We start from the raw sequence: 111043 nt of genomic DNA, 5'->3' as shown, positions 1-111043 counted from the left end.
CCGTATGGGCGCGCAACATGCGTGCGCCCTGGGTTTCGGACACCGCCGACAGCATCGGTATTCTGCCGGAGGCGCAGGCCGACCGCATCGGCGCGGCCAAGCGCGACGTCATTGCATCCGGCAACCCCCAACGTCTCGAGATCAGCGTTCCCGTCGAGGATGGCAGCCGCTGGTTTGAGGTCTGGATCGATGCCGACCACGGCGACGGCGGCACGGTGCAAGGCGTCGTCACCACGATGGTCGAGACGACCGAGCAGAAGCGCCGTGAGCAGACCCTGACGACGCTGTTGCGGGAGGTGAGCCATCGCTCGAAAAACCTGCTGGCGATCATCCAGAGCATAGCCACCCAGACCGGTCGCTACTCCGACAGCATCGGCGATTTCCTGACACGTTTTCGCGGCCGGCTGCAATCGCTGGCTTCGTCCCAGGATCTCGTGACCTCTTCCAACTGGCGGGGCGCCGCACTTCGCGAACTCGTATCGGGCCAGGTGGGCCGCTACGGCGGCGATCCGGTTCGCAGCCTGAGGTTTCAGGGGGCCAACCCCTATCTCAATCCCAACGCTGCCCTGCATATCGGCCTTGCGATGCATGAACTCGCCGTCAATTCGGTGAGCTATGGCGCCCTGTCGCGGCCCGATGGATTCGTCAATGTTACAGCCAACCTGACCGCCGCCGACACGGGAACCTCCCTGTCGTTGACATGGGCCGAGGCAATCGGAGCCAGTGATGTCAGGCGTAGCGAGAAGCGCTTCGGCAGCGTCGCACTCGAACGGGTCGTGCCGGCGTCACTGAACGGAACGGCGACGCTCGAAATCGCGGCTGGCCGTCTCGAGTACCGCCTTGTCGTTCCACACGGCAATTTCGAGACGGATTGAGCGACCCGAGCTTTCTTAACCAGCTGTTCACCATAAAAGCAGATGCTGTTTTTCCCAGATACCGCTGGAACCTGTTGCATCACCGAACATTTCCGCAGCAGGATTTGCAGCATGGTGCGGGAGGGAATGCCTTGACGGTTGCCGATATGAACAGACTGGAGCAGGCCGCCCGGATTTCCATGGGCGAGTTTGAGGACTCCGAGTCATCCGCGCCACCGCTGGCCCCTGTCCCCAACGGAGCCTTGCGCCTTGTTGCGTTGGCCTTGGTGGCGGTGATCATGGTGGTCGCCCTGTACCAGCTGGTCTATTGAGGCCAGCTCGTTTCGGCCGGCGACAGAATCAATTGTCGCCGTCTTAGTTACTGCCCGCCCAGCGAGCCAGGAACTTTGGCTGATGTAGACCGTTACTATGGCGAGAGGACTTTCCCGCCATGGAACATATCGCTGCATTGCTGCTGGTCATCGGTTGCTCGAACACGATGGCCGACTGCCGTGAACTCCAGGTGCCCGTCAGCATTTTCGCGACCGCCGAGCAATGTGTGGCCGAGCGCCCATTCGTCTTGGGCGACGTGCAAGGGCAGGCTGATCACATCGTCGCCAAATGTCTTGCCGTCGATCCGGTGCTTGAAGACGACTATGATCAGATCGTCTGGAACGTGCGCGCCGATGGTACGCTTGACGCTTCTTTGGCAATTTCCAGCCTGGTAATGGCGTCGAACGCGGCAGGCCCAGAAAAAGACTATCTTCACCAACAATAGATTGCAGCAGCAAAGGCCGTCATTTCATGCTAAATGGCAGCTGGAGCTTTACCAAGTGAGGACAAAAAGTGAGGAGTGACTCTATGCGGAAGATGATTATTGCCCTGGTTGCGGTGGTTGCCGTCAGCGGCTGCACCTCGACCGAACAGGACGTGGTTGGCGGCGGCTTGATCGGCGCCGGTGTCGGCGGCTTGGTCGGCGGCGGCAAGGGCGCGCTGATCGGCGCGGCCGTTGGCGCCGGTTCCGGCCTGCTGGTGCGCAATCTGCGCAACGGCTATTGCCAATATCGCGATCATCGCGGCCGGATCTACACGGCTCGCTGCAACTAATTCGGCGATAATCGAAACGTCGATCCGGAGGCTGGTCCGCTGGCCTTCGGATTTTTCATGTCCGGCGCTTGATCCTTTTCGGGAGAAGGTCGCGCTCAATTGGCGAGTGGAATTTTGATTTCCACGTTCAGCCCATTGGCCTGGTAGTCGCGCTTGATCGTACCGCGTAATTCGCGCGTCACGTTGAGATCGATCAGCTTGGTGCCGAAGCCGGTTTCGGCGGGAGCTTCGAGTTTCTTCTGCCCGTTTTCGCGCCAGTTGAGGGCCAGCGTCCTGTCGCGCCCACGCCCTTCCAGAGACCAATCCACTTTCAGTGCCCCCACGGAATTGCCGGCTTCGCCGTATTTCAGCGCATTCGTCGCCAGTTCGTGGAAGGTCAGGCCGAGCGCTTGCGTCGTGGTTTCGTCAAGCAGCACTTGCGGCCCTGACAGCAGCCCCTCGGGCAACTCCTTGCCGAACACCTGGCCGAGTTCGATGCGCAAGAGATCGCCAAGATCGGCCTTCTGCCAGCGAGAGCGCGTCAGCATGTCCTGGGACGCTGCCATCGCCTGCAGCCTGGCCGAGAAAGATGCGGAAAACTCGTTGACGTCGGTAGCCCGCGATGCCGTCTGGCGCGCGATCGCCAGCACCCTGGTGATCGAATTCTTGATGCGATGCTTCATCTCCTGCAGCATCAGGTCTTTTTCGATCAGGCTCTTTTCCGTGGTTTCGTGCAACCGCGACGCCGCCTCATAGGCCCGCTCCTGATATCGCGCCACCAGCGCGATGGCGCCCGCCAACAGCAGGCCGAATAGCCCCAACATCACCGGAATGGCGCGCGACGACGGCTGCGAGAAGGCGCTTGTCGGCCGGAACAGGACAGTCCATGGCCGTCCGGCGACGATGATCTTTCGGGTGACCAGCAGCCTGTCGCCGAAAGTCGAAGCTGGCGGCGTCTCCGACCGGAACAGCAGATTGTCGCCGCTCACGGCACCATCGCCGTCATAGATTTCGGTGTTGACCGGCAGTAGCGGCGACCGGCTGAGCGCGGTCTGGAATAGATCGCGAGCCCGGAAGGCCGCATAGAGAAAACCTGATGTCGAGGATATCGAAGCATTGATGACGTCGGGAGCGGTTTCGACATTGAGCCGCACGAAAACGAAGAAGCCGGTGAACGTCTGCGAGGCGCCCGTGTCCTGGCCCAGCTGCACCAACCCGCTGGCGTGCTGCTGGTCGTCGGACATCGCCTTTTCGATCGCCACACGCCGCATCGGTTCGCTGAACATGTCGTAGCCGATGGCGGCTTGGTTGGATGGATCCAGCGGTTCGAACAGCACGATAGGGGTACGCCAGGGTTGCGTGGTATCCGGGTAGATTGGATGACTGACGCCATAATCGTGCAGCATATCGCGTTCGACCGTCGCCTCGTCGCCCGTCTTTGCCAGCCTGAGGAAACCGATGCCGCGCAAGCCGGCGAAATTCTTGTCGACATCGAGCGCGTTGAAGAACGCCTTGAACTCATTGCGAGAAATATCGCCATTGCGGGCGTCGAACAGGGCCTGCGTCGAGCGCAGCAGCGACAGATGCAGGTCGATGCGGCTCTCGATCCGGTTGAGCGCGTCGTCGGCAGTCGCCTCGAACTTGATGCGCGCGGCTTCCTGTGTGGCGAAATAGGCGAAACCTGCCATCACCATGCTGATTAGTGCGACGGCGATAAAGGCGATGATCGGGAAAAGCTTCTTCAACGGATCGTGCGGTCCCTGAGCGATATCGGACCTTTATGGGCAAGTCGCCGTGCCAACACAATGCCAAGGCCAAGCCATCCTTACGGCTGGCATATCACGTGTCCGGCAACCGCGAGCTGGCTTGATCTCAGGCCGCGATCTTCAGCGCGCCCGGTCCTGGAATGGCGCCCGGCGGGCATTTGCCAAGAATGATCATCCCCAGCACCTCGTCCTGCGTGACATCGGTGGTGCGGGCGGTGCCAACGACCTGGCCGTTCTTCATGACGCAGACCCGGTCGGCAAGCTCGAACACATCGTGGATGTCGTGGCTGATCAGGAAGATGCCGATGCCATCGGACTTGAGCTGCTTGACCAGTTCGCCGACCTGCGCCGTTTCCTGCGGACCAAGCGCCGCCGTCGGCTCGTCCATGATCAGGATGCGGGCGTTGAACAGGATCGCACGCGCGATCGCCACCGATTGCCGCTGGCCACCCGACAGCTTGATCACCGGCTCCTTGAAGCGCTGGAAGCGGGGATTGAGCCGACCCATCACCTTGCGCGCCTCGGCCTCCATGGCAACGTCGTCGAGCGTGCCCCAGGCGGTCATCAGCTCGCGGCCGAGGAACAGATTGGCGGCGGCGTCGACATTGTCGGCCAACGCCAGCGTCTGGTAGATCGTCTCGATGCCGTATTTCTTGGCGTCGCGTGGATTGGAGATCGATGCCTCCTCGCCGTTGACGAAGATCTGGCCCGAATCGCGCTTGTAGGCGCCGGACAGGATCTTGATCAATGTCGACTTGCCGGCGCCATTGTGGCCGAGCAGCGCCACGACCTCGCCGGGGAAAAGATCGATCGAGGCGTCGTCGACGGCGCGGATGCCGCCAAACGCGATCGAGATGTTCCTCATGTCGATCAGCGCGGTGGCTGCAGGAGCAGTCTTGTCATTCATGGCATGCCCTCCTAGACGCGCTTGCGATAGACGGTGTCGAGCCACACGGCGATGACCAGTACGGCCCCGACGACGATGCTCTGCAGCGGCGAGTCGACGCCGAGCAGCACCATGCCGGACTGCAGCGACTGCATCAGCAGCGCGCCCAGCATGGCGCCGATGATCGTTCCCGATCCGCCGGCAAGCGACGTGCCGCCGATCACGGCGGCTGCAATGACGAGCAGTTCGTCGAGCGTTCCAAGCACGTTGGTGGCCGAATTCTGCCGGGCCGAGGAGATCGCCGCGGCAATCGTGGCCAGCACGCCCATGATCATGAACACCTTCATGGTGATCCATCGCGTGTTGATGCCGGCGAGATTAGCCGCCTCGGGATTGCCGCCGATGGCGAACACATAGCGGCCGAAACGGGTGCGGTTGGTGATGAAGGTCATGACCAGCCCGACGGCGACAGCCATCAGCACCGGTATGGCGATACCGTGGGCGATGAACAGGCCGCCTTCGGGAACGGTGATGTTGTTGGCGGCCGCATATCTGTTCACGATGCCGATCGGCCAGGGGTAGGAGTTGGCGAGCCAGACCGCACCCATGATGGCGCCGCAGGTGACGACTCCAAGCAGCGCCTCGGCCCAGATCGGACGTAGCGGAAACCGGAAACGCTTGCGCTGCACCCGCCCGTTGAACAGCCCAAACACCACGGCGAGGCAGGCGACGATCCCAACGACCCAGCTCCAGGTCGCGCCGATCGATCCCGCCGGCCCACCGCCCATCAGCTGAAAAGTGGCGTTAAGCGGCGCCACGGTCTGGCCTGAAGTGACCCACCAGGCGGCACCGCGCCAGACCAGCAAGCCGCCCAGCGTCACGATAAAGGCGGGCACTTCGAGATAGGCGATGACGAAGCCTTGAAAAGCGCCGATCAACAGGCCGAGCGCCAGGCCGATGACCAGTGCCAGGACCCAGATCCACGGGTTGCCGAGTTCGAGCCCGACAAAGCGCACCAGGAAATGCACCTGGGCAAATCCCATCACCATGCCGATCAGGCCCTCGGCGGAACCGACCGACAGGTCGATGTTGCGCATGACGATGACCAGCACCATGCCGCAGGCCATGATGGCAACCGCGGATGTCTGCACCGACAGGTTCCACAGATTGCGCGGCGTGAGAAAGGTGCGGCTGTCGAAATCGAGCGGGTTGACGCCAAGGCGCAGGCTGGAAATGACATGCAGCCCAATCCAGATGACCAGCAGCGCGCCGATCATGCCGAGCATGCGGGTGTCGATCTCGGTCGCCTTCAGGAACCGGGCGACGGCGCCGAGTTCCGACGCGCGCGCCGTATCGGTCTGCGGGTTTGACGTCGTATCGGTCATGGTTTCCTCCCACCGGCTGGCCGTCTGGCGCGCATGCCGGAGCCCAGCCTAGAAGCTATCCGCATGATGCGGAAACAGAATTCTTTGAGAAAACGCCGCGGCTTTTGGGCCGCGGCGTTCAGATATTTCAAAGTGGTACGGATCAGTTACAGGCCGCCACGGTGCCGGCGGCGACACCCGCGCAGACTTCGTCCTTCTTGATCCATCCGGCGTCGATGACGACGTTGAGATTGTCCTTGGTGATGGCAACCGGGGTCAGGAACAGCGACTTGACGGTGTTCCCGCCTGGCGTCGTGAAGTCCTTGGCGCCGGCGATGTCGCTCGTCTTCTTGCCGTCGGCGAGCTGCGAAGCGATCTCTGCAGCGTTCTTGCCCAGTTCGCGCGCGTCCTTCCACACCGACACGGTCTGCGTGCCGAGGGCGATGCGGTTCAGCGCGGCGTGGTCGCCGTCCTGACCCGAGACCGGCACGGTGCCGGCCAAGCCTTGAGCCGTCAGCGCCGCGACGACGCCACCGGCAGTGCCGTCATTGGCCGCGACCACCGCGTCGACCTTGTTGTCGTTGGCGGTCAGGAACTGTTCCATGTTCTTCTGGGCGTTGGCGGGCAGCCAGCCATCCGTGTAGGCTTCGCCGACATTCTTGATCTTGCCGCTGTCGATGGCTTCCTTGAGCACTTCCATCGAGCCCGAGAACAGGAAGTCGGCATTGGGATCGGCACCGGAGCCCTTGATGAAGACGTAGTTGCCTTCCGGCTTGACCTTGAACACTTCGCGGGCCTGCATGCGGCCGACTTCCTTGTTGTCGAAGGTCAGATAGAAGACGTCCTTGTTCTCGATCAGCCGGTCATAGCCGACGACCGGAATGCCTTCGTCCAGCGCCTTCTGCACGGCCGGGCCGATGGCCGAAGCGTCCTGCGCCAGGATGATCAGGGAATTAGCGCCCTGCGAGATCAGGCTTTCGACATCGGTAAGCTGCTTGCCGGGATTGGACTGCGCATCGGCGGAGATGTACTTGTCGCCGGCGGCCTCGATCGCCGTCTTCATGGCGGCTTCGTCGGTCTTCCAGCGTTCTTCCTGGAAGTTGGACCACGAAACGCCGACAACCTTGTCCTTCGCCTGCGCGACAGACGCGAGCGTCAGCGACATGGCGGCACCCGCCAGGATGGCGGCCGTGAATCTTTTCATATTATCCTCCCTGCGCCGCGTATGGCGCGACCAAACTGACCCGAGGGCCGGCACAGAGGCTCTATTTTTTCGAGCCTCGAAAAAATACTGGGCCAACGCCCGAACGCTGTCAACATCGATTCTGATGGATTTTGATGTCATTTCGAGTTTTTTTCGAGTCTCGGAATAAATAAATGACACGGCCTGCAGCTTCTGCCAGTATTTACCGGCGTCACCGACAGCGTTCCAGGGGCAGGAGGAACCGCGGCGACCGGGAGGATATGAAAGAACATGTCGGTCGGAATCCGCCACGACGATCTGCGCCGCCGCAACCGCGCCATGGTGATCGCGGCAGTGCGCCGCGCCGGACGGCCGTCGCGAACCGAGATCGCCGCGACCACAAGCCTCAGCCATTCGACCATCTCGGCGATTTCATCCGACCTGATCGTCGAAGGCATCCTGACCGAAAGCAAGCCGAGCGAGGCCGGCTCGCTCAAACGCGGCCGGCCGCAGGTCGGCCTCAGTCTCAATCCGGAAGCGGCCGCGGTAATGACCGTGGTGCTGTCGCTGAACTTCCTCTCCGTCGCCGTCATCGACTATGCCGGCCAGGTAATATCCGAGGAACAGCGCCGGCTGGACACGCTGACGATGTCGCGCGAGTCGCTGATCGGGGAATGCACGGCCATCGTGCGGCGCCGCCTGGCAGATCCCGATCTGGACGTGCGCAGCATCGCCCGCATCGCGCTGGCCATCCAGGGCATCACCGACACCCGTGCCCGCGCCATGCTGTGGTCGCCGATCACGCCGCACACCGACATCGCCTTCGCTGACATATTCGAAGACGAGTTCGGCATCCCTGCCATAATGGAGAACGACTGCAACATGATGGCGGTGGCGCTGCGCTGGCGCGACCCCGATCGTTACCGCGACGATTTCATCGCTATCCTTTTGTCGCACGGCATCGGCATGGGACTGGTGCTGAAGGGCGAATTGTTCACCGGCACCCATTCTTCGGGCGGCGAATTCGGCCACATGATCCATCGGCCGAACGGCGCGCTATGTCGCTGCGGACGGCGCGGCTGCGTCGAAGCCTATGCGGGCAATTACGCCATATGGCGCAACGCCAGGCAGATGGGCGAGGATGCAGAACCCGTTGCCGATGTCAGCGACGCCGACATGCGCGCCCTGGCTGCCGCGGCCCGCGAAGGTGACGGACCCGAACGGGAAGCCTATCGCAAGGCCGGCGAAGCGCTCGGCTACGGCCTCGGCAGCCTGTTCGCGCTGATCGATCCGGCGCCGGTCGCCATGGTCGGTGTCAGCGCCGCCGCCTTCGACCTGATCGAGCCGGCATTGCGGCAAGCGATTGCCCAGACCGCCGGCGGCCAGCATTCCAAATCGATTTCCTTCGACACCGAGCCGAACGAACTGCCGCTGATCCGCGAGGGCTGCGCCATGCGGGCGCTGATCTTCGTCGATCAGGAGATTTTTGCGCCGGGCGTGCAGGCGAGATCCGGTTTCGGCGGCAAGAACGTGGCGTGAGTTCAAACGAGGGAGTTCAGTCCTCTCGGATGGCGTATCCGGCCCCACGGATCGTGCGGATGACATCAGGCATACGGCCATTGTTGACCGCCTTGCGCAGCCGGCCGACATGCACGTCGACCGTGCGCTCGTCGATGTAGATCGTCTCGCCCCAGACATTGTCGAGCAGCTGGCTGCGCGAGAACACGCGGCCTGGATGGCGCATCATGAATTCGAGCAGGCGGAATTCCGTCGGCCCAAGCCGGATCTCGCTCTTCTTGCGATAGACACGGTGCGACTCGCGATCGAGCACGATATCGCCGACCTTTAGCACGCTGGACAGCACTTCCGGCTTGGCCCGGCGCAGCAGCGCCTTGACCCTGGCCATGAACTCCGGCGTCGAGAAGGGCTTGACCAGATAGTCGTCGGCGCCGGTCGACAGGCCGCGCACGCGGTCGCTTTCCTCGCCTCGCGCGGTCAGCATGATGATCGGCAGCCGCTCGGTCTCGGGACGCATTCGCAGGCGCCGGCAGAGTTCGATGCCCGAAACCGCAGGCACCATCCAGTCGAGCACCAGAAGATCGGGAACGTTCTCCTGCAGCCGGATTTCGGCCTCGTCGCCGCGCGTCACCACCTCGACCTGGTAACCTTCGGATTCAAGATTGTAGCGGAGCAGCACGCCTAGCGGCTCCTCATCCTCCACCACCATGATGCGTGGTGCGATCATCGGCTGGTCACCCCTGTTATGCCGCTGGCGCGGACATTGCCGTCTCGTCCTGCTTCGGACGATTGGCTGGCAGCTGCGTGCCGGTCAAAACATAGTAGGCATTTTCGGCGATGTTGGTCACGTGGTCGCCGATCCGCTCGAGGTTCTTGGCGCAAAACAACAGGTGCGTGCACGCCGTGATGTTGCGGGGATCTTCCATCATGTAGGTCAGCAGCTCGCGGAATACCGAGGTGTATTTGACGTCGATGCGTTCATCATTGTTTCTGAGCGTGGCAAGCGCAGCCGCGTCAGCGGCGGCATACTCGTCGACGACCCCCTGCACCTGGATCAGCACCAGCTGCGCCATCGCGTCGATCGAATGCGAAAGATCGTGCGGCGTGACGCTCAGCCCGACAGTGCCGACGCGCTTGGCGATGTTCTTGGCAAGGTCGCCGATGCGCTCGAGGTCGCCGGCCATGCGGATCGAACCGACCACCGCACGCAGATCGTTGGCCATTGGCTGGCGCTTGGCGATCAGCGTGATGGCGCGATCGTCCAGCTCGCGCTGGCGGGCATCCATGATGGCATCGTCGGAAACCACGCGCTGCGCCAGCGCATTGTCCGAATTGAGCAAAGCCTTGGTCGAGCCACTGACCATCGAGCGGGCGAGATCGCCCATGTCGCGGATCAGCTGGCTGATCTGCTCCAGATCTTCATCGAAAGATGCAACGGTATGTTCACCCATGATCTTCGTCCCTCATATGCCCGAGTTCAGCCGAACCGGCCGGTGATGTAGTCCTGGGTGCGTTTGTCGTCGGGGGTGGTGAACATCTTGTCGGTGGCGCCCTCCTCGACCAGATAGCCTAGATGGAACATCGCGGTGCGCTGCGACACGCGCGCTGCCTGCTGCATCGAATGGGTGACGATGACGATCGTATAGTTCTGGCGCAGTTCGTCGATCAGTTCCTCGACGCGAGCAGTCGCGATCGGGTCGAGCGCCGAACACGGTTCGTCCATCAGGATCACCTCGGGCGACACGGCGATGGCGCGTGCAATGCACAGACGCTGCTGCTGGCCACCGGAAAGACCCGTGCCAGGTTCCTGCAAACGGTCCTTCACCTCGTTCCAGATTGCCGCCTTCTTCAGGCTCGACTCGACGATCTGATCCATGTCGGCCTTGCGCTTGGCCAATCCGTGGATGCGCGGGCCATAGGCGACGTTCTCGTAGATCGACTTGGGGAACGGATTGGGTTTCTGAAACACCATGCCGACGCGCGCCCTGAGTTCGACGACATCGATGTTCTTGTCGTAGATGTCTTCTTCGTCGAGCGTTATCTTGCCGGTTACCCGCGCGGAATCGATGGTGTCGTTCATGCGGTTGAGGCAACGCAGGAAGGTCGACTTGCCGCAGCCGGAGGGCCCGATCAGCGCCGTCACCTGATTCAGGCGGACGTCGAGATTGACATCGAACAGCGCCTGCTTCTCGCCATAGAACACGCCGACCTTGTCGCCGCGCATTTTGATCACTTCGTTCGACTTGGCGTTCATCTTATCGCCCACTGCGTTTTCAAGCGACTGTTCGGTCATGATGTTCATACCAAAATGCCTTTTTTCTACCAGCGCCGCTCGAACCGACGCCGAAGCACGATCGCGGTGATGTTCATGGCCATGAGGAAAACGAGGAGGATGATGATCGCGCCCGACATGCGCTCGACGAAGGCGCGTTCGGCCTCGTTCGCCCACATATAGATCTGCACCGGCAGCGCGGTGGCCGGATCGAAAGGCGTCGTCGGTGGATCGGCGACGAAGGCTACCATGCCGATCAAGAGCAGCGGCGCGGTTTCGCCGAGCGCACGCGCTAGACCGATGATGGTGCCGGTGAGGATGCCGGGTGCGGCAAGCGGCAGGATGTGCTGGAACACCATCTGCATCTTGGAGGCGCCAAGACCGAGAGCCGCCGAGCGAATCGACGGCGGCACCGCGGCAAGTGCGGCGCGCGTCGCGATGATGATCGTCGGCAGCGTCATCAGTGTCAGCACCAGGCCGCCGACGAAAGCGGCGGAACGCGGCATGCCCAGGAAATTGATGAACACCGCGAGGCCGAGCAAGCCGAAGACGATTGACGGCACCGCTGCCAGATTGTTGATGTTGACCTCGATAAGGTCGGTGAAACGGTTCTTCTTGGCAAACTCCTCCAGATAGATGGAGGCGGCGACGCCGATCGGCAGCGCCAGGAGCAACACGATTACCATCATATAAAACGAGCCGATGATCGCCACGCCCATGCCCGAGGTTTCCGGGCGGCTGGAGGCGCCGTAGGTGAACAGGCCGCTGTTGAAGTGCTCGGCCATCGCGCCCTCGGTCTTGAGCTTGTTCATCCAGGTGATCTGCTGGTCCGAGACCTTGCGTCGCGCTTCCTCGACACTGAGGTCGATCTGGCCCTTGAAAGCCGAGTCGAGATTGGCGGCGGCGAGGATGTTGACGTTGCGTGTCGTGCCGATCACGGACGGATCGGCGGCAACGATGTCGCGCAACTGGACGCGGGCGCCTTCCGACAGGAAGCCCTTGAGCTTCTGGATCATCGGCTTGTCATCAGGAGAGATGCCGAGCTTGGCCACAAGCGCGTTTTCGGCGAGCTTGGGATAATTTGCCTTGATCAGAACGCTCGGATCGGTTGCACGCTTGCCGGAAGGATCGATCACTTTCTCGTCGAACGAGATCGGCAGTGATACCGTCGTCTGCCAGAAGGCGGTGTAGCCTTTCGAGACGATGGTGATCAGCATGATTGCCAGGAACGCCAGGCCTACGGAAATCGCCACGACGCCATAGATGCGGAAACGGCGTTCGGCGGCGTAACGGGCCTTCAGGCCGATGTCGCGGCGCGGATGGGCCGCCGCCCTGACCATCGTATCCATGGAAATGTCGGTCATTCGTACTGCTCCCGATATTTGCGCACGATGTAGAGCGCGACGATGTTCATCACCAACGTCAGCGCGAACAGCGTCAGGCCGAGCGCGAAGGCGACCAGCGTCTGCGGCGAATTGAACTCGAGGTCGCCGGTGAGCTGGTTGACGATCTTGACGGTGATGGTCGTCATCGCCTCGAACGGGTTGATGGTGAGGTTGGCGGCGACGCCCGCCGCCAGCACGACAATCATCGTTTCGCCGATGGCGCGCGAGGCGGTCAGCAGGATGGCGCCGACGATGCCGGGCAGTGCAGCCGGCAGGATCACCCGCTTGATCGTCTCGGAGCGGGTCGCGCCGAGGCCAAGCGACCCGTCGCGCATGGCGCGCGGCACCGCGGTTATGATGTCGTCCGAGAGAGAGGACACGACCGGGATCAGCATGACGCCCATCACCAGGCCGGCGGTGAAGATGCTCTGGCCCTGGATGAAGGGCGAACCGCCGGTCAGCGCCGCGGACAGGTCGCGCAGGAATGGCCCAAGCGTGACGACGGCGAAGATGCCGTAGACGATGGTCGGTATGCCGGCCAGAAGTTCAAGCGCCGGCTTGACCACCGAGCGCACCTTGGGCGTTGCGTATTCGGCCATGTAGACAGCCGACATCAGCCCGACCGGCACCGCAACCAGCAGCGCGACGGCGGCGATGTAGAGCGTGCCCGCAAGAAGCGGGATCAGGCCGAACTGACCCTGGCTGCCGCCCGAACCGGCAGCGGCAAAACGCGGATCCCAGACGGTGCCGAAGAAGAAACTCATCGGCGAGACGCTTTCGAAAAAGGTGATCGTCTGGAACAGCATCGAAAGCACGATGCCGATGGTGGTCAGGATGGCGATGGTGGAGGCGGCAAGCAGCCCCCACAGCATCAGCCTCTCGACATTGTTGCGTGCCCTGGCGCGCGGCTCGATCTGCCTGAGCGCATAGAAGGCGCCGGCGATCGAGGAAACGAGAATGACAATGGCGCCGAACAGGCCGAGCCGGTCCTGGACCTTGTTCGCCTCGACGGCGATCGGGATCATGTAATCCTGCGTGTCGCTCGCCAGTGCCACACCCTTGGCGGCGAGCAGCGGCTGCAGCTCGGCAAAGCTGGCAGGCATTGCGGCCAGTGTGCCTGCATCGAGTTTGCGCAGGCCCCTGGCGAGGCTCTTTACGAGGCTGACATCCAGTGCCTCACTGGCAACCTTGCTGTCGACGGTGCGCTCGGGCAAGGCAGTGTGAATGTGTCGGTCAAGATAGACGGAAGACCCGACGGTCCAGACGGCAAGCAGCAAAAGAGCAGGCAGAACGGCGAGCAGGAAGGCCCACCAGCCATGATAGTGGGCGCGCGAATGCGGCTTGACCTTGCCATTGTCCTGGGCCGCGGCACGTTGCCGACCGATGAAAAAGGCAACCAGGCCGACGGCAACGACGATGGCCAGTACGAGCAAGGACGACATGGACCCACCCCAAGAGAAATTCTTACGCAGCCGCCATTGCGGCCTGCGATGAAACCGGGGCGCGGGATTTGGCCCGCACCCCGGTTCGGCAGCTGATTACATCGACTTTCCGGCGGCGAAAGCGTCACGCTGGGCCTGACGCTCGGCATCCGGAGCAGCAACGAGGCCGTATTCGGCGAGCGGGCTTTCCGGGCCAACCATCTGGTCGTCAAGGAAGAACTCGACATATTCCTTGAGGCCGGGAACGACGCCCAGATGCGCCTTCTTGACGTAGAAGAACAGCGGGCGCGAGACGGGATACTTGCCGCTGGCGATCGTCTCGGTCGAAGGCACGACGTCTTCCACGGTGGCGACCTTCAGCTTGTCGGCATTGTTCTCATAGAAGGCGAGGCCAAACACGCCGACGCCGGTCTTGTTGGAGTCGATGCGGGCGAGCGTCTCGGTATAGTCGCCATCGATGTCCACGGCCTTGCCGTCCTTGCGGATGGCGATGCAGGTTTTGCCGATTTCCTTGTCATCGGCAATGCCGGCGGCCTTGAGAGCAGCCTTGTCACAGCCGGCATCGAGAAGCTTGGTCTCGAACACTTCGCGCGTGCCATGCTTTTCGCCCGGAATATAGGCGGCGATGTCCCAGTCGGGCAGCTTCGGATTGACCTGGCTCCACTTGGTGTTCGGATTGTCGACGAGCTTGCCGTCGACGACCAGCTTGGCCGCGAGCGCCTTGTAGATGTCGGCGGGAACCAGCGCCCAATCCGGGCCCTTGATGTCGGTGGCGAAGACGATGCCGTCATAGCCGATCCGGACTTCCTGGACTTCCTTCACGCCGGCGTCGGCGCAGGACTTGAGTTCGTCCGCCTTGATCGGACGCGACGAATTGGCGATGTCGATGGTGTCTTCGCCGACGCCCTTGCAGAATTCCTTGATGCCCGCGCCGCTGCCGCCGGATTCGACGACCGGGGTCTTGAAGTTGGTGAATGTTTCGCCGAACTGCTCGGCGACGATCTTGGCATAAGGTAACACGGTCGATGATCCGGCGACCTGGATCTGGTCGCGCGCGGCGGCGAAGCCGGACGTCGCGGCGAGCGCAAGCGCAGCGGCCGACGCCGTATAGAGGAATTTCTTCATGTGGCCTGCTCCTGTTCGGAAGATGGTCTCTCGGCGCTCGTCAGTCGGCGCCCGCTGAGGCCAATAGCCTTCGATTATAACAGTCGCATGACAGTTTGATGTCACCCCGGTAACGCCTCATCGGGATGAGCAGAATGCCGCCTGGCCGGCACTCCCGACGCAGCCCCGCTTTGTCACCGGAATCAGGGACTTGCTCGATTCGGTCGAGGCTGGCCGGCGATTTGGGGATCAGCCGGCCTTTATGAAGAAAAGCCGGACGGGAGCGCGTTGCTCTCAGCCAGACGGTGTCGTGGCCGGGCCATCGCCGAAAACAGGTCCGTTGGGGTAGGTTGACGCTGTCTCATGCCGGCGGTCGCTGCTCCCGCCCGTAACTGGGAAGAGCGGAATTCGAATGTCGCCATTGTCTCGGCTGGATGCCGCCTTTCATATGGTGCGATCGCACCATAGTCTTGGCCGCTGACAGGGGCGCGAATCTTCGCCGTATTCCCGGTACTCGGGCAGAGCCGGCCTTACCCGGCGTTGCGCTGCGCCTGCCGGCTGGCGCCGACCCAGCGCTCGACCTTCTCGAGCAACGCCCGGGGACTGATCGGCTTGGGCAGATAGTCGTCCATGCCTGCCTCCAGGCAGCGCTCGCGGTCGCCCTTCAGCGCATGCGCGGTGACGCCGACGATCGGCACATGCGTGCCGGTTTCTTCCTCCAGCCGGCGAATGGCGGCGGTCGCTTCGAGACCGTTCATCTCCGGCATGGAGACATCCATCAGGATCATGCACGGGTTGAACCGGCCGAAGGCGTCGAGCGCCTTGCGGCCATTGCCGACGATCTCGAAACCATAACCGGTCTCGCCGAGGATCTGGGTGAACACCATCTGGTTCACCTCATTGTCCTCGGCCACCAGGATATCCAGCCTGTCGCCGCCAGCCGCCACCGGTGGCCTGGGGCGAATGGAGGGCGGCTGCAGCAGCGCCCGCTGTTCGGACGGCGCCGAGGGCTGCGGCCGCGTCACATTGCTCGCAGCGACGTCGGCTGCGAGCGGCTGCGCGTCGCTGCCGCTCGTGTTGTGGCGATGCCGCTGGATGGTGGCGACCAGCGTTTCCAGCAGCACCGAAGAGCGCGCCGGCTTGATCAGCTGGGCATCGATGCCAAGATCGCGATAGCTGGTGTTGGCGAGCGACTGGTCGACCGAGGTCAGCATGATGATCGGCGTGCCGGCAAGGCCGGCGGTGCTGCGCACGATCCGCGCCATTTCGGCGCCGCTCATTCCAGGCATCTGGTAGTCGAGCACGACGCAGTCGACCGGGACACCATAGGCAGCGGCGGCGATCAGCACCTTGAGGCCTTCGGCGCCGCTTTCGGCCGCGCAGGAATCGAACGTCCACGATGTCATCTGTTCGGTCAGGATGGCCCGATTGACGGCATTGTCGTCGACGATCAGTACACGCGCACCGGTCACGTCGATCGGCATGATGCGCTGTCCGTTCTGCTGTCCGGCCCTCGGCAGCGTCACCGTGAACCAGAAGGTCGAGCCCTTGCCTTCCGCACTTTCGACACCGATATCGCCGCCCATCAGCTCGACGAGCCGTGAGGTGATGGCAAGACCGAGGCCGGTTCCCTCGTGCCGCCTCGTCGAAGAGGTGTCGACCTGGCTGAATTTCTCGAACACCAGTTTCAGTTTTTCCTCGGGGATACCGATACCGGTATCGGTGACCGAGATCGTCAGCTTCGTTCCGGTTGGAACCCTCTCGCCGGTGACGTCGACCAGCACATGGCCTTCATCGGTGAATTTCACCGCGTTGCCGAGCAGGTTGGTGACGATCTGTCTGATACGGCCGACATCACCGACGAACAGGCTCTCGAGCCGAGGTTCGAGACGAACGATCAGCTCGAGGTCTTTTTCCTTGGCTCGTGTCGACACCAGCGTCGCCACATCTTCGATCGCCTCGGCCAGATTGAAGGGCGCCGGATCGAGCACCAGCTGACCGGCATCGATCTTGGAGAAGTCCAGGATGTCGTTGATGATGGTGAGCAGCGCATTGCCCGATTTCACGATGATGTCGGTAAACGTCTTCTGTTTCGGGTCGAGGTCCGATTTGGCCAGCAGCTCGGCCATGCCGAGCACGCCGTTCATCGGCGTGCGGATCTCATGGCTCATATTGGCGAGGAATTCCGACTTGGCGCGGTCGGCGAGCACGGCGCGCTGACGCGCTTCGCGTAGTTCCGCCTCTCGCATCTTCAGCTCGGTGATGTCGGTGGTCGAGCCGATCAGATAGAGCGAGCCGTCGGAGGCGATCATCGCGCCCTTGCGGGCGAATTGATGCCTGACGCTGCCGTCGGCCAACGTCACCGTCTCTTCGACCTCCTGGGTTTCGCCGGTGCGCAGCACGGCGAGGTCGCCATTGACGAAAGCCTCGCCATCCGGCCCGAAAATCTCGATGTCGGTCTTGCCGATAGCCTCTTCCTTGCTGAAGCCCGTGAGATCGGACCAGCCCTTGTTGACATAGAACTGCCGGAGATCGGAGCGCTTGGCGTAGATCGATACCGGCACGTTGTCGATCAGGCTGCGGAACACCTCGTTCTCGCGCATGCTTTCTTCCAGCGCACGCTCGCGCGCCTTGACGTCGGTGATGTCGGTGCTCGAACCGACCAGATGCACCGACCCGTCCAGCGTCACCAGGCGGCTCTTGCGCGTCATCAACTGCCGAACCGTACCGTCGCGATGGGTGACGGGTTCCTCGACCTCCTTGACGGCGCCCGTCACGACGACTTGCGTGTCGTCATGGCTGTAGCCATCGGCGTCCTGCGCACCGAACAACTGCCGGTCGGTGCGGCCGATGACATCCTCCTTGGCCAAGCCGGTGATCGCGCACCAGGCCTTGTTGACGAATTCTATGCTCAGGTCCTGCGCCTTGATGAAGGCGGCCACCGGCAACTCGTCCATCACGTGCCGGAACAGGTCGATCTGGCGCATCGAATCGCGCAATGCCGCCTCGCGGCTCTTGATCTCGGAGATGTCAACGCGAACACCGATGAAGGTGCCATCATCGGTCCGCATGTCGTAGACCTGGTACCAGCGGCCGTCGGGGTTATGACGCTCGTAGCAGGAATTGGGCAAGCGGTAGCGGGCGAGGATCGCATCCAGCCAGCGGTCATGGTCGCTGTCGTAGAGCTGGTCGACTTGTGGATCGCCGCTGTCGCGGAAATAGCCGTTCGCATGGCCCAGAACGAGTGCCTCGCGGAATGTGCAGCCGGGCTGCCATGCCGGCTTCAAGGCCGGCAGCGTATCCTGGATCTTGCGGTTGGCGAAAACGAACCTGTCGTCGCGATCGTAGATGATCACGGCGGCCGGCAAGGATTCCAGCACGCTGGCGAGATGCTTGCGCGCATCCTGCGCTTCCGTCTCGCGGCGCTTCATTTCGGAAATATCGAACAGGAAGCCGGCAACATAGTTGCGGCCGCTGGCCATGCCGACGCGGCTCTTCCTGACGATACGCGATCGGCTGGCGCCATCGACCTCGAAATTCTCTTCCACTTCGTACGGCCGCCCGGTCGAAAGGACCTCACCTTCGCTCTGCTCGAAAAGCGCGACAGCGTTCGCTGGGAGGAAATCGCCGCCGGGCTTGCCGAGCATGGCTTGCGGCGTCTGGCCAAACAGAGCCGCGAACGCCTCGTTGACGAAGACAAAGCGCAGATGGTCGTCCTTGACGAAGATCGGATCCTTGACGGCGTTGATCACCGCCTCCGCCAGCCGCGCCTTCTCCAGCGCGTCGGCAAGTTCGGCCTCCCGGTCCTTCATGTCGGTGACGTCGACATAGGAGATCAGCCGCTTGCCGCCGGCCAGCGGCGCCATCGACGAGATCAGGGTGCGGCCGTCATTGCGCGGGAACTGCCGCGCCGCGGCGATCCCGGCCCTGATTTCCGCCTCGCGCTCGGCGATATGCCGCTGCCATGATGCATCGTCGGCACCAAACGGATCGATGTCGCGGCTGGCGTCCATCAGATCGCGGAAGCTGCAGCCGATCTCGGCGCGCCGGGCGTCGATCTGCCAGAAATCATAGAAAGCACGGTTGATGATCTCGGTGCGCATATCGGCGTCGAGGACGAGGACACCGATCGGCATCTGGTCGACCATGGTGCGGAGACTGGCGAAGGTCTCGGCGATCTTGGCGTTCGCGCTTTTGATCTCCGCATCGCGTTGCTTGATCTCGGTGACCTCATAATAGGTCAGCAGCCGCTTGCCACCTGACAGCGCCGTCACCGAGAACATCATCGTCCTGCCGTTGGCATGGACAAATTCGCGCGGCGCGACGGATCCGGCGCGAATCTCCTCGAGACGAGTGGCAAGGTAGCGCTGCCATTGCCGTTCGTCGATGTCGCCATAGATGCCGCTGCGGCGGTTGAGCTCCATCAACAGGCTGAACGGAGCGCCGACGCCGACAGCGCCGTCCGGAATCCTCGAGAGGTCGCGATAGGCCTTGTTGACGATCAGCGTGTCGAGCCTGGCGTCGAGGAGCACGACGCCCATGTGCATGGCGTCCATCGTCCGCTCGAGGTCGGCCAGATGCTGGTCGGGCTCGCCGTCGGCCGATGGTTCCGGCCCCGGACCTTTGAAGGCGCCGGCCAATGCCGTGACGTTGCGGCCGATTCCGCGATAGCCGGCAAATCTTCCTTCGTCGTCGAACTTCGGAAAGCCTGATGTCAAGACCCAGCGACAGTCGGCGCTGCCACCCTTGAGTTCGTAGACGAAGTCGCGAAAAGGCCGGTGCGCCTGCAGATCCTCCAAATGCGCGGCGCCACTACGATCGCCGTTCAGGACCTGATTGAGGAAGTCGAAGCGGAACCGGCCAAGCACGTTTGCCGGATCGATGCCGGTGGCTGCCTGGTAATTTTGCGAGAGCCAGGAGAAGCGCAGTTCGGCGTCGGTCTCCCAGACCCAGTCGGAACCGGCTTCGACGAGTTGGCGAAGCGCATCGTTCGAATCCATGCAAGAGGCGGACGATGATGCATCGTCGCCATGCGCTGTGGATCTGCGAGGCGCGCGCTTGCCGCGCGCGCTGATTGTTTCGTTCGCTTCCGCCATGCCGTCCCCACCCCGAAAACCAAGGCCGAACCCTCCTCCGCGGTTCGTCGGCAAAATGTGCCCGAGAAGCATTAAGGATCCGCTAACCTTAACGGTCAGTTAGCTCCATTCCGCCCGGTTGTCGGCGGGGTCGAACCCGCTATATAAGCAACGGCAGGGGTATTGCTGATGCTTGGACGGATTGTGCCTTTTTTCATGGGGCTGGCGCTGCTTTTCGGCGGCGGTTGCTCGCGCAGTTATGACGGCACGGTCGTCATCCCGAGACCGCTCGATGTCCGGCGCATCTGGGATCGGCCGCCACCGAATGTCGACTACGGCCAATCCGAGGTCGAAAACGGCGCTTTTCCGGTGGCGCCGCAGCCGCCCCGGCGTTTTTCCGAGCGCAAGGTCAGCCATGCCGCACCGAAACGGCACCAGACGAGGTTGCCTGCGTCGGCGTCCCTATCGGCGCCGGCGAAGTCGCTGACCTGCAGGAACATCAGCGAGCCTGGCAAGAGAGCTCGCATGGTCTGCGATTAGATTGGAGCTTGGTCTCTTAAAAGCGGGATTCGGTCAAACAAACGCGATCCGCGGATAGCTCGGCGAACCGGCCTTCACAGGGAAGCAGCGCCTTTTTTCGGCTCCTTCGCTCCGAGTTTGTCGAGTGCAAGACGAACCTGACGCAGATCTTCCTGCCAACCGTCATCGTCGTCCATTGGACCCTCCGAGGCAGCCCGCTGCAACCCACGCGCCTCGGATTCGATCTCGCGCAGTTCGGCGATTTTCTGTTCGGTGGTCAGCGAGTCGTCTTCGACGATCTCCAGCACCCGCATTTCCCTGAACGTAGCCATGGCGTTCCTCCCGGCTGATGTCGATCACAACGCCGTGAGCGCCCCTCTGTTCCAGACGGATCGCGCAGCCGCATAGCAGCAGGCACGCCGCCGCCGGTGATCGCAAGACCGGCGATCATTCGGCCGGGAAAAATGCCGGGCCGACCAAGCGCACCGGCCGCTCGCCGGCCTCGATCGAAAGGTGCTGGGCGGCACCTGGGGCTTCGGCATCGATCCCGGGGACGGCCGCAACCGTGCCGAGATCCGGCTTCGCCGTCGGCAACGGAATAATGGCGTTGCGCATGTTGGCGGGCGTCACGGTCCTGGCTCGCAGTTCGGTGACCCGCTGGTAGTAGCGCTTGACGTCGCATGCCTTGAAATTCGCATCATCGCGATATCTGAAGGCTGCCGGCAGCTCGGTATAGGGTTTGCGCGTGTCGAGCGCGGTCATCTGGTCGGTCTCGAGGCTAGCGTCGTTCAACGTGTAGAGGTCGACGCCGGGGTCATCGCAGATGTAACGGCATTGATCGACCGTCTCCTTCAGATCGCCGCTGGCGGCGAATTGCGACTTTGGCGCCGGGAAGAAATATCCGTCCGACAGACGCACGCAAAACAGCATCGCATTGCCGGCGAACGTGGTGCTCGCCGATTGGGTGCTGGGCGCGGCGCGCACAGGCCGTTGCTTTGCCGAAGGCGCACAGCCAAGCGCGACGAGGCGCGCCTGCAGGCCCGCTGTGTCGCGGCCCGAATTCCCAGCGGCAGCGATCCGGCGCTGCACATCCGAGCGGCTCCTGGCGAGATCGGCGCAAGCGTTGAAGAGACCACCAAGCGAACTCTTCGCCGTGCACTGGCGCTGTCTCTCGATAGTCTGGATGGCTGCAAGTTGCCGGCGCAACTGGGCAAGCTCCGGGCTCGCCCCGCCGCTGCGGCCAGCCGAAAGCAACTGGCTTCTGATCGCGCCGCAGCTGTCCGCGTAGGACGAAAGCGTACCGAACAAAACTGCCGCCAGAGAAATAAATGCGATCACCATGGAAGGCCAGAAACGGATCATCGGGACAACTGGTTCTTTTTGCGGAGAACCTGGAATTTAGAGTCCATGACTTCAGCAAGCTTCGGTTACATGAGTAGTTCCTAATAATCTAACGAATTTCGACATGAATGACCTATTGTCTATTGTACTACGTCACCTCATGTAAATTCGATATTGCATTTTTATTTCAAGATTGAGACGAACCTCGAAAGAAAGCGCAAGCCTGACCATCGCCGAGGACCTGCAGCGCAACGGACCAAGATCAATGCGCATTATCGCCAGGCGTTCGAAACCTTTGCCCGGTCTTCCGCGTTGAAGGACCAAAAGGAGAACGCAGATGTCGATCCACTTCACCGTCTCCGACCTGACAAGAAACCTGTTTCACTCGCTGGGGCTGGACCAGCGCGCGCCAAGGCCACTCAATCCCGAGCAAAGCCTGTTGCTGGAATGCTATCTGGCCGGCCAGGTTCCTGAATCAGCCTGGAGCGACTACGTCTTCGAGACGCCCGATCTTGCCCGGCACGCCGAGGCCAGGCGCAGTCACCACTGAACCGGCAGCGGCGCCTATTTTGGAGAAGCGAATTGCAACGTAAACACGTTGCCAGCGACCCCTTGCGCCAGCTTCGCCGAGAAAGTCAGGGGCAGGCAATCCTGCAGGGCCGCTGTCGCGGCATCGACAAACGATTTCTTCGCTTTGGCATCACCATCCACTTTAATGGCCGTCGGCCTCGGCGGGCCGATCAGCGTGCCATCCCGCTTGAAGCTGAAGCTCAAGGTGACGCTGGCGGTCCCGGCGTCCGCCGGCGGTGTCCAGCATGCCTGGATCGCTGCCCCGACATCGTCCATCGTGTTGAGTTCGGCTGCACTCGAAGCATGGACAGCGGTTGCCAGCATCACGCCCGCAACCGCAATCCGTCTCGCAACGCTTTTCATCGCCAGCCCTCGTCTCATACTGACCGACAATCCATGCCGGACTGCCGAGATGGATGGTAGGGCCAACGCCGGCAATGACAATATCTCTCGACAAAAGTTGACGCCAAAAAAGCGACACTGGACGAGGCCTGCGTGCCAATTCGCACTTGGCGATGGCGTGCAAAAGCAAAAAGGTCGGCATTGCGCCGACCTTTCCTATCGCTACGACGTTCTGCGCCAGTACATCCGTGGTCGCGGGCCGAAAGCGAATTGCCTGCAGTAGACAGGGCTTTGGTTAACGTATCCTTAACCTCAGGCCTTGGCCTGCGACTTCACATGGGCGATGTAGCCGCGCACATCGCCGGCCGGCTCGCTATAAGCCTTGCCGAGCGTCTTCTCGATCGCCGCCACATAGTCCTTCGCCCACTTGGGCAAGGCATAGTCGACGACGGCCAGGAATTCGAGCGTCGCCGCCAAGCGGATATCGGCGATTGAAGGATGCTTGCCGCCGATGAACGGCTTGCCGTCCCTGAAGAAGCTGTGAAACACTTCGAGCGGCTCGGCGATCGCCGCCATCGCCGCCTTCTGGGCCTCCGACTTCCTGTCGGGGTTCGCGTCGCTGTGGCCGACCTCGCCGGCATATTGTGGGAAGCCGAGCGCCGGATAGGTGGCGCGTGCCACATAGGGGTAGAGCGTGCCGATCAGGTAGAACATGGCACTGTCGACCATCGCCCGCTTGGCCGGCGCCTTCGGATAGAATTTCTCCAGCCCGTGCTTGTTGGCGAGATACTGCATGATGGCGCAACTTTCCCACAGCACGCCTCTGGGGAGGCCCTTGTCCTCGATCATCGGTGTCAAATGGGCGGGATTTCGCGCCATGAACTCCGGCGAACGGGTGTGGCCCCAGGCATCGGTCTCGGCATGGTCGAAACCGGCCGCGCGCGCAAACACCCGCACGGTCATGTTGTTGACGCTGGGCTTCAGCATGCTGAGCTTCAACGCCGGCTTCTTGGCCGGCTTGGCCTTGGGCGCGGCTTTTGCCGTCGCCTTCACCGCAGGCTTGGCGGCCGCCTTGGCTTTTGGCTTTGCCGCAGCTTTCGCCGCGGATTTCCCGGCAGTCTTCGTCGCTGTCTTGGCCATCTTGTTCCTCCCTCTGGTCTGTTCAGTATGGGTTCTTCGGCGCCCGATCGTCCGACAAGGTGGCGCGGGAACGTTCGACGAGCGCCTGGATCGCATCGGCGAGATGCACTTCGGCGATGTTGTAGTCGCCGCGCGCGACCCGCAGCCTGTGCGCTTCCATCAGCACATCGGCGTGGGTGAAGCCCGCTGGCGGTTCGAAGCGGTAGGACGCCACTTCGATCAGCAGGCCGAGCGGATCCTCGAAATAGATCGAATCCATGAAACCGCGATCCTTGACGCCGCTGTGCTTGATGCCGCGCTCGTCAAGACGGGAGACCGCCTGCAGGAAGGTGACGCGCGACACCGAAAAGGCGATGTGGTGGACACAGCCCGGATCGGTCGGCGTGCGCCGCTTCTCCGGTGTGCGGCTCTCGTCGGTGAAGATGGTGATCAGCCGGCCGTCGCCGGGATCGAAATAGAGATGGCTTTCCCTCGGCTTGTCGAGGTTGGGCTGTTCGAAGATGAACGGCATGCCGAGCACGCCTTCCCAGAAATCGATAGAGGTCTGGCGCCCGGCGCCGACCAGCGTGATGTGATGAACGCCCTGCGACTGCAGCTTCTGCATTGGCATTCCTCCCCCACGGCATGAACTGGCCGTCCGGGCAGCGCGGCGTTCTGCGCGCCGCCGGAGCCGAACCTCAGGATCCGTGACGTGATGCTAATGCAAACAGGGCCGCAGCGCCAGAAGCGACGAACGCGGCGACGCAACGGATAAGCCGGATGATTGAGAGTGCGCCGCCCTTCCGATGCCCGGACATCGGAAGGGCGTACACGCTACGCTTTTGGAGGCTGAGGGTCGACGATCCGGCCGACGGCCGACCGAATGAGATACCGACTTACGAGCCGCTGCTGTTGACCGTAGTGCCGACGTTCGTGAAGATTCCGTTGAGCGAATTGCCCAGCGCCCCGGCGCCGGTGATGATCGCCAGCGCGATAAGAGCCGCGATCAAGCCATACTCGATCGCGGTCGCGGCCGACTCGTCCCAAGCGAAACGACAGGCTATTTTCTTCATGTCGACCTCCTACAGCTACTAAAGCGGCAACTAATATATCGTCGTGAGTTGCGGGGGCGTTAAGGTTCTCGGTTTCGGGTCCGTTAACATTTGCCAGACGAATGAAATGAAGGCCAGTATCGAGGGTCGTCGACTTCAGAAACGAAATCGGCGGCATCCTGCGAATTTGTCGAAAAACTTGGTACGCCCAAGGGGAATCGAACCCCTGTTCCCGCCGTGAGAGGGCGGTGTCCTGACCGCTAGACGATGGGCGCGTTCAAGAACCGGCGATATAGGCTGAGCGCTGGGAAAAAGCAACTGGGCTTCGCTGGCTTTGTCGTATCGGGGAAAAGCCGTCCGCAAGCCTAGCGTTTCGGCTCGATCAGATCCCAGAGATTCCCATGCAGATCGGCGAAAACCGCCACCGTGCCATAGGGCTCGAAGCGCGGTGCTTCGCGGAATTCGACGCCCTTCTCCAGCATCGCCGCATGGTCGCGGGCAAAGTCGTCGGTTTCCAGGAACAGGAAGACACGCCCGCCGGTCTGGTTGCCGATGCTCTGCCTTTGCGCCTCGTCGGACGCTTCGGCCAGAAGCAGCCTGGCGCCCTGCCCGTTGGCCGGCGCGACCGTGATCCAGCGCTTGCCGCCGCCGAGATCGACATCTTCGACGAGCAGGAAGCCCAGCCGCTCGACATACCAGGCAATCGCCTCGTCATAATTGGCGACGACCAGGGCGACCGTGGCGATGCGGCGATGCTCGGCGAACCCGCTCATGCCTGAGGCTTGCTCATTGGCCTGCTGCCGTTCATCGTTGCGGCTCGGTCACTTGTTGCGGATCGCAAAGCGGCCGATCAGGCGTCGCTCGGTGATGTCGTAGACGAAGATCGTGCGGCTGCCGTCGGCAAGCTCGGCGTCGATCGAGACACGATTGCCGGACAGCGACTGGCTGACCACCGTGGCGCCGACCGGCAGCACGATGTCGCCGTTGACCGGTTCGCCGGCGGGTGTCTGGATATCGCCGGCCAGCGGCGGGTTCGCCGGCGGTGCATTGCGCGCTTTGTAGACAAGGGCGCCGATCACCACCATAAGGGCGAGGAACAGCAGGCCGAGATTGATCCCGACGAAGCGGACGAGTTTCCTGCGCACCTTTTCGACCTCGGGGTCGAGCGGCTTATCCTGGTCTTCTTCGGCGATCGGGCTGGCCATGGCAAAACAGTTCCGGAACGGTTTTTCAATGAGCGCTCATAGCGAAGAGGCCCCTGAATTGATAGAGGCGGAACCGACAGTGCTGGTGGCGGGCGCGGATGCGGCCGGCCTGCGCCTCGACCAGTGGCTGGCCGCAAGCCTTGGCCCGGACATGTCACGCAGCCGCGTGCAGATGCTGATCAGGCAGGGCGCGGTCTCGGTCGACGGCAAGCCCGTCGACGAGACCAAGCGCAAGATGGCGCCGGGCGAGAGCGTGTCGGTTACCATGCCGGAGCCGGAGCCGGCGGAGCCGCAGGGCGAGAACATCGCACTCGATGTACTCTATGAGGACGACGAACTGATCGTCATCAACAAGCCGGCCGGGCTTGTCGTGCACCCCGGAGCGGGCAACTGGACCGGCACACTGGTCAATGCGCTGATCCATCATTGCGGCGACAGCCTTTCAGGAATCGGGGGTGTGCGCCGGCCGGGCATCGTCCACCGCCTCGACAAGGAGACCAGCGGCGTCATGGTCGTCGCCAAGACCGACCGCGCCCACAAGTCACTGTCCGAGGCTTTCGCCGATCACGGCCTGACCGGCGACTTGAAGCGTGCCTATCTGGCGCTGGTCTGGGGCATACCGCAGAGGCCGACCGGAAGGGTCGACGCGCCGCTCGGCCGCGCCGCCGACCGCGTGCGCCGTGCCGTGGTGCCGGAAGGACGCGACGACGCCCGCCATGCGGTCACCCACTTCGCCGTGCAGGAGCGCTTCGGCGAGAGCCAACAGGAGTTCGCCACGGCCAGCCTGGTCGAATGCCGGCTGGAGACCGGCCGCACCCACCAGATCCGTGTCCACATGGCGCATATCGGCCATCCGGTGATCGGCGACCCCGACTACGGCCAAGCCTTCCGCACCAAGGCCAACCGGCTGCCCGAACCGCTGAAAAGCCAGGTCAAGGCATTTCCCCGGCAGGCTTTGCATGCCTGGCTCCTTGCATTTCGCCATCCCACTACCCATCTAACGATGAGGTTCGAGGCGCCGTTACCGAGGGACATGGAGGAACTCGTCGGCGGCTTCCGCAAGCTCTGAACCCGCCATCCAAAAAACCTGACTGACATTGTTCACTGCAGCGTGACACACTGTTTCGTGTTGAACAAATGCCTGTCTTTTCTGGTTTTGTTCCTGTATAAGATCTGATGTCGCGGGCGAGCCTTTTGGTGCTCGCGTCACATGCCCGCCGCGTTTCGGGGGCATCACTCCAATAGAGAGGGGGCGCTATCATGGCCCAGTCACTACCCAGTATCGTTTCCGGCGAAGGCGGCCTCAGCCGCTACCTGGAAGAAATCCGCCGCTTTCCCATGCTGCAGCCGCAGGAAGAGTACATGCTCGCCAAGCGTTATGCCGAGCATGAAGACACCTCCGCTGCGCACAAGCTCGTCACCAGCCACCTCAGGCTCGTCGCCAAGATCGCCATGGGCTATCGCGGCTATGGCCTGCCGATCGGTGAAGTGATCTCGGAAGGCAATGTCGGCCTGATGCAGGCCGTCAAGAAATTCGAACCCGAGCGTGGCTTCCGCCTCGCGACCTATGCCATGTGGTGGATCAAGGCCTCGATCCAGGAGTACATCCTGCGCTCGTGGAGCCTGGTCAAGATGGGCACGACCGCCAACCAGAAGCGCCTGTTCTTCAACCTGCGCAAGGTGAAGGGCAAGATCCAGGCGCTCGACGACGGCGACTTGAAGCCCGACCAGATCACCGAGATCGCCACAAGGCTGAACGTTTCCGAAGCCGAAGTGGTGTCGATGAACCGCCGCCTGTCCGGCGACGCCTCGCTCAACGCCCCGATCCGGGCCAGCGAAGGCGAATCCGGCGAATGGCAGGACTGGCTGGTCGACGACCACGAAAGCCAGGAAGAGATGCTGATCGAGCAGGACGAGCTGGAAAACCGGCGCGGCATGCTGTCGGGCGCTCTTGCCGTGCTCAACGAGCGCGAGCGGCGCATCTTCGAGGCCCGTCGCCTCGCCGAAGAGCCGCTGACGCTGGAAGAGCTGTCGTCCGAGTTCGACATCAGCCGCGAGCGCGTGCGCCAGATCGAGGTGCGCGCCTTCGAGAAGGTGCAGGACGCGGTCAAGGCCGCCGCCAAGCGCCAGACCCAGGCGCTGCGCACGATTGAGGCGCAGCCGGCGGCGTAAGGTTAGCTAAGGCAACAAAAAAATCAAGGCGGCGCCAGTAAACCTGGCGCCGCCTTTTTTGTGGCTGATTGGGAGTTGGCGAACGGGGGCGACAGCCAATCTCCCCCGCAAGGGTCGAGATTGGCAGCTTCACCAACGGCCCCTCAAAGCCCGTCCAGCGGAAACTTCAGGTACCGCCGGCCATTGGCTTCGGGTTCGGGCAGCCTCCCGCCATTCATGTTGACCTGCAGCGCATGCAGGATCAGCCGCGGCATCGGCAGCGTCCTGTCGCGCGCCTCGCGCAGGGCGACGAACTCGGCCTCGCTGCAGGCGGCGGCAAGATGGATGTTGGTAGCCTTCTGTATGGCGACCGTGCTTTCCCACAAAGGCTCGCGGCCGCCGGCCTGATAGTCATGGCCGACGAACACCCGCGTCTCGTCCGGCAGCGCCAATATGTCCTGGATCGAGCGCCAGAGCCGCGCGGCACTGCCGCCGGGAAAGTCCGTCCTCGCCGTGCCGCTGTCGGGCATGAACAGCGTGTCGTGGATGAAGGCGGCATCGCCGATCACATAGGTGATCGAGGCCAGCGTGTGTCCGGGCGAGAACAGCACCTTGACCGGAAGGGTACCCACTTGGAAGGTTTCGCCTTCTCTAAACAGCCTGTCCCACTGCGAACCGTCGGCGGGAAAATCCGGCCAGTTGTAGATCGCTTTCCACAGTTTCTGGACCTCGATGACCCTGTCGCCGATCGCCGTCGGCGCGCCGGTCTTCTCTCTCAAGTAATGCGCCGCCGAGAAATGGTCGGCATGCGGATGGGTGTCGAGGATCCATTCGACGCTCAGTCCCTGCTCGCTGACGAAGTCGAGCAGGACATCGGCATTCGTCGTTGTCGTAGCACCGGATTTCTCGTCGAAATCAAGGATCGGATCGATGATGGCGCATCGCTTCGTCGCCTGGTCGGCGACGACATACTGGATGGCGCCGGTCGGCTTGTCATAGAAGCCGCTGACCTGCGGCCTGGCCAAAGCTACGTCCAATTCCGGCTTCCCCAACTCTCGGTCGCCAGGAATGATTTTCTCTGACGACACCCGAGAGGAGCATGGTTGTCCGCTCGGGTGAGCCAGTCAAGTATCCTTTCGCTCGCGGCGACAGGAAAGCCAAAACTGTTCCGAGCGGTCAGGCCGACGGCTGCTTGGTCTTCCGCAGATACGGCAGGATGGTCTCATAAGCGCCGAAGCGTTTGATTGCATCCTCGTTGGAAACGGCCGCGGTGATGATCACGTCCTCGCCCTGCTTCCAGTTCGCCGGCGTCGCCACTTGATGCTTGGCGGTGAGCTGCATGGAATCGACCGCGCGCAGGATCTCATCGAAATTGCGCCCCGTGGTCATCGGGTAGGTCAGCACCAGTTTGATCTTCTTGTCCGGTCCGATGACGTAGACCGAGCGCACTGTGGCGTTGTCGGCGGGCGTGCGGCCCTCCGACGTCTCGCCGGCACCGCCCGGCAGCATGTCGTAGAGCTTGGCGACCTTGAGGTCCTTGTCGCCGATCAGCGGATAGTTCACCGAATGACCGGTCGCCGTCTTGATGTCGTCCTGCCACTTGCCGTGACTTTCGACCGGATCGACCGAAATGCCGATGATCTTGACGTTGCGCTTCTTGAACTCGCCTTCGAGCCCCGCCATCGTGCCAAGCTCGGTCGTGCAGACCGGCGTGAAATTCTTCGGGTGACTGAACAGGATCGCCCAACCGTCGCCGATCCAATCATGGAATTTGATCGTCCCTTGCGTGGTCTCGGCGGTAAAATCCGGCGCAATGTCGTTGATACGAAGGCTCATGGTACATCTCCCCTGTAAACGGAACCGTCGGCAGCGAGGAACGGCACACGGCAACCCACGCCGCCATCAAGCTGTCCCGCCCTGCATCGTTGCATCTTAGCGCAAAAATCGTGGCTGCAAGATAATATGAAACTCTTGTCGGCGGCAGGCGAGCATTTTTATGCTTTCGAATGCGCGGCGCGCGGATGAGAGCCTGGGGCTGGACAGGAAAGGTTCTGTCTCAGCTCTTGTTGACCGCCAGCGTCACAGTCAGGTCTTCCATGCGCTGTGCCAACGCGCCGAGCGCGTTGGTGAGCACGCTATCGCTCTTGTCGGCCTTGGTCAGAGCCTCGTCGCGGGTCTTGCGCAAGGTCAGCACTTCGCTTTCCATGCCCTTGACGCGTTTTTGCAACTCGGAGAGTTCATCCATCACCATAATGCCGGCCATCACGGTCAGCCGCTGATCGCCGATCTCGCCGAACGAGTCCTTCAGGTGTGAAACATAGCGGTCGAAGCGTTCGGCAAGGTCGATCAGATGCTCTTCCTGGCCCTCGTCGCAGGCCATGCGATACTGCTTGCCGTCGATTGAAACCGTGACCTGTGCCATCGGGCCAGCTCCTATCTGTCCAACACGGCGCGGATGGTTTCCATGGCGGTCACCAAACGTCGCGAGACTTCCTTGTTGGCATCTTCCAGCCGTTCGGCGCGCGCTTCGGAATTATCGAGTTCCTGCGCCAGCCGCGAGCGGTCGGCATTCATCCGCTGCACCTCGGCCTCGGCTTCGGAGTAGTCGCGTTCATGCTCGAGCTTGGCCGCGACGGCGTTTTCCAGCCCCTCGATGGCCTTGCCCAGCCTCGCGATGACTTCCTTGAGTGTGGCTTCCCCGGTCATGGCCTTCGTCCTGTGCCCTGCCCATCACCGAATCGTTCACGTTCAGAACGCGTTATCCCTGAAACATTAGGCACCGGGTGAAGGCAACGTCAACAAAGCTCTCGCGACTGTCCCCCGCTAACGCTAATGTAGGTCCGCCGCCGGCATCACAAGACCGGCAAATGTGCACCCGATTTGTTGACTAAAAGCCCGCGCCTGCTATGTGTCGCGCACCCTTTTCAAGGGCTCTCCCAAGCCCCCAAACCCCCACTTCTGGAGGAACCATGACGTCGCGTGAACAACATGACCGGATGGCCAATGCGATCCGCTTTCTCTCCATGGACGCCGTCGAGAAGGCAAATTCCGGCCATCCAGGCCTGCCCATGGGCTGCGCCGATATCGCCACGGTGCTGTTCACGCGCTTCCTGAAATATGATCCCAAGGCCCCGCACTGGGCCGACCGCGACCGTTTCATCCTGTCGGCCGGCCATGGCTCGATGCTGCTCTATTCGCTGCTGCATCTGACCGGCTACGAAGACATGACCCTCGACCAGATCAAGCACTTCCGTCAGTTGGGCTCGAAGACCGCCGGCCATCCCGAATACGGCCATGCCACCGGCATAGAGACGACGACCGGCCCGCTCGGCCAGGGTCTCGCCAATTCGGTCGGCTTCGCGCTCGGCGAGCGCATCATGAATGCCGCCTTCGGCAACGATCTCGTCGATCATTACACCTATGTGCTGGCCGGCGACGGCTGCCTGATGGAAGGTGTTTCCCAGGAAGCCATCGCGCTTGCCGGCCATCTCAAGCTCAACAAGCTGATCGTCTTCTGGGACAACAACGACATCTCGATCGACGGTCCGGTCTCGCTGTCCGACAACACCGATCAGGTGGCCCGCTTCCAGGCCTCCGGCTGGAATGCCAGCCACATCGACGGCACCGATCCCGAAGCGATCGCTTATGCCATCGAAGCCGCCCGCCGTTCCGACAAGCCGACCATGATCGCCTGCAAGACGACCATCGGCTTCGGCGCGCCGACCAAGGCCGGCACCAACAAGGCGCACGGTTCGCCGCTCGGTGCCGACGAGATCGCCGGCGCTCGCAAGTTCTTCAACTGGGATTCGCCGCCCTTCGAGATTCCGGCCGACATCCTCGACGCCTGGCGCACCGCCGGCAAGGCCGGCGCCAAGGCGCGCACCGACTGGGAAGGCCGCTTGGCCAAGGCCGATGCCAAGCTGAAGGCCGAGTTCGAACGCCGCCTCAGCGGCAAGCTGCCGTCCAATTTCGACGCCATCATTGCCGATTACAAGAAGAAGCTGTCGGCCGACAAGCCGAAGGTCGCCACCCGCAAATCGTCCGAGATGGCGCTGGAAGTCATCAACGGCGCCGTGCCCGAGACCATCGGCGGCTCCGCCGACCTGACCGGCTCCAACAACACCAAGACCAGCCAAACCAAGAACATCACCTCGGACGACTATGGCCAGCGCTATATCCATTACGGCATCCGCGAGCACGGCATGGCGGCTGCGATCAACGGCCTGACGCTGCATGGCGGCCTCATCGCCTATGGCGGCACTTTCATGTGCTTCTCCGACTACGCCCGCCCGTCGATGCGGCTGGCATCGCTGATGGGCATCCGCTCGATCTTCGTCATGACCCATGATTCCATCGGTCTGGGCGAAGACGGCCCAACCCACCAGCCGGTCGAGCATCTGGCCGCATTGCGTGCCATTCCCAACCACAATGTCTTCCGCCCGGCCGACGCGGTCGAAACCGCCGAATGCTGGCAGATCGCCCTGGAGTCGGAAAAGACGCCGTCGACGTTGGCGCTGACCCGCCAGAACCTGCCGACGGTGCGTACCGAATTCTCGGCGAAGAACCTCAGTGGACAGGGTGCCTATGAGGTGGCTGCCGCCAGCGGCGAGGCAGCGGTGACGATCTTCGCCACCGGCTCCGAGGTCGAGATCGCGCTTGGCGCGCGCGACCTGCTGGAAAAGCACGGCCATCCGACCCGCGTCGTCTCGGTGCCCTGCTTCGAACTGTTCGACCAGCAGAGCGACGACTACCGCAAGAAAACGATCGGCAACGCGCCGATCAAGATGGCGATCGAGGCCGGCATACGCCAGGGTTGGGATCATCTGATCGGCTCCGACGGCATCTTCGTCGGCATGACAGGCTTCGGCGCCTCGGGCACGATCGAGCAACTCTATCCGCATTTCGGCATTACCGCCGAAGCCGCGGCCAAGGCGGCGGAAGCCCGCCTGCATACCAAGTAGGTTCAAGGTTCGGCGAAATCGCGAAAGGCGGACTCGCCGGGCTGGCCCAACTTAATCGATTTAAATCCACGCCACTGCGGCTGGATTCTTTCTGCTTCCACCGCTATGAAACTGCGGACCCCTCATCCGCCCTCCAACTCCCAGGGAGAGAATTATGACCGTCAGAGTTGCCATCAACGGATTTGGCCGCATCGGCCGCAACATCCTGCGCGCCATCCATGAATCCGGCCGCAAGGACATCGACGTCGTCGCCGTCAACGACCTCGGCCCGGTCGAGACCAATGCGCATCTGTTGCGCTACGACAGCGTGCACGGCCGCTTCCCGCATGAAGTTTCGGTTTCCGGCGATCAGATCACCGTCGGCAAGGAAACGTTCAAGGTCACCGCGATCAAGGATCCGACGCAGCTACCGTGGAAGGAACTCGGCATCGACATCGCGCTCGAATGCACCGGCATCTTCACCGCCCGTGATAAGGCAGCGGCACACCTGACCGCCGGCGCCAAGCGCGTCATCGTTTCGGCCCCTGCCGAAGGCGCCGACCTCACCGTCGTCTACGGCATCAACCACGACCAGTTGACTAAGGACCATATCGTCATCTCGAATGCCTCGTGCACCACCAACTGCCTGGCACCGCTGGCAGCCGTGCTGCATGAGACCGTTGGCATCGAAAAGGGCATGATGACGACGATCCATTCCTACACTGGCGACCAGCCGACGCTGGACACCATGCACAAGGATCTCTACCGCGCCCGCGCCGCTGCCCTGTCGCAGATCCCGACCTCGACGGGTGCCGCCAAGGCGATCGGGCTGGTGCTGCCCGACCTCAAGGGCAGGCTCGACGGCATCTCGATCCGCGTGCCGACCCCGAACGTCTCGGTCGTCGACTTCAAGTTCATCGCCAAGCGGTCGACCACGGTGCAGGAGATCAACGAAGCGGTGATCGCCGCTTCCAACGGCAAGCTGAAGGGCATTCTCGGCGTCACCCATCATCCGAACGTGTCGATCGACTTCAACCACGATCCGCGCTCCTCGATCATGGCGCTCGACCAGACCAAGGTGATGGACGGCAACTTCGTGTCGGTGCTGTCCTGGTACGACAATGAATGGGGTTTCTCCAACCGCATGGGCGACACATCGGTCGCCTTCGGCAAGACCATCGCCTGATCACAAAGCTTTCTTTTCGAGACTTGGAACGCCCGGCTTTGCCCGGGCGTTTTTCATGAGCGCAGCTTGCGCCTTTCCAAATTGTGTCCTGGACGCCAAAACATCCAAAAATCAGCGGCATAGGCCAAAAAGCCACCCTGCCGCCTTGCACTGGTCACGTCTTCGCCCCACTCTCTCGCAAAGCAGGAGACAGACGAATTTGAGGGGCTGATTTCAGGATGGAGCATGCGATCTATCTCGTCACGCTGGTCGGCACAGCGCTTGTCGTCGCCGCCGCGTTTTCGAGCCTGATCGCCTTCCGCTTCGGCGCTCCTCTTCTGCTCCTGTTTCTCTGCATTGGCCTCGCCACCGGCACCGACGGACTCGGCATCCAGTTCGACAACGCCCGCATCGCTTATTTTGCCGGCTCACTGGCGCTGGCCGTCATCCTGTTCGATTCCGGTTTCGGCACGCCGCTCAACGCCTTGCGGCAGGCTGCAGGCCCGGCTTTGTCGCTGGCGACCTTCGGCGTGCTTGTCACCACCGGCCTGTTCGGCGTCGCCGCCCATTATCTGCTCGATCTCACCTGGCTGGAATCCTTCCTGCTCGGGGCTGCCGTCGCCTCCACCGATGCGGCGGCCGTGTTCTTCCTGCTGCGCGCCGGCGAGATCAATCTGCGCGAACGCGTGCGCTCGACGCTCGAGGTGGAATCCGGCACCAACGACCCGATCGCCATCTTCCTGACCATCACGCTGGTCGAGATCATCGCCGCCCATGCCAACCCCGAAACCAATGTCCTGGTCACCAGCCTGTTCCTCGGCTTCCTCCTCAACATGGGCCTTGGCGCTGTCGTCGGCGTGCTCGGCGGCCTCGCCATCGTGCGCCTCGTCGACCGGCTCAATCTCGACCACGGCCTGCTGCCGATCTTCGTGCTGACCTTGTCGCTGATGGTGTTTGCAGCCGCCGGCGCCATTGGCGGCTCGGGCTTCCTGGCGGTCTATATCGCCGGCCTCATCTCGGGCAATTCCGATATCCGCGCCGTCACCATCCTCAAGCGCTTCCAGGACGGCATGTCATGGCTGGCACAGATCATCATGTTCCTCATCCTCGGCCTGTTCGCGACACCGTCGCAATTTCCGGCGATCATGGTGCCGGCGGTGCTGCTCGGCCTGTTCCTGATGTTCATCGCCCGCCCGATCGCGGTCTGGCTCTGCCTGATCCCGTTCCGTCTGCCGCGCCCCGAGGTCGCCTTCGTCTCCTGGGTCGGCCTGCGCGGCGCGGTGTCGATCCTGCTCGCCATCACCCCGCTGCTGGGCGGGCTGGAAAACGGCCGTGTCATCTTCAACACCGCCTTCATCATCGTACTCGTGTCGCTGGTCATCCAGGGCTGGACAGTCGGACCGCTGGCGCGTCGCCTCGGTCTGATCGTGCCGGCACGGCTCGGACCGCTGGACAAGGTCGAGCTGGAACTGCCGGGCTCGGCCCATCACGAGCTTCTTGCCTATCGCGTTGCACACGGCAGCCCGGTGGCGCGCGGCGAGCGCATCCCACGCTGGGCGCGACCCTCGCTGGTGTTGCGCGACGGCCGCTCGATGCGCTTCCAGGACATGGGCCGGCTCGCCGCCGGCGACCAGGTCTACATTTTCGTGCCGGACCGCTATCCGCGCCTGCTCGACAAGCTGTTCGCGAGCCGTGCAGTGGTCGATCCCGAGGATGCCGATTTCTTCGGTGCCTTCGCCGTCGACCCCGCGCGCTCCGCCGCTGAACTGGAAGCGGCCTATACGCCAGGCCTGACCGAAGCGGAGCAAAAGCTCACCGTTGGCGCGCTGGTCACGGCGCGGCTCGGCGGCCATGCCGAATACGCCGACCGCGTCCTGCTCGGCCCGATAGAACTGATCGTCCGCGACGTCGACGACAAGGGCAAGATCATAGGCCTCGGCCTCTCGTTCGAGCCGACCGCGCCGGTGGCGCGGGTGCCGGTCTTCCTCAGCGCCGGCGAAATCGGCGATCGTCTTTCCGCCTTCATCCGCAACTGGCGCAAGCCGACCGAGACGCAGGAGGCCGAGGCGCGGGCGGACGAAAAGCAGGCCCCGGAGCCAGCGCCGGAAAAGGCAGCAACCGAAAGCTGACAAACCCGCTATTGAGCGCTGCCATTCATCCGCCCCGCCGGTGCAAGATCGTGCCCACTTCAAAATTTCGGTTCGAGCGCGCCCTAAGCCTTGCATCGACACCGATGCGGGGTATGGTCCCCCGGTTTTTCGCGAAAGGAACCCCGCATGGCCGCCTTCAAGACACTCGACGATATCGGCAACATCAGCGGCAAGCGCGTGCTGGTGCGCGTCGACCTCAACGTGCCTGTCATTGAGGGCAAAGTCACCGACACCACCCGCATCGAACGCATCGCGCCGACCATCGCCGAGCTGTCAGGCAAGGGTGCCAAGGTCATCCTGCTCGCCCATTTCGGCCGACCCAAGGATGGTCCCTCGCCCGAATTCTCGCTGGAGCCTATCGCCAAGGCGACAGCTGATGTGCTTGGCCGTCCCGTCGGGTTTGCCTCCGACTGCGTCGGCGACACGGCCGGAAGCGCTGTCGCCGCCATGAACAAGGGCGACGTGCTGCTGCTCGAAAACACCCGCTTCTACAAGGCCGAGGAAAAGAATGACCCGGCCTTCACCGAAAAACTCGCCGCCAATGGCGATATCTTCGTCAACGACGCCTTCTCGGCCGCGCACCGCGCGCATTCTTCGACGGAGGGGCTGGCGCATCTGTTGCCGGCTTTTGCCGGCCGCACCATGCAGGCCGAGCTTGAGGCGCTGGAGAAGGGCCTGGGAAAACCGGTTCGTCCGGTCGTCGCCATTGTCGGCGGCGCCAAAGTCTCGACCAAGATCGATCTGTTGATGAACCTGGTGAAGAAGGTCGATGCCCTCGTCATCGGTGGCGGGATGGCCAACACCTTTCTTGCCGCGCGTGGCACCAATGTCGGCAAATCGCTGTGCGAGCATGATCTCGCCGCGACCGCCAAGCAGATCATGATCGAGGCGGCCGAGGCCGGCTGCGCCATCATCCTGCCGGTCGACGGCGTCGTCGCCAAGGAGTTCAAGGCGGGCGCGGAATGCGAGACCGTCGCCATATCGGACGTGCCGGCCGACGGCATGATCCTCGATGTCGGCGCCAAAACCGTGACGACCATCGGCGAATGGATCGACCGTGCCGCGACACTGGTCTGGAACGGCCCGCTCGGCGCCTTCGAGATCGCGCCCTTCGATCATGCGACGGTAGCGGCGGCCAAGCATGCGGCGGCGCGCACCAAGGAAGGCAAGTTGGTCTCGGTTGCCGGTGGCGGCGATACGGTGGCGGCGCTCAACCATGCCGGCGTCGCCGACGACTTCACCTATGTCTCGACCGCCGGCGGCGCTTTCCTGGAATGGATGGAAGGCAAGCCACTGCCCGGCGTCGACGTGTTGAAGCGCTGAGGCTCCGAGGCGAGGCGATCAACACTCGGAGAGCGAACAAGGCCGCCCGAGGCATTCAATCGATTCGAGCTTTCCGATGCCATTCCTTTGGCGGTAGACTTCCGTTAAGCGCGGAACAACCGTTTCAGGAGAAGCAACAATGAGCGAACGTCTCGAAGACATTGCCGCCGCAATCGTCGCCGACGGCAAGGGCCTGCTGGCGGCCGACGAAAGTTCAGGCACCATCAAGAAGCGCTTCGACGTCATTGGCGTCGAATCGACCGCCGACAGCCGCCGTGACTACCGCGAGATGATGTTCCGCACCAGGGAGGCGATGACCCGTTACATCTCCGGCGTCATCCTCTTTGACGAGACGATCCGCCAGAAGGCCGCCGACGGCACGCCGCTGGTCGACATCATCAAGGCGGCCGGCGCCATCCCCGGCATCAAGGTCGATGCCGGCGCCAAGCCGCTGGCCAGGTTTCCCGGCGACACCATCACCGAAGGCCTCGATGGCCTGCGCGAGCGCCTTGCCGATTACTACAAGCTGGGCGCCCGCTTCGCCAAATGGCGAGCGGTGATCGACATCGACCAGGCCAAGGGCGTGCCCTCGGCCAATTCGATCGGCTCGAACGCCCATGCACTTGCCCGCTATGCCGCCCTTTGCCAGGAGGCCGGCATCGTGCCGATCGTCGAGCCGGAAGTGCTGATGGACGGCGCCCACGACATCGATACCTGCTACGACGTCTCGAAGGCAACGCTGATCAAGCTTTATGACGAGCTCCATGCGGCTGGCGTCCTGCTGGAAGGCACCATCCTGAAGCCCAACATGGTGCTGGCCGGCAAGAAATCGGGCAAGGTGAGCAGCCCGGAAGAAGTCGCGGAAAAGACCATAAAGCTGTTTCGCGAGACCGTGCCGGCAGCGGTGCCGGGCATCGCCTTCCTCTCCGGTGGCCAGGAGGACGAGGAGGCGACCGCCAACCTCAACGCCATCAACGCCATCGGCCCGCACCCGTGGAAGCTGACCTTCTCCTACGGCCGCGCGCTGCAGGCCGCGCCGCAGAAAGCCTGGAGCGGCAAGGCCTCGAATGTCGCCGCCGGCCAGGCCGCCTTCACCCATCGCGCGCATATGAACCATCTGGCGGCGCTTGGAAAATGGAAGGCGAGCCTGGAACAGGCCGCCTGATCAAAATCCTTCCGTCTTGCCTTTGAACCCGGGCCGATGCGCCCGGGTTTTTGTTTGCCCGGACTTGGGGCAGAGCCTCTCCGTCCTTATTTCCTCTCCGGCGATGTCGGTTTGCGCCCATCCCGAACGTCCTTGGGATGACATTCAGGGAGAGGTTCATGCATCGCAACAAGATCGTTTCGCGCGAAGACTGGTTCCAGGCGCACAAGGCGCATCTGGCGCGCGAGAAGGAATTGACGCGGTTTCGCGAGCGGATCGCCGCTGAACGGCGTGAACTGCCCTGGCTGAAGATCCGGAAAGACTATGTCTTCGAGACCGAACAAGGGCCGAAGAGACTGACCGACCTGTTTGGCACCAACAGCCAGCTGATCGTCTATCACTTCATGTTCGGGCCGGGCTGCGTCAATCATTGCGAGGGCTGCTCATTCCTTGCAGACCATATCGACGGCGCCAATCAGCATCTGCGGCATCACGACGTGTCGCTGGTCGTGGTTTCGCGCGCTCCACTGGCGGAACTTCTGCCTTACAAGCAGCGCATGGGCTGGAAGTTCGACTGGGTGTCGTCCTATGCCTCGGATTTCAACTTCGACATGCAGGTCTCCTTCACCGACAAGCAGATCGCCGCCGGCGACACCACCTACAATTTCGAGACCCGTCCACGGACATCGAAGGAGCTTCCCGGCACCAGCGTTTTCTACCGGGACGAGAACCGCGACATCTTCCTCACCTTCATGTCGCGCGCCCGCGGCGGCGAGGCGCAGATCGGCGCCTACGACTATCTCGACATGACGCCGAAGGGCCGCAACGAGAACGGCCCCTATCACGGACTGATGGATTGGGTGCGGCTGCACGATGAATATCAGGGCAAGCAAGCGGGGCAGGCGAGTTGCTGCGATTGAAGAGCGTTCCCGCCGACCAAAACATGCGCTAAGGCTGCCGCTGATCGTTTAACGGTACTGCTATGCGCTTCCCGTCCCTACTCACCTGGCTCGCCTTCCCGGTCTATATCTGGCAAGGCCTCGGCGTGCGACGCCGCACCACGCGCATGCTGCCGGCGCAAGGGCCGGTCATGCACGAAATATCAGGCAAGGCGCCTGATATCTCGCTTCTGGTGCTGGGCGATTCGTCCGCCGCGTCGGTCGGCATAGGCAATTCGGAACATGGGCTTGCCGCGCAACTCGCCGTGCTGATTTCACAAAGCACAGGCCGCACCGTGCGCTGGCGGGCGGCCGGCTTTAATTCGGCAACGTCGGGCCAGATACGCGACCATGTCCTGCCCAATCTGTCGGCCGAACCGTGGACGCATATCGTGTTGGCCATCGGCACCAACGACACCAAGAATTTTCACTCCGTGCCGCGCTTCAAGAAGGAGTTCGGCGGCCTGCTCTACGGCCTGCGCGCCAAATGGCCGGAAGCACGCGTGGTGTGGTCGCCGGTGCTGGAGTTCACGCGGGCTCCGGCCATGCCGCCGCTGCTCGGAAAAATCCTTGAGATTCGCGCCACCGACATGAACCGGATGGGCGAACGCCTTTGCCTGGAGCGCGGCGCGGTGCCGGCGCCGCGCCTGCCGATCACCAATCCGGAAGCCCGCTTTGCGTCGGACGGCTTTCACGCCTCGGAAGCAGGCTACCGGGCCTGGGCCGAGCATCTGGTTGGCCCGGTGCTTGGCAATTGAGCACCGACGACAAGTGCCGTCCTACGTCAAATGCCCGAGCACGGCCGCCAGGGAAATCGCGGCCATGGCGAGCAGTGCCAGTTTCCAGAAATCACCACGTCGCTTGAGGCCCGGCCAGCCAAGCGGCTTGATCAATTGAATGACCATGAAACCGACGATGACAAGGGCGAGAAATTTCGTCATGCCGCCTTTGACCAGCAACGCGCCCGGCTGTCAAAGCACGTCGTTCATTGCCTGAGAAAGAACGACGCCGCGATCCTGGGTCGGAACGCGGCGCCCGCCTGCCGGTGGCAAACGATCTACTTCAGCGGCTTGAGGCCGGCCTCGATCGAAGCGCGCTTCGGTTCGAGGAATGGCGGCAGGGCAAGACTTTCCCCCAGTGTTTCCAGCGGCTCGTCGGCGGTGAACCCCGGTCCATCGGTGGCGATCTCGAACAGGATGCCGTTCGGCTCGCGGAAATAGAGAGAACGGAAATAATAGCGCTCGACCTCGCCGCTCGACGGCAGCCGAAACTCGGCCAGCCGCGCCGTCCATTGATGCAGCGTCTCCTGGTCCGGCGCCCTGAAGGCGACATGGTGAACCGCACCCGCGCCTTGCCGTGCCGGCGCCAGTCCCGGCTGCACCAGGACATGCAGCTCCGCCGCCGGCCCGCCCTCGCCCATTTCGAAGACGTGAACCTCCCCCTCCGGCGAGGCATAGTCGCGCGCCTTGCGCATGTTCATCACCTTGGTCACCACCGCCTCGGTGTTGGTGATGTCGGGAACGCTGATGACGATCGGCCCGAGCCCGCGTATCTGGTGCTCGACCGGTACCGGGCTTTGCGCCCAGGGATGGCTGCCGCCCTTGCCGCCATCGCTGACCAGGCGCAGACGCTGGCCCTCGGGATCTTCGAAGTCCAGTGACGCATAACCGCCGATGTCGGCGATCTCTCCTGTTGCCAGGCCTTCGTCGGTCAAGTGTTGCTTCCACCAGGCAAGGCTCTCCCGGCTGCCGACCCTGAGGCTGGTCCGCACGATGCTGTGCGTGCCGCGCCGCTCGCGGCCGACCGGCCAGTCGAAGAAGGTAAGGTCGGTGCCAGGCGTCGCTTCGCCGTCGGCATAGAAGAGGTGGTAGGCCGAGGTGTCGTCCTGGTTTACGGTCTTCTTGACCAGCCGCAGACCCAGCACCTTGGTGTAGAAATGAAGATTGCCGGGCGCGTTGGCGGTGATGGCGGTCAGATGGTGGATACCTGTCAGTTGCAAGCTCATCGTCGTCTCCCTGCTGTTGGGGAAGAATTTTCTCCCTCCATATCAGACCTGCGGTCACCCCGCTGAAGGCCTCGTATTCCGACAGTCCGTCGCCGGAAGCTGAACAGCGGCGCCGAAAACAACGCCGTCGCTATGATCAATCGGAAGCCGCAAACCTGCCTTGAGGTACCGGTCGATGCGGCGAAAAGCGATGCCTTGCCCTGCGGCGCGCGCACTGTCCGGAACTATTGTTCGCGCCCTGCCATCCTCCTGACAGACTGCTGTCAGGAGGGGTATGCGATAGTGCCTCTACACAGAGAGAGGAGACTAGCTATGAACGGTTATACCATTCTGCGCGGCATGCAGCACTATGTCGGCAAGATCCGCACGATGCGCAACGAGATCCGCACCCAGCGGTTCATGAACTCGCTGCCGGCGGACATTCGTAAGGATATCGGCTGGCCGGACATGTATGCGGACCGTGGCCCTCGCGGCAATTGAAGCCAATTTTTCGACCCGGCGATTGGATGTCGGCGCGTCAACGCCCAGATAACAGGTCCGGTGCGCGAGGATGGGAGCGAGCTTATGCCCGAACAGAAGACGATCGGTTTCCTTTTCATCGAAGGTTTTGCCGACTGGGAGTATGGGCTGCTGGCGGCCTCGGCAGTCGAATGGTTCGGTGCCCGTGCCATGTCGCTGACACCGGATGGCAAGCAGGTGACCGGGATCAGCGGCTTTCGGCTGATCCCCGATCGCTCAACAGGCGCCAGCGAGAATGCCGATCTAGATGCCATTGCCGTCATTGGTTCCGACCAGTGGACGGGCAAGGCACCGCCTGATGTAGGCGACCTGCTTGCAGCCATTGCATCGCGCGGCGGTGTGGTCGGCGGTATCTGCGCCGGCACGCTGGCGCTGGCCCGAGCCGGCCTGTTCGAGAAGACCAGGCATACCAGCAATGGCCGCGACTGGATCAATGGTCATGAGGCCGGTTATGCCGGTGCCGAGAACTACCAGGATGTGCCGCATGCCGTAGCCGACGGCAAAATTGTTTCCGCGCCAGGTTCGGCACCAGGCACCTTCGCACTCGCCTTTCTGAAGACGCTCTACCCCGAAAGAGGCGGCGATCTCGCGCGGATGCGGACACTGTTTGCCAAGGAATATGCTGAAGGCTCCTGACAGTATGCTGTCAGGAGGGCCGTGCAATGGTGCCAGCTTCGGACACCGCGCATTGGCGTCAAAGGACGATCGATGAAGAGTTGGAACGACAGACTGAGCACACCAGGCATCAACGGCGTGAAGCCAACGCCGCGCACGATGGCCGATGTCGTCGAAGGCCAGCCTATGCTGGTGCCGACGGCGCGCCAGGTTGATGATTTCATCCGCTCGATTCCCGAAGGCATCGAGATGGATGTGCGTGCGCTACGGACAGCACTTGCCATCCAGCATGGCGCCGAAGTGACATGCCCGGTCACCATAGGCTATCATCTGCGCACTGTTGCCGAAGCCGCCAACCAGGACCTCCAGCGCGGCATGGCGCTGAGTGACGTGGCACCGTTCTGGCGCGTGCTCGATGCGAAAACACCGACGACGAAGAAACTGTCCTTCGGCGCGGAGTTCGTCGCCGCGCAGCGCAAGCGCGAAGGGCTGAAACCATGAGGCACGCCGCCCAAAAGTGTTCTGCGGTTTTGGGATAACGGCATGCGCGAAAACACGATGCCGTGCCGTCCAAAAGTGGACATCAGTTTTGGGCGACATGCATAGAGACAACGCCGAGGGACCATACGATGCGCCGCGCCGACAGGCTCTTCCAGATCGTGCAGCATCTGCGCGGTGGCCGACTGGTCACCGCCCACAAGCTCGGCACGTGGCTCGAGGTTTCCGAGCGAACCATCTATCGCGACATTGCCGACTTGCAATCGACCGGGGTGCCGATCGACGGCGAGGCCGGCGTTGGCTACATGATGAGGGAGGGTTTCGACCTTCCGCCGCTGATGTTCACGCGTGACGAGATCGTCGCGCTGGTCGCCGGCGCCCGCATGGTGCGCGCCTTTGGCGGTGCCGCCATGGCGAGGGCCGCCGACGAGGCGCTGGTCAAGATCGGCGCCGTATTGCCCGATGCCGAGAAAGACCGCATCGCCCGCACCGAGATCCACACACCGATGTGGGTGGTCAGCGACGCCGCCCGCGAGGCGATCGACCTGATCGAGCGCGCGGTCGAAAAACGCCAGGTGCTGACCATCGACTATTCCGACGAGGCCGGCCGCGGCACCGCCCGCGATATCCGCCCGCTCGGTCTGTGGTTTTGGGGCAAGGTGTGGACGCTGGTCGCCTGGTGCGAGATGCGCGACGATTTTCGCGCCTTCCGCATCGATCGCATCGCCTCCGTGGTCATCGCCGGCCGCATCTTCAAGCCGGAGCGCGGCAAGCAGCTTGCCGACTTCTACCGCGCGGTGGAACGCAGCGAGGACTATGGCATGGCGCCGGATCGCGCTGCGCGCAGCTGAGTTGTTGACCCCATAAAAAAGCCCGCTCGAAGCGGGCTTTTTTTCTTGGAATATCAGACAATCTCACTCGTCGTCGTCATTGTCCGTGTTCTTCGACTTCAAGGCCGAGAGCTTGGCGAACACGGCGTTGGCGTCGAGTTCGGCATCCTCGTCCTTCGGCTTCTCGGGAGCCGGCACCAGCCGCTCGGTCAGGGCCGCCGGCAGCAGCGTGTCGCCGACCGGCTGCGCCTGTTCGCGGCCGCGCGAGGCGCGATTGACTTCCATGTCGAGGTCGATCTGCGATGCGAGGCCCAGCGTCACCGGGTCCATCGGCTGCAGATTGGCCGAATTCCAGTGCTTGCGCTCGCGTATCTGTTCGATCGTCGACTTGGTGGTGCCGACGAGACGCGAGATCTGCGCATCCTTGAGCTCGGGATGGTTGCGCACCAGCCACAGAATCGCGTTCGGCCGGTCCTGGCGCTTCGACAGCGGCGTGTAGCGCGGACCCTTGCGCTTGGATTCAGGCACCCGCACCTTGGGGTCCGAAAGCTTCAGGCGCTGGTTCGGATCCTTCTCGGCACGGGCGATCTCGTCGCGGGTCAGCTGTCCGGTCATGATCGGGTCCATGCCCTTGATGCCTTGCGCCGATTCACCGTCGGCGATTGCCTTGACCTCGAGCGGGTGCAGCCCGCAGAACTGCGCGATCTGCTCGAAGGAAAGTGCGGTGTTGTCGACCAGCCAGACAGCGGTCGCCTTGGGCATCAGCAGCGTATTGGCCATTTACAAATCCTTCTCGTTCGCCCGCGTTCCCGCGCGGGCGGTGGTTTAGAGCCACCAAAATGGGAAATTCGCGGTCTGTATAACCGCTCTCGGGTGGTTTCGCAACGTTTTTGGAAGCGGCCGGCGGACAACGCTCGCGCCATTGCAGTAGGCCGGGCCGAGTGTGCGCATGATCCAAATGCCATGCGGAGAGTTGAGGTCAACCGCGGAGCGCTGTCGAGCCATGCTCGGTACTACTGGCCAAAAAAGACAAAACCCGCCGGACTGGGTCCAGCGGGCTCGGAACCGGCGACGGCAAAACCGTCTGCTTCGGCTCTTGCTTCTACGGCATGGTCCGCTCCTTGGAGCAAACCATGCTCAAATCAGATGGCCTTGCGGGCGATCATTTCGATGTCAGCGCGGTTGATGCCGAGATCGCTGAGCTGACGTGCGTTGAGACGGTTCAGTTCGCGGACGGTCTCGGTGTACATACGCCAGTTACGGAAAGCGCGGATCGGGTTCATGGTAGTCCTCCAAATTGATGTTCGTTTCGATGGTGCTCAAATAGGCGTCATCGACGAGGACTTGAATGGCTGATTTTGCATAGCAATGATGCAAATGCTGCATTGCAGCATTAAGCTTCTGTTCATCTTGTAGGCAGCGAGGCGCTGACCTCGCTCGCTGTCAGCCGACGTCGAGCACGATCTTGCCGATGTGTTCGCCGTCCTCCATCCGCTCATGCGCCCGCCAGGCTTCGCTGAGCGGGAAGATCATGTCCATGACAGGAGCAACCTTGCGCGTGCCGAGCAACGGCCACACCTGCGCTTCCAGCGCCGCCCCGATCGCCGCCTTGAACTCGACGGTGCGCGGCCTCAGCGTCGACCCGGTGTGGGTAAGCCGCTTGACCATGATTTTCGAAAAATCCGCGCTTGCGACAGCGCCGGCCTGCACGGCGATCTGGACGATCCGACCCTCAACCGCAGCGGCCTCGTAGTTACGCCCCACATAGTCGCCGCCGACCATGTCGAGGATGACATTGGCGCCCTTGCCCCCCGTTGCCTCCTTGACCGCGGCGACGAAATCCTCCTCGCGATAGTTGATCGCCCGGTCTGCGCCGAGCTTCAGGCAGGCGTCGCATTTCTCCTTGCTGCCCGCAGTGGTGATGACATAGGCGCCAAAGGCCGAGGCAAGCTGGATTGCCGTCGTGCCGATGCCGGACGAGCCGCCATGGACGAGCAGCGTCTCGCCTTTCTTGAGGGCGCCACGCTCGAACACATTGTGCCAGACGGTGAAGTAATTCTCCGGCACCGCCGCGGCTTCGGTATGGGTGAAGCCGGCGGGCAACGGCAGCACGCTCCCGGCATGCACCTTGACATATTCGGCATAGCCGCCGCCGGGCGTCAGCGCGCAGACGCGGTCGCCAATGCGCCAGCGCGATATGTCGTCGCCAAGGGCCGCCACTTCGCCCGACGCCTCGAGGCCCGGCAGGTCCGACGCGCCGGGCGGCGGCGGATAGGCGCCCTTGCGCTGCTGGATATCGGGCCGGTTGACGCCGGCGGCATGCACCTTGATCAGGATCTCGCCGGGGCCGGGCTGCGGCACGTCGCGTGTTTCCGGCTTCAGGACCCGAGGGCCACCCGGCTCCGAGATCGCGATGGCCGTCATCCTTGCCGGAATTTTCTGTCCGCTCGCCATGAGATTTCCCGTCTTTCCTCGCCGTTATCCGATCGGCTGTTTGCATCGACGCCCCTGCCCTATGTATGCTGATTGCCAAATCAGGCAAATGGCCAATCTGGTCTTGGCGGAGGAGGAGCGACGATGGCGATCTTCGACGACGAACCCAAGAAGAAGGCACGCCCGCACGAGATCGGGCAGGACCTGTCACTGCTTTCCGTCAGCGACTTGACCGAGCGGATCGGCATACTGCGCGACGAAATTGCCCGCCTGGAAGCCGAACTCAAGGCCAAGGACACCACCAAATCCGCGGCCGAAGCACTGTTCCGCCGCGGATAGGCGCGCTGGCGCAAAGCCCGCCGCCGAAAAGCCCGAATGCGGCTGTCTTCAGACCCAGCGTCCCCGCCAAACCTGAGCCGGATCAAACAATGTTCGCAACCTACCGACCGATCCTCTCGCTGCTTCGCGGCACCGCTTTCCTGCTCGCGGCATCTGGATTGCATGGACTGCTCTTGCCCCTGCGCGGTCAACTGGAAGGTTTCTCGACCGCATCGCTCGGCCTGATGGGCACGGCATGGGCCGGCGGCTTCGTCACCGGCTGCTTCTTCGCACCGCGCATCGTGCGCCGCGCAGGCCACGTTCGCGCCTTTGGCGCCTTTGCCGCATCCGGCGCCATCGTGGCGCTACTGACCGGGCTGATCATCGACGAATATGTCTGGATCCTGCTGCGCGCCTTCACCGGCTTCACCATGGCCGGTGCCTTTATGGTCATCGAAAGCTGGCTGAACGAGAAGGCCACCAACGAGAACCGCGGCACCGTCTTCGGCCTCTACATGATGGTCACCTATGCCTCGATCATGGGCGGGCAGATGATCGTCGCCGGCGGCGACGTGAAGTCCGCGTCGCTGTTCATGATCACCGGCATCCTGTTTTGCCTCTCGCTCATTCCGACGGCGGTCTCGACCGCCTCGCACCCCAAGCCGCTGCAGGATGTCTCACTTGATGTCAGAGGCCTTTATGCCAATTCGCCGGTGTCGGCGGTCGCTTGCGTGTTGATCGGCATCGCCAACGGCGCCTGGGGCACGCTTGGCGCCGTCTATGGCGCCCGCATCGGCATTTCCACGGCCGAGATCGCCCTGATGATGAGCCTTGTGGTCGTTGCCGGTGCCGCCATGCAGCTTCCGGCCGGGCGTCTCTCCGACAAGACCGACCGCCGTTTCGTGCTGGCGGGGGCGGCTTTCGGCGGGGCTTTGTTCGCGCTCTTGATCTTTCTGTTCGAGCCGCGCTCCGGCGTCTTCGTCATCGTCTTCACTGCCGCCTATGGCGCCTTCGCCTACACGCTCTATTCGATTGCCGTGGCGCATGCCAACGACCACGCGCGCTCGGAGGATTTCGTCAAGGTATCTGGCGGGCTGTTGCTGCTCTACGGCTTCGGCACGATGATTGGACCCTTGCTCGCCGCCGCTTTGATGGGCTGGATGCGCCCGGAAGGTCTGTTCCTGGCGACCGCCTTGGCGCATCTCTGCCTGGCGGGCTACACGCTGCTGCGCATCAGCCGCCGCGCGCCGGTGCCGATCGGCGATCGTGATGCCTTCAAGACGCAGCCGGCCGACCGTTCGGTCACCCCGGAAGCATTGCGGCTCGATCCCAGAAGAAAAGCAGAAGCAGACGGTTGAGATTCGAAAGGCTTTGCCTCACTAATACAGGCATGATGTTTTCCGACGCCTTCATGGCGATTGCCGATCCCAATCGGCGCCATCTTCTGGAAGAACTTCGCCGCGGCCCGAAAACCGTCACCGAACTGGCCGCCGGCTTGCCGGTGTCGCGCCCGGCTGTTTCGCAGCATCTAAAAGTGCTGCTCGATGCCGGGCTGGTCCACGCCAAGCCGGAAGGAACAAGGCGCGTCTATACGGTAAGCGGCACTGGCTTCCTCAAACTCAACATCTGGCTCGATCAGTTCTGGGAAGCCTAACCCCGATCAACCGTTGTTGTAGGGGAAGAACTTGAAGTAGGGCTTCGCCTCCTCGATCACCCGGGCGAAGGCGGGGCGCTGCAGCAGGCAGTCGTGATAGCGCTTCACAGCCCGATACTCGTCGCCGAACGGCTCGACCTTGTTGGCATAGAACAGCGCCGGGGACGCCGCGCAATCGGCCATGGTGAAGGTGTCGCCCATCGCCCAGATCTTCGACTGCATGTCTTGTTCGATGATGGCATAGGAATTGCGAAGCTGGTCGCAGGCCTGCTCGACGCCGAACGGGTCAGTCTTGTCCTGCGGCCGCAACCGATCGCCGACGATCTTCTGCATCGGCTCCTGCACATAGAAATCATAGAAGCGGTCGGCTTGGCGAACGGCCAGCGCCAGGTCGATGTCGGCGGGAACGAGGTCGACTGGCCCCGGATAATGCGCGGCCAGATATTCGACAACGATGGTCGATTCCAGCACCGTGCGGTTGCGCGCATCGTCGCGCAGCGCCGGCATCTTGCCGGCCGGCGAAATCTTCAGGAAGGCCGCGCGCGACTGAGCATCGCCAAGATCGACGATGACAGGCGTGAACGGCGTGGCGTTCTCGTACAGCGCGATCAGCGGCTTCCAGCAGAAGGAGGCCAGCGGATGGAAATGAAGCGTCAGGGACATTTTTTGCTCGCCTGTTTCCTGGTTTATCGGTGGCCGGCGCCGGGCACGCTCGTCATAGGTTAAACACTGCGGCAAGCATTGCTCGTCAAGACCTGCTTTTGCCGCTTCAAGCGGCGTGGGCGACGATGCCGGCAACAATCATATCCCAGTCGTTTGGATGCAGCTCGTGGCCGCCACCTTCGATCCGGATGATTTTCGCGCCGGTGACCGCCTTGGCCAGCGCCTTGCCATGTTCGACCGGAAAGACCGGATCGGCCGTGCCGTGGATGACCAGCAGCGGCGACGCGATCTCGTGCAGGCGGCCTTTCCACGCGTCGCCGCCCCTGAGCATGAAATGGTTGGTGGCGCTCAGGAAGCCGCCGGAGCGGTCGTAGTCTTGCTCGACGAAGGCACGCATCCGGGCTTCGTCGAATGGGTGCGCGATGCTGGCGATCGCCCGCGCGTCCCTGACGATGAAATCGACCACCTGGCCACGGTCCGACCAATCGACTTTGACGCCCTCGGCCGAATGCTCGATATAGGCATCGCTCGTCTGCGGCAGGTGCGAAGTGTCGGTTCCCACGGGCGTGCTGCTGATGACGGTCAGCGATGCGACACGGGACGGGTGTTCCAACGCCACAAGCTGCGCGATCATGCCGCCCATCGACATGCCGACGAGATTCGCCTTGCCGATACCGTGGTCGTCGAGAACGCGCATTGCATCGTCGGCCATATCATCGAACGTGTAGGGCGGCTCTCCCGGCTTGTATTTGGTCGAACGGCCGGTATCGCGATTGTCGTAGCGGATCACGAACAGGCCGGCATCGGCCAGTTCCCGGCAAAACGCCTCCGGCCACCACAGCATCGAGGCCATCGCTCCCATGATCAGCAACAGCGGCGGGTTCGCCGGATCGCCAAAGGTTTCGGATATGATTTCGGGGCGTTCGGTCGTCGTCACGGTGCGGCCTCCTCTCCTGCAATACTGATTGCATTTTGCAATCGGTTGCACGATAATAAAACCGATACGATAATGCAACCGGTTTTGGAGAAACAATCTCATGAGTATGGATCGCCGGTCCGGGTGTCCGATCAACCTGTCGCTGGAAGTGTTCGGCGATCGCTGGAGCCTGATCATCCTTCGCGACATGATCTTCGGCGGCAGGCGTCATTTTCGCGAGCTGCTCAACGGATCGATGGAAGGCATCGCCTCCAACATCCTCGCCGACCGGCTGAAGCGGCTGATGGAACTGGGCATGCTGACCAAAGCCGACGACCCCTCGCACAAGCAGAAGGCGATCTACAGCCTGACCGAAATGGCGATCACGCTGGTGCCGATCCTGGCCCATCTCGGCGCCTGGGGCCGCGTCTGGCTGCCGGTCAGCGAAGAACTCTCGATCCGCGCCGAACTTCTGGAAAAGGGCGGACCGCCGATGTGGGACAAATTCATGGACGAGTTGCGCCATGAACATCTCGGCAAGCCGCTCGATACCGCGTCGGGTCCTTCTGTCCGCGCCACCTTGCAGGCCGCCTATGAAGCCCTGGTTGCCAGCAAGGCTCTCGCCGCCGACTCTGCCGCTTGACCAACTTATTTTCCCGTTTGGGGCCCGGCTCTGCTAGAAGAAGCGGAAAATCACAATTCACGGGATTGGATAAGGTCTTGGTTGAGAACTCTCGGGATGCTGCCCGCGCACGCGCCGACCTGCGCTTCAAGAAGCAGGAAGAGGCGGCAACCGTCCGCCAGAAGGCGATGGCCGAATACGTCGCCGAGAGCGACGCCCGCCAGGCCAAGACCAACAAGCTGCGGGCGCTGCGTCTCGCCAAGGAAGCCGAAGACCTCGCCAACGCGCCGGCGGAACCTGCCAAGAAGCCGGCCCGCGCCAAGAAAAAATAACCCGAAGCCGCACAGGCACCAACTCCTATCCGGGAGGCTGTGACGGTCGCTTCCATCCGACCTTTTCACGCGAAGCAATTTCAACCGAAACCGGGATGTTATCTCGCCCGTCGACGGTCGATGATCGACGCCTTTCAGACAGGAGACCGCCATGACCGCACTGCCGCTCGAAAAAGCCAGGCAAATCATCGATGCCGCCTTTGCCAAGGGCTCCGATCTCAAGCTTAAGCCGCTTGGCGTCTCGGTGCTCGACGCCGGCGGGCATCTGGTCGCCTTCCAGCGCCAGGACGGCGCCTCGTTCCTGCGCCCGCAAATGTCGGCCGGCAAGGCCTTTGGTGCGCTCGCCATCGGCATGGGCTCGCGCAAAGTCGAGGCTTTCGCCAAGGAGCGCCCGCACCTCGTCGCCGGCATCTCGGACGTCTCTGGCGGACGCGTGCTGCCGGTCGTCGGCGGCGTGCTGATCCGCGACAAGACTGGCGCTATCATCGGCGCCGTCGGCATTTCCGGCGACACCTCGGACAATGACGAAGCCGCGGCCATCGCCGGCATCGAGGCCGCCGGCTTCACCGCCGATCCGGGCTGAGCGTCGGGGAACTTCGTCATCCACGGGCGGAGCAGGAGCGAAGCTCCGTCGCGGAGACCCGAGGATCCATTCCGTAACATCAGCCGTAGAGTGCAGCGGAGCAGAATTCTGGACCGCTGAAACGCTCACGTGTCGCGGCATGGATCCTGGGGTCTGGGCCGCGTCGCTACGCTCCTTGCTACGCCCCAGGATGACGACGTTACGGGCGTTTCCGACAACTGTCAGCGCAAGCGCCCGTCAAACTTCCGCCTTCCGCGCTGGGGACCTAATTCAGATTGATGTCTCGGCTGGCCGATCGCATCGACACTGCGAATCCGGCCAGCACGTCGAACAGCGCGATGACCATCAGCGTGAAGAAGACGGAATGGGCCGCGCCCTTCACCAGCAGGAACTCGACCAGGAAGGCCACGAACACCAGCGTCGACAGAAGATGGTCCATGATCGAGGCGTTGGTCGTGCGCACCGACTTCGCCATTTCGAGGAACAGGAAGACCAGCCCGATCAGTATCATCAGGTCGCCCAGCGTCATCGAGAACACGCCGCCCGACATCATACTGAAGGAGAAGACCTCGCTCGCCCAAGGATCGTCACCACTGCCGAAAATTCCCAACAGTCCGAGGTTGTAGAGCACGAAAGGCACGATCAGCAGCGGAATGGCACCGAACATCTGGCGTCTCCATGTGGGGGCAATCCTTTGTAGAATGCGCCACAGGCACGCCGTCAAGATGTTTCGATGGCAGCGTTGAACACGGTCGAAGACCGCACGCAACAACCATGTCAGCCGGTTGCCGGCCGAAGGATTTGCAACGCCTGCGGTGCACGCCTCGAAATGCGCTGCCGGCCGGCTCAAACGCAAAAGGACCAGCCACCGGCCGGTCCTTATGGAAATTCAAACCTTTGAAAAAGCTGGTCTCAGCTTTCCTTGGGCGTCAACACCTGACGACCGCGATACATGCCGGTCTTCAAGTCGATGTGATGCGGACGGCGCATTTCGCCGGAATTCTTGTCCTCGACATAGGTCGGGGCCTTGAGGGCGTCGGCCGAGCGGCGCATGCCGCGCTTGGACGGAGAGGTTTTACGTTTCGGAACGGCCATGGATATGCTCCACTACATGGTCAAAAGCCCCGCCCGCCCTCGTGAAAGGGCCATGTCGGGGCCTAAATCTGAGAAAGTCGGGTGCCTATACACGCCCTGTGCCGTTTTGGCCAGCACTGGCGCGAATTTTTTTGGATCGGCTAGCGGAGACAACCGACATAGGCGCCGGAGCGGCCGGCGCGCCGCTCGATCAGATTGGCGAGCCGCCTCAAGCCAGGCCCGGGTTTGGCCGGATTGCGGGCGATCGGATTTGGCAAGGAAACCGCAAGCAAGGCGGCCTGCCGTCGCGACAGCTGTTTTGCCGAAACGCCAAAATGGTGCTGTGCCGCGGCCTCGATGCCGTAGATGCCCGGGCCCCACTCGGCGATGTTGAGGTAGATTTCCATGATGCGCCGTTTCGACATCACCGCATCGAAATAGACGGCCAGCGGCAATTCGACCACCTTGCGCACCGAGCCCAGCGGCCGCGACCACAGAAACAGGTTCTTTACCGTCTGCATGGTGATGGTCGAGGCACCGCGCGTCGCTTCGCCGGCCAACGCGTCGTCGACGACGCCTCTCAGCTCGCCGAGATCGACGCCACGATGAAAGCAGAACTGCCCATCCTCCGACATGATGACGGAATTGGCCAGCACCGGCGACACGTCGTCGATCGACACCCAGCGGCGGTCGTAACCGGAGAACGTCGCCAGGTCCTTCAACATCAGCGTCGAGACAGGATGCACGAAGAACGGCAGGTAGAGAAAGGTCAGCACGACCGGAATCAAAGCCAGCACCGCGGCCACGACGATGCCGCGCCGGACCCAGCGTTTGAGACCCCGGCGATTTACGCCTCGCGATCTCGTCGCCATGTCCAGCTTTTCGGTTTCATGATCGACGATCGGTTCCGCCAAGCCGCCCAACCCGTGCCAGAGAGCTCGTTTTGAAACGCGCTCCTGTGAGTCATGTGACGGTGTTTTCGAGAACCGGAGCGGAGCGTACATTAGAGTACGCAAGCACCGGAAGCGCAGAAAACGCCCTCAGATGACCGCAGGAGCAGAGTTTCCAAACGGGCTCATACTGCTCCGGCATAATGGCGCTTGCCTTCTTGCGCAACGTCTGAGTGTCGGCTACCGGTCCGGGCCATGACGAATGACGACCAAATGGCGTTCGAAATGGCGCTCATCCGACGCGCTGCCGCCGTCGAGGTGCTGCTGCGGCGGCTGCTCGACGACCGTGCGCTTTCGGGCGAGATCGCGCGGCCTGAGCGGCTGATGGCAGCCATGCGGCACGGCGTGCTGAACGGCGGCAAGCGCCTGCGCCCCTTCCTGGTCATGGAAAGTGCCGCCCTTTTTTCCGCCGATGGCGAGGCGGCACTGCGTGTCGCCGCCGCACTTGAATGCGTGCATTGCTATTCGCTGGTACACGACGATCTGCCCGCCATGGACGACGATGACCTGCGTCGTGGCCAGCCGACCGTGCACAGAGCCTTCGACGAGGCGACCGCCATTCTGGCTGGCGATGCCTTGCTGACGCTGGCCTTCGACATCATCGCCGGCGAGGCGACCGCCCTGCCGGCGGAGCGGCGGGCGGCCCTGGTGCTGGCGCTGGCCCGCGCCGCCGGACCCGGCGGCATGGTCGGCGGCCAGAAGCTCGACCTCGAAGCCGAACAGACGCCGCCGGACGAGGCCGGCATCATCCGGCTGCAGGCGATGAAGACCGGCGCTCTGATCCGTTTCGCCTGCGAGGCAGGTGCCCTCATCGCCGGCGCCCCGGCCGATGACCGCGAGCGGCTGGCCGAATTCGGCTCGGCGATCGGTCTTGCCTTCCAGCTTGCCGACGACCTGCTCGATTTGACCGCCGATGCCAGCCAGATGGGCAAGGCAACCGGCAAGGACGCCGCCGCCGGCAAGGCGACGCTGGTGGCCTTGCATGGTCCGAATTGGGCGCGCAGCCAGTTGCACGGCCTTGTCGCACAGGCGCATGCGCTGCTTGAGCCCTATGGCGACGATGCCCAATTGCTGAAAGAAGCGGCGACGTTCGTGGCGACCCGCACCAGTTGAGGTTGGCGCCAACCGAGATATCGAGCTGACTAAAGTTCGCTCATCCTCCGCCGGCCAATTCAGAAATAGAACTTGAGCGGAAGCCTGCCGAGGCAGAGGATCGACATCGCTTTGCCATCCGCACGGCACGCACGCGGTGCGGGTAGAGTTGGAGGGGTGCCATGTCGACCACCGACAAGCTGTTCAGCGGTTCCATTGCCGAGGTCTACGACCGGGCGATGGTGCCGCTGATCTTCGAGCCGTATGCACGGGATCTGGCAGAGCGGGTGTCGAAGCTCGGGCCGCAATCGGTGCTCGAAGTGGCGGCGGGCACCGGTGTGGTGACACGTGCGATGGCAGCAAAGTTGCCGGCGCAAGCCCGCATCTTGGTCACCGACCTCAACCAGCCCATGCTCGACCACGCACGCACGCGGATGGCGGACGATCCTCGGATCACCTGGCGGCAGGCCGACGCCCAGGCGCTGCCCTTCGAGGACGCAGAGTTCGACGCCGTGGTTTGCCAGTTTGGCGCGATGTTCTTCCCCGATCGGGTGGGCGCCTACGGCCAAGCGCGGCGGGTGATGCGGCCGGGCGGGCACTTCCTGTTCAACGTCTGGAGTGCCATCGAAGACAACGAGTTCGCCGAGGAAGTGACGCGGGCGCTCGGCCATTTTTTCCCGGCCGATCCGCCGCGCTTCATGGCGAGGACGCCGCACGGCTATCACGATGCGGACGTCATCCGCGCCGACCTTCATGCCGCCGACTTCGGTAACATCACCATAGAGCCGCTGGATGCCGTCAGCGCCGCTTCGTCGCCATATGAGGCGGCCACGGCCTATTGCCAGGGCACACCCCTGCGGGCTGAGATCGAGGCGCGCGGCGGCTCGCTGGAGGAGGCGACGCGATACGTGGCGAATGCCCTTGGGAAACGGTTCGGGGAAGGTCCGGTGCGTGGCCGCATCCGCGCCCTCGTCGTGGAAGCGGCCTAGGCGTGCTGTCCATCCGGCGGTTCGCATGGCCTGCCTGCCCGCACGAACGAAATTTTAATGTAAATGAAGCGTAATCCCGGCCATTAAAATGGTGCGTATGTGTTGGGGTTGCGCATGCCTGAATATTCGTCCTTCATCCGGTCGGTCCGGATCCGCTATATTTCAGGGTTGCTGATCTTCGCGCTGGCTTCCGCCGGCATCGTGATTGCGCTTGACCGCGTCAATTCCTTTCGCCGCGACATCGATGCGCTGAGCAGCAACCTCGTCATCTTCACCCGCGACCTGCGCAACGCGACCAGCTTCGCCGAGACCACCGGCACCGCCTGGCGGGCGGAGACACGCGATGCCCTGACCACATCGGCGCGCGGCCATTCGGAGCGCCTGACCGGCGAGATCGAGACGCTGACCGCCCAGCTTGCGGCGATCAAGCCACGGCTGTCGATCAAGACCGTCAACGAACTCCAGTCCGCTTCCGTCAACGGCGATCTGTTCTGGTCGCCGCGCGACATGGTGCGCAATTTCAACCTGATGTCGATGGCGCAAAAGGTCGACGAGTGGAGCTATCGCGAAATCCGCAACCAGAACGACCTGTTCGCCCAGCCGATGCTGGTCCGCGTCCGCACCGCCATGGATGATGAGCGCCACCTGGCCGATGCCTCAAGCGACAGGCTGCTGCTGTGGGCGAGCGGCATCCTGTTCGCGGCACTTGCCATCGTCGCCTTCTGGATCTTCCGCCCGATGGAAGTGGCAATCCGCCGCGCCTTTGCCGAATCCGCGGAATCCCTGTTCAAGGCCGAGGCCGCCGACCGCGCCAAATCCGAATTCCTGGCCAATATGAGCCACGAAATCCGCACGCCGATGAACGGTGTGCTCGGCATGGCCGAACTGCTGGCCAAGACCGATCTGACCCCGCGCCAGAAGACCTTCACCGACGTCATCGTCAAATCCGGCAACGCGCTGCTCACCATCATCAACGACATCCTCGATTTCTCCAAGATCAATGCCGGGCAACTCACTCTCGACCCTGCTCCCTTCCGCCTTTCCGAGGCGGTCGAGGATGTGGCGACGCTGGTCTCGGCGCGCGTCGCCGAAAAGAACCTTGAACTGATCGTGCGTGTCGACCCGCGCCTGCCGGCCCATGTCGTCGGCGACGCCGGCCGGTTCCGGCAGATCATCACCAACCTGCTCGGCAATGCCGTGAAGTTCACCGAAAAGGGTCATGTGCTGATCGATGTCGGCGGCGAAATCGTCAACGACGTGGTCCAACTCAAGATCCGCGTCGAGGACACCGGCATCGGCATACCGGCCGAGAAACTGCAGAACGTGTTCGAAAAATTCGCGCAGGTGGACGGCTCGTCCACCCGCCGTCATGAAGGCACGGGGCTTGGCTTGGCCATCGCCGCCCGCCTCGTCGACCTGATGGCAGGCAAGATCGGCGTCGAAAGCGAGATCGGCCGCGGCTCGGTGTTCTGGTTCGCGGTGCCGCTGCCCGCGCATCAGGCCGCGGCGCGCGACGAGATCGTGCCGGTCGACGTCACCGGCGCGCGCGTGCTGGTCATCGATGACAATCCGGTCAACCGCGAAATCCTGCTCGAGCAGCTCAGAAGCTGGAGCTTCGATTGCGCCGCCGCCGAAAGCGGCGCGGTTGGGCTGGCCTTCCTCGACCGCGCCTTTCAGTTGGGCGCCGCTGTCGACTGCATCATCCTCGACTACCAGATGCCGGGAATGAACGGCGCCGACGTCGCCAGAGCCATTGCTTCCGACAGCCGCCTGTCGGCCATCCCGATCGTTATCCTGACCTCGGTCGACCAGGTCGATTTCGGTAAGATGATCATCGACTTCGGCATTGCCGCGCATCTGACCAAACCGGCGCGCTCCGCGGTGCTGCTCGGCACCGTCATCTCGGTGATTCAGAAGGCCCGTTCGCAGGTCGGCAAGGCGCGGTTCGTCCGTGAACCGATTGTGCAGGCTTCCCTGGCAGCGCCGCCCGCCTTCACTGTCATCCGCGGCCCGGCAATGCCGGTCACGGCAGCGCCGGAATTGACAACCGCGCCGAACGGACCGATCGACATCCTCATTGCCGAGGACAATGACGTGAACCAGTTGGTCTTCGGCCAGATCCTCAATGGGTTGGGCTTGAGCTACCGCATCGCCGGCAATGGCCGCACGGCGGTCGAAATGTACCGGGCGCTGCGCCCCAAGCTGATCCTGATGGACGTTTCGATGCCCGAAATGAACGGCTATGAGGCGACCCGCGCCATCCGGGCGATGGAGGTCTCGACGGGCGCCCACATCCCGATCATCGGCGTCACCGCGCACGCGCTGAAGGGCGATCGCGACAAGTGCATCGAATCTGGCATGGACGACTATCTGCCGAAGCCCGTTTCGCCCGACCGCCTGGGCACCAAGATCGGCACATGGCTCAGCGAGACGGTGGTGGCCAAGACGGCGTAAAAGCCGGCCCTATTGGTCAGGCCGATCGGCGCAACCGGCCGATCGGGATGATTTCCGGCGAGGTCACGCCATAAGGCGTGCCCTGCCAGTCACCCAGCCACTGCTCGACCAACAGGCCAGCCTCGTCCAGCATCCGCGCAAGATCTTCCTTCTTGGGGAACGCGATCTTGGATTCGGCGCCCAGAACAGGTCTACCGCCCGGAATGTCATAGAAGGTCGAGTAGGTGACGATGCCGGTAGCGGCATCGTGTCCGGCATCATACCAGGCTTTGACCGTGCCGAGGTCGGGATGCGTAACCGCCCGTTCGGAGCGCTGCGGCGTCCATTCCAGCCATTCCTCCTCGGCGGGATTTCGTGTGTCGAAAATGAAGAGCCCGCCAGGAGCGAGATGCTCAGTGATGGTGCCCAGCACCGCCATCTGATCCTCGCCTGTCAAGAAAACCTGGAACGCATGCCCGGTGAGCAGGACCAGATCGAAACGCCGCCCGAGCCGAACAGTACGCGCGTCAGCCTCGACCCAGTCGACCCTGTCGCCGCCGGCCCTGCGCCGCGCGACGTCGAGCATCGCCGATGCCGGGTCAACGCCAGTGACACTATGCCCATCGGCAAGTTCGGCAGCCAGTTGGCCAGTGCCACAGCCGAGATCGAGGACCGAGCCGCGATTTACGGCAAGACCGATACAGTATTCAAAATCGGCGCGGCCGCTTTGGTTCTCAATATCATAGAACTGGACGAAGTCAGGATCGCTGTAGATAGGGTCGGTCATAGTTCTCCGCCTATACTCCAAATTTCCAGCTGCGGCCCATCAATGCGTCAGGCCGCCGCGTCCAGGCGATAGCGACGCATCCAGTCGAGGCTTGTCGCGTCAGCGAGCTTTGCAACGCCGGGGCTTATATCTTCGGCGTCTGGTGCTCGGACATCCAAAACTTCACAGATGCCTAGCAACGTCGCCGCCGGATTGCTCGAAAGGCGCTCGTAGCCAACCCGAAGCGGGGTTATGCCTTGCTCAGCGAACCAAATGTTCCATGCCGCATCATAGGTCTCGAGTTCCGTGACCTCTCGTTTGATCCGCTCGAAATCATATTGGGGCTCTTTCGGCGGTGCGACCCTTTCGATCTCGGTGCCGTCGGGAGCGATATGCCAAAGACCGGTCTGCTCCGCCTTGATCAGGGAGACAGCCTGCGCGAGCTTGTTCTCCCGCGAGAGGTGTATGTAGAGGACGCGGCCAAAGGCCTTTTCAAGACGCGCTCTGTCGGACGGCAGTTTTGGAAAAATCCGGTCGAGGGTTGCCGAGAGTTCATCCAGATTTTCGCGCATTAAGCGAAGGCCGAAGAGGCCGGTCCCACCCTTGCCCGCAGCCATCGCCGCGTTGAGATAGGCGACATTGAAGTCGAGCTCACTCATCGTGTCGCGATCGGGCAGCTTCCACTCTTCAGCCCACTCCAGCACATCCTGCCGCCGATAGAATGAGTGCGGATCGCCAGTCGTCTTCGTGGATGCCAGAAGCTTGCACAGCAGCGTGCTTCCGGTCCTCGGCGTGCCGCAGATGATGTATCCATCGAACATGTTGAGACCCATGCTGCTCGTCAAAGACAGGGCCGCCGCCCAGTAAGGATGGCGGCCGCTATAGCTGAAATCTTTGCTGGATGCGACGTCACGGCTATCGCTTTTAAATGCCTCTCTCGGACAAACACCATGCCTGCAGCGGCCAAATTTACCGGTTGCGCACCACCACGCACGCCCCACCGACACTTTGCAATTTCTGGCAAATAACGTTGGCATCGGCGCGGCGGTCGACACCGATCCTGACCGCGTAGATGCCGCGCCGGCCGATCGGCGTGCGCACCCGGCTGACCACCGGATCATGCCCGTTGAGTAGGGCCGGGAACCGGCTCCTTACCCTGAGCCACTGGTTGATCGCCGCACTGCGGCGGAAATTGCCGGCCACCTGGATGCCCCACGGCTTTATGTTGATCGAAGCCATGGCCACCGTCCGCGACATGATCACCGGCAGCTTGCGGCAGGCAATGGCAAAATCCGTCTTTGCATCGAGCGGCTCGATCTTTCCGGCATAGGCCCGGTCGGTGAACTTGTCGGCCGGCTCGCCCATGATGTCGAAGACATAGCTTTCGGTTTCCATCGGCAGAAAGCCGCCGGAGCTGAGCCAGCGCGACACCCGGCTCTCACCGGCATTGTAGGCGGCCGCCGCCAGGCCGAGATTGCCATAGCCGGTTTTCATTTCAGCGAGATATCTAGCCGAAGCCGGGATCGCCTGGTTGATGTCGAATGAATTGGCGAGCCCGCGCATCTTGGCGGTGCCCGGCATGAACTGGGCGATGCCCTCGGCGCCGACCGGACTGACGGCGTTGGGATCGAAACGGCTTTCCTTCCAGATCAGCCGGGCGAAGAAATCCCTGGGCAGGCCGTTCTGGTCGGCATGGGACTGGATCAGGGTGCAGACCCTGTCGATCAGCCGCTGCTTGGCGGATTGCGGTGGATCCGCCCGAACAGCTGTCGAGCAGACCAGGGCGCAAAGCAAAACGAGCGTCGCCCTCAGGAAACGCTGCATCGCGCCTACTCCGCCGCGGCCTTGCTGCGACCAAACCGTTGCTCGATATAGTCGGCGACCATTTTCTCGAAATCCGCGGCGATTGATGGCCCGCGCAGCGTCGCCGCCTTCTTGCCGTCGACGAAGACCGGCGCCGTCGGCGTCTCGCCGGTGCCGGGCAGCGAAATGCCGATGTCGGCATGCTTGGACTCGCCCGGACCGTTGACGATGCAACCCATCACCGCGACCTTGAGGTTCTCGACGCCGGGATATTTTTCGCGCCACACCGGCATGTTCTTGCGCAGGTCCGCCTGGATGTTCTGGGCAAGTTCCTGGAACACGGTCGAGGTCGTGCGGCCGCAGCCGGGGCAAGCGGCGACGATCGGCACGAACTGCCTGAACCCCATGGTCTGCAGCAGCTCCTGCGACACCTGCACCTCACGCGTGCGGTCGCCATTCGGCTCCGGCGTCAGCGAGATCCGGATGGTGTCGCCGATGCCTTGCTGCAGCAGGATGCCCATCGCGGCCGAAGAAGCCACGATGCCTTTCGAGCCCATGCCAGCTTCGGTGAGGCCGAGATGCAGCGCATGGTTGGAGCGGGTGGCAAGCTCGGTATAGACGGCGATCAGGTCCTGCACGCCGCTGACCTTGGCCGACAGGATGATCTTCTCGCGGCCAAGGCCGATCTCTTCCGCCATCTCGGCCGACAGGATTGCCGACTGCACGATCGCCTCGCGCGTCACCTCTTGCGCCGTCAGCGGAAAATCCTTGTCCTGGTTGTCGTCCATCAGCCGGGTCAAAAGCTCCTGGTCGAGCGAGCCCCAGTTGACGCCGATGCGCACCGGCTTGTCGTGTTTGATCGCCATCTCGACAATCGCCGCGAACTGCCGGTCCTTCTTGTCCTTGAAGCCGACATTGCCCGGATTGATGCGATATTTGGCCAGCGCCTCGGCACAGGCCGGATGATCGGCCAAGAGCTTGTGGCCGATATAGTGGAAATCGCCGACCAGCGGCACGTTGATGCCAAGCCGCTGAAGTCGCTCATGAATGCGCGGCACGGCGGCGGCACTCTCGTCGCGATCGACGGTGATGCGCACGATCTCGGAGCCGGCCCGGTGGAGTGCTGCAACCTGCGCAACAGTCTGGTCGACATCGGCCGTGTCGGTGTTGGTCATCGACTGCACGACAACTGGCGCGCCGCCGCCGACGACCACGCCGCCGACATCGACGCCGACCGAGGTGCGGCGGGGGAAAGGTGAGGAAAAATATCCGGTCATGCCGGCAGCCTTTTGTCTCTGGAGCGCCATGCGTCCACTTGGACGCACAAATGCGCTCCGGGCCGATGCGCTAAAGTCCGGGCATGAGGTGGAGGAGCAAAGATGGCTTGTCAATGGCGACAGGTCGCCACTGGCCAGAATCGGCCCGCCGCCAGGGGCCAGAAACAATCGATGATCTGGCGAAACGGGCGACGGCCGAAGCGGAAATTGAGCCAAGTGGTAGTCCAGCCTCGGCCGATGTGCCCAGTGCTGGAAATCAAAACCACCATGCCGGCGGCAGGTGCCGCCGGGAAAAGAGGCCGCGGATGGTAAGCGGCTATGTCAGGAGGGCATCAATGCGTGGTCGGTTTCCCTCTTAGTTTTTCAATCTCGTCCTTGAGTGCCAGCTTGCGTCGCTTGAGATTCACGATTTCGAGGTCGTCGACCGATGGATGATTCATCGCGTCATCGAGTTCGCGTTCGATGTCGCCGTGTTTCCGCTGCAACTCATCAAGATGGGATGCAAGAGACATGATTGGTTCTCCCTTTCATGGTTTCCTCGATTGCAACCGTCACGGCGCGTCCACCGCAGGTTCGCTTCTGTGACGGCACAATGACACTGTGCCACCATCCAGCCGCGATGTCGAATGATCCGTGGTAGCATTCCACGACACCTTGAAATGTGATATGGGCTGCACGCCGGTGACAAAACACCCGGTCCCGCCCAATCAGGCCCAGTTTTGGGCGCCGCAGACGTGCAGACGGTAGAGAATGTCCGATCAGGAACAGGCCGATATTCGCCTAGAATTTTCCCGCCTGAAGCAGGAACACGCCGATTTCGATGCGGCCATCAACGCGATGATCGCCATGGCCTGCGATCCGCTGCAGATCCAGCGCATGAAGAAGAAGAAGCTGTTCCTGAAGGACCGGCTGATGGCGCTGGAAGACAAGATCATTCCCGACATCATTGCGTGAGTTGGCGTTCGCTCGCTCGCGCTACCCGGCGATCGAAAGCTTCGCGGCACGATCACGCAGCAGGCCGATAAGTTCGCCGGTCCGCCCCTCGGATGTATCGATGGGGACCACCAGGCACATCGTCGCCTCGACCTTGCCCGGCGCTGAAAACACCGGCGCGGCAAGGCACTTGGTATAGGCATCGACAAGGCCCGAAGTGACGCAATAGCCGGTGATCCGCGCTTTTGCGATGTCGGCGACGAAATCGTCGAGCCGCAGTTTGCGCCCGTCGGGCAGCACGAGATCGTCGTTTGACACCATGTCTTCGATCTCAGCCTTCTCCAGCCCAGCCAGAAGCAGCCGCCCCGAGGCCGTCCAGGGCAGCGGTATCTGCAAGCCGGTGGCGGAACTGATGCGGAACGGCCTGGTGCCGGGACTCGCATGGACGATCGTATAGCGGCCGCTCTGCAGCATGCACAGTTCGGAAGTCTCGCCGGTCTCGCGCGACAGATTGTCGACCTCCTGGCGCCCCCGCCTCAACAGGTCGTTGCCCCGCACATAGTCCATTCCGTAGAGATAGAGCTTCTTGCCGAAATAGACGCGATTGCCGTCGCCTTCCATTTCCAGCAGTCCCGCATCGACCAGCGACCGCACCAGCGTATAGATCGTCGAACGGGGCGCGTTCACGCCCTTGGCAAGGTCGCCAATGCCGATCGCGCGCTGGGTCGTGTGAAGAAACTCCAGAATCTCGAGCACCCGGTTGAGCCCCTTTTCACGGGAGCCCGAAATCTTCTCGCCGGCTGAAAGTGCCGAGGCATTGCCATCTTGCATTGTTGATTCCCGGTGTTAGTATCTGTCCTGTACAGGATACACACGTCTCTTGTAAGAGACAATCGCTTCGACGTCACTGACGCGTGTATTGCCTGTGCAAGGGGAACACAAACGAAAGGAGGTCGCCGTGAACGACACATCCGGAAGACGTGATTTTCTGAAATTGGGAATGGCGGGACTGGCCACGGCCGGCGTCGTGGGTGCGGCGGTAGCCGTCGATGCCCAGAAGGCCGCTGCTCAGGCAGCACCCGACAGCCTGCTGCGCACCGTGCTCGATCGCGGCAAGCTGATCGTCGGCACCGGCAGCACCAACGCGCCGTGGCACTTCGAGAACGATGCCGGCGAACTCGTCGGCATGGACATCACCATGGGGCGCATTCTTGCCAAGGGCCTTTTCGATGATCCGACCAAGGTCGAGTTCGTGATGCAGGATCCGGCACAGCGCATCCCCAACGTCACCACCAACAAGGTCGACATCACCATTCAGTTCATGACGATGAGCGCCCAGCGCTCGCAGCTGGTCAACTTTTCCCGGCCTTACTACGTCGAGGGCGTCGCCCTGCTGAGCCTTCCGACCGCCGAGAACAAGACCTTCGACAAGTTGCTTGCCGGCGGCTCGGCGACACGCGTCTCCATCCTGCAGAATGTCGATGCCGAGGCGCAGGTGCATTCGGTGCTGCCCGAGTGCCAGGTCATGCAGATCGATACCCAGGCCAACGTGCTGCAGGCACTGGAATCGAAACGCGTCGACGCCGCTGCCGTCGATCTGTCCACGGTACGCTGGCTCGCCTCGCGCAATCCGGACAGATATTTCGACGCCGGCAAGAGCTGGCTGAGCATGCTTTATGGCGCGGCACTCCGGCAAGGCGACCTTGACTGGCTGACCTTCGTCAACGCGACCTTCACCATCGCCATGTTCGGCCACGAAAACGCACTCTACGATGCCGCCTTCAAGGACTATTTCGGACAGGAGCCGCCGGCGCGCCATCCCGGCTTCCCGGCCATCTGATCTGCATCAGGCGGGAGGGCGTATCCAGCGCCCTTCCGCCTCCCTAGAGCAATTCCAGGAAGTGTGAAACGGTTTTTCGTCCGGAATTGCGTCAAACAAAGAGTTAGAGCGGGTCGCCGTTTCCGTGAAACGGTGAACTGCTCTAAGCCTGCGGCACTGAGGCGGACGCATGGGCTATGCCCTTAATTTCAACCTGATCTGGCGGCACTTCGACAAGCTGTGGGGCGGACTGCTGCTCAGTCTCGAACTCGCCGTCATATCGATCGCCATCGGCACCGTCATCGGTCTGGTTTTGGCGGTCTGGTACGTGTCTGCCGGACGCATCGTGCGCACCATCATCGCCGCCTACGTCGAATTCATCCGCAACGTGCCGCTGATCCTGCTCGTCTACCTCGTTTTCTACGGCCTGCCGACAGTGGTCGACATCGCCTACAGCGCGCCGACCTCGTTCGTCGTCACGCTGTCGCTCTATAGCGGCGCCTATCTGGTCGAGGTGTTTCGCTCCGGGCTCGAAGCCGTTCCGCGCGGACAGTTGGACGCCGGCAAGGCAATCGGCCTGACGCCCTGGCAAAGGCTGCTCAACGTGCGCCTGCCGACCATGCTGCGCATCACCTTGCCGGCATTGTCCAACACCTTCATATCGCTGTTCAAGGACACCTCCGTCGCCTCGGTCATTTCGGTGCCGGAGCTGACCTATGGCGCCCAGTGGATCAACTTCAACACCTTCCGCATCGTCGAGGTCTATCTCGTGGTCACGGCGATGTATCTGGTGACCGGCTACATCTTGCTTTTTGCGCTTCGGCTCGTCGAGCGCCGGTTCAGGGCGGCGCGCTGACATGCTGACCCAGATAGCCTATGCCTTGCCTTTCCTCGCCCAGGGCTTTGCCCTGACACTGTGGGTATCCCTGCTGGTCGTGGTGTTTTCGTTGATCGCCGGCGTGATCATGGGCGTCGGCCTAGTCTATGGCCCGGTGCCGTTGCAATGGGCCGTGCGCATCTTCAGCGACACCATCCGCGGCATCCCGATCCTGGTGCTCATCTTCTTTGTCTATTACGGACTGCCGGCCGTTGGGCTTCATCTGCCGTCGTTCTGGGCCGCAGTGCTGGCGCTGACCCTGTTCAAGACAGCTCAGGTCGTCGAATATTTCAGAGGTGCTGTCGGCTCCATTCCGAAAGGGCAGTCCGAGGCGGCGATGGCGATCGGACTCACCTTTCGCCAGCGGCTCGCCTACGTCATTTTCCCACAGGCGTTCAGGCGCTTCCTGCCGCCCTGGATCAACGGCGTCACCGATGCGGTCAAGGGCAGCGCGCTGGTATCGCTGCTCGGCATCACCGACCTGATGCAGGCCATCAACCAGGTCATCGGCCGCACCTATGAGGCCATGCCGCTCTATATCCTCGGCGCGCTCATCTACTTCGCGGTCAACTATGCCCTTTCGCTCGCCAGCCGTCGGCTCGAGCGGCGTTTCTCCTTCATCCGGGAATAGCAATGTCCACAAGTCCGAAAAACACCCCGGCCCTTCTCGACGTCCAGGACGTTTCCAAAGCCTTTGGGACCGTCCAGGTCCTGCGTTCGGTCAGCCTGCAGGTGGCGAAGGGCGAGGTGGTGACGGTCATCGGCCCCTCCGGCAGCGGCAAGACCACGCTGCTGCGTTGCGTCAACTTTCTCGAAAGCTATGACAGTGGTTCGATCCGCATCGACGGCAAGGAGGTCGGCTTTCGCGAAGCCGGAACCCGCCAGCGTCGCAGCGAACGCGATCTCGCCGCGATGCGCGCCGAGACCGGCATGGTGTTCCAGAGCTTCAACCTCTTTCCGCACCTGACAGCCGCCGGCAACATCATGCTTGGCCTCACCAAGGTGCGCGGCAAGAGCAACGCCGAAGCGCGCACCATCGCCGAACACTGGCTCGGCCGGGTCGGCCTCGCCCACAAGGCCGACAGCCTGCCCGCCGAACTGTCCGGCGGCCAGCAGCAGCGCGTCGGCATTGCCCGCGCAGTGGCCATGGGGCCGAAGATCCTGCTTCTCGACGAGATAACCTCCGCGCTCGACCCGGAACTGGTCGGCGAGGTGCTCGAGGTCGTGCGCAGCCTGGCCGAGGACGGCATGACGATGGTGATGGTCACGCACGAAATGGCCTTTGCCCGAGATGCTTCGAGCCGCATCATCTTCATGGCCGATGGCGGCGTCAGCGCGGCGGGCCCACCCGCCGAAATCCTGGCGGCGGACACCGACAATGAGCGCCTGCGCACCTTCCTGGCACGCTTCCGCGCCTCGCATTTCTAGAACGGGACAGCCAACGCTGTCGCAAGGAGCCTTCTTTCATGACGCCTTATATCCGGCTCGCCGCGTTGGGCCTGACGCTGCCCGAGCCGCCGACACCGATCGCCAACTTCGTCACCCATGCCGAAAGCGGCCGGCTGATCTTCCTGTCCGGTCAGGGTCCGCTGCGCACCGACGGCACGCTGTTTACCGGCAAGGTGGGGGAGGATGTCACCGTCGAGGAGGCTTATGGCCATGCCCGCCTCACCGGCCTCAATCTGCTTGCCGTCATGCACGCAGCCACTGGCGACCTTGGCCGGATCGTGCGCGTCGTCAAGCTGCTCGGCTTCGTCAACGCCATACCGACCTTCAGCGACCATCCGAAAGTGGTCAATGGCTGTTCCGACCTGTTTGCCGATGTGTTCGACAATATCGGCGGCCATGCCCGCTCGGCGATCGGCGTCGGCTCCTTGCCTGGAAACATCACCGTTGAAATCGAGGCGGTTGTCGAGATCGCCGCCTGACCTTTAGAAGAATGGAATCCGAGAGATGAAAACCACTTCCACCGACGGCTCCAACACCACCATCCGCGAACGGCTCGGCCTTCGCCCGATCATCAATGTCTCCGGCACGATGACCGCGCTCGGCGCGTCGATCATTGTCCCCGAAGCGATCAGCGCCATGGCGGAAATGGCCTCGCAATGGGTGGAAATGGATGACCTGCAACGTGCCGCAAGCACGATCGTCGCGCGCCTGACCGGCGGCGAGGCCGGTTTCATCACTGCCTGCTGCGCCAGCGGCATCACCATGGCGATCGCCGGTGCGATGACGGGGACCAATCTGCTCGCCATCGAGCGGCTGCCTGATAACACGGAAGGCCTCAAGTCGGAGGTCATCGTCCAGCTCGGCCACATCGTCAACTATGGTGCGCCGATCGACCAGTCGGTCCGGCTGGCGGGCGCCAGGGTCGTGCCGGCCGGCACGGTCAGCGTGACGCAGGACTATCATGTGCGCGACGCGATCAACGACCGCACGGCGGCGGGCCTCTATGTCGTTGCGCACCACACCGTGCAGTATGGCATGCTGTCGCTGGAGGAATTCTGCGAGATCTGCCACGCCAGGGGTGTCCCGGTGATCGTGGATGCGGCTTCAGAGTATGATCTGCGCGACTTCCTCGCGCGCGGCGCCGACATTGTCATCTACAGCGGCCACAAATTCCTGAGTGGGCCGACCAGCGGCATCGTCACGGGGCGCAAGGATCTGGTTCGCGCCGCCTATCTCCAGAACCGCGGCGTCGCGCGCGCCATGAAGGTCGGCAAGGAGAGCATCGCCGGCACCATGGCCGCACTGGAAGCCTGGGAAAAGCGCGACCATGCCGGCATCCGCCGCCGCGAAGACGCCGCGCTCAACCTGTGGAAGGACGCGTTGCAGGGCCTGCCGGGCATTGTCGCGCAGATCATTCCCGATCCGACCGCCAACCCTCTCGATCGGCTTCAGATTTTTGTACTGCCCGAAAGCCGGTTCACGGCGGCCGGCCTCACCTCGGCATTGGCGACGGGCTCGCCACCGATCATCGTGCGCAACCATGAGGTGGAGCGCGGCCATTTCTTCCTCGACCCCTGCAATCTTCATCCCGGCGAGGCCGAGATCGTCGCCGAACGGCTGCGCGCCATATCGACCGCCAAGGACCGCCCGGCCGATGCGATGAAAGTCGCCCGCAAGGATTCGTCCGGCGTCTTACGCTGGCCAGATTGAACACCCGGCGAATCGTTACCTGAAATTGCGCCGGCCGTACCAGCACGCGCCATCATGCGCCTATTGGCCTGACGGGCTCTCCAGGGCACCGGCCGGGAAACTGCCGGCTCCCTTTGCGCGCCTTGGCGGGTCCAGCTTGGTGGCCGCTTCGTAGCCTCTCAAAACAATAACTTTACAAATATCTTTCTTTATGTGAAGTCATGACGATTGCAGGATCGATCATGACAGCCACTCGTTTCGCCACGCGCCTGAATTCGTTTGCCTCGCGACCGCAGGCCGAGTGGCCCGATCTTACCGGCAAGCCGTCGCTGCTGCAGATGGCGGCGCGCGCCGCCAAGGTCGAGGGGCTTACCGATCTTGATCTCAACTTTCCTGACCACGTCGGTGAAAAGCCCACGGAAATCGCCCTGAAACTGGGCGATCTTGGGCTCTCCATCAATGGCTTTGCCATGCGCTACTACTCCAACCCCGCCTTCAAGCTCGGCGCTTTCACCAATCCGGATCCGGCGGTGCGTCGCGAGGCCATCGACCTGACCAAGGCCGGCATCGATGCCCTGCGTGAGGCCGGCGCCAGCCTGATGACGCTGTGGCTCGGCCAGGATGGCTTCGACTACGCCTTCCAGGCCGACTATTCGACGCTTTGGCAACACGAAATTGATGGGATTCGTGAAGTTGCGGCACATGATCCCGACTGTCAGATCAGCCTTGAATACAAACCGAACGAACCACGCTCCTACAGCCTGATGCCGGATGCGGCGACGACCTTGCTGGCAATCCGCGATGTCGGCCTGCCCAATCTGGGCGTCACGCTCGATTTCGCTCATGTGCTCTACGCCGACGAACAGCCGGCCTTTGCCGCAGCCCTGGTGGCGCGTCACAGCAAGCTGCTCGGCGTGCACCTGAACGACGGCTACGCCAAGCGCGACGACGGCCTGATGGTCGGCGCGGTGCACACGCTGCAGACCATCGAGCTGCTCAGGCAGATTCGCCGCGACGGTTACGCCGGCGCCATCTATTTCGACACGTTCCCCGATATGACCGGGCTCGATCCGGTGCGCGAGTGCGAAGTCAACATCGCCACCGTCAAGCGCATGCTGCGCGTCGTCGACCGGCTGGAGCAGGACAATCGCCTGTCCGCCGCCATGGACAGCCAGGACGCGGTGACGTCGCAGGCCATCATCCAGGAAATCATGCTCGGGCCGGATAGCTGAGGCATCCGCGCCATCGCCGTTTTCAACCAGGGAGGAATACAATGAAACTTCTGCTTGCCACCGCTACCGCCGCACTGATGGCGCTCTCGATCGGCTCTGCCTTTGCCGCCGACCTCGCGCCGCTCAATTCCGACACGGAAAAGGACCGCATCGACTGGTCGCAGGTCCAGGCCAAGTTCGGCGCGTTCCCCAAGCTGCCCGAAGGCACCAAGGCAGGCGCGGTCTCCAAGACGTTGACCAATGAATACTGGCGCTCGCTGGGCGAGGGCTACACGGCATTCGGCGCCAAGGTCGGCGTTCCCGTCGTCTATCAGGCAGCGCAGAGCGAGGGCGACCAGCTCGGCCAGCTCACCATCGCCGAAGGCCTGGTGACGCAGGGCTACAACGTGCTGCTCGTCTCGCCGCAGACGGATGCCAATCTGCAGCCGATCATGGAGCAGGCCAGGGCCGCCAACGTGCCGGTGGTCAATGTCAATGACGCCGTTATCCCGCAGGCCGAGCATTATGTCGGCAACGTCCAACGCGACAATGGCGTGCGCGTCGCCAAATGGTTCGTCAAGAATCGTCCGAATGGCGGCAAGGTCGCCATCGTCGAAGGCCAGGCTGGCGTCTATGCCGCCGTGCAGCGAACCGATGGCTTCAACTCGACCATTACCGAAGCCGGCAAGTTCGAGGTTGTCGCCAGCGTTCCCGGCAACTGGGACCGCCAGACCTCCTATGACGCGGCCACCAACATCCTGCAGCAGCATCCCGACCTGATCGGCTTCTATGCCAACAATGACGGCATGGCGCTCGGCATCGTCGAGGCTGTCAAGGCCGCCGGCCTGCAGGACAAGGTTGCGGTCTTCGGCACCGACGGCATTTCCGATGCCTATGCCTCCATACGGGCCGGCGAACTGACCGGCACGGTCGACAGTTTCCCGGTTCTGACCGGCGAAGTGGCGTTGGAAACAGCTCTGCGTCTCGTCGCGGGACAGAAGCTGCCGCGCGTCGTCGCCACGCCACAGGCGCTGATCACCAAGGACAATGCCGACCGCTATTCCGGCGCCGGCGCGCGCAAGGCGCTGCTCGAGGACGCGGCTGCGGGCCAGTAAGGCCAACCAACAGTGCCGGTCAGGGCAATTCGCTTCTGACCGGCACCATGGCCCGGAGATAGATCCCGATGTCACCCAGGCTGCAATTCAAGGGGATTTCCAAGCTGTTTCCGGCCGTACGGGCGCTTGACGGCGTTTCGTTCTCGGTCGCGGCCGGTGAAATCCACGGCCTGCTCGGCGAAAACGGCGCCGGCAAGTCGACGCTGCTGCGCATACTGTCTGGCGTCTACAGGCCGACAGCGGGAAGCGTCCTCATTGACGGCAAGCCGGTTACACTCGCCAATCCGGTTGCCGCGCGCGCTGCGGGCGTCGCCATGATCCATCAGGAATTGCAGCAGGTGCCGCGCCTCAGCGTCGCCCAGAACATGTTCCTCGGCCATCCGCTGACACGAGGCGGCATCTTCGTCGCCAGCAGAGAGCAGGAGCGCCGCGCCGCCGAGGCTCTTGCAGCCATCGACCCTTCCATCGATCCAGCCGCCCCGCTCGGCACCCTGAAGGTGGCGCAGCGGCAGATTGTCGAGATTGCCAGGGCATTGCTCGATCGCGCCCGCATCGTCGCCATGGACGAGCCGACATCGAGCCTGACGCCGAGCGAATTCGAACGGCTCGCGCAAGTCATTACAGGTTTGGCGCGCGATGGCGTCGCCGTCGTCTATGTCTCGCACAAGCTGGATGAGGTGTTCGGCATCTGCCGGCGCGCCACCATCATGCGCGACGGCGTCGTCGTCGATTCCGTCGATCTGAAAGACCTGTCGGAGAAAGCGGTCGTGGCGATGATGGTCGGCCGCGAACTGGCGCAGGAACACCATAATTCCCATGCCACGAACAAGGTCATGCTGAGCGCGCGTGGCCTCTCCTCGGCGACGAAGGTGCGCAACGTGTCGTTCGATCTGCATCGCGGCGAGGTGCTGGGGATTGCCGGCCTGGTCGGTTCCGGCCGAACTGAACTTTTGCGGCTCCTGGCCGGCGCCGATCGCGCCACGGCCGGCACCATTGCAATCGACGGCAAGGCGGCGCGCTTCGCCGGCCCGCGCGATGCGATTGCCGCCGGCATCGGCATGGTGCCGGAGGAGCGCAAGCGCGAAGGCATCGTGCCGCTGCGCTCGATCACCAGCAACATGGCGCTGGCCTCGATGAACGTATTCGCGCCGCGCGGCGTCATCGATCACACCAGGCTGAAACAGGTGGCGGTCGACAGGATGAGCCGCGTCAATCTGCGCCCGTTCCTGCTCGACCGGCCGATCCGCCTGTTCAGCGGCGGCAACCAGCAGAAGGCGATCATCGGCCGCTGGCTGGCCGCGGGAACGCGCATCCTCTTGTTCGACGAACCGACACGCGGCATCGATGTCGGCGCCAAGGCGGAGATCTATCATCTGATCGAGGAACTCGCCGCCGAGGGCCATGCCGTGATCGTCGTCTCCTCCGAACTCCCCGAAGTGATCCGGCTTGCCGACCGCGTGCTGGTCATGCGCGACGGCACGATCGCGGCCGAACTCCACAGAGACGATATCAGCGAACAGGCGATCGCGGCGCACGCCATCCCGCAAACGCAAACGCCGGCCGCGCAACAGGCAAGGCAGTAGGTGACGGATATGTCGGATACCACTCTGGTGCGGCCACGCGCCGAATTCCTGCGCGGCGTTTCCATGCGCGACGCCGGCACGCTGATCGGCCTTGTCGTGATCCTGGCAGTATTCGGCGCGCTGGTGCCCGGCTTCTTCGCCGAGCGCAACCTGATCAACATCCTGCAGCAGTCGAGCATCAATGCCTGTCTGGCGCTGGGCATGACGCTGGTCATCATCTCCGGTGGCATCGACCTGTCGGTCGGGCCGACGGCGGCACTCTCGGCCGTCATCTCGGCCTCTATGATGGTCGCCGGCGTGCCGTTTCCGTTGGCCATCGCCGCCGGCTTCGCCATTGGCCTTGCCTGCGGCCTCGTCAACGGCGTGCTCGTCGCCTATGTCGGGCTGCAGCCCTTCATCGTCACGTTGGGAACGCTCAGCACCTATCGGGCGCTGGCGCTGATCTACACCGGCGGCAATCCGGTCCTCGGCCTGCCCGCCGACTTTCGCGCCATCTTCAGCGGATCGCTGTTTGGACTGCCTCTGGCGGTCATCATCGTCGCCTGCGTGGCTGTCGTCGCCTGGGTGGTTTTGAAGAAGACGCCCTTCGGCGAATATCTGCTTGCCGTCGGCGGCAACGAGGAGGCGGCCTACATCGCCGGCGTGCCGATTGCCCGCACCAAGATCGCCGCCTACATGATCTCAGGCCTGCTGGCGGCGCTTGCCGCGCAGATCCTGGTCGGCCGGCTCGGCGCCGCCGAGCCCATCCTCGGCAATCTCTGGGAACTCGACGCCATCGCGGCTGCCGCCATCGGCGGCGCCTCGCTGATGGGCGGCAAGGGCAGCATCGTCGGCACCATCCTTGGCGCCGTCATCCTCGGCGCTATGCGCAACGGTTTGACGCTGATGAACGTCCAGTCCTTCTATCAGCTTCTGGCAACTGGTCTTATAATCCTCGCCGCGATGCTTATCGATCGCGTGACGAGGGGGCGTGGATGACCTTGAGCGGGCTGGACCTGAAAGCGGTAGGACCGCGGATCCGCATGATGATGCCGCATCTCACTCCGTTGGAGGCGAAGGTGGTGGAAACCGTCTTCGGCCGGCGCGGCTTCGACGAGAGCATTCCGCTGAAACAGATCGCCGAAGAGTCCGGCGTGTCCGAGGCGATGGTGGTCAAGATCGCCAAGAAGCTGGGCTTTTCCGGCTATCGCGACTTCCGCACCGCCGTCTATGAATACAGTCGCCTGCCGACCGCCGAGATGCACCAGGAACTGTCATCCGACGACAGTTCGGCCGAGATCGTGCAAAAAGTCTTTCGCACCTCCATCCAGGCGCTGGAGGAGACGCTGGCGATCCTCGACATCGAGGATTTCGACCGCGCCGCCGAGCTGCTCTTCCGTGCCAAGAACCGGGATTTTTATGGCGTCGGCGGCTCGGCGCAGATCGCCCGCGATGTCTCGCACAAGTTTCTGCGCATCGGCATCCGCGCATCCGTCTATGACGATTCGCATATGATGTTGATGTCGGCCTCGCTGCTCGGCGGCGACGACATCGCCGTCGGCTTCTCGCATTCGGGCAACACGTCGGCCGTCATCGACGCCATCCAGCTTGCCCGCAAGAACGGTGCCCGCACGCTGGCCATCACCAACTACGACAACTCGCCGCTGGCTGCGGTCGCCGACATCGTGCTTTGCTCGACCGCGCAAGGCTCGCCGCTGATGGGCGAGAACGCAGCGGCGCGCATTGCCCAGCTCAACATCCTCGACGCGCTGTTCGTGGCGGTGGCACAGCGCGATTATCAGGCGGCGGAGCGCAATCTCGGCCGCACCATGTCCGCGGTGACATCGAAACGAAAAGACCGGGGCTCATGACGACATCGCCGCTGGTCACCGTGTTCGGCAGCTTGCACTACGACATCATGGTCGACGCGCCCGACCGCCCGCGCAAGGGCGAGACGGTGACCGGCCATGCCTGGCACCCGAAATGCGGCGGCAAGGGCGGCAACCAGGCTGTCTCGGCGGCGCGGGCCGGCGTGCGCGCGGCGATGATCGGCGCCGTCGGCGACGATGATTTCGGGCGGGCGTTGCTGGCCAATCTCAATCGCGCAGTGGTCGACCACCGCTTCGTGCGGGTGGCCGCTGGCGCCGGCTCCGGCATGAGCGTGGCGATCTTCGACGCGGGCGGCGACTATGGCGCGGTGATCGTCTCGGGCAGCAATCTGACACTGGGCAATGCCGACATTGCCTCTGCTTCCGATGTGATGGTCCAAACGGCAGTGCTTTTGTTGCAGAACGAAGTGCCGGAAGCCGGCAACATTGCCGCCGCACGCGCCGTCAAAGCACGGGGCGGCCGCGTCGTGCTCAACGCGGCCCCCGCGCGCAAACTCTCCGAGGAGTTGATCGCGCTGGTCGACATATTGGTGGTCAACGCCATCGAGGCGGAATTCCTGGCTGGCACAGCGGTGGTCGAGAAACTCGACGGCGCCGCGCAAGCCGCACGGCTATTGGCCGATCTTTATCCGGTGGCGATTGTCACGGCGGGCGGCGAGGGCGTCGCCTGTTGCGATCGGAGCGGTGAGGCCTTTGCTCTGTCCGCCATCCCCGTCAAGGTCGCCAGCACGCATGGCGCCGGCGATGAATTCGTTGGCGCGCTGGCCGCGGGACTTGCCCGTGGGCAGACCATGCGGGCGGCCATCACCGCCGCCAACGCGGCTTCGGCCTTGCTGGTCTCGACGCCAGAGGCCGAGCGCGACAGCATCTGATCGGCTGGTTTCCGTCTTGCCAGACCGCAGCAGCGGCCGCCTATCCTTGCGGCCCCGCGCGAATTCCGCTAAGGCGCGCCTTTGTCGCCGGGGAACACGGACTTGGACGATCAACGCGCCGACGTCGCCATCATCATGGGCAGCCAGTCCGACTGGGCAACGATGCGCCATGCCGCCGAAACGCTGGAAGCACTCGGCATCACGCACAAGCGGCTGATCATCTCCGCGCATCGCACGCCGGACCGGCTCTATGATTTCGCCAAGGGCGCCAAGGCAGCCGGTTATCAGGTGATCATCGCCGGCGCCGGCGGTGCGGCGCACCTGCCCGGCATGACGGCGGCGATGACGCCGCTGCCGGTGTTCGGTGTGCCGGTGGAATCGAAAGCGCTTTCCGGGCAGGATTCGCTGCTGTCCATTGTCCAGATGCCGGCCGGCATTCCCGTGGGCACGCTGGCCATCGGCAAGGCCGGCGCTGCCAACGCAGCCCTTCTGGCCGCTGCCGTGCTGGCCCTGAACGATGACAGCCTTGCCGTCCGTCTGGACGCTTGGCGCGCCGCGCAGACCGCCAAGGTCGCGGCAGAACCGACGGATACGCCGTGAGCCTGCCCGCCGGATCGACCATCGGCATCATTGGCGGCGGCCAGCTCGGCCGCATGCTGGCTGTTGCTGCCGCCCGCCTCGGCTACCGCACCGTGGTGCTGGAGCCGCAAGCGGATTGCCCCGCGGCACAGGTCGCCAACCGGCAGATAACAGCCGCCTATGACGACCCGGCCGCCCTTGCCGAACTGGCAGGCTCGAGTTCCGTCGTCACCTACGAGTTCGAGAACGTGCCGGTTGCAGCCGCCAGTGCGCTGGCCGCCAAGGTTCCGGTCTATCCGCCGGCGCGTGCGCTGGAAGTGGCGCAGGACCGGGTGGACGAAAAAACATTCCTCAACGGCATCGGCATTGCCACCGCCGATTTCCACGCCGTCGACAATGATGACCAGCTGGTCGCGGCGCTGAAAGCATTCGACGGCAGCGGTGTCCTGAAGACCCGGCGCATGGGCTATGACGGCAAAGGCCAGCGCGTCTTCCGCAACATGGAAGCCGGCGGCTTCGCCGGCACATGCGAGGCGATGGGCAATGTGCCTCTGATCCTGGAGGCCTTCGTGCCTTTCGAGCGCGAGATATCGGTGATCGCGGCGCGTGGGCTGGACGGTGCGGTTGTCGCCTACGATCCAGCCGAGAATATCCATCGCAACGGCATTCTCCACACATCGACCTTGCCGGCCGCCATTATGCCGGAGACGGCGGAAGCGGCCCGGACGGCCGCATCGAAGATCCTGTCGGCGCTGAACTATGTCGGCGTCATCGGCGTCGAGTTCTTCGTGCTGGCGGACGGCTCGCTGCTGGCCAACGAGATCGCGCCGCGCGTGCACAATTCCGGCCATTGGACGGAAGCCGCCTGTATCGTCTCGCAGTTCGAGCAGCATATCCGCGCCATCGCCGGCCTGCCGCTCGGCGCCCCGGACCGCCATTCCGACTGTGTGATGGAAAACCTGATCGGCGACGATGTGTTGCGCGTCCCGGAGCTTCTCGCCGAGCCCGATCTGATGCTGCATCTCTACGGCAAGGCCGAAGCGCGGCCCAGCCGCAAGATGGGCCATTTCACTCGGATCAGCCGTCGCGCCTCATAAGGTTGCCTACTGCAAATCGTCGCTCTCGTCCTGCCCTGGATTGGCGCAACTCACATCGCCTTCCTCGCAATTGGCCGCGGCAGCGAGCTGCTTGATGCGATTATTGGTCAGTCTGGTGAGGCATTGCGATACTGCCATCGGATGGACTCGAGCCGCCTTGACTGGCGGCGGTGGAATGCGCGCATTCGGCATCGCGAAAAGTGATCCAGGCGCGTTGCGCCACCTGCAGCAATCTCTTGCCGCCGGCGTCATCCGAACTGGTGAGGTCCTGATAGGCCATGTTGAGCTTGGCGTCGGCCGCCTGGTAGTCTTCGCCGGCACAGATGTTCATCATCTGCTGGCTATCGTCGCTGCGGTCGCATTCCTGCGCGCGAGCAACCGAAGCTGCCGCCAGCAGGACAAGGCAGGCGGACAGGAACATTCGGCGCATGGTTCTCTCCAAATCACTTCACGGCGACCGCATCATCCCAGCCGGCCCCAGGGCCGCGCAATGCCGCAAGGCCGACATGGCGGATAATTGATGACAGGGACGATTCACAGCCGCTATGGAGCACGCTTGCGGTTGACAGGGACAAGGCTCCTCGTTTATGAGCCTCCCACAGTTCAAAGCCGCGTCTTCTGGCGCGCCTTAAAATTTCGACCCGGACCGGGTCCACACCGACAGGCAAGACCATGAAGATCAAGAATTCGCTCAAGGCGCTGAAGGCGCGTCACCGCGACAACCAGTTGGTTCGCCGCAAGGGCCGCGTCTACATCATCAACAAGACCGCCCCGCGCTACAAGGCACGCCAGGGCTGAGTTTTCGGGCAGGAGGCTGTTGCCTCCGCCCATTTGATGCTTGTTGCCGCCTGCCGGCATTTTCACGCCAAATTCAGTTTGACGTTCCGTCGCCCTGGACTAGAGTCCGGCGATGCGGATTCTTTTTGCATTTTTGACATCTCTGCTTGTTTCCGGCGTCATTTATGGCCCGGCATGGGCGGATGATGCTGTCGCGCCGCCGGCCACTCAGGGCGCGCCGCCCGCCGCAACGACGAAACAAGCCCGCCTCGACCAGTTGTTCAGCGATCTGAAACGCGAGCGCAACGAAAAGGCGGCCGAGCGGATCGCCGGCAACATCTGGAGCGAGTGGTCGCAATCCGGCAGCGCCTCGATCGACCTGATGATGCAGTGGTCGCAAAAAGCCGTCGAGGGCCAGAAGTTCGACGTCGCGCTCGATTTCCTCGACCAGGTGGTGACTTTGCAGCCGACTTATGCCGAAGGCTGGAACCGGCGTGCCACCGTCCATTTCATGATGAAGAACTACGGCAAGTCGATGTCCGACATCGACCATACGCTGCAGCTCGAGCCGCGCCACTTCGGCGCGCTGTCCGGCCTGGCGCAGATCATGGCGCTGACCGGCCACAAGCAATCGGCGCTCGAGGCCTGGCAAAAGGTGCTGGCCATCTATCCGATGATGCGCAGCGCCCAGGACCAGGTCGGCACGATTTCGGAGGAACTTGCCGGTGAAGGCATTTGATGTCCTGAAGGGAATACGGGAGTAAGGCAGTATGTAAGTGGTGCAGATTGCGCTGTGGAACATATCCCCTACTCCCCTACTCCCCTACTCCCCTACTCCCTGCGAGCATCATGCCTTACCAATCCCCAATTTCCCCCGGCCGTTCCTGGTACGAGGACACGGCGGGACCGAGGCCCGAATATCCCGGACTGGATGGCGACCGGACATGCGATGTCGTCATCATTGGTGGCGGCTTCACCGGGCTGTCGGCGGCGGCGCATCTGGCCAAGGCAGGCACCAATGTCGTACTGATCGACGCGTATCGCTTCGGCGATGGCGCCTCGGGACGCAATGGGGGGCAGCTCGGCACCGGCCAGCGCGCCTGGGCCGAGGACCTGGAAGCCGAGTATGGCTTGGCCCGCGCCAAGGCGCTGTTTGATCTTGCCGAAGAGGCCAAGGCGCATCTCCTCGAATTCACTGCCGCCAACCAGATCGATATCGACTATATGCCGGGCCAGCTCTCGGTGGCGCACAAGCCCCGCTATGTCGACGACTACAAGGCGCATGCCGAGATCATGGCGAGCCGTTTTGCCTACCCGCATATCTCGTTCATGGATGCCAAGGAGACGGCGGAGCGGTTGGGCTCGACCGCCTATTTCGGCGGCACGCGCGATACCGGCACAGGGCACATCCATCCGATGAAGCTGGTGATCGGCACGGCGCGGGTGGCAGCGCTTGCAGGCGCGCAGCTGTTCGAGGGGACGCCGTCGACCGGCATCATGTCCAGTGGTGGCAAGGTCAAGGTTTCTACACCGAGGGGGACGGTGACGGCGCAGAAATGCCTGATAGCGGTCAACGCCTATGGCGGCGCGCTCGAGCCGGTGAGTGCGGCGCACATCATGCCGATCGGTTCCTTCATCGGTGCGACCGTGCCTCTGGGAGCGCACTCGAACGTTTTGCCGGGCGGCGAGGCGGTCGACGATTCCCGCTTCGTCGTGCGCTATTTCCGCAGATCGAAGGACGGGCGGCTGCTGTTTGGCGGACGCGAGGTTTATGGCGTCAACGATCCGAAGGATATCCACATTCACATCCGCCGCCAGATCGCGGAACTCTACCCCGCACTCAGGGATGTCGAGATCACGCATGGGTGGGGCGGCTATGTCGGCATCACTGTGCCGAGAAAGCCTTTCGTGCGCGAAGTGATGCCCAATGTGATCTCGGCCGGCGGCTATTCCGGCCACGGCGTCATGCTGTCGAACTATTTCGGTAAACTCTATGCTGAAACCGTTGCCGGCAACCGCGACCGGCTGAAGCTGATCGAGGATCTGAAAATCCCGCCGTTCCCCGGCGGCCGGCGCTTCCGCACGCCGCTGCTGTTCCTGGCGCTCAACTGGTTTGCGTTGAGGGACAGGATCTAGCCGACCGACCTGATGTAATATTGTAATATTCATTGTAACATTTGTTGCCCGTGCGACGCATTGCGCAATTTCCCGCAAAGGCGCAGAATCCCCTATAATGGCGTAGTGATGCCACAATCGCAGGCGAAAGCTGCCGGTTCTGGGCGATTGTTCGGGGATTGTTGCGGGACTGCCCGCGTTGTTTTTGGGACCTATGCGGATCAGACGCCGGACTTCCGGCACCGACTGAAAGAACGTCGGCCCGCTTATGGAGGTGGCAAGAGTGAGAGAGCCCTTCAGTTTCGGTACGCCGGAACGTCGGCGCTTTGCCATGCAGTTCGGATACGACATGCGGCCGTCCTTCTGGCAGGAAGTCCGTTCGAACTCGCATCTGGTGATCGCCGCGATCGGCACCGCCGCGTTGCTTAGCATCGCCGCCGTGGCGCTGTGGCTGGCATTGCCGGCCAGCGACAGGCAAGCGGCAGCGAGCCCCGAGCAGACCATTCCAACGGTTCCGGTGAAGACGACGAAAATAACCCCGGTTGGGGCCGCGGTCGCCGCGGCAGCCGTGCCGCAGGCGCGCAAGTCCGACGCAATTCCAACTACCGTGGCGGCCGCGCAAACCAACCTCCCCGCACTTGCCGCCAATGACCCGCGCTGGACCGGTTCCCAGCCGAAGGACGCAACCACGTCCGATTCGACCGCTCCCAAGGCAGCGGACAAGCAAGCGGCGGCATTCGCACAGCCGGCAGCCGCTACCGATGCCGCCACCGAACTCGCCAAGGTAGCCGCGCCCAGCGCAGCCGCGGGCAACCACCCCGACGGCGCACAAACCGCCGCCATCCCCGCGGTGCAGCCGCAATCGCCGGCTCAAGAGCCAGCGGCAGAGGGGGATGACAGCCAAGCCAAGGCGAAGCCAAGGAAAGCCGCAGCCGCCGGAACAGGGCGCATCCTGAGGGCCGTGACCATGCGAAGCGGCCCGAAGAAAAATGCCGCCGCCATCGGTACGGTGCCAGCCAAAACCTCGGTGCAGGTGAAGAGCTGCAAGCAATGGTGCCAGATCACCTACAACGGCAAGACCGGCTGGGTCTACAAGAGTTACATCAAGACCGGCGCGTGACGCCTGGCACTTTCAGATGCAGCGGCCGCCATCGACCTCCAGCGCCACGCCGGTGATGAAGGCGGCTTCGTCCGAGGCCAGCCAGAGTGCGGCATTGGCGATGTCGAGCGGCGTCGAAAGCCGGCCGAGCGGGATCGATGCGCGGAACTTCTCGCGGATTTCGGGCGTGTCGGCGCCCATGAATTTCTCCAGCATGCCGGTCTCGCCGGCAACCGGGCAGAGGCAGTTGACGCGGATGTTCTTCGGCGCCAGTTCGACCGCCATCGACTTGGTGGCGGTGATCGCCCAGCCTTTCGACGCGTTGTACCAGGTGAGGCCGGGGCGCGGCCGCAGACCCGCGGTGGAGGCCGTGGTCAGGATGACCCCGCCGCCCTGCCGCTCCATGATCGGCACCACGGCGAGTGCCGCGTGATAGATCGCCTTCATGTTGACTGATGTTATCAGGTCGAAGGTGTCCTCGTCGACATTGAGCATGTCGCCGTTGCGATGGGTATAGCCGGCATTGTTGACCATGATGTCGATGCGGCCGAAGGCGCTTTTGGCGGCATAGACCATCTCGTCGAATTCGGAGCGCAGCGAGACATCGGTCTGGGTCCAGATCGCCGCTTCTCCGATCTCACCGGCGACGCGTTCCGCGCCCCTGGCGTTGAGGTCGGCGACAACGACCCTGGCGCCCTCCTGCGCAAAGCGCCTGGCGATGCCCTCGCCAAAACCCGACGCAGCGCCGGTGATGATCGCAACCTTGTTTTCCAGACGCATGTTTTTCCGCTCACTATTGGTGACGATCAACGGGCACGTCATTGGCGCTCATCCGCGCAAAGCCACGGCTTCTGACTGGATTGGCCGAAAGATGTGGGTCCATAGCCGATTTCTCCTTTGGCTTTCGCGTCGATCCCGCTCTATGCTGCAACTGCGAAGGCTTCCGGAGCCGCGCCTTCGACAAGCCTCCGGGTCATCGGGCTGTCAAGGGGCAGGCGCATACACCCAGATGTGACACCATGGCACTGGAAAATTTAAATCGATTAGATTATATCAGCCGCGTCACAGCGACCGGCGTCAAAGCGGACAGACCATGACCAGCCAGATCATCCCCGTCGAGCCTTTCGACTTCATCATTTTCGGCGGCACCGGCGATCTGTCGGAGCGCAAGCTTCTGCCGTCGCTCTATTATCGCCAGCGCGACCATCAGTTTTCGGAGCCGACACGCATCATCGGCACGTCGCGCTCGAAAATGAGCGACGAAGAATTCCAGGCCTTCGCCAAACAGGCGATCTCCGAGCACGTCAAACCGGCCGACATCGACGCCAAGGAACTGAAGACTTTTCTGGCGCGACTATCCTACGTCTCGGCCGATGCGACGAGCGGCGCCGGCTTCGACAAGCTCAAGAAAGCGATCGGCGACAGCGACCGCATTCGAGCCTTCTACCTGGCGGTGGCGCCGGCGCTGTTCGGCGACATCTCGCACAAGCTGAAAGAGCACAATCTGATCACGCCCAACTCGCGCATCGTGCTGGAAAAGCCGATCGGCCGCGACCTCGATTCGGCACGTAAGCTCAACGACCTGGTCGGCGACGACTTCCACGAAAGCCAGATCTTCCGCATCGACCATTATCTCGGCAAGGAGACGGTGCAGAACCTGATGGCGCTGCGCTTCGCCAACGCGCTCTACGAGCCGTTGTGGAATTCAGCCCACATCGACCATGTGCAGATCACCGTGGCCGAGACCGTCGGCCTGGAAGACCGCGTCACCTATTACGACAAGGCCGGCGCGCTGCGCGACATGGTGCAGAACCATATGCTGCAGCTGCTGTGCCTCGTCGCCATGGAAGCGCCATCGTCGATGGATGCCGACGCCGTGCGCGACGAAAAGCTGAAGGTGCTGCGGGCACTGAAGCGCATCAACGGCAACGAGGCGCCAAAGCACACCGTGCGCGGGCAGTATCGCGCCGGGGCTTCGGCCGGCGGACCGGTGAAAGGCTATGTCGAGGAACTCGGCAAGGACAGCAACACCGAAACCTTCGTCGCCATCAAGGCCGAGATCGGCAATTGGCGCTGGTCGGGCGTTCCGTTCTATCTCCGCACCGGCAAACGGCTGGCGACGCGGGTTTCGGAAATCGTCATCGAATTCAAGCCGATCCCGCATTCGATCTTCGGCGACAGCGCCGGACCGATCTTCGCCAACCAGCTTGTCATCCGGCTGCAGCCGGACGAAGGCGTCAAGCAGTTCATCATGATCAAGGATCCGGGCCCGGGCGGCATGCGTCTGCGCCAGATCTCGCTCGACATGAGTTTCGCACAGTCCTTTGACGGCCGCGCACCGGACGCTTATGAGCGGCTGATCATGGACGTCATCCGTGGCAACCAGACCCTGTTCATGCGCCGTGACGAAGTCGAGGCGGCGTGGAAATGGATCGACCCGATCCAGAATGCCTGGGAAAGTGCCAGGCAGGAGGCGCAGGGCTACACGGCGGGCACCTGGGGGCCATCGGCCTCGATAGCACTGATCGAGCGTGACGGGCGGACATGGCACGAGAGCAATTGAACAGCGCCGCCTACAGCTGGAACGGCTTCGCCGGGCGCCAGGAACTGGCGGCCGCCCTTGCAGGTCATGCTGCAGGCAGACTGACCAAGGCGATCGCCGAGCGCGGCACGGGGTTGCTCGCCGTCTCCGGCGGCACCACGCCGGCAAAATTCTTCGCCGCCCTTTCAGCGATACCCATCGCCTGGGACAAGGTGATCGTGACGCTGGTCGACGAGCGTTTCGTGCCGGCCTCTTCGCCACGCTCCAATGCCGGGCTGGTGACCGCCAACCTGTTGCAGAACGCGGCCAAGGCGGCTCGTTTCGTGCCGCTCTATCACGAAGCCACCAGCATCGAGGATGCGGCCTCGTCCGATGATGCAGCGCTCCGGTCCTTGCCATGGCCGCTCGATGTCGTCGTGCTCGGCATGGGGCCGGACGGCCACACCGCCTCGTTCTTTCCCGATGCCGACGATCTGGCAACGCTGCTCGACCCGTCTTCCGACAGGATCGTGCTGCCGGTTCATGCGGCAAGTGCGGGCGAGCCGCGGCTGACCCTGTCGCTGGCGCGCATCGTCGAAGCCGGCTTCATCGCGCTGCACATAGAGGGTGAGGACAAGCGTATCGCCTTCGACGGCGCGGTTGCGCCCGGGCCGCGAAAGCCAATCCGCGCCGTGCTCGACGCAGCGCATAAGCCCGTAGAGGTTTTCTGGGCCCCCTGAATCTCGATTTACTCTGGTCCCGGCAAACGGCGGGAGGATGTTTCCGGGACCTCGCCTGAAAGGACCGACCGCCATGACCGCCAGACGCGACATCGAAGCCATCACCGAACGCATCCGCCAGCGCTCAAAGCCGGGCCGCGAGCGTTATCTTAGCCGCATTGCCGAGGCATCGAACCGCACCGCCAACCGGGCTGTGCTGTCGTGCGGCAATCTCGCCCACGGCTTTGCGGTGTGCAGCCCCTCGGAAAAGCTCGCGCTGGGCGCCGACAAGGTGCCGAACCTCGGCATCATCACCTCCTACAACGACATGCTGTCGGCGCATCAGCCGTTCGAGACCTTCCCCGCGCTGATCAAGGACGCGGCACGCGAAGCCGGCGGCATTGCGCAGGTGGCCGGCGGCGTGCCGGCGATGTGCGACGGCGTCACCCAGGGCCAGCCCGGCATGGAGCTGTCGCTGTTTTCGCGCGACGTGATCGCCATGGCCGCCGCGATCGGCCTGTCGCACAACATGTTCGACGCCGCCGTCTATCTCGGCGTCTGCGACAAGATCGTGCCGGGGCTGGTGATAGCCGCCCTCACCTTCGGCCATCTGCCGGCGGTGTTCATCCCGGCCGGACCGATGACGACCGGGCTGCCCAATGACGAGAAGGCCAAGGTCCGCCAGCTCTACGCCGAGGGCAAGGCCGGGCGCGCCGAACTGCTGGAAGCCGAGTCCAAATCCTATCATGGGCCGGGCACCTGCACCTTCTACGGCACGGCGAATTCCAACCAGATGCTGATGGAGATCATGGGCCTGCACACGCCGGGCGCTTCCTTCGTCAATCCCGGCACCCCGCTGCGCGAGGCGCTGACCCGCGAGGCGACGAAGCGGGCGCTGGCGATCACCGCGCTCGGCAACGCCTATACGCCTGTCGGCCGGATGATCGACGAGCGCTCGATCGTCAACGGCATCGTCGGCCTGCACGCCACCGGCGGCTCGACCAATCACACCATCCACCTGATCGCCATGGCGGCGGCGGCCGGCATAGCCATCACCTGGCAGGATATTTCCGACCTTTCGGAAGCCGTGCCGCTGCTGGCGCGGGTCTATCCGAACGGCCTCGCCGACGTGAACCATTTCCACGCCGCCGGCGGGCTCGGCTTCCTGATCCGCGAACTGCTCGACGAAGGCATCCTGCATGAGGACGTGCAGACGGTGTGGGGCGAAGGCCTGCGGCCCTATGCGGTCGAGGCAAAGCTCGGCGCCGACGGCAGCGTGGTGCGCGAGGCCTCGCCGAAGGCAAGCGGCGACGAAAAGGTGCTGGCGCCGTTCAACAAGGCATTCCAGGCGACCGGCGGCCTGAAGGTGCTGTCAGGCAATCTCGGCCACGCCGTCATCAAGACTTCCGCGGTGAAGCCGGAGCGGCGTATCATCGAGGCGCCGGCCAGGGTCTTCGACAGCCAGCAAGGGCTGAACGATGCGTTCAAGGCAGGCACGCTGACCGGTGATTTCATCGCCGTCATCCGCTTCCAGGGGCCGAAGGCCAATGGCATGCCGGAACTGCACAAGCTGACCACCGTGCTCGGCATCCTGCAGGATCGCGGCCAGCGCGTCGCGCTGGTCACCGACGGGCGCATGTCTGGCGCCTCCGGCAAGGTGCCGGCGGCGATCCATGTGACGCCGGAGGCGGTCGAGGAGGGTCCTATCGCCAGGATCCACGAAGGCGACATCATCCGGCTCGACGCCGAAGCCGGCACACTCGAAGTCCTGGTGCCGGCCGGGGAGTTCGCCTTGCGCCGGACGGCGGATGCCGATCTTATCGGCAACGAGTTCGGCTTCGGCCGCGAACTGTTTGCCGGCTTCCGGCAATTGGTCGGCCGCGCCGACCATGGCGCCAGCGCCTTCGGCACCGCTTGACGGCAGTTCTGCGTCGTTCATGAAAAAGGGCGGCACATGGCCGCCCTCTTGCGGTTGTGCATACGATTCTATTGCACGGTTAGCTCGGCTCGCTCGCCGGCCTTGACCGTCACGTTGCCTTCTTTCGAACTGTTGTCGGGTTTCTCCGAAACGACGGCGTAGTCGCCCGCCGGGATCGCTGCCTGATACTTCTGGTCGAATGCATAGCCAAGCGACTTGCGGTTGCCGTTGATGTCCTTCTTGGCCTCGAAAATCTCGATCTTCGAGGCTCCGGGCGCGGTGATCGCCAGCACGCCGGCATTCATTGCGACCTTCAGATCCTGAAATTCGCCCACCTTGACAGTGAACGGCTGCTCGACGACGGCGAGATCAACCGTCGCAATCAACACATAGTCATCGGGCGGCAGATCGAATTTGCTGTCGGGTCCGTAGGCATAGGTCACCTCGCCCCTGGTTCCGTCGATCTTCGTTTTCGCCTTCGTGACCTTGAAGCCGATGCCCGAACCGTCCGCCTTGTCGCCGCCGGCAGCATAATAAGCATTGGCAACGACATGGCCGACACCGGCAATCATGTCCTTTTCCACGGTCTTGCCGGCAGCCAGCGGAATCGTCTCGGTAGCCACGCCCTGCCCGATCGTGACAGTCACTTTCTCGTCGCCGGCCGGCAACACGGCTTTCGTCGTCCCATGGAAGGTGGCGGGCATGTCAGCACCAGGATAGTCGATGACGACAGCCGCGCCATCGACGACATCCGCCCCCGCGCTCGGTCGCGGGTGGATGATGAGCGTGCCGGCATTCAAGTTGAAAAGCGGCTTGTAGACCTGGCCGGCCTCGATCTTGACCTTCTGCTCGGTCTTGGCCTGGCCGTCACTGGCCACGACGATATAGTCGCCCGGTTCCAGATTGGCCTTGTAGGCGCCGTATTCGGTGCTGACGTAGTCGCCGCGCGTACCGTCGGGTTTGGCCTTGTAGATTTCCCAGGCGTTGCCGTCGGTGACGGGATCGCCGCCCTCGGCAAGCACTGCTATCGGCAGGAAATTGAATTCCGGTTTGGCCGGCGCGGGCGCTGGCGCAGGAGCCGGTTCAGGAGCAGGCGCCGGCGCCGCCACTGTCTCGGCAAGCGCCGCCTGCAACGCCTTCTCGTCGGAGGCCTGGATGTACTTGCCGCCGGTGTTGTCGGCGAGGCAGGCGATCTGCCGGCCCTCATCGGCGGTCAGGCCGAAACCGACGACATCGGCGGTGAAGTCGACGCCGGATGCCTCGAGCTCCTTGCCAAGCGCGCAAGGGTCGCCCCCGCATGTTTCGAGCCCGTCGGTGATGAGCACGACGGTCGCCTTGTCCTCGGTGTATTTCAACGCCTCGGCCGCCTGCTTGACGGCAGCGGTCAGCGGCGTCTTGCCGAGGAATTTCAGGCTGTCGGCAGCGGCCGAAATGGCGCTGCCCGAACCTGCCTGCGGCGGCACGATCAGCTGGATATCGTCGCAGCTGCCCTTCTCGCGATGGCCATAGGCCATGAAGCCGATCTCATCGTCGCCGGGGACCGATTGAAGCACGGTTCGAAGCGACTCTCGGGCGATTTCGAGCTTGGGCTTGCCGTCGATCTGCGCCCACATCGAGCCGGACGCATCGAGAATGATGATGACCTTGTTTGCGGCGAAGCCGAAGGTCGTCATCGACAAAAGGAGGATCGCCGCAGCGACGCCCCGTGCAAGTCCCGCCATCGAAATCTCCTAAATCCGCCCCTGATCCGGGCGGCAAGCTATTTGACGCGGCGCCGGGACACAAGTCCAGGCAGCCAGGTGCGTCGGGCCCAAACCCAGCTTAACAAAAGTCGTGACGACAGCCAGTTCGGGGTGTCGGCAGTGCCGATGGCTTTCCATGATAGGAATTTTTTCTTGACTGGATGCACTCAGCTATGGTACATTTTGCCTATGGTGCTGATTTGCGCCGGTGACCCGCCGCTCAGGCGGGTTTTTCGTTTGATGCACCCGTCAGCCAACGCGGCGGCGAAGGCTCCGAAAGAACCCGTTACCCGAATCGCTACCCTGGCCCGATGCGCCGGGCCGAATGCCGAACTTTTCAGCGGAAGCGGAATTCAGTAGGTCGTGCGGCGCTCTTCCGAGGGCGGCCTGCCGAATTGCAGCCGGTAGCTCTGGGCGAAGTAGGAATGCGAGGTGAAGCCGGTCGCTATCGCCACATCGAGGATCGGCATGTTGGTCTGGCGCAGCAGTTCGCGCGCCCGCTCCAGCCGCAACCGCATATAGTAACGGCCGGGGGTGACGCTGAGGTGGCGCAGGAACAGGCGCTCGACCTGGCGCACCGAAAGGCCGGCGGATTTGGCCAGCTGTACCGCCGACAGCGGCTCGTCGAGGTGGTCGGCCATCAGTTCGACGATGCGCCTGAGCTTCTCCGACTTGCCGGTCAGGTCGCGTTCCGGTCCGACGCGCTGGCGGTCGCCGGCCGAGCGGATGCGTTCGTGCTGGAACTGGTTGGCGACGCCATTGGCGAGGTTCGAGCCGAAATCGCCGCGCACGATCTCCAGCATCAGGTCGATCGAAGTGGTGCCGCCGGCGCAGGTGTAGCGCTTGCGGTCGATCTCGAAGACATTGCCGGTGCAGTTGATGTCGGGGAAGCGTTCGACGAAGCCGGCGCGATTTTCCCAATGGATGGTGCAGCGATAGCCTTCAAGCTGGCCGGCCTCGGCCAGCAGGTAGGAGCCGACCGACAGGGCACCCAGCGCATTGCCGCGCCGACCCCAGCTGCGCAGTGCCGCCAGCACCTTGCTCTTGCCGGGAAATTCCGTCGTCAGCCCGACCGAGACGAAAAGGATATCGACCGGCGGCAGGTCGGCAACGGCGTAGTCGATCTTGAGCGGCAGGCCATTGGAAGCCATCACCGGATCGCCATCGGCCGACACCGTCGTCCAACCGTAGAAGTCGCGGCCAAGCAACCGGTTCGCCGACCGGAACGTATCGATCGCGGCAGCCAGCGAGAACATGGAGAACTTGTCTACCAGCAGGAATGCGAACTGCCGCCCGCCTTGAACGGGGTCCGTGATGACCGGCCGTTCTGAGGGAACACTGGGGTTCGGCAAAGCTGCGGCTTTCTGGCGGGTCAGAAGGACGGCCGTTTCAATCCGGCCGCAAGGTAGGCCGAGGCTAACGTATTGGCCATCAGCATGGCAATGGTCATCGGCCCGACACCGCCGGGAACCGGCGTGATGGCGCCGGCGGCCTTAGCCGCTTCGGCATAGGCGACATCGCCGACGAGGCGGGACTTGCCCTCGCCCTTTTCCGGCGCCGGAATGCGGTTGATGCCGACATCGATGACGGTGGCGCCGGGCTTCACCCAATCACCCCTGATCATCTCCGGCCTGCCGACGGCCGCGACAAGGATATCGGCGGTGCGGGCCAAGGCGGGCAGATCCCTGGTGCGGCTGTGGGCGATGGTGACGGTGCAGTTGGCGGCAAGCAGCAGGTTGGCCATCGGCTTGCCGACGATGTTGGAGCGGCCGACGACGACGGCGTTGAGGCCGGACAGGTCCTTGCCGCGCACCCGCTCGATCAGAAGCATAGAGCCGGCCGGCGTGCAAGGCACGAAGGCTGTCTCGAGTTCACCGGTGCCGAGCTTGCCGACATTGATGAAATGGAAGCCGTCGACATCCTTTTCCGGCGCGATGGTCTGGATGATCTTGCCGGCGTCGATATGGGCCGGCAGCGGAAGCTGCACGAGGATGCCGTTGATGGCCGGATCGGCGTTGAGATCGCCGATGATTTTCAGCAACGCCGGTTCCGAGGTTTCGGCCGGCAGCGTGTGCTGGACGGAATGAAAGCCGCATTCCTTGGCGGTGCGCGACTTGGACGCGACATAGACCTGGCTGGCCGGATCCTCGCCGACGATAACCACGGCAAGACCCGGCTTGGCCTGGCCCTTGGCGACAAGCTCAGCCGTCAGGGTCTTGACCGACCCCACAACGTCGCCGGCAACGCTCTTGCCATCAATCACTTCGGCCATGGACTACCCTCAACACCAGAATGCCCAAGCGCGTCGCTTGCGGAAGCGACGCGCTTTTCGATCTTTCACAGCGTGGCATTTTCACGAAAATTCCAACATGCAATCCCGCCAAAGCGCCGTCCCATGCCGTTTACGCGAAACCGGCATGTTTTTGTACGGCACAGCGCAGATTTTTGTGGCTCAGAAGTAGCGACGCCGCACGCGGCTCTCGGTCAGTTCGCGAACCGCTTCGCGGAATTCGCGCAGGCTGGCGCGGATTTCCTCGATTGGCGCTTGCTGCTCGGCATCCTCCGCGGCCCGCGACGGCTCCGCCGGTCGCTGATGTGGCTGAGGCGCCTGCTGTTGCGGGAGGGGCGGCTGTGGATAGGACTCGGAAGCAGGCTGAGCCGGATCGGGCTGCTGCCCCGCATTGGCGGCCGGCATCGATTGCGGATAGGGATAGGCCGGCGGCTGTGCGTAGCCCAAAGGCTGCGCGTAGGGATAGAGCTGCGGCCCGGAATATGGCCGCTGCTGCACCATGGGAGGCGGCAGTGGCGGCTGCGCCGTCTGCTGCGGATGGCCGCCGGGCTGGAAAAGCGGCGCCGGGTATGCTGTCGCGGCCGCCTGCCGAGGCTCGAAGGCCGGTGCCGACTGGGGATAAGCGCGGTATTGCGGATCCTGCATTGACCCCCCGTTTTCGGCAGAAGCCCATTCAACGGTATCGAACGGCTCCTCCCTGGACGGCCTGCGGGAGACGGACTTGTGCAGCCTCGACAGCAAGGCGCCGATCCGGCCGGGACCTTCGGCCGGCGAGACCTCGGCTTGCTGGACAGGTGGTGGCGCGGCCGGCGGTGGTGATGCAGGCGGGGGTGTCGATGGCTGCGGCGCAGGTGGTTGTGGCGGCGCCGGCGGCGGCGCTGCCCGATATGCCTTGTCTTCGTAAGGCGTCCGGCGTTCGTCCGTGCCATGGTCGCGACGCGAGCGCGAATTGGCGGTGTCGCGCAGGCTCTCATAGGCGCCACGCATGGCTCCGAGGCCAATGCCGGAGGCGAAACCCAGCAACAGGCTGGCAAGCGCGACCACGACCCGCGACGGCCCGTTCGGCTCGAGCGGCGCGAAGGCCTTCGAGATCACATTGATGTTGGCTGTGTTGATGTCCTTCTGCTCGCCGGTCTCCTTGGCGCGCAGGAGATACTGTTCGTAGACGGAACGCTTGGCGGTGGCCTCGCGCTCCAGTTCGCGCATCGACACGCGGTCGCTGTTGACGTCGCCGCTGCGGACCTTCAGCTGCGCCAGGCGAGAGGCAAGATCCTGTTCGAGCTGGACCGCGCGCTTGAGGTCGACCTGCAGCGACGAGCCGATGCGGCGCAGCTCCGAGGCGATGCGGTCGCGTGCGCCGGCAAGCTGGGCATTGAGCGCCTGGAGTTCGGGATGACGCGGGCCGAACCGAATGGCGGCGCGGTCAGCCTCCTGCTTGAGCGATGCATATTGCGAACGCAGATCGCTCATCGAGTTGGAGTTGATCTCCTCCGGCAAGGTGCCGGTGAGAACCGAATTGACGTCGACCGAACGCGCCGAGGCCGCCCGGGCATTCAGCTCCAGCGTGCGGGCGCGGGCAACCGACAGCTGCTCGTTGAGTTTCAGCATTTCGTCATCGCTGATGAGGTGGCCCTGCGCGTCGACAAGGTCGTGCGTGGCCCTGAAATCCTCGACCTTGCGCTCGGCCGCCTCGACCCCCTTGCGCAACTCGTCAAGCCTGGCCGTCAGTTCGTCGGTGGCGCGGCCTGCGGTGTCCGACTGTATCTGGCCGAAGGTCTGCAGGAAGACATCCGTCATCGTGTTGGCGATGAGGGCCGATTTCTCGCCATTCTGCGTGGTGGCGCTGACGGTGATGACGAAGGTCTTGCCGCCGCGCTCGACCGAAAGGCTCTCGGCCAGATTGCCGACAGCAAGCGCGCGGCGGCGGCTGTCGTCGACACCCCCCGGCCCGTCATTGCGCGACAGGACGGAGCGGATGAGCGACATGATGCTAAGGCCGCCGCCGCCTTGCCCATTGAATTCGGGGTCGTTGACCAGATTGAGCTTGTCGACGACCTTGTTGAGAACGGTGCCTGAGGTCAGCACCCGAACCTGGTTCTCGACGATGGCCAGCGTGGCATCGGAAGCGACGACCGACTGGGTGAGGTCGCGATCGGTTAGCTTCAGATCGCGCGGGTCGACGATCAGTTCGGTGGTGGCTTCATATTTCTTCGGCGTCGACAGCGCGATGGTGACGCCGAGCGCAGCGCCCAGTAGTGTCGTCGTCACGATCAGCAGCTTCGACTTGCCGACACCGCGCACAACCTGCATCGGGTCGATCAGCGGCTTCCACTGCTGGCTGTCCATGCCGTCGTTTCGGGATACCGACGCATCGCCTGCAGCGTAAGGCTCCGATGCATGATCGGCGCGCCGGGCGCCGGCGGTTTCGGCGGCACCAATTTGTGTCCGTGGCGTCGTTTGCGCGCGATATGATGACGAAGCTTGCTCATGATCCCCGTCGGTGGCGACCGGATCCGACAGTTTCGGGTTGCGCGCCTCGCGCTGCGAACGGGCGAGGCGATGACGGGTGGCGGCATCCTCGCGCCATGACGGGTCTGCCCGGTCGCCTATCGAGACCAGGGACGCGTCGGGTTCATCGCCGCGCACAGCCTGGCCAAGCGCCAGCAATGAGCGCTCGCGCTTCCAGTCCTCGCGGTTTTCCCTGTCGACCATCGTCTGGAACTTTACCTTTGGCGACCTGCAAACGGCGCTTGGCCATTCGTTAAGCCACGCTAAACAGGCATGGAAAACAAAAGGTTAATTTTCCCGCACCGAAGCGTCGGTTTCTCGCTTCGGTTGCATCTATTTTCGACACAGGCTCAGCCTCCAGAACGGCACGTTAAGTTTTCCCGCCTAGGCTCTCCTTGAGACATGACGCAGGCCAGTGACATACCGCAAAGGCGGCCCCTCGCCCGGATCGGCAGCTTTTTGGCCGAACGACGGGGGCTGCTTCGCGACTATTTCTCGGCGATCAGCGGCGCCGGCGGGCGACTGGTGTTTTCGCTGGCCTATTTCATCGCGCTGGCCAACACGCTGTCCATTTCCGAATTCGGCATGTTCGCCACCGCTTCGGCGGCCGGTGTCATGCTGTCGCGCATCCTCGCCTTCGGGTTCATCTCGGCGCTCTACCGCACCGCCACCATCCGCCCCAATCTGATCGGCACCTTCTCCGCCGGCTTCCTGCTGCTCGGCGTGCTGTCGCTGCCGCTGCTGGCCGCGGCCTCGTTCGGCGTCTATCTGCTTTTCTTCGCCGACACCGTGCCGCTGTCGGTGTTTGCGGCAATCGTCTTTGCCGAAGCGCTGCTGTGGCGGCCGGTCGAGGTGGCGCTGATCGTCAACAACGGGCTGGGCAAGTTCGGCCGCGCCGCGCTGCTAGCTATCCTGGCGACCGCGTTGCGGGCGCTCGGCGCGGTGCTGTTCATGTTCTCTGCGCATCACAGCGTCTGGATATGGTCGTGGTTCTATATCGGCGCCAATGCCGCCTCGCTGCTGATCGCCTTCGGCTTCTTCTACCCGCGCCAGCGGTTGCGGCTGCGCATCGAGCTCTATCTCAGGCGATTGGCCGATTCTGTCTACGTGGCCGGCGCCGAAGTGCTGTTCTACCTGCAGATGGAGTTCGACAAGCTGCTGGTGCTGGCGATCGGCGGCCCGCATCTGGCTGGCATCTACGCCATCATCATGCGGCTGGTAGACCTGACCGCCATTCCGATCCGCACCTTCTCGATGATGCTGGTGCAGCGCATGATGCGCGCGCCCGAACTTTTGTCGCGGCTGGCGGTCAAGAGCGGCATCGAAGGCGGTGTGTTCGCGGTCTCCACGGCAGCGCTGCTGACGCTTGGCATCGTGCTGCATTTCTTCCCCAATGCGCTCGGCAAGAATGTCGCCGAGGCCGCGCCGCTGGTCGTGCTGGCGATCTGCGTGCCTGGCTTGCGCAATCTGGTCGAATATCAGGCCGAGCTTTTGTTCGCGCGCGGCCAGACGCTGGTGCGGGCGCTCAATCTCGGTCTGCTCGCCGCACTGAAGGCGCTGCTTTTGACTTATGTGCTGACGACCATCCTCGACACGCCGAACCTGGTGCTGTCGCTCAATGTCGTCTTCCTGCTTTTGTATCTCGCCTCGACGCTGCTCACCTATTCGGCGATGCGTAAACCGGCAAAGCCCATCTAATCCAGCCCGATCAAACGGCGGATGCGGCCGATATCGGTGCCGATGAAGGATTGCATGCCGATCGCCACCTGCTCCGGCGCCATGGCGGCAACGAAGCGGCGGAACTCGTTGTCCGACAGCGCCTCGCCGGTCCAGTGGACACGGCAGAACTCTTCCGAACCGTGGAAGTGGCCGGCTCCGTGAAGCAGATCGTCGACATAGCGGCCGTAGATCATGCATTCGGAGAATTTGCGCGCCGAACCGACGACCTCGACCCAGTTGCGACCATGGACCTTCTCGATCTCGCCGCACATGGCCAGCACGGTGTCGCGCCGCCAGGCGATCAGCGTCGAGATGTAGTCGTGGACCGATGTCCGGGACGGATCGATGCCGAGTGCCGACCCCGCGTTGCGCGACCAGATGCGATGCTCCTCATGACCTTCGTCCGCCAGCACGCCGTCGCGGCGGAACAGCCGCGCCTTGCCGTCGCGCCAGAAGGCGGCGCAGTCGAAAGGTTTGAGGAAGGCAACATCGGAATCGCAGAAGATCAGCACATCTTGAGATGCATGCGCCGAGATGGCGATGCGGCGCAATTGCTGCACGTGCCAGCCACGCAGCGGCTGGGTCTTCAGGCTGAGCCAGACGCGCCGGCGAAACAGGCTGAGCGGATCGTCAAATGCGTGCAGCCAGCGCGGCAGCAATTCACGCTCGTCGACGACCGTGCGGCGGCCGGTTTCCAATTGGCGAAACAGCCTGACGTCGCGATGTTCGACCAAGATGTAATGGTGCGCCGCGCCCGAAACGTGGCGATCAAGTGTCTCGCACAGCAGGCGGCAGCGCTCGAAGTCGGGCGCGTAGCTTGCCGTCACGATGGCCGCCGTCGGTGTCTGCCGCAGCGGGCCTGGCTCGACAGCGGCGCCTGGCACGAACCTGCTGTTCACTTGACATCCTCCGCGGCTTCGGGCGCAAGCGAGAATTTCTGCCTGACGACGCGCAGCAGGAACAGTGGGTTGCCGACCACATAGCGGCGCCACAGGCGGCTCGGTTCGACAGCCAACCGGAACAGCCATTCGAGCCGCAGCCGGCGCATCCACAAGGGCGCGCGGGGCACCGCGCCGCTCAGGAAATCAAGCAACGCGCCGACGGCGATCGGCAGCGTGCAGTGGCGCGCGTCGATGTGGCGTTCGATCCACAATTCCTGGCGCGGCACGCCCATGGCGACGAGCAGCACGTCGGGCCGAAGCGCGGCGATCCGGTCGACGATTTCCTGCTCCTGCGAAGCAGGGAAATAGCCGTCATGGATCACCACGAATTTGTGCTGCACCGCCAAGGCGGCCAGCTTGACCGAAGCCGCTTCGGCATTGACACGCGTCGCGCCGAGCAGCCCAACGGTCAGCGGCGTCGTCGAGGCCTGCAGGAAGGCCGGGACGAAATCGGTGCCGTTGAGATTGTCGGGAAACGGCGCCCCGTAGAGGAGTCTCGCCGCCAGATCGATACCGATGCCGTCGGGCAGGATGAGGAAATCATCGAGTGCCCCGGCGAACACCGGGTCGGTATAGGCGATGTTGGCGTTGTGGGCGTTGAGGAAACTGACCTTGGTGAAGCGCCGCTCGGCAATCAACCGGTTCAGCAGGGCGATGGCATCGTTCCAGCGGACCGCAACCACCGGGATGCCAAGGATCGTCTTCAGCTTGTCGAGCCCGAACGCGGCGCGGGCGGAATGCATGTTCATGCAAACGCCTCCTGCCTGACAGGCTCAAGCTTTTCGAGGCCGAGCCGGATGGCAGCGTCGAGCGCCTTGACCTGCGAGCCCCGGAACGCGCTGCCGTCGACGTCGCGGATGTCGGCCGCCGCAGCCTCGAGAGCCTTGGCGAAGGCGACGGGATCGTCGGTGACGACGCAGTTGGCCGGACGGTGGTCGATGCCGCGCAGCGAACGGCTGGTGGCGACCGAAGGCAGGCCGAGTTCGAACGTTTCGATGGTCTTCAACTGGACGCCGCTGCCCGCGGTGCTGATCAGCGGAATGACGGCAGCACCGCGCACGAAAGCCTGCGCGTCGGGCACGCGGCCGACAAGTTCGACACCCGGATGCTTCGAGGCGACGCCCGAAGGCATGTGGCCTGCGATGCGGATGCGGAAATCGGGCCGCAGATGCGGCACGACGTTGCTCAGGAACCAGTCGAGGCCGATGCGGTTCGGCTGCCAGGTCCAGGTGCCGATCAGGGCGGCGTCGCAGTCGATGCGGCGAGGGCCTTTCAGGGTTGGCGCCTGGGCACCGGTCACCAGCGGCAGCACCGCCGAGCGGTTGTCGGAGGCGACACCTAGTGCGGCGCGGTCTTCCTCGGCCAGGGTGAAGACGAAGCGCGCCCGGCGGCAGAGACGCTCTTCGACGGCCTTGAGCAGCCTTGCCTCGCGGCGAAACAGCAGGCGCTGGAAGAGGCTGCCGGCGGCAGCGGCGTTCTCCCGCGCCGAAAGATACTCGACATTGTGGGCAACGAAGATCGAAGGCCGCTCGGTGAACAGCTTTTCGAAGGCGCCGGCGAACTGCACGGAATTCAGCACGTAGCCGTCAACCGGTCCAGCTTGCTCGATGGCAGCGAGAACATCGCTGTCGGACACGGCGCGCAGCTTGACCGAGGCGAAGGTGAGGCCCGAAAGCAGCGCCTTGCCGACCCAGGCCAGCTTCTGCCGCGCGGAGGCATTGTCCGTGCGCACGTCGATGGCACCCAGCACCACGGTGTTTTCGGGGTCGGCCGCGGGTTTCCCCGGCCAGGTGAAACCAATGACGGTTACGCGCACGCCAGCGCGCCGCAGGGCGGCGATGATCGCAGCGTTTGCGATCTCGTAGCCCGAGGCGAGAGCACCGTCGGGCACGATCGATGTGGCGAACAGCAGATGCATCTCACCTATCCAGTGGTGTAGCCGGTAGCAAAGCGCGGTGAACCCTTGATTAAGCGAGCACATTCGACGGCCGAAAGCCTCTGCTTGCAGGCGTTCTCCGTGCAAGGTGATTAACGAAACCTTATCAACCGTGGTGCTACCAGAGCCCAACTCACCATGTGGCTGGACACGGATGATCCCTTTGCCATCGGACGGTTCGGTATCGGTCGCGGGACGCACGCCGCGGCTTGACGTCGAGGCCGTCGAAGCCGTCGTCACCTTGCCGACCTTCAAGCGTCCCGAGCAGGTACTGGAAACGCTGGCGTCGCTGTGCGCGCAGCAAACCGGCAGGCGCTTTGCCGTGATCGTCATGGAGAACGAAGCCGAGGCGCGGGCCGGCGCCAAGGCGGCGCTGCCGCTGTTCGAGCGCGGCGAGATGCCAGGCCTTGTCATCATCGCGCATGAGCGCGGCAATTGCAGCGCCTACAATGCCGGCTGGCAGACGGCGATCCTGCAATTCCCGAACTTCAGGCATCTGCTGGTCATCGACGATGACGAGATCGCCGATCCGCAGTGGCTGGAACGGATGTGCCGGGCTGCCGAAACGCTCGGCGCCGATATTGTCGGCGGCCCGCAGGTGCCCGTATTTGCCGACCCCGCCCATGCGCGATGGGCCGAGCATCCGGTGTTCGCGCCGCCCTACCGGGAGACAGGGCGGGTGCCGGCGCTCTATTCGTCCGGCAATCTTCTGGTCGGGCGCAACGTGCTGATCGCCATGGGTCCACCCTTTCTCGATCTCAGATTCAACTTCATGGGCGGCGGCGATTCCGACTTTCTCAGCCGGTCGGCGCAAAAGGGCTTTGTGCTGGGCTGGTGCGCCGAGGCCAAGGTGCATGAAACCGTCCCGGCCCGGCGTATCGAAGCCGACTGGATCCGGGCCCGCAGCCTGCGCAACGGTGTCATCTCGACACTGGTCGAAAAGAAGAAGCGCGCCGGCACACCGCTGGCCGGCGCCAAGGTGTTGCTGAAGAGCCTGGCACTGCTTGCCGCCTCGCCGTTTCGCGGCCTGATCCGGCTGGCGCGGACCGGATCGCCTGATATCGCCATCTACCCTGTCCATGTGGCGCTGGGCCGCGTGCTGGCCGAATTCGGATATGCCAATGAGCAATACCGCCAGCCTGAGAAAAACTGAGCGCGCGCCGCTCAGCGCCGCGTTCACGCGCGAAGGCGTGGCGACCGCCATTGCCGCGCTGCTGTTCACCGTCATCATGGTGTCCTTCCGGCCGTTCCAGCCGGGCGGCGCAGAACTCACCGGTCAAGGCGGCGACATCGTCAACCAGCTTGGCTTCGGTTCGCTCGGCGCCATGTCGATCTTCTCGCTGATGGCCTTTGCCGATCCGCGTGTGGTGCGCTCGCTGCTCAGCCCGTCCTGGATGCTGATGCTGGGCTTCTTTTTCCTCTCGGTGATCCTGTCGACCGATCCGCCTTCGGCCATGCGCGCCGCCTCCTTCACCCTGATCGGCATCCTGACAATGGCGACGATCCTGGTTCTGCCGCGCGACGCCGAAGCCTTCTCGAAAGTGATCATCTTCACCGCCGTCGTGGTCATGGGCCTTTCCTATCTCGGCCTCATCGTTTTTCCGCACGAGGCGATGCACACCGCCGACTCGCAGGAGCCTGAGCATGCCGGCCTGTGGCGCGGCGTGTTCACCCACAAGAACATCGCCGGGCCGATCATGGCCTGCCTCAGCTTCGCAGGCCTCTATCTCTACCGGCGCGGACAGCGCTATTGGGGCGCCGGGATCTTCTTGGCAGCGATGATCTTCATGCTGCACACCGGCTCCAAGACGACAGCCGGCCTGGTGCCGTTCTCGATCCTGATCGTCATGTTCCCGAGCCTGATCGGCATGCGGCTCGGCACGCCGATCCTGTTTGCGCTGGCGATCGTCGCGACAGCGGTCGGCACGCTGGGCATCGTATTCCTGCCGCCGATAAAACATCTCGCGGCGATCTATTTCCCGGACATGACCTATACGGGCCGCACGACGCTGTGGGAGTTCGCCGGCAGCATGCTCGCGAAGAAGCCATGGACCGGTTACGGCTATGAGAGCTTCTGGGGCACGCCCTTGCTGCTCAACCAGGACCAGCCCTTCGACCGGCCGTGGGACATCCGGACCATCGTGCACGGCCATGACGGCTACCTCGACATCGCCGTGCTGATGGGCATTCCGGCACTCTGCGTGGCGGTCTACACTTTCCTCATCGCGCCGCTGCGCGACTACATGCGCATTCCGTTGCGCAGGGAAAACATTTTTCTCGGTGACTTCTTCATGATGGTGGTGCTGTTCACGGCGCTGAACGCTTTTCTCGAAAGCTTCTTCTTCCATCGCGGCGACCCGGTCTGGCTGTTCTTCGTGCTCGGCGTGCTTGGCCTCCGGCAAGTCTCGCTGCGGCCGATGGCAGTGCGCGATCCCGATCGCGGCTCGCGATCCTGACAGGGCTTCCCCAGGGAAGCGCCAGCGTCTATGTGAAGGCCTTCCTTCGGAGGGCTTTTGATGACGATCAGGCTTGTTCTCGCCGGCTGCGGCAATATGGGTTACGCCATGCTCTCAGGCTGGCTGAAATCCGGTAAGCTTGCGCCATCGGCGGTTTTCGTGGTCGAGCCCAATGCCGATCTGCGCAATCGCGCGACCACGCTGGGCTGCGCGACATCAGCCGATGCCGGCAGCATCCCGGCCGATGCCGTGCCCGATCTCGTCGTCATCGCGGTGAAGCCGCAGGTGATCCGCGATGTCACCTCCGCCTACAAGCGTTTCGGCGATGGCCGCACCACCTTCGTCAGCATCGCCGCCGGCACGCCGGCCAGCACCTTCGAGGAAATCCTCGGCAACCGCGCGCCGATCGTGCGCTGCATGCCCAACACACCCGCGGCAATCGGCAAGGGCATGATGGTGGTGTTCTCCAACAAGCTCGTGTCGGATGACACCAAGCGTTTCGTCGCCGATCTTTTGTCGGCGAGCGGCGAAGTGGCCACCATCGACGATGAGGGCCTGATGGATGCGGTGACCGCCGTCTCCGGATCTGGGCCGGCCTACATCTTCCATTTCATCGAAGCGCTGACCGTGGCCGCCGAGAAGGCCGGGCTGCCAACGGCGACCGCCAAGCTGCTCGCCATGCAGACCGTCTATGGCGCCGCCTCGCTCGCCGCCGAAAGCGGCGAGGAACCGGGCGTGCTGCGCCAGCAGGTCACCAGCCCCAACGGCACGACGGCCGCGGCGCTGGCCGTGCTGATGGGCGAGCACCGGCTGACCAATCTGCTGACGCAGGCGGTGGAGGCAGCGCGGCTCAGGTCTGTCGAACTGGGGAAGTAATCGTCAACTCCTCCGCTGCCGAAGTTTTGATGGGTCGGACGTGCTTGCGTTGATGGCTTGGCGGAAATGCACATCGCTTCGTCATCCTGGGGCGAAGCAAGGAGCGCAGCGACGCGGCGCAGACCCCAGGATCCATGCCGCGACTTCAAAGCGCTGCTGCGGTGCAGAATTCTGCTCCGCTGCATTCCTCGACCAAGATCACGGCATGGATCCTCGGGTCTCCGCGACGTCGCTTCGCTCCTGCTCCGCCCGTGGATGACGAAGTTGGGAAGGCTCCGGTCAATCCCGAATGTCTACGATCATCCATCGAAACGAACGACGAAATCCGAGCTGCCAGCAGGCCTTCCAACGTGACAACCCCTGTGCACCTGTCAGGCGTCATTCTGGCCGCCACCCCACATGGCATCGATCTCATTCTTGCTCACGACCCGGCCAGCCTTGCCCGCTTTGGACCTCAAATCATCGGCGATTGCAGCCAGCCGTTCCGCCAGAGGCATACGGGCGTTTTCCCGCTTCAGTTCACTTTCAAGCGCTTCGATAACCGCTCTGGTCATGGAAACCTTGCGCTTGGCGGCAAGCTGGCGAGCCAGTTCGCGGGCAAGCGGATTCCTGATTCGAAGGTTCATGTGGACCGACCTTGGCGACATTTGCCCCACAATCTATCATTTGTCGTAGCAGCGCCAGCGTGGTCCTTTCAGGCCCCGTACAGCATCTCATCCTGCAGCCGGCGCAAGGCGAACAGCCTTGTCGTCTGGTCGGGTGCCGCATTGTCTGACGTCAGCAACTCGCCTTTCCTGACCGGCTTCAGCACCTTGCCGCCCTCGAGCAGGCCGACCGGCACGGCGCGCTGGGCGCGGGCTTCGCCGACGGTCATCGTCCAGGAGCGGTAACAGGTCTCGCCGATCGCATCGAAGGTCTCGCCGGCGGCGAGATCCCGCTTGGCGACCGCACAGACTTCGGCAACAGGTCGCGGCAGCGGCACCATGTCGGGCTTGCCGAAAAGCATGATGCGGGCGGCGGTCAGCGGCACTTCCAGCGAGGTCAGATGGTAGGGTCGGAACAGGCTGTAGTAAGGGCCGTGGCCGATATGCAGATCGTCCATGCGCTCGATGATGCGCGGATGCGTCGCCTCGACGATGACGAAGACGCCGGGCGCGACGCCTTTGCCAATCGTGTAGTCGACGACGCCTTTCTTCAACAGCAGACCGCCGTCCTCGCGCGGGATCAGCACCTTGGCGAGGTCGTCGCGATCGGCCTTGGGGCCGTGCATGCCGGGCACATCGGGCACCAGCCCGGTGGCGTTGGCGATGGCGCACATCTCGACCATGGTCTTGGAACCGTCGACGAACTCGACGAGCATGCGCGGGTTCATGTTGCGGCGGATGGCTTCGGCGCGATAATCGTCCGGGACGGCATTGTGGTTGAGCGGGTTGTTCTTGCCCTTACCGGCCGAGACGATGGTCAGCCCGAGCGCCGACGCGAATTCGATCAGTTCCATGCAGCTCGACGGTTCGTCGCCCGCACCGACCGAATAGACGACGCCAAGCCGGTCGGCCTGCTGTTTCAGATAGCAGCCGATGGTGACGTCGGCCTCGACGTTCATCATCACCAGATGCTTGCCGTGCTCCATCGCCATGAGGTCGAAATCGGCGGCGACACCCGGCTTGCCGGTGGCGTCGATGACGACGTCGATCAACGGATTGGTGACCAGCATCTCGTTCGAAGTGATGGCGATCTTGCCGCTCTCGATGGCTCCGGTGACTTTCGACGCGGTGTCGGCTTCGACGGCCATGGCTTCGTCGCCATAGGCGATACGGATGGCATCGCGCGCGGTGTGCGGGCGGCGCGTCGAGACGGCGCAGATCGAAATGCCTGGCATCAGCATGCCTTGGGTGACCAGATCGGTGCCCATTTCGCCCGAGCCGATGACACCGATGCGCACCTGGCGGCCTTCGGCGGCACGCCTGGCGAGATCGCGGGCAAGGCCGGTCAGGGCGACGTTGGTCATGCAAGAATGTCCACAGCTTCGTGATTTGGGACCGGATAGCAGGGAACGGGTTCTATTTGCCAACGAAACCCGGTCGCGACCGGCAATTTCCCACGAAATCGTCTCGGAAGGGACGTCCTTCGGGGCTCGATTGGCCGAAGCGCAACCAATTGACAATGCAGCGGACAACCCCAATAAAACATTCGTTTGTCAACAAAGGCAAATGTTCACCGACGCGACAGTCGGAAAGCATTCGCCTCTGGGCAAATTGGGGAGTGTCTTTGCGCCAGAGCGTCAAAGGCTGGATGGAGCATCATTGCGAGGCGTCGAGCGAAGGCTCGCGGCTCCAGGGGAGGAAAAATGGATACTGTTCTCGCGGGCCTAAAAGGGGCCATCGATACGCTTGGCCCGACGATCCTGCTGCCAATTGTCATTTTCATCATCGCCGTGGTTCTGGGAGCCAAGGTCAGCAAGGCTTTTCGCGCCGCCGTCACCATCGGCGTCGCCTTCATCGGCATCAATCTGGTGCTTGGCCTCATGTTCACGTCGATTGGCGACGTTGCCAAGGCCATCGTCACCAACACCGGCATTCATCGCGACATCATCGATGTCGGCTGGCCCTCCGCGGCCGCGATCGCCTTCGGCTCGTCGGTCGGCCTTTGGGTCATTCCGGTCGGCATCCTGGTCAACATCGTGCTGTTGCTGACACGCATGACGCGCACGCTCAATGTCGACGTCTGGAATTTCTGGCACTTCGCCTTTGTCGGCTCGCTGGTGGTCGCCGCAACCGACAATCTGGCCTATGGCATCGCGGTCGCAGCACTTGTCGCAGCACTCTCGCTGCTGTTCGCCGACTGGTCGGCGCGCGCGGTACAGCAGTTCTACGGCGTGCCCGGCATTTCGGTGCCGCATCTCGCCTCGGCACAGATCCTGCCGATCGCCATTGTGCTCAACTGGATCATGGACCGCATTCCCGGGATCAACCGCATCAACATCAACACGGACACCATCGAGCGCAGGTTCGGCGTGTTCGGCGAACCTGTCGTGATGGGCCTCATCATCGGCCTCGTGCTTGGTGCGATCGCCTTCTACAATGCGGGTGATCTCAGCGTGGTGCTGGCAAAGGTTCTGGGCACCGGCATGACGCTGGCCGCGGTGATGCTGCTGCTGCCGCGCATGGTCAAGATCCTGATGGAGGGGCTGATCCCCGTCTCCGACGCCGCACAGGCGTTCGTACGCAAGCGCACCGGTGACCGAGAGCTTCTCGTTGGTCTCGATTCGGCGATCCTGATCGGCCATCCGGCCGCGATCTCGTCGTCGCTGATCCTGGTGCCGATCGCGATCATTCTGTCCATCATCCTGCCGGGCAACCGCGTCATCCTGTTCGCCGACCTCGCGGTCATCCCCTTCATCGTCGCCATGACCGCGCCGCTGGTCAAAGGCAACGTGTTCCGCATGGTGGTGATCGGCACGGTGACGCTGGCCATCGGCTTCTACGTCGCCAACGCGCTGGCGCCGCTGTTCACCAGCGCAGCAGTCTCGTCGGGCTTCAAGCTGCCGGCGGACGCACTGCAGATCACCTCGGTGGTCGACGGCTTCCTGTGGGTGCCTTACGTGGTCATCGAGGCTATCCAGGGGATGGGGCTTGTCGGCATCATCGTGATCGCGGTGGTTATCGCGGCATTGTTTGTCCTCTACCGCCGCAATCCGCTCGGCTGGGAGCGGGCCGCGGGCGCCGAGGACGAGCCGGCCGAAGAGACGGCCTGAACCTGACAGCGTCTACTCTTTAACGGATCGTGCGCCCTTCTCGGGCGCACGATTTCATCGACGGAGCAAAGAATGTCCGACGGACTCATGCAGCTTCTGGACCCCGACGCGATCGTGCTCGGATCCGATGCCTCGACCAATGAGGAGATCATCCGCATCCTGGCGGGCCGGCTGGAGAGACTTGGCTATGTCAAAAGCAGCTATGCCGACGCGGTCGTGCGCCGCGAATTGGCCATCCCGACCGGACTGCCGCTGGAACGCTCCGACAATGTCGCGGTGCCGCACACCGATCCGGAGCATGTGCTGAAGCCTGGCATCGCGATGGGCACATTGAAGCAACCAGTGACCTTCGCCAACATGGAGGATCCCGACGAGATGCTGCCGGTCGGCTTCGTCTTCCTGCTTGCCATCAACGACAAGGACAAGCAGATTGAGGCGCTGCAGGCCGTCATGGCCACCATCCAGAACCCGCAAGCCTTGGATGATTTGAGGTCGGCCAGAACCCTCGAAGACGTGCGAGCCGTACTCGGCTGAAACAAGGAGAAGCAGAGATGTCCAGACAGAAAACCATTCTCTTTGCCTGCGGCACGGGCATCGCCACCTCGACCGCGGTCAATGTCGCCGTCACCGAGGAAATGAAGAAACGCGGCCTCACCTTCAACGCCCAGCAGGCGAAGGCCACCGAAGTGCCCGGACTGGCCGACAATATCGACTTCATCGTCTCAACCACCCCGATCTCCGCTTCGGTCACCAAGCCGGTGATCAAGGGCCTCGCCTTCCTCACCGGCATCGGCAAGGACAAGGTGCTCGACGAGATCGAGGCGCAGTTGCGCAAATGACGGCACAGACGCTACGCGCAGGCTGACGCGGCTTCACACCACCCTGACGTAGCTCGTCATTCCCGATTTCTGGTGCTCGATGATGTGGCAGTGCAGCAGCCAATCGCCGGGATTGTCGGCGACGAAGCCGAGCTGAACCTTCTCGTTGGGCTGAATGAGATAGGTGTCGGAAATCACAGGCTGAACCTGGCGCGTCGAGGATGACAGCACTTTGAAGCTCATACCGTGCAGATGCATCGGATGGGATTGCGGCGTCAGGTTCTCCATGTCGATGACGTAGCTTTGGCCAAGCTTCAATTCGGCCAGCGGCGCGGTCGGATCCTTGGTGTCACCAGGCCACGGCACTTTGTTGAGAGCCCAGAAACTATAGCCAAGCGAACCGCAGATGCCATCGCTCGGGACGTTTTCCGCCGTGGCGCTCAGTGCCAGGGAAATATGCCTGGCACTGGCGAGATCCACTTCCGCCACCGGATTGAGCTCCAGCGGAGCAACATCGCGAATGTCCCGTTTGAGGGATTTTCCTGTCGCGCGCAGGGTTGCCAGGATTTTTGGCTTGGTGCCCCTGACGTCCCTCAAGCTGACGATCGCGCCTTCCTCGTCGGGCATGCGTATCGCCAGCTCCATGCGCTGGCCGGGTCCAAGCAGCAAGGCATCGGGCGAAAAACGCTCAGGCACCGGATTGCCGTCGAGCGCCATGACACTCGCCTGCGCACCGTCGACGCGAAAAGCGTAGATACGCGTCACGTCGGTGATGGCGACGCGCAGCCGCGCCAGTCCGCCGGCCGGCGCATCATATTGCGGCTGGTCGAGCCAATTGGCGGTGCGCACCGTGCCGTAAGTGCCGGTTCTCGCGGCATCGCGCGGCCGGAACTGGTCGATGAACTGGCCGTCGTCACCGAGGCGCCAGTCGCGCAAATTGAGGACGATTTCGGCATCGAATTTCGGATCGTTGGGATTCTCGACCACGATCACGCCGGTCAGGCCATGGCCCATCTGCTCCAGCGTGTTGCAATGCGGGTGGTACCAGAAGGTGCCGGCGTCGGGCGGCGTGAAGGCGTAGTCGAAATGATCGCCGGTGTAGACGTAGGGCTGGACCAGAAACGGCACGCCGTCCATCTTGTTGGGAACGCGAATACCGTGCCAGTGGATCGTCGTCGGATCGTCGATCGCGTTGACAAGGCGTGCAGCGAAGGGCTCGCCCTTTTTTATTCTGAGCACGGGCGGAATCCCGGCGTTGCCATAGGTCAGCACATCCCTGGTCTGGCTGACATCCATCAGCTTCGCCCGGATCTTTGCCGTCTGCAAAACCACCGGCTCAGGCGTCGCGGCGGCCCAGCCACCAAGCCGGCCCATCGCCGAAAGCCCGATCCCGCCCGCGCCGGCAACCGCAGCCGTTTTCAAAAGTCCGCGGCGTGTGAGTAAGGTCATTCGGCGCTCCAACTGCAAAGGCGACTGCCCTGGGTTTATCGATGTGTTGGATTATCGGCCAGCCACCAGCGCAGATGCCGGTATTGGCACATCGTGTCCCGACGATGTCATGGCGACAAGATGACGTTCGCTTGCGCTGTTTTCGACAGGCTGGTGAGAACTCATCGAGATCAGACAGCCGAAGATGAGATTTGCCAGACGGCTATGCAAGCGAGCGCAAAGCCAGCCACCCCTTCAATCGTACGTGAGATGACATCGAACAGGCGCGGACGGCTGTCGAAAAAGTGCACCAGTCGCTCTTTGAACAGGATTGAAGCGATCGCCACACAAGACAAGGTCAGTGCCACACCAAGCATCATGGTGATCGCGAACAGAATACCGGCGCCCGGTACGCCTCTGGAAATCGCGAACGTCATGACAAAGAGGGTCAGCGGGCAGGGTATCAAACCGGCCATGACACCAACAGCCTCGCCCTCATGCTTGTGATGCCGGCCATGGTTCAATGCGCGCCATATCATCCAGACGCCGATCAGCCCGAGCAGGCCGCGACTGATGTTCTCGAGGAGTGGCGCGCGCCCAACACTACCCAACGCGATCGAGACAAGCGGCAGCGAAAGCACGGCGATCAGAACCGCGATTGCCACGTGAGTGAAGGACAGAGTAACCGACACCAAGAGGCCGCGCGAAACCTTCGCATCGGAGCCGGCAAGGTAGGTCGCCAAAATAGCTTTGCTGTGACCGGGCGTCAAAGCATGTGCGGCTCCAAACAAGACCCCCATTGGCAGGAAGGCCAGGAACGCCAGCCAATCGCCTCCAACCGAGAGCAGTTTTATCTGGTCGGCGAACGCCAGATATATGGTGCGTTGAAACTCAACAAGCGTTTGGAACATCAGTCGAGGTTAGCCGACGCCGGTGGTTTTTTCGCGACCCTCAATGGTGGTGGCCGTGGTGTTCACCGTGATCATGCCCGTGAGGATGCGGATCGTCGTGTTGTTCATTTGCGGTGGCCAACCGAATGTTGGCAGCTGCAAGAGCCGGCATGTGCTCGAACAGTTCATCTTCCAAAGCGGCCGTTATCTTCCTGGCCTCGGAAACAGGCAAAGCTTCGTCGACCGAGATGGCAATGTCTGCGTGCAGCTTGTGGCCAATCCAACGAGCTTTCGCCTCGACAATCTGCGCGCCCGGCACATGCTCGGCGGCATGCCGGATTTCGCCCATGATGCCGGGTTCGACACCGTCAAGCATGCGAGTAAGCACCGAGCGTGCCGATTGCCAAACGATGCCGAAGATCGCAGCGGTGATGAGCAGGCCAATAATCGGGTCGGCCAAGGGAAAGCCGAGCCAAACGCCCAGCGCACCGATGACAACGGCAAGGCTAGTGAGACCGTCGGTGCGGGCGTGGTAGCCGTCTGCGACGAGCGCCGCGCTGTTGATCTCCCGACCGACCCGGATCCGGAACACGGCAACCACTTCATTGCCAAGAAACCCGACAATGCCGGCCGCCGTCAGCCAACCCAAATGGGTAACCAACTGGGGGTTTATCAGACGGTCGATGGCCTGATAGCCAGCGACGATGGCGCTAAACAAAATGATCAGGACAATGATGATCCCTGCCAGATCTTCGACGCGGCCCAAACCATAGGTAAAGGTCTGCGACGGCTTGCGGCGCGCCAGCATGAATGCGACCCACAATGGAATGGCGGTCGTGGCGTCTCCGATGTTGTGGATCGTGTCGGCCAGCAGCGCCACGCTGCCAGACAGCATCACAACAACAACCTGCAGCGCCGCTGTAACCGCCAGTATGACGAATGACCATTTGATGGCCCAGATGCCACGGTCAGTTGTGGCGATGGTCGCATCGATGACGCCGTGGGTATGACCATGCGGCCCTGTGCCATGACCGTGATCAGCGTGCGCGGCATGGCCGCTTGGTCCGAACCCAAACCAGTCAAGGATGCGTGCCCCCGTATGGTTCATAGATATTTCGCCAACTGCTTGAGTTCCGCCAGAGAGCTGCCGCTCGGTTCAGCGCTGTCGGTCAGGCAATGCTCGATGTGATCGTGGATCAGCTCGCGTTTCGCGCTGCTGATGGCGCTTTCGACCGCGTATAGTTGCTGCGCAAGATCAACGCAGGGGCGTTCCGCTTCGAACATGGCAATGACGGAAGCCAGGTGCCCTTGCGCGCGTTTCAGCCGCTTTAAAATGGCAGGGTGGGATGTGTGAATACCTTCGGACATACCGCCCGACTATCCCCCCTGGGAGGATAGAGTCAAGAGATCAACGACGACCGTCAGAGCGAAATGATGATAGCGTTCGCGCCGCTATTCAGCCGCCTCGGCATAATGTGCCGGCACGTAGTTGAGGATGGGGCCAAGCCAGCGCTCTACCTCGGCCAATGGCATCGCCTTGCGGCGTGCGTAATCCTCGACCTGGTCGCGTTCGACCTTGGCGACGCCGAAATAATAGCTTTCGGGATGCGCCAGATAGATGCCTGATACCGAGGAACCCGGCCACATTGCATAGCTTTCGGTCAGGCTCACGCCTGCATTGCGCTCACCGTCGAGCAGCCGGAACAAAGTCGCCTTCTCGGTGTGATCGGGCTGCGCCGGATAGCCGGGCGCAGGGCGAATGCCGCGATAGGGTTCGCCGATCAGTTCGTCCGGCGCCAGCGCTTCATCTGAAGCATAGCCCCAGAATTCCTTGCGCACCTTCTCATGCATCCGCTCGGCAAAGGCTTCGGCGAAGCGGTCTGCCAGCGCCTTGACCATGATCGACGAATAATCATCATTCGCTCGCTCGAACCGTTCGGCGATAGCCACCTCCTCGATGCCGGCGGTGACGATAAAGCCGCCGATGTAATCCGGCTTGCCGCACTCCGCTGGCGCGACGAAGTCCGCCAGTGCGACATTGGCCTTGCCGTCGCGCTTGGTCAGCTGCTGGCGCAAGGTAAAGAAGGTCGCCAGTTCCTGCGACCGCTTTTCGTCCGTGAACAGCCTGATGTCGTCGCCGACGGCATTGGCCGGCCAGAAGCCGACGACGCCGCGCGGCGCGAACCATTTCTCGGCGATGATCCTCTTCAGCATCGCCTGCGCATCCTCGAACAGCTGGCGCGCGGCGGCGCCTTGCGCCTCGTCTTCGAGAATTTTGGGATAACGGCCCTTCAGTTCCCAGGTCTGGAAGAACGGCGTCCAATCGATGTAGCGCGCGAGTTCGGTGAGATCCCAGTTCTCGAATACCTTGACGCCGGTAAAGGACGGCTTCGGCGGCTCGTAGGCAGACCAGTCGATCCGGTGCGCATTAGCCCTCGCCTTGGCCAGCGGCAGCCGCTGCTTGTCGGATTCGGAGCGGGCATGCGCATCGGCGACCTTCTTGTATTCGGTGCGCACCGTGTCGACATAGCCGCCCTTGGTCTCGTTCGACAGCAAGGACGACACGACACCGACCGCCCGGCTGGCGTCGGTGACGTAGACCGTCTGGCCCTTGGTGTAGCGCGGGTGGATCTTCACCGCCGTGTGCACGCGGCTGGTCGTTGCGCCGCCGATCAGCAGCGGAATGTCGAAGCCTTCGCGCTCCATCTCGGCGGCCATGTGCACCATTTCATCGAGGGATGGCGTGATCAGGCCGGACAGGCCGATGATGTCGACATTTTGGTCGCGCGCCGTCTGCAGGATTTTCGCTGCCGGCACCATGACGCCGAGATCGATGATCTCGTAATTGTTGCAGGCGAGCACGACGCCGACGATGTTCTTGCCGATGTCATGGACATCGCCCTTGACCGTCGCCATCAGGATCTTGCCCGCTGTCTGGCGTTCGCCATTGTCGATGCCGTTGGCGGCGTTGGCCAGCTTCTCGGCCTCCATATGCGGCAGCAGTCCGGCGACGGCCTGCTTCATCACCCGCGCCGATTTCACCACTTGCGGCAGGAACATCTTGCCCGCGCCGAACAGGTCGCCGACGACGTTCATGCCGGCCATCAGCGGGCCTTCGATGACATGCAGCGGGCGCTCGGCGGCAAGCCGCGCTTCCTCGGTGTCGGCGTCGATGAAT

112 protein-coding genes, 1 tRNA gene and 1 pseudogene (2 of these 114 running past the window's edge) are annotated in these 111043 nt (G+C 63.0%); 58 read left to right on the top strand and 56 right to left on the bottom strand.

The window, feature by feature from the left end; all coding sequences use genetic code 11:
- From AC0L2U_RS19815 to AC0L2U_RS19800, 4 genes are all read left to right on the top strand, one after another.
- On the top strand, positions 1 to 875 hold the 3' portion of the coding sequence (locus AC0L2U_RS19815) for a sensor histidine kinase (protein ID WP_164748875.1). Its footprint begins 157 nt before the window's first position; the window shows 875 of its 1032 coding nt (coding positions 158-1032); the start codon falls outside the window, past its left edge; the stop codon is at positions 873 to 875.
- Positions 872 to 1186 carry a hypothetical protein gene (locus AC0L2U_RS19810; RefSeq protein ID WP_473602507.1) on the top strand — a complete coding sequence of 105 codons (315 nt, stop codon included), beginning with the start codon at positions 872 to 874 and terminating at the stop codon, positions 1184 to 1186. Before AC0L2U_RS19815 ends, AC0L2U_RS19810 begins: the two co-directional genes overlap by 4 nt.
- A 119-nt stretch (positions 1187 to 1305) precedes the next feature.
- Positions 1306 to 1632, top strand: coding sequence for a hypothetical protein (locus tag AC0L2U_RS19805; RefSeq protein WP_127267715.1), 327 nt, complete (start codon positions 1306 to 1308; stop codon positions 1630 to 1632).
- Between the two features lie 83 nt (positions 1633 to 1715).
- Positions 1716 to 1961: a YMGG-like glycine zipper-containing protein gene (locus AC0L2U_RS19800; protein ID WP_023810994.1), complete on the top strand. Its 246-nt coding sequence runs from the start codon at positions 1716 to 1718 to the stop codon at positions 1959 to 1961.
- 95 nt (positions 1962 to 2056) lie between these two features.
- On the opposite strand, the gene AC0L2U_RS19795 is transcribed toward AC0L2U_RS19800, so the two are convergent.
- From AC0L2U_RS19795 to xylF, 4 genes are all read right to left on the bottom strand, one after another.
- Positions 2057 to 3685, bottom strand: a complete 1629-nt coding sequence (locus AC0L2U_RS19795; RefSeq protein WP_127809090.1) for a CHASE domain-containing protein — start codon at positions 3683 to 3685, stop codon at positions 2057 to 2059.
- Between the two features lie 127 nt (positions 3686 to 3812).
- On the bottom strand, positions 3813 to 4613 hold the full coding sequence (locus AC0L2U_RS19790; protein ID WP_127267717.1) for an ATP-binding cassette domain-containing protein: 801 nt from the start codon (positions 4611 to 4613) through the stop codon (positions 3813 to 3815).
- 11 nt (positions 4614 to 4624) lie between these two features.
- Positions 4625 to 5977 carry a sugar ABC transporter permease gene (locus tag AC0L2U_RS19785; RefSeq protein WP_127267718.1) on the bottom strand — a complete coding sequence of 451 codons (1353 nt, stop codon included), beginning with the start codon at positions 5975 to 5977 and terminating at the stop codon, positions 4625 to 4627.
- A 142-nt stretch (positions 5978 to 6119) separates the two neighbouring features.
- Positions 6120 to 7160 (bottom strand): D-xylose ABC transporter substrate-binding protein, encoded by a 1041-nt coding sequence (xylF, locus tag AC0L2U_RS19780; protein ID WP_013529274.1) that lies wholly within the window; start codon positions 7158 to 7160, stop codon positions 6120 to 6122.
- Between the two features lie 270 nt (positions 7161 to 7430).
- Here xylF and AC0L2U_RS19775 point away from each other — a divergent pair, with 270 nt between their 5' ends.
- Positions 7431 to 8678, top strand: a complete 1248-nt coding sequence (locus tag AC0L2U_RS19775) for an ROK family protein (protein ID WP_473602506.1) — start codon at positions 7431 to 7433, stop codon at positions 8676 to 8678.
- 16 nt (positions 8679 to 8694) lie between these two features.
- On the opposite strand, the gene phoB is transcribed toward AC0L2U_RS19775, so the two are convergent.
- From phoB to AC0L2U_RS19740, 7 genes are all read right to left on the bottom strand, one after another.
- The gene (gene phoB / locus AC0L2U_RS19770; RefSeq protein WP_010911896.1) at positions 8695 to 9384 is read right to left on the bottom strand and encodes a phosphate regulon transcriptional regulator PhoB; all 690 of its coding nucleotides are present in this window, start codon (positions 9382 to 9384) and stop codon (positions 8695 to 8697) included.
- A gap of 16 nt (positions 9385 to 9400) precedes the next feature.
- A complete protein-coding gene (phoU, locus tag AC0L2U_RS19765) occupies positions 9401 to 10108 on the bottom strand; it encodes a phosphate signaling complex protein PhoU (RefSeq protein ID WP_127267720.1) in 708 nt (235 codons plus the stop codon).
- Between the two features lie 26 nt (positions 10109 to 10134).
- Positions 10135 to 10959: a phosphate ABC transporter ATP-binding protein PstB gene (pstB, locus tag AC0L2U_RS19760; RefSeq protein ID WP_127267721.1), complete on the bottom strand. Its 825-nt coding sequence runs from the start codon at positions 10957 to 10959 to the stop codon at positions 10135 to 10137.
- 17 nt (positions 10960 to 10976) lie between these two features.
- Positions 10977 to 12293, bottom strand: a complete 1317-nt coding sequence (gene pstA, locus AC0L2U_RS19755) for a phosphate ABC transporter permease PstA (RefSeq protein ID WP_352581995.1) — start codon at positions 12291 to 12293, stop codon at positions 10977 to 10979.
- Complete coding sequence (gene pstC, locus AC0L2U_RS19750; protein ID WP_127271979.1) at positions 12290 to 13756, bottom strand: phosphate ABC transporter permease subunit PstC; 1467 nt, start codon at positions 13754 to 13756, stop codon at positions 12290 to 12292. The genes pstA and pstC overlap by 4 nt, the downstream gene beginning before the upstream one ends.
- Before the next feature lie 96 nt (positions 13757 to 13852).
- The gene (locus tag AC0L2U_RS19745) at positions 13853 to 14881 is read right to left on the bottom strand and encodes a PstS family phosphate ABC transporter substrate-binding protein (RefSeq protein WP_127271977.1); all 1029 of its coding nucleotides are present in this window, start codon (positions 14879 to 14881) and stop codon (positions 13853 to 13855) included.
- A gap of 509 nt (positions 14882 to 15390) precedes the next feature.
- Complete coding sequence (locus AC0L2U_RS19740; protein WP_473602504.1) at positions 15391 to 19956, bottom strand: PAS domain-containing protein; 4566 nt, start codon at positions 19954 to 19956, stop codon at positions 15391 to 15393.
- Between the two features lie 168 nt (positions 19957 to 20124).
- Between AC0L2U_RS19740 and AC0L2U_RS19735 the strand changes: the two genes are divergently transcribed.
- Positions 20125 to 20475, top strand: coding sequence for a hypothetical protein (locus AC0L2U_RS19735; RefSeq protein WP_128288233.1), 351 nt, complete (start codon positions 20125 to 20127; stop codon positions 20473 to 20475).
- Between the two features lie 74 nt (positions 20476 to 20549).
- Here AC0L2U_RS19735 and AC0L2U_RS19730 read toward each other — a convergent pair whose 3' ends face one another.
- Together AC0L2U_RS19730 and AC0L2U_RS19725 are read right to left on the bottom strand one after the other, a co-directional pair.
- Positions 20550 to 20786: a hypothetical protein gene (locus AC0L2U_RS19730; protein WP_013529265.1), complete on the bottom strand. Its 237-nt coding sequence runs from the start codon at positions 20784 to 20786 to the stop codon at positions 20550 to 20552.
- A 115-nt stretch (positions 20787 to 20901) separates the two neighbouring features.
- Entirely contained in the window at positions 20902 to 21762 is an 861-nt protein-coding gene (locus AC0L2U_RS19725; protein ID WP_245491343.1) for a DUF2865 domain-containing protein, read from the bottom strand.
- A 370-nt stretch (positions 21763 to 22132) separates the two neighbouring features.
- Here AC0L2U_RS19725 and AC0L2U_RS19720 point away from each other — a divergent pair, with 370 nt between their 5' ends.
- Positions 22133 to 22345, top strand: a complete 213-nt coding sequence (locus AC0L2U_RS19720; protein WP_023810978.1) for a hypothetical protein — start codon at positions 22133 to 22135, stop codon at positions 22343 to 22345.
- A 14-nt stretch (positions 22346 to 22359) separates the two neighbouring features.
- Here the strand turns inward: AC0L2U_RS19720 and AC0L2U_RS19715 are convergent, their stop codons facing one another.
- From AC0L2U_RS19715 to AC0L2U_RS19685, 7 genes are all read right to left on the bottom strand, one after another.
- Entirely contained in the window at positions 22360 to 22728 is a 369-nt protein-coding gene (locus tag AC0L2U_RS19715; protein ID WP_127809081.1) for a hypothetical protein, read from the bottom strand.
- A 291-nt stretch (positions 22729 to 23019) separates the two neighbouring features.
- A complete protein-coding gene (locus tag AC0L2U_RS19710; RefSeq protein WP_473602502.1) occupies positions 23020 to 23847 on the bottom strand; it encodes a glutathione S-transferase family protein in 828 nt (275 codons plus the stop codon).
- Positions 23848 to 23869: 22 nt separating this feature from the next.
- On the bottom strand, positions 23870 to 24451 hold the full coding sequence (locus tag AC0L2U_RS19705; RefSeq protein ID WP_128288232.1) for a VOC family protein: 582 nt from the start codon (positions 24449 to 24451) through the stop codon (positions 23870 to 23872).
- 271 nt (positions 24452 to 24722) lie between these two features.
- Positions 24723 to 24899: a Flp family type IVb pilin gene (locus AC0L2U_RS19700; protein ID WP_128288231.1), complete on the bottom strand. Its 177-nt coding sequence runs from the start codon at positions 24897 to 24899 to the stop codon at positions 24723 to 24725.
- A gap of 179 nt (positions 24900 to 25078) precedes the next feature.
- A tRNA-Glu gene (locus AC0L2U_RS19695) sits at positions 25079 to 25153 on the bottom strand.
- A 90-nt stretch (positions 25154 to 25243) separates the two neighbouring features.
- Positions 25244 to 25651, bottom strand: a complete 408-nt coding sequence (locus AC0L2U_RS19690) for a VOC family protein (RefSeq protein ID WP_127395797.1) — start codon at positions 25649 to 25651, stop codon at positions 25244 to 25246.
- A 48-nt stretch (positions 25652 to 25699) separates the two neighbouring features.
- The gene (locus tag AC0L2U_RS19685; RefSeq protein ID WP_127268031.1) at positions 25700 to 26083 is read right to left on the bottom strand and encodes a fimbrial protein; all 384 of its coding nucleotides are present in this window, start codon (positions 26081 to 26083) and stop codon (positions 25700 to 25702) included.
- Positions 26084 to 26111: 28 nt separating this feature from the next.
- Between AC0L2U_RS19685 and AC0L2U_RS19680 the strand changes: the two genes are divergently transcribed.
- Both AC0L2U_RS19680 and rpoH read left to right on the top strand, forming a co-directional pair.
- The gene (locus AC0L2U_RS19680) at positions 26112 to 27152 is read left to right on the top strand and encodes an RluA family pseudouridine synthase (RefSeq protein ID WP_292334375.1); all 1041 of its coding nucleotides are present in this window, start codon (positions 26112 to 26114) and stop codon (positions 27150 to 27152) included.
- A 191-nt stretch (positions 27153 to 27343) separates the two neighbouring features.
- Positions 27344 to 28255 carry an RNA polymerase sigma factor RpoH gene (rpoH, locus tag AC0L2U_RS19675; protein WP_127268033.1) on the top strand — a complete coding sequence of 304 codons (912 nt, stop codon included), beginning with the start codon at positions 27344 to 27346 and terminating at the stop codon, positions 28253 to 28255.
- A 143-nt stretch (positions 28256 to 28398) separates the two neighbouring features.
- Here the strand turns inward: rpoH and AC0L2U_RS19670 are convergent, their stop codons facing one another.
- The 4 genes from AC0L2U_RS19670 to AC0L2U_RS19655 form a co-directional block, all read right to left on the bottom strand.
- Positions 28399 to 29271 (bottom strand): MBL fold metallo-hydrolase, encoded by an 873-nt coding sequence (locus AC0L2U_RS19670; RefSeq protein WP_127809077.1) that lies wholly within the window; start codon positions 29269 to 29271, stop codon positions 28399 to 28401.
- Positions 29272 to 29410: 139 nt separating this feature from the next.
- Complete coding sequence (locus tag AC0L2U_RS19665) at positions 29411 to 30070, bottom strand: peroxiredoxin (protein WP_127260439.1); 660 nt, start codon at positions 30068 to 30070, stop codon at positions 29411 to 29413.
- A gap of 220 nt (positions 30071 to 30290) precedes the next feature.
- Positions 30291 to 30656 carry a cell division protein ZapA gene (locus AC0L2U_RS19660; RefSeq protein ID WP_023810969.1) on the bottom strand — a complete coding sequence of 122 codons (366 nt, stop codon included), beginning with the start codon at positions 30654 to 30656 and terminating at the stop codon, positions 30291 to 30293.
- Positions 30657 to 30667: 11 nt separating this feature from the next.
- A complete protein-coding gene (locus AC0L2U_RS19655; protein ID WP_013529251.1) occupies positions 30668 to 30940 on the bottom strand; it encodes a DUF4164 domain-containing protein in 273 nt (90 codons plus the stop codon).
- 263 nt (positions 30941 to 31203) lie between these two features.
- On the opposite strand from AC0L2U_RS19655, the gene tkt reads away from it, so the two are divergent.
- From tkt to AC0L2U_RS19620, 7 genes are all read left to right on the top strand, one after another.
- Positions 31204 to 33195: a transketolase gene (tkt, locus tag AC0L2U_RS19650; protein WP_473602501.1), complete on the top strand. Its 1992-nt coding sequence runs from the start codon at positions 31204 to 31206 to the stop codon at positions 33193 to 33195.
- Between the two features lie 154 nt (positions 33196 to 33349).
- Positions 33350 to 34360 (top strand): type I glyceraldehyde-3-phosphate dehydrogenase, encoded by a 1011-nt coding sequence (gene gap, locus AC0L2U_RS19645; protein WP_473602499.1) that lies wholly within the window; start codon positions 33350 to 33352, stop codon positions 34358 to 34360.
- A 218-nt stretch (positions 34361 to 34578) separates the two neighbouring features.
- A complete protein-coding gene (locus AC0L2U_RS19640; protein ID WP_127271761.1) occupies positions 34579 to 36468 on the top strand; it encodes a potassium/proton antiporter in 1890 nt (629 codons plus the stop codon).
- A 147-nt stretch (positions 36469 to 36615) separates the two neighbouring features.
- Entirely contained in the window at positions 36616 to 37812 is a 1197-nt protein-coding gene (locus AC0L2U_RS19635; protein ID WP_127809074.1) for a phosphoglycerate kinase, read from the top strand.
- A 139-nt stretch (positions 37813 to 37951) separates the two neighbouring features.
- Positions 37952 to 38977, top strand: a complete 1026-nt coding sequence (locus tag AC0L2U_RS19630; protein ID WP_127396046.1) for a class I fructose-bisphosphate aldolase — start codon at positions 37952 to 37954, stop codon at positions 38975 to 38977.
- Between the two features lie 158 nt (positions 38978 to 39135).
- Positions 39136 to 39876 (top strand): DUF899 domain-containing protein, encoded by a 741-nt coding sequence (locus AC0L2U_RS19625; RefSeq protein WP_127809073.1) that lies wholly within the window; start codon positions 39136 to 39138, stop codon positions 39874 to 39876.
- A 62-nt stretch (positions 39877 to 39938) separates the two neighbouring features.
- Positions 39939 to 40652 (top strand): SGNH/GDSL hydrolase family protein, encoded by a 714-nt coding sequence (locus AC0L2U_RS19620; protein ID WP_127396048.1) that lies wholly within the window; start codon positions 39939 to 39941, stop codon positions 40650 to 40652.
- A gap of 21 nt (positions 40653 to 40673) precedes the next feature.
- Here the strand turns inward: AC0L2U_RS19620 and AC0L2U_RS19615 are convergent, their stop codons facing one another.
- Complete coding sequence (locus AC0L2U_RS19615) at positions 40674 to 40835, bottom strand: hypothetical protein (RefSeq protein ID WP_023810961.1); 162 nt, start codon at positions 40833 to 40835, stop codon at positions 40674 to 40676.
- Between the two features lie 116 nt (positions 40836 to 40951).
- A complete protein-coding gene (locus AC0L2U_RS19610) occupies positions 40952 to 41899 on the bottom strand; it encodes a ring-cleaving dioxygenase (protein ID WP_473602498.1) in 948 nt (315 codons plus the stop codon).
- A 312-nt stretch (positions 41900 to 42211) separates the two neighbouring features.
- On the opposite strand from AC0L2U_RS19610, the gene AC0L2U_RS19605 reads away from it, so the two are divergent.
- The 4 genes from AC0L2U_RS19605 (at position 42212) to AC0L2U_RS19590 (ending at position 44382) form a co-directional block, all read left to right on the top strand.
- Positions 42212 to 42379: a hypothetical protein gene (locus tag AC0L2U_RS19605; RefSeq protein WP_013529241.1), complete on the top strand. Its 168-nt coding sequence runs from the start codon at positions 42212 to 42214 to the stop codon at positions 42377 to 42379.
- 84 nt (positions 42380 to 42463) lie between these two features.
- Positions 42464 to 43054: a DJ-1/PfpI family protein gene (locus AC0L2U_RS19600; protein ID WP_127396050.1), complete on the top strand. Its 591-nt coding sequence runs from the start codon at positions 42464 to 42466 to the stop codon at positions 43052 to 43054.
- Positions 43055 to 43126: 72 nt separating this feature from the next.
- The gene (locus tag AC0L2U_RS19595) at positions 43127 to 43534 is read left to right on the top strand and encodes a hypothetical protein (RefSeq protein WP_127809071.1); all 408 of its coding nucleotides are present in this window, start codon (positions 43127 to 43129) and stop codon (positions 43532 to 43534) included.
- A 128-nt stretch (positions 43535 to 43662) separates the two neighbouring features.
- Positions 43663 to 44382 (top strand): helix-turn-helix transcriptional regulator, encoded by a 720-nt coding sequence (locus AC0L2U_RS19590; RefSeq protein ID WP_127809070.1) that lies wholly within the window; start codon positions 43663 to 43665, stop codon positions 44380 to 44382.
- A 63-nt stretch (positions 44383 to 44445) separates the two neighbouring features.
- Here the strand turns inward: AC0L2U_RS19590 and AC0L2U_RS19585 are convergent, their stop codons facing one another.
- From AC0L2U_RS19585 to AC0L2U_RS19575, 3 genes are all read right to left on the bottom strand, one after another.
- Entirely contained in the window at positions 44446 to 45141 is a 696-nt protein-coding gene (locus AC0L2U_RS19585; protein ID WP_023810957.1) for a DUF1013 domain-containing protein, read from the bottom strand.
- 362 nt (positions 45142 to 45503) lie between these two features.
- Entirely contained in the window at positions 45504 to 45644 is a 141-nt protein-coding gene (locus tag AC0L2U_RS19580; RefSeq protein ID WP_127396322.1) for a DUF1127 domain-containing protein, read from the bottom strand.
- Positions 45645 to 45804: 160 nt separating this feature from the next.
- Positions 45805 to 46815, bottom strand: coding sequence for an NAD(P)H-quinone oxidoreductase (locus AC0L2U_RS19575; RefSeq protein ID WP_127396323.1), 1011 nt, complete (start codon positions 46813 to 46815; stop codon positions 45805 to 45807).
- Positions 46816 to 46938: 123 nt separating this feature from the next.
- On the opposite strand from AC0L2U_RS19575, the gene AC0L2U_RS19570 reads away from it, so the two are divergent.
- Genes AC0L2U_RS19570 through AC0L2U_RS19560 form a run of 3 tightly spaced genes read left to right on the top strand, consistent with a single transcriptional unit; the run spans position 46939 to position 48766 of the window.
- The gene (locus AC0L2U_RS19570; RefSeq protein ID WP_023810953.1) at positions 46939 to 47133 is read left to right on the top strand and encodes a DUF1192 domain-containing protein; all 195 of its coding nucleotides are present in this window, start codon (positions 46939 to 46941) and stop codon (positions 47131 to 47133) included.
- Positions 47100 to 48470, top strand: coding sequence for an MFS transporter (locus AC0L2U_RS19565; RefSeq protein ID WP_348628944.1), 1371 nt, complete (start codon positions 47100 to 47102; stop codon positions 48468 to 48470). Before AC0L2U_RS19570 ends, AC0L2U_RS19565 begins: the two co-directional genes overlap by 34 nt.
- A gap of 32 nt (positions 48471 to 48502) precedes the next feature.
- Positions 48503 to 48766, top strand: coding sequence for an ArsR/SmtB family transcription factor (locus tag AC0L2U_RS19560; RefSeq protein WP_013529232.1), 264 nt, complete (start codon positions 48503 to 48505; stop codon positions 48764 to 48766).
- Positions 48767 to 48772: 6 nt separating this feature from the next.
- Here the strand turns inward: AC0L2U_RS19560 and AC0L2U_RS19555 are convergent, their stop codons facing one another.
- Complete coding sequence (locus tag AC0L2U_RS19555) at positions 48773 to 49429, bottom strand: glutathione S-transferase family protein (protein ID WP_127396325.1); 657 nt, start codon at positions 49427 to 49429, stop codon at positions 48773 to 48775.
- Between the two features lie 106 nt (positions 49430 to 49535).
- Positions 49536 to 50366, bottom strand: coding sequence for an alpha/beta fold hydrolase (locus tag AC0L2U_RS19550; RefSeq protein ID WP_127396326.1), 831 nt, complete (start codon positions 50364 to 50366; stop codon positions 49536 to 49538).
- Positions 50367 to 50466: 100 nt separating this feature from the next.
- Here AC0L2U_RS19550 and AC0L2U_RS19545 point away from each other — a divergent pair, with 100 nt between their 5' ends.
- The 3 genes from AC0L2U_RS19545 (at position 50467) to AC0L2U_RS19535 (ending at position 51882) form a co-directional block, all read left to right on the top strand.
- Positions 50467 to 50988, top strand: a complete 522-nt coding sequence (locus AC0L2U_RS19545; protein WP_127396327.1) for a winged helix-turn-helix transcriptional regulator — start codon at positions 50467 to 50469, stop codon at positions 50986 to 50988.
- Positions 50989 to 51065: 77 nt separating this feature from the next.
- Positions 51066 to 51299: a hypothetical protein gene (locus AC0L2U_RS19540; protein WP_027037125.1), complete on the top strand. Its 234-nt coding sequence runs from the start codon at positions 51066 to 51068 to the stop codon at positions 51297 to 51299.
- A 151-nt stretch (positions 51300 to 51450) separates the two neighbouring features.
- Positions 51451 to 51882, top strand: coding sequence for a GlcG/HbpS family heme-binding protein (locus AC0L2U_RS19535; RefSeq protein WP_127396328.1), 432 nt, complete (start codon positions 51451 to 51453; stop codon positions 51880 to 51882).
- A gap of 265 nt (positions 51883 to 52147) precedes the next feature.
- On the opposite strand, the gene AC0L2U_RS19530 is transcribed toward AC0L2U_RS19535, so the two are convergent.
- From AC0L2U_RS19530 to AC0L2U_RS19520, 3 genes are all read right to left on the bottom strand, one after another.
- Positions 52148 to 52549 (bottom strand): hypothetical protein, encoded by a 402-nt coding sequence (locus AC0L2U_RS19530; protein ID WP_023810946.1) that lies wholly within the window; start codon positions 52547 to 52549, stop codon positions 52148 to 52150.
- Between the two features lie 245 nt (positions 52550 to 52794).
- Positions 52795 to 52977: a 50S ribosomal protein L32 gene (rpmF, locus tag AC0L2U_RS19525; protein ID WP_008834724.1), complete on the bottom strand. Its 183-nt coding sequence runs from the start codon at positions 52975 to 52977 to the stop codon at positions 52795 to 52797.
- A gap of 140 nt (positions 52978 to 53117) precedes the next feature.
- Positions 53118 to 53879, bottom strand: coding sequence for a transglycosylase domain-containing protein (locus tag AC0L2U_RS19520; RefSeq protein ID WP_127271462.1), 762 nt, complete (start codon positions 53877 to 53879; stop codon positions 53118 to 53120).
- 222 nt (positions 53880 to 54101) lie between these two features.
- On the opposite strand from AC0L2U_RS19520, the gene AC0L2U_RS19515 reads away from it, so the two are divergent.
- From AC0L2U_RS19515 to AC0L2U_RS19505, 3 genes are all read left to right on the top strand, one after another.
- Positions 54102 to 55019: a polyprenyl synthetase family protein gene (locus AC0L2U_RS19515; protein WP_127809067.1), complete on the top strand. Its 918-nt coding sequence runs from the start codon at positions 54102 to 54104 to the stop codon at positions 55017 to 55019.
- A 161-nt stretch (positions 55020 to 55180) separates the two neighbouring features.
- The gene (locus AC0L2U_RS19510; protein WP_473602496.1) at positions 55181 to 55987 is read left to right on the top strand and encodes a class I SAM-dependent methyltransferase; all 807 of its coding nucleotides are present in this window, start codon (positions 55181 to 55183) and stop codon (positions 55985 to 55987) included.
- Between the two features lie 114 nt (positions 55988 to 56101).
- Complete coding sequence (locus AC0L2U_RS19505; protein WP_127397032.1) at positions 56102 to 58441, top strand: response regulator; 2340 nt, start codon at positions 56102 to 56104, stop codon at positions 58439 to 58441.
- A 16-nt stretch (positions 58442 to 58457) separates the two neighbouring features.
- Here AC0L2U_RS19505 and AC0L2U_RS19500 read toward each other — a convergent pair whose 3' ends face one another.
- The 5 genes from AC0L2U_RS19500 to AC0L2U_RS19480 form a co-directional block, all read right to left on the bottom strand.
- Positions 58458 to 59207, bottom strand: coding sequence for a class I SAM-dependent methyltransferase (locus AC0L2U_RS19500; protein WP_127809065.1), 750 nt, complete (start codon positions 59205 to 59207; stop codon positions 58458 to 58460).
- A 47-nt stretch (positions 59208 to 59254) separates the two neighbouring features.
- Positions 59255 to 60019 (bottom strand): Stf0 family sulfotransferase, encoded by a 765-nt coding sequence (locus tag AC0L2U_RS19495; RefSeq protein WP_127397034.1) that lies wholly within the window; start codon positions 60017 to 60019, stop codon positions 59255 to 59257.
- Between the two features lie 136 nt (positions 60020 to 60155).
- Positions 60156 to 61010 carry a lytic transglycosylase domain-containing protein gene (locus AC0L2U_RS19490; RefSeq protein ID WP_128287752.1) on the bottom strand — a complete coding sequence of 285 codons (855 nt, stop codon included), beginning with the start codon at positions 61008 to 61010 and terminating at the stop codon, positions 60156 to 60158.
- A gap of 5 nt (positions 61011 to 61015) precedes the next feature.
- Entirely contained in the window at positions 61016 to 62266 is a 1251-nt protein-coding gene (gene ispG, locus AC0L2U_RS19485) for a flavodoxin-dependent (E)-4-hydroxy-3-methylbut-2-enyl-diphosphate synthase (RefSeq protein ID WP_473602495.1), read from the bottom strand.
- 332 nt (positions 62267 to 62598) lie between these two features.
- Complete coding sequence (locus AC0L2U_RS19480; protein WP_128287753.1) at positions 62599 to 62778, bottom strand: YdcH family protein; 180 nt, start codon at positions 62776 to 62778, stop codon at positions 62599 to 62601.
- Between the two features lie 238 nt (positions 62779 to 63016).
- On the opposite strand from AC0L2U_RS19480, the gene AC0L2U_RS19475 reads away from it, so the two are divergent.
- Complete coding sequence (locus AC0L2U_RS19475) at positions 63017 to 63220, top strand: YdcH family protein (protein WP_013529216.1); 204 nt, start codon at positions 63017 to 63019, stop codon at positions 63218 to 63220.
- Between the two features lie 21 nt (positions 63221 to 63241).
- Here the strand turns inward: AC0L2U_RS19475 and AC0L2U_RS19470 are convergent, their stop codons facing one another.
- Positions 63242 to 64030 carry an IclR family transcriptional regulator gene (locus AC0L2U_RS19470; protein WP_127399021.1) on the bottom strand — a complete coding sequence of 263 codons (789 nt, stop codon included), beginning with the start codon at positions 64028 to 64030 and terminating at the stop codon, positions 63242 to 63244.
- Between the two features lie 127 nt (positions 64031 to 64157).
- Between AC0L2U_RS19470 and AC0L2U_RS19465 the strand changes: the two genes are divergently transcribed.
- From AC0L2U_RS19465 to AC0L2U_RS19400, 14 genes are all read left to right on the top strand, one after another.
- On the top strand, positions 64158 to 65039 hold the full coding sequence (locus AC0L2U_RS19465) for a transporter substrate-binding domain-containing protein (protein WP_127267516.1): 882 nt from the start codon (positions 64158 to 64160) through the stop codon (positions 65037 to 65039).
- Between the two features lie 169 nt (positions 65040 to 65208).
- Complete coding sequence (locus AC0L2U_RS19460) at positions 65209 to 65874, top strand: amino acid ABC transporter permease (protein ID WP_023810937.1); 666 nt, start codon at positions 65209 to 65211, stop codon at positions 65872 to 65874.
- Position 65875: 1 nt separating this feature from the next.
- Positions 65876 to 66526 (top strand): amino acid ABC transporter permease, encoded by a 651-nt coding sequence (locus tag AC0L2U_RS19455; protein ID WP_023810936.1) that lies wholly within the window; start codon positions 65876 to 65878, stop codon positions 66524 to 66526.
- A 2-nt stretch (positions 66527 to 66528) separates the two neighbouring features.
- Complete coding sequence (locus AC0L2U_RS19450) at positions 66529 to 67323, top strand: amino acid ABC transporter ATP-binding protein (protein WP_127272345.1); 795 nt, start codon at positions 66529 to 66531, stop codon at positions 67321 to 67323.
- Positions 67324 to 67361: 38 nt separating this feature from the next.
- Positions 67362 to 67823 carry a RidA family protein gene (locus AC0L2U_RS19445; RefSeq protein WP_128287754.1) on the top strand — a complete coding sequence of 154 codons (462 nt, stop codon included), beginning with the start codon at positions 67362 to 67364 and terminating at the stop codon, positions 67821 to 67823.
- A 25-nt stretch (positions 67824 to 67848) separates the two neighbouring features.
- The gene (locus AC0L2U_RS19440) at positions 67849 to 69054 is read left to right on the top strand and encodes an aminotransferase class V-fold PLP-dependent enzyme (RefSeq protein ID WP_127395747.1); all 1206 of its coding nucleotides are present in this window, start codon (positions 67849 to 67851) and stop codon (positions 69052 to 69054) included.
- Positions 69055 to 69275: 221 nt separating this feature from the next.
- A complete protein-coding gene (locus AC0L2U_RS19435) occupies positions 69276 to 70265 on the top strand; it encodes a TIM barrel protein (protein WP_127395748.1) in 990 nt (329 codons plus the stop codon).
- A gap of 41 nt (positions 70266 to 70306) precedes the next feature.
- Positions 70307 to 71359 (top strand): sugar ABC transporter substrate-binding protein, encoded by a 1053-nt coding sequence (locus AC0L2U_RS19430; protein ID WP_128364175.1) that lies wholly within the window; start codon positions 70307 to 70309, stop codon positions 71357 to 71359.
- A 68-nt stretch (positions 71360 to 71427) separates the two neighbouring features.
- Positions 71428 to 72942: a sugar ABC transporter ATP-binding protein gene (locus AC0L2U_RS19425; protein ID WP_128364585.1), complete on the top strand. Its 1515-nt coding sequence runs from the start codon at positions 71428 to 71430 to the stop codon at positions 72940 to 72942.
- Between the two features lie 9 nt (positions 72943 to 72951).
- The gene (locus AC0L2U_RS19420) at positions 72952 to 73920 is read left to right on the top strand and encodes an ABC transporter permease (protein WP_128364586.1); all 969 of its coding nucleotides are present in this window, start codon (positions 72952 to 72954) and stop codon (positions 73918 to 73920) included.
- Entirely contained in the window at positions 73917 to 74792 is an 876-nt protein-coding gene (locus AC0L2U_RS19415; protein WP_013529211.1) for a MurR/RpiR family transcriptional regulator, read from the top strand. The genes AC0L2U_RS19420 and AC0L2U_RS19415 overlap by 4 nt, the downstream gene beginning before the upstream one ends.
- Positions 74789 to 75682, top strand: coding sequence for a ribokinase (locus AC0L2U_RS19410; protein ID WP_473602494.1), 894 nt, complete (start codon positions 74789 to 74791; stop codon positions 75680 to 75682). Before AC0L2U_RS19415 ends, AC0L2U_RS19410 begins: the two co-directional genes overlap by 4 nt.
- Positions 75683 to 75784: 102 nt before the next feature.
- On the top strand, positions 75785 to 76282 hold the full coding sequence (purE, locus tag AC0L2U_RS19405) for a 5-(carboxyamino)imidazole ribonucleotide mutase (RefSeq protein ID WP_473602493.1): 498 nt from the start codon (positions 75785 to 75787) through the stop codon (positions 76280 to 76282).
- On the top strand, positions 76279 to 77358 hold the full coding sequence (locus AC0L2U_RS19400; RefSeq protein ID WP_292695921.1) for a 5-(carboxyamino)imidazole ribonucleotide synthase: 1080 nt from the start codon (positions 76279 to 76281) through the stop codon (positions 77356 to 77358). Before purE ends, AC0L2U_RS19400 begins: the two co-directional genes overlap by 4 nt.
- Before the next feature lie 100 nt (positions 77359 to 77458).
- Here AC0L2U_RS19400 and AC0L2U_RS19395 read toward each other — a convergent pair whose 3' ends face one another.
- Positions 77459 to 77788, bottom strand: coding sequence for a lysozyme inhibitor LprI family protein (locus AC0L2U_RS19395; RefSeq protein WP_473602492.1), 330 nt, complete (start codon positions 77786 to 77788; stop codon positions 77459 to 77461).
- A 242-nt stretch (positions 77789 to 78030) separates the two neighbouring features.
- On the opposite strand from AC0L2U_RS19395, the gene ykgO reads away from it, so the two are divergent.
- From ykgO to AC0L2U_RS19375, 4 genes are all read left to right on the top strand, one after another.
- Entirely contained in the window at positions 78031 to 78156 is a 126-nt protein-coding gene (gene ykgO / locus AC0L2U_RS19390; RefSeq protein ID WP_006327841.1) for a type B 50S ribosomal protein L36, read from the top strand.
- Positions 78157 to 78268: 112 nt separating this feature from the next.
- Positions 78269 to 78874, top strand: a complete 606-nt coding sequence (locus AC0L2U_RS19385) for a tetratricopeptide repeat protein (protein WP_292142128.1) — start codon at positions 78269 to 78271, stop codon at positions 78872 to 78874.
- Positions 78875 to 78984: 110 nt separating this feature from the next.
- Positions 78985 to 80271 (top strand): NAD(P)/FAD-dependent oxidoreductase, encoded by a 1287-nt coding sequence (locus AC0L2U_RS19380; protein WP_128363322.1) that lies wholly within the window; start codon positions 78985 to 78987, stop codon positions 80269 to 80271.
- 262 nt (positions 80272 to 80533) lie between these two features.
- Positions 80534 to 81370 carry an SH3 domain-containing protein gene (locus tag AC0L2U_RS19375; RefSeq protein WP_473602491.1) on the top strand — a complete coding sequence of 279 codons (837 nt, stop codon included), beginning with the start codon at positions 80534 to 80536 and terminating at the stop codon, positions 81368 to 81370.
- Positions 81371 to 81382: 12 nt separating this feature from the next.
- On the opposite strand, the gene AC0L2U_RS19370 is transcribed toward AC0L2U_RS19375, so the two are convergent.
- Positions 81383 to 82129: an SDR family oxidoreductase gene (locus AC0L2U_RS19370; RefSeq protein ID WP_127807881.1), complete on the bottom strand. Its 747-nt coding sequence runs from the start codon at positions 82127 to 82129 to the stop codon at positions 81383 to 81385.
- A gap of 313 nt (positions 82130 to 82442) precedes the next feature.
- On the opposite strand from AC0L2U_RS19370, the gene zwf reads away from it, so the two are divergent.
- From zwf to edd, 3 genes are all read left to right on the top strand, one after another.
- Positions 82443 to 83912 carry a glucose-6-phosphate dehydrogenase gene (gene zwf / locus AC0L2U_RS19365; RefSeq protein WP_127320684.1) on the top strand — a complete coding sequence of 490 codons (1470 nt, stop codon included), beginning with the start codon at positions 82443 to 82445 and terminating at the stop codon, positions 83910 to 83912.
- Complete coding sequence (pgl, locus tag AC0L2U_RS19360; RefSeq protein ID WP_127807882.1) at positions 83894 to 84610, top strand: 6-phosphogluconolactonase; 717 nt, start codon at positions 83894 to 83896, stop codon at positions 84608 to 84610. Before zwf ends, pgl begins: the two co-directional genes overlap by 19 nt.
- 73 nt (positions 84611 to 84683) lie before the next feature.
- The gene (edd, locus tag AC0L2U_RS19355; RefSeq protein ID WP_292636177.1) at positions 84684 to 86507 is read left to right on the top strand and encodes a phosphogluconate dehydratase; all 1824 of its coding nucleotides are present in this window, start codon (positions 84684 to 84686) and stop codon (positions 86505 to 86507) included.
- A gap of 68 nt (positions 86508 to 86575) precedes the next feature.
- Here edd and AC0L2U_RS19350 read toward each other — a convergent pair whose 3' ends face one another.
- From AC0L2U_RS19350 to AC0L2U_RS19335, 4 genes are all read right to left on the bottom strand, one after another.
- The gene (locus tag AC0L2U_RS19350; protein ID WP_473602490.1) at positions 86576 to 88228 is read right to left on the bottom strand and encodes a vWA domain-containing protein; all 1653 of its coding nucleotides are present in this window, start codon (positions 88226 to 88228) and stop codon (positions 86576 to 86578) included.
- 374 nt (positions 88229 to 88602) lie between these two features.
- A complete protein-coding gene (locus AC0L2U_RS19345) occupies positions 88603 to 89601 on the bottom strand; it encodes a GlxA family transcriptional regulator (RefSeq protein WP_164748958.1) in 999 nt (332 codons plus the stop codon).
- Positions 89602 to 89621: 20 nt separating this feature from the next.
- Positions 89622 to 90521 (bottom strand): bifunctional methylenetetrahydrofolate dehydrogenase/methenyltetrahydrofolate cyclohydrolase FolD, encoded by a 900-nt coding sequence (gene folD, locus AC0L2U_RS19340; RefSeq protein ID WP_127269251.1) that lies wholly within the window; start codon positions 90519 to 90521, stop codon positions 89622 to 89624.
- A gap of 180 nt (positions 90522 to 90701) precedes the next feature.
- Entirely contained in the window at positions 90702 to 93251 is a 2550-nt protein-coding gene (locus AC0L2U_RS19335) for a GumC family protein (RefSeq protein ID WP_473602489.1), read from the bottom strand.
- Between the two features lie 198 nt (positions 93252 to 93449).
- Between AC0L2U_RS19335 and AC0L2U_RS19330 the strand changes: the two genes are divergently transcribed.
- Positions 93450 to 94745, top strand: coding sequence for a lipopolysaccharide biosynthesis protein (locus AC0L2U_RS19330; protein ID WP_127272343.1), 1296 nt, complete (start codon positions 93450 to 93452; stop codon positions 94743 to 94745).
- Here the strand turns inward: AC0L2U_RS19330 and AC0L2U_RS19325 are convergent.
- From AC0L2U_RS19325 to AC0L2U_RS19315, 3 genes are read right to left on the bottom strand one after another with little or no spacing between them, the layout of a single operon-like run.
- A complete protein-coding gene (locus tag AC0L2U_RS19325) occupies positions 94742 to 95665 on the bottom strand; it encodes a DUF6492 family protein (protein ID WP_473602488.1) in 924 nt (307 codons plus the stop codon). The genes AC0L2U_RS19330 and AC0L2U_RS19325 overlap by 4 nt on opposite strands.
- The gene (locus AC0L2U_RS19320) at positions 95662 to 96456 is read right to left on the bottom strand and encodes a WecB/TagA/CpsF family glycosyltransferase (RefSeq protein ID WP_127328764.1); all 795 of its coding nucleotides are present in this window, start codon (positions 96454 to 96456) and stop codon (positions 95662 to 95664) included. Before AC0L2U_RS19320 ends, AC0L2U_RS19325 begins: the two co-directional genes overlap by 4 nt.
- Complete coding sequence (locus AC0L2U_RS19315) at positions 96453 to 97625, bottom strand: glycosyltransferase family 4 protein (RefSeq protein ID WP_352582330.1); 1173 nt, start codon at positions 97623 to 97625, stop codon at positions 96453 to 96455. Before AC0L2U_RS19315 ends, AC0L2U_RS19320 begins: the two co-directional genes overlap by 4 nt.
- Before the next feature lie 172 nt (positions 97626 to 97797).
- Between AC0L2U_RS19315 and AC0L2U_RS19310 the strand changes: the two genes are divergently transcribed.
- From AC0L2U_RS19310 to proC, 3 genes are read left to right on the top strand one after another with little or no spacing between them, the layout of a single operon-like run.
- The gene (locus tag AC0L2U_RS19310) at positions 97798 to 98796 is read left to right on the top strand and encodes a glycosyltransferase family 2 protein (protein WP_473602487.1); all 999 of its coding nucleotides are present in this window, start codon (positions 97798 to 97800) and stop codon (positions 98794 to 98796) included.
- Positions 98765 to 100099, top strand: coding sequence for an O-antigen ligase family protein (locus AC0L2U_RS19305; RefSeq protein WP_127396180.1), 1335 nt, complete (start codon positions 98765 to 98767; stop codon positions 100097 to 100099). The genes AC0L2U_RS19310 and AC0L2U_RS19305 overlap by 32 nt, the downstream gene beginning before the upstream one ends.
- 60 nt (positions 100100 to 100159) lie before the next feature.
- A complete protein-coding gene (gene proC, locus AC0L2U_RS19300) occupies positions 100160 to 100975 on the top strand; it encodes a pyrroline-5-carboxylate reductase (protein ID WP_127396179.1) in 816 nt (271 codons plus the stop codon).
- Between the two features lie 371 nt (positions 100976 to 101346).
- On the opposite strand, the gene AC0L2U_RS19295 is transcribed toward proC, so the two are convergent.
- Positions 101347 to 101601, bottom strand: coding sequence for a type II toxin-antitoxin system VapB family antitoxin (locus AC0L2U_RS19295; protein ID WP_127321718.1), 255 nt, complete (start codon positions 101599 to 101601; stop codon positions 101347 to 101349).
- A gap of 68 nt (positions 101602 to 101669) precedes the next feature.
- Positions 101670 to 102983: an NAD(P)H-dependent oxidoreductase gene (locus tag AC0L2U_RS19290; RefSeq protein WP_128363599.1), complete on the bottom strand. Its 1314-nt coding sequence runs from the start codon at positions 102981 to 102983 to the stop codon at positions 101670 to 101672.
- Between the two features lie 339 nt (positions 102984 to 103322).
- Here AC0L2U_RS19290 and AC0L2U_RS19285 point away from each other — a divergent pair, with 339 nt between their 5' ends.
- The 3 genes from AC0L2U_RS19285 (at position 103323) to AC0L2U_RS19275 (ending at position 105568) form a co-directional block, all read left to right on the top strand.
- Positions 103323 to 104729: a PTS galactitol transporter subunit IIC gene (locus AC0L2U_RS19285; RefSeq protein WP_027035737.1), complete on the top strand. Its 1407-nt coding sequence runs from the start codon at positions 103323 to 103325 to the stop codon at positions 104727 to 104729.
- 72 nt (positions 104730 to 104801) lie between these two features.
- The gene (locus tag AC0L2U_RS19280) at positions 104802 to 105263 is read left to right on the top strand and encodes a PTS sugar transporter subunit IIA (RefSeq protein ID WP_127381697.1); all 462 of its coding nucleotides are present in this window, start codon (positions 104802 to 104804) and stop codon (positions 105261 to 105263) included.
- A gap of 17 nt (positions 105264 to 105280) precedes the next feature.
- Positions 105281 to 105568 (top strand): PTS sugar transporter subunit IIB, encoded by a 288-nt coding sequence (locus AC0L2U_RS19275; protein ID WP_127807895.1) that lies wholly within the window; start codon positions 105281 to 105283, stop codon positions 105566 to 105568.
- A 33-nt stretch (positions 105569 to 105601) separates the two neighbouring features.
- On the opposite strand, the gene AC0L2U_RS19270 is transcribed toward AC0L2U_RS19275, so the two are convergent.
- The 5 genes and pseudogenes from AC0L2U_RS19270 to metH all read right to left on the bottom strand — a co-directional run.
- Positions 105602 to 106996 carry a multicopper oxidase family protein gene (locus tag AC0L2U_RS19270; RefSeq protein WP_473602486.1) on the bottom strand — a complete coding sequence of 465 codons (1395 nt, stop codon included), beginning with the start codon at positions 106994 to 106996 and terminating at the stop codon, positions 105602 to 105604.
- Positions 106997 to 107166: 170 nt separating this feature from the next.
- The gene (locus tag AC0L2U_RS19265; RefSeq protein WP_127397358.1) at positions 107167 to 107886 is read right to left on the bottom strand and encodes a nickel/cobalt transporter; all 720 of its coding nucleotides are present in this window, start codon (positions 107884 to 107886) and stop codon (positions 107167 to 107169) included.
- Between the two features lie 43 nt (positions 107887 to 107929).
- Positions 107930 to 108973: pseudogene (locus tag AC0L2U_RS19260) on the bottom strand (cation diffusion facilitator family transporter); the annotation flags it as partial.
- Positions 108970 to 109233, bottom strand: coding sequence for a metal-sensing transcriptional repressor (locus AC0L2U_RS19255; protein ID WP_127397356.1), 264 nt, complete (start codon positions 109231 to 109233; stop codon positions 108970 to 108972). The pseudogene AC0L2U_RS19260 and the gene AC0L2U_RS19255, both read right to left, overlap by 4 nt.
- 84 nt (positions 109234 to 109317) lie before the next feature.
- Positions 109318 to 111043, bottom strand: the 3' portion of a protein-coding gene (metH, locus tag AC0L2U_RS19250) for a methionine synthase (protein ID WP_473602485.1). Its footprint extends 2084 nt past the window's final position; the window shows 1726 of its 3810 coding nt (coding positions 2085-3810); the start codon falls outside the window, past its right edge — the gene reads right to left on this strand; it ends in the stop codon at positions 109318 to 109320.

This window comes from Mesorhizobium sp. WSM4808, assembly GCF_055811675.1.
The sequence above is the reverse complement of the archived record's forward strand: the minus strand, read 5'-3'. Positions and strand labels throughout refer to the sequence as shown.

Excerpts from the sequence above, each read along its gene's own strand:
- tkt (WP_473602501.1), top strand. The coding sequence starts at position 31,204 with ATGACGTCGCGTGAACAACATGACCGGATGGCCAATGCGATCCGCTTT.
- AC0L2U_RS19555 (WP_127396325.1), bottom strand. The coding sequence starts at position 49,429 with ATGTCCCTGACGCTTCATTTCCATCCGCTGGCCTCCTTCTGCTGGAAG.
- AC0L2U_RS19585 (WP_023810957.1), bottom strand. The coding sequence starts at position 45,141 with ATGGCCAATACGCTGCTGATGCCCAAGGCGACCGCTGTCTGGCTGGTC.
- AC0L2U_RS19605 (WP_013529241.1), top strand. The coding sequence starts at position 42,212 with ATGAACGGTTATACCATTCTGCGCGGCATGCAGCACTATGTCGGCAAG.
- AC0L2U_RS19270 (WP_473602486.1), bottom strand. The coding sequence starts at position 106,996 with ATGACCTTACTCACACGCCGCGGACTTTTGAAAACGGCTGCGGTTGCC.
- AC0L2U_RS19790 (WP_127267717.1), bottom strand. The coding sequence starts at position 4,613 with ATGAATGACAAGACTGCTCCTGCAGCCACCGCGCTGATCGACATGAGG.
- AC0L2U_RS19320 (WP_127328764.1), bottom strand. The coding sequence starts at position 96,456 with ATGAACATGCATTCCGCCCGCGCCGCGTTCGGGCTCGACAAGCTGAAG.
- AC0L2U_RS19290 (WP_128363599.1), bottom strand. The coding sequence starts at position 102,983 with ATGACCAACGTCGCCCTGACCGGCCTTGCCCGCGATCTCGCCAGGCGT.
- AC0L2U_RS19460 (WP_023810937.1), top strand. The coding sequence starts at position 65,209 with ATGGGCTATGCCCTTAATTTCAACCTGATCTGGCGGCACTTCGACAAG.
- AC0L2U_RS19745 (WP_127271977.1), bottom strand. The coding sequence starts at position 14,881 with ATGAAGAAATTCCTCTATACGGCGTCGGCCGCTGCGCTTGCGCTCGCC.
- AC0L2U_RS19805 (WP_127267715.1), top strand. The coding sequence starts at position 1,306 with ATGGAACATATCGCTGCATTGCTGCTGGTCATCGGTTGCTCGAACACG.
- AC0L2U_RS19620 (WP_127396048.1), top strand. The coding sequence starts at position 39,939 with ATGCGCTTCCCGTCCCTACTCACCTGGCTCGCCTTCCCGGTCTATATC.
- AC0L2U_RS19515 (WP_127809067.1), top strand. The coding sequence starts at position 54,102 with ATGACGAATGACGACCAAATGGCGTTCGAAATGGCGCTCATCCGACGC.
- AC0L2U_RS19655 (WP_013529251.1), bottom strand. The coding sequence starts at position 30,940 with ATGACCGGGGAAGCCACACTCAAGGAAGTCATCGCGAGGCTGGGCAAG.
- AC0L2U_RS19590 (WP_127809070.1), top strand. The coding sequence starts at position 43,663 with ATGCGCCGCGCCGACAGGCTCTTCCAGATCGTGCAGCATCTGCGCGGT.
- edd (WP_292636177.1), top strand. The coding sequence starts at position 84,684 with ATGACCGCCAGACGCGACATCGAAGCCATCACCGAACGCATCCGCCAG.
- AC0L2U_RS19285 (WP_027035737.1), top strand. The coding sequence starts at position 103,323 with ATGGATACTGTTCTCGCGGGCCTAAAAGGGGCCATCGATACGCTTGGC.
- AC0L2U_RS19785 (WP_127267718.1), bottom strand. The coding sequence starts at position 5,977 with ATGACCGATACGACGTCAAACCCGCAGACCGATACGGCGCGCGCGTCG.
- AC0L2U_RS19455 (WP_023810936.1), top strand. The coding sequence starts at position 65,876 with ATGCTGACCCAGATAGCCTATGCCTTGCCTTTCCTCGCCCAGGGCTTT.
- AC0L2U_RS19740 (WP_473602504.1), bottom strand. The coding sequence starts at position 19,956 with ATGGCGGAAGCGAACGAAACAATCAGCGCGCGCGGCAAGCGCGCGCCT.
- AC0L2U_RS19580 (WP_127396322.1), bottom strand. The coding sequence starts at position 45,644 with ATGAACCCGATCCGCGCTTTCCGTAACTGGCGTATGTACACCGAGACC.
- AC0L2U_RS19575 (WP_127396323.1), bottom strand. The coding sequence starts at position 46,815 with ATGGCGAGCGGACAGAAAATTCCGGCAAGGATGACGGCCATCGCGATC.
- AC0L2U_RS19370 (WP_127807881.1), bottom strand. The coding sequence starts at position 82,129 with ATGCGTCTGGAAAACAAGGTTGCGATCATCACCGGCGCTGCGTCGGGT.
- AC0L2U_RS19410 (WP_473602494.1), top strand. The coding sequence starts at position 74,789 with ATGACGACATCGCCGCTGGTCACCGTGTTCGGCAGCTTGCACTACGAC.
- AC0L2U_RS19660 (WP_023810969.1), bottom strand. The coding sequence starts at position 30,656 with ATGGCACAGGTCACGGTTTCAATCGACGGCAAGCAGTATCGCATGGCC.
- AC0L2U_RS19665 (WP_127260439.1), bottom strand. The coding sequence starts at position 30,070 with ATGAGCCTTCGTATCAACGACATTGCGCCGGATTTTACCGCCGAGACC.
- AC0L2U_RS19430 (WP_128364175.1), top strand. The coding sequence starts at position 70,307 with ATGAAACTTCTGCTTGCCACCGCTACCGCCGCACTGATGGCGCTCTCG.
- AC0L2U_RS19560 (WP_013529232.1), top strand. The coding sequence starts at position 48,503 with ATGATGTTTTCCGACGCCTTCATGGCGATTGCCGATCCCAATCGGCGC.
- phoU (WP_127267720.1), bottom strand. The coding sequence starts at position 10,108 with ATGGGTGAACATACCGTTGCATCTTTCGATGAAGATCTGGAGCAGATC.
- xylF (WP_013529274.1), bottom strand. The coding sequence starts at position 7,160 with ATGAAAAGATTCACGGCCGCCATCCTGGCGGGTGCCGCCATGTCGCTG.
- AC0L2U_RS19775 (WP_473602506.1), top strand. The coding sequence starts at position 7,431 with ATGTCGGTCGGAATCCGCCACGACGATCTGCGCCGCCGCAACCGCGCC.
- AC0L2U_RS19495 (WP_127397034.1), bottom strand. The coding sequence starts at position 60,019 with ATGGGTCTCAACATGTTCGATGGATACATCATCTGCGGCACGCCGAGG.
- AC0L2U_RS19610 (WP_473602498.1), bottom strand. The coding sequence starts at position 41,899 with ATGAGCTTGCAACTGACAGGTATCCACCATCTGACCGCCATCACCGCC.
- pstA (WP_352581995.1), bottom strand. The coding sequence starts at position 12,293 with ATGACCGACATTTCCATGGATACGATGGTCAGGGCGGCGGCCCATCCG.
- AC0L2U_RS19630 (WP_127396046.1), top strand. The coding sequence starts at position 37,952 with ATGAGCGAACGTCTCGAAGACATTGCCGCCGCAATCGTCGCCGACGGC.
- AC0L2U_RS19600 (WP_127396050.1), top strand. The coding sequence starts at position 42,464 with ATGCCCGAACAGAAGACGATCGGTTTCCTTTTCATCGAAGGTTTTGCC.
- AC0L2U_RS19380 (WP_128363322.1), top strand. The coding sequence starts at position 78,985 with ATGCCTTACCAATCCCCAATTTCCCCCGGCCGTTCCTGGTACGAGGAC.
- AC0L2U_RS19310 (WP_473602487.1), top strand. The coding sequence starts at position 97,798 with ATGATCCCTTTGCCATCGGACGGTTCGGTATCGGTCGCGGGACGCACG.
- AC0L2U_RS19265 (WP_127397358.1), bottom strand. The coding sequence starts at position 107,886 with ATGTTCCAAACGCTTGTTGAGTTTCAACGCACCATATATCTGGCGTTC.
- AC0L2U_RS19705 (WP_128288232.1), bottom strand. The coding sequence starts at position 24,451 with ATGCAGAAGCTGCAGTCGCAGGGCGTTCATCACATCACGCTGGTCGGC.
- AC0L2U_RS19395 (WP_473602492.1), bottom strand. The coding sequence starts at position 77,788 with ATGCGCCGAATGTTCCTGTCCGCCTGCCTTGTCCTGCTGGCGGCAGCT.
- AC0L2U_RS19685 (WP_127268031.1), bottom strand. The coding sequence starts at position 26,083 with ATGGCCAGCCCGATCGCCGAAGAAGACCAGGATAAGCCGCTCGACCCC.
- AC0L2U_RS19415 (WP_013529211.1), top strand. The coding sequence starts at position 73,917 with ATGACCTTGAGCGGGCTGGACCTGAAAGCGGTAGGACCGCGGATCCGC.
- rpmF (WP_008834724.1), bottom strand. The coding sequence starts at position 52,977 with ATGGCCGTTCCGAAACGTAAAACCTCTCCGTCCAAGCGCGGCATGCGC.
- AC0L2U_RS19445 (WP_128287754.1), top strand. The coding sequence starts at position 67,362 with ATGACGCCTTATATCCGGCTCGCCGCGTTGGGCCTGACGCTGCCCGAG.
- AC0L2U_RS19625 (WP_127809073.1), top strand. The coding sequence starts at position 39,136 with ATGCATCGCAACAAGATCGTTTCGCGCGAAGACTGGTTCCAGGCGCAC.
- AC0L2U_RS19595 (WP_127809071.1), top strand. The coding sequence starts at position 43,127 with ATGAAGAGTTGGAACGACAGACTGAGCACACCAGGCATCAACGGCGTG.
- ykgO (WP_006327841.1), top strand. The coding sequence starts at position 78,031 with ATGAAGATCAAGAATTCGCTCAAGGCGCTGAAGGCGCGTCACCGCGAC.
- AC0L2U_RS19640 (WP_127271761.1), top strand. The coding sequence starts at position 34,579 with ATGGAGCATGCGATCTATCTCGTCACGCTGGTCGGCACAGCGCTTGTC.
- ispG (WP_473602495.1), bottom strand. The coding sequence starts at position 62,266 with ATGACCGGATATTTTTCCTCACCTTTCCCCCGCCGCACCTCGGTCGGC.
- AC0L2U_RS19475 (WP_013529216.1), top strand. The coding sequence starts at position 63,017 with ATGTCCGATCAGGAACAGGCCGATATTCGCCTAGAATTTTCCCGCCTG.
- pgl (WP_127807882.1), top strand. The coding sequence starts at position 83,894 with ATGGCACGAGAGCAATTGAACAGCGCCGCCTACAGCTGGAACGGCTTC.
- AC0L2U_RS19510 (WP_473602496.1), top strand. The coding sequence starts at position 55,181 with ATGTCGACCACCGACAAGCTGTTCAGCGGTTCCATTGCCGAGGTCTAC.
- AC0L2U_RS19545 (WP_127396327.1), top strand. The coding sequence starts at position 50,467 with ATGAGTATGGATCGCCGGTCCGGGTGTCCGATCAACCTGTCGCTGGAA.
- AC0L2U_RS19330 (WP_127272343.1), top strand. The coding sequence starts at position 93,450 with ATGACGCAGGCCAGTGACATACCGCAAAGGCGGCCCCTCGCCCGGATC.
- AC0L2U_RS19335 (WP_473602489.1), bottom strand. The coding sequence starts at position 93,251 with ATGGTCGACAGGGAAAACCGCGAGGACTGGAAGCGCGAGCGCTCATTG.
- AC0L2U_RS19735 (WP_128288233.1), top strand. The coding sequence starts at position 20,125 with ATGCTTGGACGGATTGTGCCTTTTTTCATGGGGCTGGCGCTGCTTTTC.
- AC0L2U_RS19435 (WP_127395748.1), top strand. The coding sequence starts at position 69,276 with ATGACAGCCACTCGTTTCGCCACGCGCCTGAATTCGTTTGCCTCGCGA.
- AC0L2U_RS19275 (WP_127807895.1), top strand. The coding sequence starts at position 105,281 with ATGTCCAGACAGAAAACCATTCTCTTTGCCTGCGGCACGGGCATCGCC.
- AC0L2U_RS19425 (WP_128364585.1), top strand. The coding sequence starts at position 71,428 with ATGTCACCCAGGCTGCAATTCAAGGGGATTTCCAAGCTGTTTCCGGCC.
- proC (WP_127396179.1), top strand. The coding sequence starts at position 100,160 with ATGACGATCAGGCTTGTTCTCGCCGGCTGCGGCAATATGGGTTACGCC.
- AC0L2U_RS19315 (WP_352582330.1), bottom strand. The coding sequence starts at position 97,625 with ATGCATCTGCTGTTCGCCACATCGATCGTGCCCGACGGTGCTCTCGCC.
- AC0L2U_RS19570 (WP_023810953.1), top strand. The coding sequence starts at position 46,939 with ATGGCGATCTTCGACGACGAACCCAAGAAGAAGGCACGCCCGCACGAG.
- AC0L2U_RS19470 (WP_127399021.1), bottom strand. The coding sequence starts at position 64,030 with ATGCAAGATGGCAATGCCTCGGCACTTTCAGCCGGCGAGAAGATTTCG.
- AC0L2U_RS19440 (WP_127395747.1), top strand. The coding sequence starts at position 67,849 with ATGAAAACCACTTCCACCGACGGCTCCAACACCACCATCCGCGAACGG.
- AC0L2U_RS19680 (WP_292334375.1), top strand. The coding sequence starts at position 26,112 with ATGAGCGCTCATAGCGAAGAGGCCCCTGAATTGATAGAGGCGGAACCG.
- AC0L2U_RS19730 (WP_013529265.1), bottom strand. The coding sequence starts at position 20,786 with ATGGCTACGTTCAGGGAAATGCGGGTGCTGGAGATCGTCGAAGACGAC.
- AC0L2U_RS19350 (WP_473602490.1), bottom strand. The coding sequence starts at position 88,228 with ATGGCGGGACTTGCACGGGGCGTCGCTGCGGCGATCCTCCTTTTGTCG.
- AC0L2U_RS19615 (WP_023810961.1), bottom strand. The coding sequence starts at position 40,835 with ATGACGAAATTTCTCGCCCTTGTCATCGTCGGTTTCATGGTCATTCAA.
- AC0L2U_RS19635 (WP_127809074.1), top strand. The coding sequence starts at position 36,616 with ATGGCCGCCTTCAAGACACTCGACGATATCGGCAACATCAGCGGCAAG.
- AC0L2U_RS19305 (WP_127396180.1), top strand. The coding sequence starts at position 98,765 with ATGAGCAATACCGCCAGCCTGAGAAAAACTGAGCGCGCGCCGCTCAGC.
- AC0L2U_RS19255 (WP_127397356.1), bottom strand. The coding sequence starts at position 109,233 with ATGTCCGAAGGTATTCACACATCCCACCCTGCCATTTTAAAGCGGCTG.
- AC0L2U_RS19480 (WP_128287753.1), bottom strand. The coding sequence starts at position 62,778 with ATGTCTCTTGCATCCCATCTTGATGAGTTGCAGCGGAAACACGGCGAC.
- gap (WP_473602499.1), top strand. The coding sequence starts at position 33,350 with ATGACCGTCAGAGTTGCCATCAACGGATTTGGCCGCATCGGCCGCAAC.
- AC0L2U_RS19710 (WP_473602502.1), bottom strand. The coding sequence starts at position 23,847 with ATGGCCAAGACAGCGACGAAGACTGCCGGGAAATCCGCGGCGAAAGCT.
- AC0L2U_RS19530 (WP_023810946.1), bottom strand. The coding sequence starts at position 52,549 with ATGTTCGGTGCCATTCCGCTGCTGATCGTGCCTTTCGTGCTCTACAAC.
- AC0L2U_RS19535 (WP_127396328.1), top strand. The coding sequence starts at position 51,451 with ATGACCGCACTGCCGCTCGAAAAAGCCAGGCAAATCATCGATGCCGCC.
- AC0L2U_RS19700 (WP_128288231.1), bottom strand. The coding sequence starts at position 24,899 with ATGAAGAAAATAGCCTGTCGTTTCGCTTGGGACGAGTCGGCCGCGACC.
- AC0L2U_RS19715 (WP_127809081.1), bottom strand. The coding sequence starts at position 22,728 with ATGAAAAGCGTTGCGAGACGGATTGCGGTTGCGGGCGTGATGCTGGCA.
- zwf (WP_127320684.1), top strand. The coding sequence starts at position 82,443 with ATGACCAGCCAGATCATCCCCGTCGAGCCTTTCGACTTCATCATTTTC.
- rpoH (WP_127268033.1), top strand. The coding sequence starts at position 27,344 with ATGGCCCAGTCACTACCCAGTATCGTTTCCGGCGAAGGCGGCCTCAGC.
- folD (WP_127269251.1), bottom strand. The coding sequence starts at position 90,521 with ATGGCCGAAGTGATTGATGGCAAGAGCGTTGCCGGCGACGTTGTGGGG.
- AC0L2U_RS19500 (WP_127809065.1), bottom strand. The coding sequence starts at position 59,207 with ATGACCGACCCTATCTACAGCGATCCTGACTTCGTCCAGTTCTATGAT.
- AC0L2U_RS19505 (WP_127397032.1), top strand. The coding sequence starts at position 56,102 with ATGCCTGAATATTCGTCCTTCATCCGGTCGGTCCGGATCCGCTATATT.
- AC0L2U_RS19450 (WP_127272345.1), top strand. The coding sequence starts at position 66,529 with ATGTCCACAAGTCCGAAAAACACCCCGGCCCTTCTCGACGTCCAGGAC.
- AC0L2U_RS19690 (WP_127395797.1), bottom strand. The coding sequence starts at position 25,651 with ATGAGCGGGTTCGCCGAGCATCGCCGCATCGCCACGGTCGCCCTGGTC.
- AC0L2U_RS19720 (WP_023810978.1), top strand. The coding sequence starts at position 22,133 with ATGTCGATCCACTTCACCGTCTCCGACCTGACAAGAAACCTGTTTCAC.
- AC0L2U_RS19800 (WP_023810994.1), top strand. The coding sequence starts at position 1,716 with ATGCGGAAGATGATTATTGCCCTGGTTGCGGTGGTTGCCGTCAGCGGC.
- AC0L2U_RS19420 (WP_128364586.1), top strand. The coding sequence starts at position 72,952 with ATGTCGGATACCACTCTGGTGCGGCCACGCGCCGAATTCCTGCGCGGC.
- phoB (WP_010911896.1), bottom strand. The coding sequence starts at position 9,384 with ATGATCGCACCACGCATCATGGTGGTGGAGGATGAGGAGCCGCTAGGC.
- AC0L2U_RS19280 (WP_127381697.1), top strand. The coding sequence starts at position 104,802 with ATGTCCGACGGACTCATGCAGCTTCTGGACCCCGACGCGATCGTGCTC.
- AC0L2U_RS19490 (WP_128287752.1), bottom strand. The coding sequence starts at position 61,010 with ATGCAGCGTTTCCTGAGGGCGACGCTCGTTTTGCTTTGCGCCCTGGTC.
- AC0L2U_RS19385 (WP_292142128.1), top strand. The coding sequence starts at position 78,269 with ATGCGGATTCTTTTTGCATTTTTGACATCTCTGCTTGTTTCCGGCGTC.
- pstB (WP_127267721.1), bottom strand. The coding sequence starts at position 10,959 with ATGAACATCATGACCGAACAGTCGCTTGAAAACGCAGTGGGCGATAAG.
- pstC (WP_127271979.1), bottom strand. The coding sequence starts at position 13,756 with ATGTCGTCCTTGCTCGTACTGGCCATCGTCGTTGCCGTCGGCCTGGTT.
- AC0L2U_RS19295 (WP_127321718.1), bottom strand. The coding sequence starts at position 101,601 with ATGAACCTTCGAATCAGGAATCCGCTTGCCCGCGAACTGGCTCGCCAG.